A 115,343-nucleotide genomic window follows, 5' to 3' on the forward strand; every position below is an offset into this window, starting at 1 on the left:
GCTTACCGCATGTATATTCAGTTTATCAACAGAAACTTTGCCTGTTTTTTCCAAATGGAAGGGAATGGCGGCCTTCTAAACTAATCGTAAATACAATATTACTATGGGCCTGCGAATGGCTATTTCATTATGAAATCTGGGCAGCAACCGACATCTGGAACGGTGGGGGTACTGTACATTAAAAAAAAATAATATGAATCTAATAATCAAACATACCGTTCACGCTGAAATTACCGATCTGGAATGCCTTGAAGCCCTTGATGGGCTATTGGCTGCTGATGTGAAATTTATTGAAATTAATCCTGCAAGAATTCCATTGGGAGAGGAGATTGAAGATTGGGAACAATTGGCGCTCTTGCAGCAGGTTCAATTGGAGAAGTCTCTGCGACCATTGTTGAATGAATTTGCTGATGCTAAAATCTATTATTTTGGCTTTGCACCAGTTCCCTTAATTTTACATCTTGGGTACTTTATAGATAATTATCGCTTGGTAATTCCGATGTTTAGGCACCACCAGACCAAAGAGTGGTTTATGAATGGAGAAAGTGAACGGCCCTTCCAGCTTGTTGAATCTGGAGTGCCGAGTGATGAAAATTTGTCCTCAAACGATGTCGCCATCAATGTGAGCATATCTGTACCGGTCGACCAAACATTAACCGATGTTATAGTTGGAGCTAATTTAATGAAAACAGTGGCATATGGACTATCGGCCCCAGGGTACGACGTAATCTCAACTCAAAAAGATTTAGCTGAATTTGCGAAACGTTATGATGAGATCATTACCCTTTTGACCGTTAAATATCCTAAAATGGGTAAGGTGCATGTTTTCGCTTCTGTACCACCGCCTGTTGCTTTTGTGATGGGACATAAAATCCAGCCCAACATATACCCGGTAATGCAAACCTACCAGTACAAAGCGACTGCGACACTTAAACAAGTTCCGGCTGTTGAGCTCAATAGTCTTGTACAGGAGCGTGTGAGTTTTACCGAAGAACAGCAAAAACTTGCTGCTGAATATAGAAAGAGTTATGATGAAATGCTACAAGGTAATGTTCGTGCCTTTATTCGCTCCTTCGGTGGTAAAGATGTTTCAAAATGGTTTGAAGCACTTGAGCCAACCGCAGACTGGTCGTCAATGGATATTCCATACTGGCGGCCATTGGAAGCTCTTTTCAATAACCAACTGCTTTCATCAGATAAAATCGATATTGAAACGATTGCTGTATCTGACGGATTTGAGTATGACAGGAGCCAACACCAATGGCGTATTGATACTGGATTTTTCGTTGCCCTATCTAACAGGTTGAAGACGCAAGAGCGAATCAAAAAAGCTGGGCGCTTATTTCTTTTTCATGAAAGCCTACACTATAGCCAGCACGGGCTAAATTCAAGTTTGGCAGATGGGATAGGGAGTTTTCCAAAAGTGATAGAGGAATCAGATTACCATGCTGATGTATATGCTTTGCTTCATGAATATGCATATGCCAAGCTTTATGAAAGCCAAACCGTAGCTGATTTCAAGAGCTGGTTTCTATCAACCATAGAAATTATGATTGAAACCATGTGGTCTTTTGATGCTGATAATAAAACATTGCGGCAAATGCAAATACGCAGGGTAAACAGGTATTTGATTTGGTATTGGCAAATGGTAAGGATTCGGTATGCTTCGGATTTGAACTCGGTTATCCGGATTCTCTCAGAAAAGCCGGTAATTGAAATTGCCGGGCTCCACGTACGCTCATCCAATCAAAGGACCTTTTTTGATCTGACACCATCCTACAGCGCAAATATTGAACTTGGCCTCTACATAAATGGCAAAGTCAGGCGACAAGGGCCTGCGAATGCCCAACGGCTCTTAGAAGGGTTCAGGACACTTAATGGAAGCGAGATTATGGAGGTAATGGAATTTGTTTATTCAAGCCTTAATTAAATTACTGCAAAATGAATAAATAGTTAAATAACTATTTATTCATTTTGCCCGTTTTTCGAGATGTTCCCATGGCATCTCAAACTAGAGATAACGGCGGATTTGTAATCCGGTAGAATACTCCTTGCTGTTTCAGCGGTTGCTTAAATCTAAGATGTAAACGCAGATTCCGTCTGGAAATGATTTAAACAAAGGAAAAGCTCACATATATGTAATCTCGCTGGGATTTCTCACTCGCAATCCATATACGACCTATTGGAGAGGTTAGTTCGGACCCGGGTTGGAATTCTTAAAACAAAAAAGCCACATATTTCTGTGAGGCTTTTCGTGATCTCTCTGGGATTGGCACCTAGTGCTAAAATCAGCATTTAAATAGTATAATTGCGGTTTTCGATTTTGACTCACCTAATCGCTCACCAATTTTTAATACCTTTTAGCTACAACTGCTATATATTGGATATTACGGCGAAAGTGACAACTTATTCCGCATTTATGCTGACAGCGGATTTCGCTCCAAACTGACACACTTTTTCGGTTCAAACTGGTCAGTTTTAGCCCAAGGCTAAAAATTTTTCTTCAACTGCTTGCCTACTGATTTTATTTTCACAGTCAAATAAAGCCTTCCAGTGCAAATTCCATTAATTGGAAAGCCAACGGCTTAGAAAGCCTCATTGCGGCCTCCTGAGCAGGCTAATTTGCATTAATCAGAAGTCAATTATAATTTGGCGAGTGGGAATAGCCACCTTCTAATACAAAAACGGCTCAAAACGAAACCAGTTTAGTAAAGGATTAAAGAGAAAAAGAGATGCTGCCGGCCCCTTTAGCTGTCGAGTGGGAAAGAGGCACTAAAGAAAAAATCCGGTCAACAAATCTTTGACCAGTTTGGACCGAAACGGATGGTACAGTTTGTCCGTAATATGCACCCGTCAGCATAAATGCGGAATGATTGTACACTTTCGCGAGAATATCCAATGAATGCTCAAAATGGCTGAAAAGCAACTTATAGTAACTAACTGTATTAAATGGAGATACAGAGGCTTTTATTTTTTATGATTATGTGAGTTTAATCAGAGAGGTGTTATTTATCGTTATTTACCCCTTTAAGTAATTCTACCTTTTCACGCTCACTTGCTAGCAACCGCTCATAAAGACTTTTGTTTTCCTCAACAACTTCCATCAATTTATCAAGAGGGTTAAATGTACAATGGTTATTAACATTGAATGTACTATTGTCGTAAGAAGAATTGATATTGTTGATTAGGAATTCCTCATTAAAGTTTTTTATTCCCTCTGGTGACACTCCTAAAACTTTAGCAATTTTTTCTAGTGTTGCATCTTCAACTTCCTCACTCTGTTCTATCTTGGAAATGGTCTGCTGGCTTACGCCAAGTTCAGTAGCAAGAAAATCCTGCTTGATACCACGTATTTCTCTGATGCGGCTGATCTTTCTGCCGAGATGCACTTTGTTAGATTTTGTAGGCGTTTCCATAAAACAAATATAATAAATTCCTAAGATAGTAATGAACCCATGTATAGTGGTAAGATACCAGCTTTATTGGTAGTAGGGAATTGGATAGCGTACCGGGAGAACTGGGTTTGATGGTATCATCAATAATAAAAATGCCTATATCAAAACACATTGTTGGGTATAGCTGGGATTGTTTCAGGCTACCAGATTCTTCGCACACTCAGAATGACAAGTTTTCTGAAAACAAAAAAGCCTAACACGTCTGTAATCTCGCTGGGATTGGTTCTGCCCCACAAGCCCGGACTTATCCCTGAGCCTTTTTCAAACCGAACTCACCCGGCGCTTCTGTTAGAATCCGAGGGGCTTAAAACAAAAAAGGCCCACATTTCTGTGAGGCTTTTCGTGATCCTGCTGGGATTGGCTCAGTCCCACAAGCCCGGACTTATCCCTGAGCCTTTTTCAAATCGAACCCGCCCGGCGCTTCTGTTCGAACCCCAGCGGCTTAAAATAAAAAATCCCCTAACTTTCGTTAGAGGATTTGCTTGTGATCCCGCTGGGATTCGAACCCAGGACCACTACATTAAAAGTGTAATGCTCTACCAGCTGAGCTACGGAATCTACTTTGTGAAAACCTTTAACCGTTTCCTTTAAAGTGGTGCAAATATAGGGTTCTGATGCATTTCCTGCAAATAAAAAATCATCAAACACGCTACTTTATTGATTTATAGGCTGATTAATTATTTGGCTTCTGTTTTTTGAATTAAATTGATAGTTTTAAAACTTAATCTCCTGCCTGCTATGTACCCATTGCGTTTGTTTTTGCTGATTACCGTGCTGAATTTATCAATTGCTTATGCTCAGCAATCGCCCGTATTGGTGAAATTCGATAAGGCAGCTGCCGTTTTTGAAGAATCGTTACCACTCGGCAACGGCAGGTTAGGTGCTTTGGTGTATGGCAATACAAAGCAGGAGCGGATTGCCTTAAACGAGATTACGCTTTGGTCTGGCGGCCCACAGGATGCCAACCGGTCAGATGCGCACAGCTACCTGAAACCCATTCAGGATTTATTGCTGGAAGGAAAAAACAGGGAAGCCCAGGCTTTATTGAGAAAGCACTTTGTATCAAAAGACGAAGGTTCGAATTTGGGGCGTGCGGCAAATGCGCTGTATGGCTGTTACCAGACCGCTGGCGATTTATTGGTGCAATGGAAAGATACTTCAGGTACTGTTTCCAATTATAACAGGGTGTTGAACCTGGAGCAGGCAGTGGTTGAAACCTCTTTCAGCAGAAACCATACCCGTTTTCATGAAAAGGTTTATACCGATTTCAGCCATGATGTAACCCGTATCAGATTCAGTGCTGACCGTAAAAAATCGCTTAGTTTTGCCATTTCCCTTTACCGTAAAGAAAATGCGGTGGTTAGGGTTAAAGATGGTTACCTGGTAATGGAAGGGCAATTACCTGCCGGAAAGGGGCCCGGGATGAAATTCATCACCATGGTTAAAGCCCAATTAAGGGATGGTAAGTTGAAAATTGAGGGCGATAAGCTGATTATAGAGGGTGCAACAAGCTGCGAACTGGTACTCAATACCGAAACGAATTATGATCCTGTTAAGGCGAAGCTTAACCATGATGACATTAACAGCCGCTGTAAATTAAAAACGGATCAAGCTGCCAGGATTCCGGAAAGTAAGGCCTTTGCGCAGCATTTACTAAAATACCAGTCGTTCTTTAATCGCTGCCGGTTAAATTTTGATGTTGCACTTTCCAATGAACCTTTAACGACTAATCAACGGCTTGAACAATACCAGCAGGGTAAAAGTGATCCGGCTTTGCCTGCCTTGTATTTCAATTTTGGGCGATACCTTTTAATTTCATCATCAAGACCGGGTTTAATGCCGGCCAATTTACAGGGGCTTTGGGCTACGGAATACCAGACACCCTGGAATGGCGATTACCACTTAAACATTAACCTGCAGATGAACTACTGGCCTGCAGAGGCCACGAATTTAGCTGCCCTTACACAGCCGCTGTTTCAGTTTACACAGCAGCTTATCCCGAATGGTGAGAAAACGGCTAAGGCTTATTATAATGCTGATGGCTGGGTGGCGCATGTGATTGCAAACCCATGGCTTTATACCTCACCGGGAGAAGGTGCAGAATGGGGTTCTACATTAACCGGTGGTGCCTGGCTAAGCACACATATCTGGACACATTATCAATACAGCAAAGACATCAACTTCCTGAGGAAATATTATCCGGTTTTAAAGGGATCTGCTTTATTTCTGAAATCAATTCTGCGAAGGGAGCCAAAGCATGGCTGGCTGGTTGTTTCACCTTCCAACTCACCTGAAAATACCTATATCATGCCAGATGGTTTTAAGGGCGAAACGGCCATGGGACCTACCATGGATATGCAGATTTGCCGGAACCTGTTTAATGCAACTGCCAGCGCTTCGGCTATTTTAAAGCTTGATGATGCTTTCAGGAAAGAACTTTATAGCCTTATTCCAAAGCTTGCGCCAAACCAAATTGGTGCCAAAGGCGATATTAACGAATGGCTGGAAGACTGGGACGATGCAGAACCGCACCACCGCCATGTATCGCATTTGTTTGGCCTTTATCCTTATGATGAAATTACGCCCTGGGATACGAAAGCTTTAGCCGAAGCTGCCAAAGAAACCCTTAAACAAAGGGGTGATGAGAGTACCGGCTGGAGTAAAGCCTGGAAAATAAACTTCTGGGCAAGGCTTGGTGACGGAAACCATGCCTTAGGCTTACTTAAAGGTTTGCTGAAACCGGTGAGTTCGTCGGGTATGGACATGCAAAAAGGCGGTGGTACTTATCCGAATTTATTCTGTGCGCACCCGCCGTTTCAGATTGATGGCAACTTTGGGGGTACGGCAGGGATTACCGAAATGTTGTTTCAAAGCCACGGGGCAAATAATGTCATCCGTTTTTTGCCGGCTTTGCCTGAAGATGAGGCCTGGCAGAACGGAAGTTTTACAGGCCTTCGTGCCCGGGGCGGTTTTGAAGTTGATATGATATGGAAAAATGGCTCGGTTGTAAAGGCCAGCATCAGCAATAAAGCGGCTAATACCGTCTGTTATGTTTTTCTGCCTAAAGGTTTAAAAGTTAGTGATGAAAAAGGAAAAGTACTGGCGAATGCTTCGAATTTAAACCGGGTAGTTCATTTTAAGGCCCTGGCTGCCGCTAAATATTTTATAAAAAGCTAATCAATGTTAAGATCCACCTACTGTTATCTGCTGTTTATGTTTGTTTTAATGGGTTGTAATAACCGGGAAAAACAGGAGAAGGAAGCCAAAAGAATTCAGGATTCGCTTGCATCATGTGATGCTGCACTACCCAACCGTTTTGGCGTCGGGGTTGATACCAGCAATATTAAAGCGAATAAAGCCAATCACGAGGGAATGGTTTTTATCAGCGGGGCTGAATTTACGATGGGAGCCGTCGATAAGGAGGGAAGGGCTGATGAATATCCGCAACACCAGGTAAAGCTGTCGTCGTACTGGATTGATGTAACCGAGGTAACGAATGCGGCTTTTAAGAAATTTGTGGATGCCACGGGTTATCAAACAACTGCCGAGCGTATACCTGACTGGAATGAGATGCAAAAACAGCTTCCTCCGGGTACCCCTAAACCACCGGACAGTGTTTTTGTAGCGGCTTCACTTGTCTTTTACCAGCCTAAATCGGTTACTAATTTAGACGATGCTTCCCAATGGTGGCGCTGGGTAAAGGGGGCAGACTGGAAACACCCTCATGGACCAAAAAGCAATATTAAAGAAAAGGATAATTACCCGGTTGTCCATGTGTCGTGGGATGATGCGATGGCTTATTGTAAATGGGCAGGAAAACGTTTGCCTACAGAGGCTGAATGGGAATATGCTGCCCGGGGAGGTTTAAAAGATGCGCTATATCCCTGGGGAAATGAAGCACTGGACAAGGGCAAGGCAAAAGCAAACACCTGGCAAGGTAATTTTCCATTGAAAAATACCAGCAAGGATGGTTTCTATGGCCTGGCGGCGGTTAAACAATTTCAGCCCAATGATTATGGCCTTTATGATATGGCAGGAAATGTATGGGAGTGGTGCAGCGACTGGTACCGCCCGGATTATTATCAAACTGTGGGAACATTAACTACCAATCCGCAAGGTCCAAATGACAGTTACGATCCTATGGAGCCTTCGGTTCCGAAAAAAGTAGTAAGAGGAGGTTCTTTTATGTGTAATTCTTCTTATTGCAAGGGCTATCGGGTAACATCAAGGATGAAAACATCAACAGATACGGGGCTTGAGCATACCGGTTTCAGGTGTGTAAGTTCAAATTAGTGTTTTTTAGGGCTGATTAGGCTGTAATTTTAGTTAAATTTAAAATTACGCAAACGTTTGATGCCTGAAAACAACTTTTTTTTAATTAGTTTGGCAGTATCAACCAAACTAAAACTTCATGTCAAACGTCAAAGAGAACCAGTCTTATGGTTTTGCCTTGTTTATTATAGGTGTTTTATTCTTTATTTTCGGGTTTATCACCTGGGCAAACAGCCAGCTGATTCCTTATTTGAAAATCGCCTGTCAGCTAAGTAGTACCGAATCTTATTATGTAGCTTCAGCATTCTTTGCGGCCTATTTTGTGATGTCGATTCCTTCATCTTTTGTATTGAAATTTACCGGGTTTAAAAAAGGCATGTCGGTAGGGCTTTTTGCCATGGCCATTGGTGCAGCCATCTTTATCCCTGCTGCTTATGCCAGAAGCTTCCCCACTTTTTTAATTGGTTTATTCGTAATCGGGAGTGGCCTGGCCTTGCTGCAAACAGCATCTAACCCATATGCTGCTGCAATTGGTCCGAAAGAAAGTGCAGCCAAACGAATCAGTATTCTCGGTATTTGTAATAAAATAGCCGGTATCATGGCTGTTTATGCCTTAGGTAGCATTATTTTAAAAGATAGCGATGCGTTTGAAGTTTCCTTAAAAACCATGAATGAAACGGCAAAGAATTTAGCGCTGGATGCGCTGGCACAAAAAGTAGTTGTTCCTTATCTGTTTATCGCGGCTTCTTTTGCGCTCGTTGGCATTATATTGTTTTTTATTCAACTTCCTGATGTAGAGGAAACAGAAGATATTTTAGATCCTGCTGTACTGCCTGCGGCAGGCAAGAATGCTCAGAAAACGGTATTTAGCTATCCGCACCTGATGATTGGTGTATTTGCATTATTCTTTTATGTAGGGATGGAGGTAATCAGTTATGATACTTTTGCCGGTTTCGGAACCTACCTGGGCTATAAGCTTGATATAGCCAAGAATTTCGCCACTTACACCGGTTATGGCCTGCTTTTAGGGTATACGGTTGGGATTATTTCAATACCAAGGTTTATATCACAGCGCAATGCATTGGCGGTATCGTGCATTTTAAGTATTGTATTGATTATACTGGTACTGGTGATTAAATCTTCAGCCGGTTTAACCACCGTTAATCTGCCTGGGCACTCTGTAAATCTTCCCACACATCCGGCTGTATGGATTTTCGCCTTACTGGGTTTTTCAAATTCGGTAATGTGGCCTGCCATTTTCCCGATGGCTATTGATGGTTTAGGAAAGTTCACCAAAATGGGTTCGGCTTTATTGATTATGGCTATTGTTGGTGGTGCAATATTGCCACCATTTTATGGTTTCGTATCAGAAAAAATGGGGAATGCCCAACATGCTTATGTGATCATGATCCCGGCTTACCTGTTCATACTTTATTTTGCGTTAAGCGGATATAAATCAGGGAAAAAATAAATGTGAAATCCCGGTTATTTCCGGTTGCCATAAATTTTCAGTTATTTTGGCGAAATAAATTTTTAACCTGGTTTGTGTTTTTCAAGCAAATCAACCTCAATCCTTTAAATGAATAAAGCTATTTTTCTCGATCGTGATGGTGTTTTAAATCACGAGATATACGATTACATCTGCCGTGTAGAAGATTTTAAAATTCTTGATTACCAGATTCCGGTTTTAAAAAAGTTTTATGATGAAGGTTATCTTTTAATCGTAATCACCAACCAGGGCGGTATTGCACTTAAACGCTACACGGAGCAGGAGCTGGCCATTATGCACCAGTTATTAAGAAATGCTTTTTTAGCCAAAGGCGCTGATATTGCCGGATTTTATTATTGCCCGCATCACCCAACTGTAGGGGGTGAATGTAAATGCCGTAAGCCGAAATCGGGAATGATATTAGATGCGATTGACATGTATGATATTGATCCAGCGCAATCTGTGATGATCGGCGATAAGCCCAGGGATGTTGAAGCGGCCAACGGGGCAGGAGTAAAGGGTATTTTGATTGAGCCGGATGAGCAGATCAATTATGAGAAAGTTAAGGAAGTATTGTTGGGGTAGGATGTGAGATGTAAAATGGAAGATGTGAGATGAAAGAGGTAAGATGGAAGATGGATGATGGAAGTAATAGAATTAGATAAGAATAAAACACTGAAACATAAAACATAAAAAAAGTCCCGGGCTAAATGATAGTTCGGGACTTTTTTGTGGGGCTTGCTTCCAAGCGCAATAAGTTTAACTTATTTACCTGCAGCTTTGGCGTGATCGGCTAAGAAAGTTGCTAAACCAGTATCGGTTAATGGGTGTTTTAATAAACCTACAATTGCTGCTAATGGCGCCGTAATTACATCGGCACCTAATTTAGCACAGTTTACAATATGCAATGGTCCGCGGATTGATGCTGCTAAAATTTGTGTTTCGTAACCGTAGTTATCAAAAATAGTCCTGATATCTTCAATTAAAACCAAGCCATCGCTTGAAATATCGTCTAAACGACCTAAGAAAGGTGAAACATAAGTTGCACCTGCCTTAGCAGCTAACAAAGCTTGTCCGGCAGAGAAGATTAAAGTACAGTTGGTTTTAATTCCTTTTGAAGAAAAATATTTAATGGCTTTAACACCGTCTTTAATCATCGGAACTTTAACAACGATTTTCGGGTTTAAAGCAGCAAGTGCTTCACCTTCTTTAACAATCTCGTCGAAAGTAGTGGAAATTACCTCTGCACTTACGTTATCTTCAACGATATCGCAAATAGCTTTATAGTGGTTGATTACATTTTCGTCGCCGGTAATGCCCTCTTTAGCCATTAAGCTAGGGTTTGTGGTTACACCGTCTAAAATGCCAAGATCATGCGCCTCTTTGATTTGATCAAGATTTGCTGTGTCGATAAAAAATTTCATGGTTATAAATTCTTAATATTTGAGTTTCAATGATAAGAACCCTGAAGAATTTTGATTCCCCCTTCAGGGGACTAGGGGAAAAGAAAAAAAAGGGCAAGCACCTTCTATCGCACCGCTACAACCTTCTACCCTTGCTGCGTTCCCACCCTGGGGGAGTTCAAAGGGAGCTGGTCGTAAAAGACTTGCCCGGCACAAAGGTAGAAAAAGATGTTGTTTTGCAAAACCCATTTTTCTAATTTTTAAGTCAATTGTGCTATTGCGCTGATTAGTAATTTAATAAAATTGTAATTGATTAAAAGGGGATGGGGTTTTCCCGCGGATTGCGGGGATAAGCCCAGAGGTTTCTTTCGTGTTGTTTATGATGTTTTCCCGCAGATTGCGGGGATAGGCGCAAAGGTTTCTTTCGTATCGTCATTTCGACCGTAGCGGAGAAATCTTTATTTATAATTGTTTCCCGCGGATTACGCGGATTAGCGCAGAACAGGTACAAAAATTATGCGATAATAATAAATTAATTCCGTGTATTCCGTGGTTTCGTGGCTATTATTTTTAATTCTCCCGCAGATTACGCTGATATACGCAGAGGTTCTTTCGTATTGGGGGGCTTTGAAGTTTTAAGATAAAATAAATTGAGCCTGAGGAGTAGTAAATGTTTATTTATAAATAATATATTTAAATATAAATAATAAACTAAATCGGTTTAGCTAAGAAATTAGTTGAAAACGGGTATTTATTGTAGGATATTATCATTATGAAAATTATAATTTTAAATATTTATTATTGCTGATATTTTAATTTTGTTTGTTTTAATTGTTTAATAACTAAAATAAATTCAAAAATCGTGTCAATCCTGTAATTTAAGATTTGTTTTTTGTATCTTAGTGTTTCCTATACACTAACAACTAACGAGCAAAGAATGGAACCAAACAGTGGATTGTACGATGCGCAATTTGAACACGACGCCTGCGGGATCGGGTTTGTTGCGCATGTGAAAGGGCGGAAATCGCATCAAATCATCTCCGATGCACTTACTATTTTAGAGAACCTGGATCATAGAGGGGCATGTGGAGCAGAACCAAATACGGGCGATGGTGCCGGTATTATGATTCAGCTTCCTCACGAATTTTTTTACGATGAATGTTTAAAAGCTGGCTTTAGTCTGCCTGAAACCAATAATTATGGGGTCGGTCAGTTATTTATGCCAAAAGATATCCGTTCGAGAGAAGAGTGCAGAGAGCTTATTTACCGGGCTGCAGAAAAACTTGGATTAGAAATTTTAGGTTTCAGAAAGGTTGACGTTGATACGACCGATATCGGTAATATGGCGCTTTCTGTTGAGCCTGAGATTGAGCAGGTTTTTATTGCCCGTCCTTATGCCGTTAATCCCGGAGCTGATTTTGAACGTAAACTGTACATCTTTAAAAACTACCTGATTAAGTTAATTACCAATACTGTTCACGGTGGTAAAGATTTTTACATTGTTTCGCTTTCAGCACAAACCATTATTTATAAGGGGCAGCTTACTTCCTTACAGGTTCGTACTTATTTTAAAGATTTAAGCGATAAAAGAGTGGTTTCGGCCTTAGGTCTGGTTCACTCCCGTTTTGCTACCAATACTTTCCCATCGTGGCGACTGGCTCAGCCTTTCCGCTTTATTGCGCACAATGGAGAAATCAATACTTTACAAGGTAACCTTAACTGGTTCAGGGCTGGTGTTAAATCATTAGCTTCATCGTATTTTACACCGGAAGAACTGGATATGCTTTTACCGGTAATCGACGAAACGAACTCAGATTCGGGTTGTTTGGATAATGTGATCGAATTATTGTTCCACGCCGGCAGAACATTGCCACATGTATTAATGATGCTAGTTCCGGAGGCCTGGGATGGTAACGAAGATATGGACCCGGTTAAGAAAGCTTTTTACGAATTCCACGCGACATTGATGGAACCATGGGATGGTCCGGCGGCTATCGCTTTTACTGATGGTAAATTAATCGGTGCCACCTTAGATCGTAACGGTTTACGTCCATCACGCTATGCCATTACGTCAGACGACCGCGTAATTATGGGTTCTGAAGCTGGTGCTTTAGCAATCGACCAAAGTACAATCATTGAAAAAGGACGTTTAACACCTGGTAAAATGTTCGTTGTGGACATGGAGCAGGGCAGAATCATCAGCGATGAGGAGATTAAATCTAAAGTTTGCGGAGGTAGTCCTTATGCCGACTGGATTAATCAGTACCAGATCCGCCTGGAAGAACTGCCTGAGCCACGTGTAATGTTCACCGGTCTTTCTGAAGAATCTATCTTTAAATACCAGCAGGTTTTTGGTTATAGCAGAGAAGATATCGATCTGTTATTAAAACCAATGGCTATTGATGGTAAAGAGCCGATTGGTTCGATGGGTACCGATACGCCACTTGCGATTTTATCTAAGCGACCACAACATTTATCAAACTACTTTAAGCAATTATTTGCGCAGGTTACGAACCCGCCAATCGATCCTATTCGTGAAAAAGTGGTAATGAGTCTGGCCAGTTTTATGGGTAGTAACGGAAATTTACTTGATGAAAACCCAAAACAGGCGCATTGCGTTGCGATAAAACACCCGATTTTAACCAATCAGGAGTTAGAAAAACTGAGAAGTATTGATACAGGGGTATTCCAGGCCAAAACCTTACAAACTTATTTCAGGGCAGATGGTAAGCCGGGTGCTATGGCTAAGGCCTTAGACCGTTTATGCCGTTATGCTGTGGATGCCGTTGAAGATGGTTTCCAGGTAATTGTATTAACCGACCGGGCAATCGACTCAGAGCATGCAGCCATGCCATCATTATTAGCTGTTTCTGCTGTTCACCACCACTTAATCCGCAAGGGTTACCGTGGCGCAGTTGGAATTGTTGTAGAGGCAGGCGATATCTGGGAAGTACATCATTTTGCTACTTTACTTGGCTTTGGTGTTACTGCAATTAACCCTTACCTGGCTTTAGAAACGATCAATGGTTTCAAAGATGAGTCTGGATTATCTACTGAGAAGTTAACGAAAAACTACATCTATGCTGTAAACAATGGTTTATTGAAGATTTTCTCTAAAATGGGAATTTCTACTTTACAATCATATCAGGGTGCACAGATTTTCGAAATCTTAGGTTTAAATAAAAAAGTAGTCGATACTTATTTCACTGGTGCCGTTTCGCGCATCGGAGGTTTAGGTTTAGATGAAATTGCCAAAGAAACCTTAATTAAACACCACCGTAGCTTCGGGCCTGCAACACAAACAGAAAACCTGTTGCCTGCAGGCGGAACTTATAAATTCCGCAGGAGAGGTGAAGCGCATTTATTCAATCCGCAAACCATTCACCTGTTGCAAAATGCTACGCGTAGAAATGATTACAACATTTTCAAACAATACTCTAAACTGGTAAATGAGCAAACACAACAAGCTTATACCATCCGTGGATTATTTGATTTTAACTATAGCCGCCCTTCGGTTTCCTTACATGAAGTGGAATCGGCTGAAGCCATTTTAAAGCGTTTCGCTACCGGGGCAATGTCTTTTGGCTCTATCTCTCATGAGGCACACTCTACTTTGGCCATTGCAATGAATCGTATCGGCGGAAAGAGTAATACCGGTGAAGGTGGTGAAGACGAAATCCGCTACAACAAAATGGAGAATGGCGACAGCATGCGTTCGGCCATTAAACAAGTGGCATCAGCACGTTTTGGTGTTACCAGTTATTATTTAACCAATGCCGATGAGCTGCAGATCAAAATGGCTCAGGGTGCAAAGCCAGGTGAAGGTGGGCAATTACCAGGTGATAAAGTAGATGAGTGGATTGCGAAAGTGCGTCACTCTACGCCAGGTGTAGGTTTAATTTCACCGCCGCCACACCATGATATTTATTCTATTGAGGATTTAGCGCAGTTAATTTACGATTTAAAAAATGCTAACCGTGCGGCAAGAATCAATGTTAAGCTGGTATCTAAAGCAGGTGTAGGTACAATAGCTGCAGGTGTGGCGAAAGCACATGCCGATGTAATTTTAGTTTCAGGATTTGATGGTGGTACAGGTGCTTCACCGCTAACCTCTATCCAACACGCAGGATTACCGTGGGAACTTGGATTAGCAGAAGCGCACCAGACTTTAGTTAAGAATAAATTACGTAACCGTATTGTTTTACAAACAGATGGTCAGTTAAAAACAGGTAGGGATATTGCTATTGCAGCCTTGTTAGGTGCTGAAGAATGGGGTGTAGCTACTGCTGCATTGGTAACTGCCGGCTGTATCATGATGCGTAAATGCCACCTGAATACCTGTCCGGTTGGCGTAGCCACACAAGATCCTGAATTAAGAAAGCTGTTTAGCGGTGATCCTGACCACGTGGTAAACCTGTTCCGTTTCCTTGCTGAGGAGTTGCGTGAAATTATGGCTGAGCTTGGTTTCAGAACCATCCATGAAATGATTGGACAGTCGGACATTTTAAAGGTACGTGATTTGTCTGCTGAAGACTGGAAGTTCAAGTATTTAGATTTATCAGGCATTTTATACAAAGCTGAAGACAATGGTTTACCATTATTCAATACCGAAGAACAGGATCATGGTTTAGCGAATGTTTTAGACCACCAGTTAATTGCCGCTGCACAGCCTGCCATAACCAATAACGAACCTGTTTTTGCAAGTTTCAGCGTTAAAAACACCGACCGTTCGTTAGGAACGATGTTGTCTAACGAGATTTCTAAAGTTCATTTAAGTGCAGGATTACCTCCTGATACCATAAACTTTAAATTTGTAGGTTCTGCCGGACAAAGTTTCGGAGCCTTCAATACAAAAGGTGTAACCTTATCGTTAGAAGGTGAAGCGAATGACTATGTAGGTAAAGGTTTATCGGGTGCCCGTTTAGCCATTTATCCATTTGCTAATTCAACTTTTATACCGGAGCAGAATATCATTATTGGTAACGTAGCCTTATATGGCGCTACATCAGGTGAGTTATTTGCCCGTGGTAAGGCTGGTGAGCGTTTTGCCGTACGTAACTCTGGTGCGACTGCAGTTGTTGAAGGTGTTGGAGATCACGGGTGTGAATACATGACAGGAGGAGAAGTGCTTATTCTGGGTGATACCGGAAGTAACTTTGCTGCTGGTATGAGTGGAGGTGTGGCCTGGATTTATGATGCGAACGGCACTTTTGCCCGTAAGTGTAATAAAGAAATGGTTGATCTTGATCCGCTACAAGCTGAGGATGAGGAAAGGATTCTGGCTTTACTTAAAACACATATCCGATTGACGGATAGTAAAGTAGCTGAATTTATCTTAAGCGATTGGAAAGCACAATCAAATCATTTCGTGAAAGTATTCCCTAAAGAATACAAAGCGGTATTAGCAAAACGTAGTCAACAAGTTAAAACACACTAAGCCATGGGAAAAGTAACAGGATTTCAGGAATACGACAGAGTTGCGCCCACAAGAGAAGAGGCTAAAGCTCGTGTTAAACATTATGGAGAGTTTTTAAACGAACTACCCGCACAAGAATTAAATAATCAGGCTGCCCGCTGTATGGATTGCGGCGTACCATTCTGCCAGTCGGGTTGCCCGCTTGGTAATGTGATACCGGAATTTAACGATGCCGTATATCAAGGGAAATGGGAGTTAGCGGCCAATATCTTATTGAGCACGAATAACTTTCCGGAGTTTACCGGGAGGATTTGTCCTGCACCATGCGAATCGGCATGTGTATTGGGCATTAACCGTCCGCCGGTATCCATTGAGGAAATTGAGAAACACATTATCGAAATAGCTTTCGAAAAAGGGTTTATCAAAGCCAAAGCACCATTAATCAGAACCGGTAAAAAGGTTGCTGTGATTGGTTCAGGTCCGGCAGGATTAGCCGCTGCTGCTCAGTTGAATAAGGTTGGGCATGAGGTTACCGTTTTCGAACGTGATGATGCACCAGGTGGTTTACTAAGGTATGGCATACCTGATTTTAAACTACAGAAAAATGTAGTGGATCGCCGTATCGACTTAATGAAAGAAGAAGGCATTATTTTCAAATGCAATGCAAATGTTGGAGAGAATGTAGAGATCAGTACTTTATTAAGAGATTTCAACGCCATTGTTTTGGCTGGAGGTTCTACTATTCCACGTGATTTAGCAATTCCTGGTCGCGAGGCTAAAGGCGTTCATTTCGCAATGGATTTCTTAAAGCAACAAAATAAACGTGTTGCTAACAGAGAAATTTTAGCTGAAGATATTCATGCGGCAGGTAAAAATGTAATTGTAATTGGCGGTGGTGATACGGGTTCGGACTGTATAGGAACGTCGAACCGTCATGGTGCAAAATCGATAACGCAATTTGAGATTATGCCCATGCCACCACAATTGCGTACTGCGAATATGCCCTGGCCTACCTATCCAATGTTATTGAAAAACACTTCTTCGCATGAAGAAGGTGCAGAAAGGGCATGGTCGGTAAACACTAAAAACTTTATCACCGATGAGCATGGTAATTTAAAGGCATTAAAAGTTGTTGATGTTGAATGGGAAATAGATGCTGTTGGAAGACCGGTAACATTTAAAGAAGTTGCGGGCTCTGAACGCGACTTACCTTGCGAATTGGTTTTCTTAGCTATGGGCTTTTTACACCCACAGAAAGAAGGCTTAATTGAAAAGTTGGGTGTTGAGTTAGACAATCGCGGAAATGTAAAGGCTTCAGAACATACTTACCAGACCAATATTTCTAAAATCTTTGCAGCAGGTGATGTACGCCGTGGACAATCTTTAGTTGTTTGGGCTATTTCTGAGGGCAGGGAAGCTGCACGTAAGGTTGATGAATACTTAATGGGTACGACTAAACTTGCTTCTAGAGATGCTGTAGCTTACGCATAAGGGTATTTAATATCAGATAATTCGGAATTGGCCGTAGTGATTAACTGCGGCCTTTTTTGTTTTGTTTTTTGCCACGGAAACACGGAATTAGGTTTATTATTGCTGCATAGCTATTCTGCGTTTATCAGCGAAATCTGCGGGAAAAACACTATAAACAACAAAGATTTCTCCGCTACGGTCGAAATGACGATACGAAAGAACATCTGCGTTTATCAGCGAAATCTGCGGGAGAATTGAAAATAATTGCCACGGAAACACGGAATACACGGAAAAATAATTAGCGTGATTGAGCTGATTGGTGTATCTATAGTTTAAAATAAACTCAACTGGTCATTTTTAGGTGGTTTTTCCTTACCAAACACTGTTCTGCCGCCGTATTTCCAGCTTTCGGCCCTTTCTTTTGCGATTACTTTGTCGAAGTCCATATTCGGTGTGAAATCCTGCTCTGCATTTTTTGCTATTTCATGGAGCGATTTTATGGCCTGTAATTTATCGCTATTACCAATTTTAGCCATTTCAACCGCTTTTTGTAATACTTTTATGGTTTCATCGTAAACATTTACGGGCACTGGAAAGGGGTGGCCATCTTTACCACCATTAGCGAAAGAATACCTGGCGGGGTCGCTGAAGCGAGCAGGCGTTCCATAAATTACCTCACTTACCAGGGCCATCGACTGAAGTGTTCTGGGGCCCATGCCCTGAAGCATTAAAAGCGCTTCAAAGTCTGCCGGTTTCTTTTCCTGTGCGAGCCACAAAATACTACCCAATCTTTTTAAATCGACATCTTTTGAGCGTACATCATGGTGAGCGGGCAAAACCAACTTCTGAATTTCCGTAATCATTTTCCCTGGCTGCTCATCTGTGATGGCCATTATACTTTTTCTTGTCTGCGCTGCATCATTAGCCGTAAGGTTCAGGATTTTACCCTGATTGATGCCATAAATTCCGGTATGGGGTTCTTCAACAAAGGATTTTAAATTTTCAGAATGCCAATGGTATCTTCTTGCAGTAGCACTAACATCACTCATGCCTTGCTGTACTACCGCCCAATCGCCATCGCTACTTAAAATAAAACTATGCAGGTAAAGCTGGAAACCATCCTGGATGGCCGTATTATCTACTTTAGCACTTAACTTACTTGCCTTTACCAGGGCAGTACCATCCAGGCCTGTCTGATCGGCTATTTTTAATAGTTCATTTGGTGTTTCCCTGCTAAATTTCCCCTTACCACCACAAATATAAATGCCTAATTCTTTGGAGAGCGGATTGATTGATTTCTTCAGTGCACCCATCACAGAAGTGGTAATGCCTGAAGAATGCCAGTCCATTCCCATCACCGCACCCAAACTTTGAAACCAGAAAGGATTACTCAATCTCCTGATGACTTCGGCTCTGCCATATTCTGTTAAAACAGATTCGACAATGGCTAAGCCTAATTTAGCCATACGTTGAGCCAGCCATGGCGGAACATGGCCGTAATGTAAGGGTAAATCTGCGCTTCCTGATCTTTTCAATGCTAACAAAATTAGCAAAATAAAATAAATAATTTATATGACAGACAACATTGTTAATTAAAACGGGTTAATTATGTAAATTGTACCAAAACGATATGCGAGATTTTTTACAACGTTTACTTGGAAACTGGGTTATCCGTATGTCGAACAAATTCGGTTCGAGGCCTGATCAGGAACGTATTTCCGAAGCTTTATCTAAACTTTATGAGAACATCAGGAACAAACCAGGGAAGAGAGGCGAAATTTTCAATGTTCAATCAGGTGATAAATTCATTATTCTTTCCGACCAGCATAAAGGCGCAAGAGATTTTGCGGATGATTTTTCCTTAGCAGAGAAAAACTATTTAGCGGCCCTCGATTATTATGAAGCAGAAAAATTCCACTATATTAATCTTGGTGACAGTGAGGAATTGTGGGAGAATCTGCTCGAGTCGGTTATTAAACATAATAAGAAAACCTTTGAAGCTGAAAAGCTATTTATCAGGCGGAAAGCCTTTACCAAAATATTTGGCAATCATGATTTGTACTGGGATAACGATCCATTGTCGCAGTTTAACTTAAACCGGGTATATGGCGAAGTAATCCGTATCTATGAAGGCACCATATTACGTTTCGATTTTGATGGTAAGGTGATGGATATTTTCTTAACGCATGGTCATCAGGGTGATTTGCAAAGTGACGGAAACTGGTTCAGTAAATGGTTTGTGAGTACCATCTGGGCACCTTTACAATCTTATCTCAAAATAAACCCCAATACGCCGGCATACGATAACCAGTTAAAAACCCTGCACAACACATTTATGTATAACTGGGTACAGGGGCAGCAGAATATCGCATTAATTACCGGACATACCCATCAGCCCGTTTTCGCTTCTTTAACCCACCTTGAACGATTATATGTTAATCTAACGAAGGCTGTATCAGCGCAAAATGAAGCGGATATTGCCCTGATTAATACAGAACTTGATAAGCTTGCGGCAAAAGGGGAGAAACCACCTTTATTAAACAAATACAGGGCGGCTTATTTTAATTCGGGCTGCTGTTGTTTCAATGATGGGGATATTACCGGTATTGAAATTGAATCGGGCATGATCAGGTTAATAAAATGGTCGTACCAGCGAAGTGATATGCCGCAAAGGTATATTCTAGAGGAAATGAAAATCAGCGATTTACATGAGTAATTTTAAGCAGGCAACCTGACTGAAAATGCCGTTTTATTGAGGTTTTTGAAACAAAAACCGGCGGAAATAAGTTACTAATAGTACTACAGATTGATGGGAAGATTTAACGATAATTAACACAAAACATCCTAGGAAATGAGACTATATATAGAACGAAAACCTGTAAAAGTTAATCCGGATACAAAAAGGGTAATTGCCCGGTTTTTCTTTAACGGTGATGAACGGGCACTTGAAGTAATCAGAAAAGTTTTAAAGTTTTCTGATGAAAAGGTTTTCTCACTTATATCACCAATTTTACAGGAATACTCCAAAAGGCACCGGAACATTACTAAAATCCTGAACAGGCATTGCAAAAAACTTAAAAAACAGTTTACAACCTTAGAAGTTGATCCGGAGGATGTGCATCCGTATACAAGATTGCTTATAGGTGCTTATTTTACACATGAATACTCCATAGAATCTGCTGCTTTTTTTAACCCGAGCATAGTTGATGACCCTGACCAGACTGATCTGGTTGAAGGTGAAAAACGGGTTATCATTAGTTTCAGGGCAGTTGGTGAGGGGCATATTTCATCAATTGTTTTCAGAAGAGCGCTTATTGACGCTAAAAATAACATCCAGGTTTTACCTGTTGGGAATTATGTAGATGAAGCCGAAGTAATAAAAAATGCCATTTATGTAAAAAAGATGTTCCTGAAAAAAGCTGCCTATGCGCAGATTGACCCTGCGGTTTTAGAAGAAATGGAGGCTAAGCTTGGCGATAAATTTGAGTACACCAGCTTAAGTAACATCATTAAGGATTCGAAAACACTGCACAAAGAAAATCCTCAGCGACTGATCGAATACGATAAGGTATTATGGTTATCAGATACTTATCATACCATCAGCTTTTCGAAGGATACAGACATTACGGACAGGGTTATTTTCCCGATTTCAGAGTTTGAGCGTAAGGGTATTGAGGATGCCCGTTTTGTTAAATTTATTAAAGATAATGGTACCGTTGTTTATTATGCCACCTATACGGCTTTCGATGGCTCGTTAATTATTCCAAAGCTGGTACAAACGGAAGATTTTTATGAATTTAAGGTAATCCCTTTATATGGTGATGGTGCCCAGAATAAGAACCTGGCACTTTTTCCCCGGAAAATCAATGGTAAATATGTAATGATGAGCCGTATTGACGGCTGGAATAATTACCTGATGTTTTCGGACAAGATTAATGTATGGGAGAATCCTGTTTTATTGAAACAACCGCGATATGACTGGGAGCTAGTCCAGATCGGGAACTGTGGTTCACCAATAGAAACGGATAAAGGCTGGATTGTAATTACCCATGGTGTAGGCCCCATGAGGCGTTACTGCATTGGTGTAAGTTTACTTGATCTGGAAGATCCGAGTAAAGAAATCGGGCATTTAAAGGAACCATTAATTATCCCGAATAATGATGAAAGAGAAGGTTATGTGCCAAATGTTGTTTATTCCTGCGGTTCCATCATCAGCAATGGCGAACTTATTATCCCTTATGGCTTATCCGATTACAGTTCTTCATTCGCAACTGTAAACCTGGAGCTGTTGTTGAACAAGCTACTTGAAAATAACGAGGCTTAAGAAAACTAATACAAAAAAAGGATGGCTTTAAAACCATCCTTTTTTAAAGCGTTTAATTAAACACATTTATCTTCGGTAATCAAGGGGGAGGAAAAGGTCTGGAATTCTATTTCGGCGGCTTTTAAAACCGTTAAATGGGAAATAAAATACGCTAAAGTACTTTCAGCACCCTGATTTCTGTTTACACTATTAAACTGCAGGCCATCGGCACAGCCATGTGTTTCAAAATCATACAATGGTATATGTAAACTGTTTTTGCCCAAGAACCATTCATAACTGATCTGCATCAGGTTTAAATATTTGTCATCTTTAGTCAGTTCAAAAGCTTTAAAGTAAAGCAATACCATGGCCATAGTTTCCAGTGCCTGCTGATCGTAAATGGGATTTTTGCCGTTCTTTTTCATCCATCCGGCGTTTCCAACAGGATTCAGGTAGCCATTTTCAAAGGAGAAGCTATTTAAAAATTCAATGCTTTCCATCGCTATGCGATAAGACTCAAGATTTCCGGTTACTTCGTAATGGTTTAACAGTGCTAAAGGTAAAATGGCATTATCGTAAGTTAAGATATCTTCGAACCAGTGCCATTCGCCATCTTTATTTGCGATGTAGGCCTGCTGCAATGATTTCGAAAGCCTGTTGATTTCGGTAATTAAAAGTTCATCGCCGGGATGTGCACACAGGTATTGTGAAATGCCAATAATGGTATTTGCCATGGCACGTAAATACTTTAGCGCCTTGAAATGAGGCACAGATTTAGAAAACAGTTCTCTGCCAAATTCGCGGTAAGAATTGTTAGGGCCATTACAAATAAGGGTTCCCAGCGACCAGATTGTACGGCCAAAAGAATCTTCTGAACCTACTTCGTCAAGGTAGTTCCTGTTAAAGCTTAAAAAATTTCTGAAGTTTCCATCATCCAGTTGCATGTACTGGATAAAACTCAGGTACACAGGCATCATTTTTAATGCCTGCTGGTTTTTATCTTGTCCGTATGCCAGTAAGGAGAGGATTAACGCCCTTGAATTATCGTCAATACAATAACCCTCCTTTAAATTAGGGATACCAAATTTTGCATGCTGAATAATACCCGTATCATCTGTTAACAGTGCAATATGGCTTAAATTCAGCGCAGGCATGCTATCTACATCAATAATCGGTGGAATAGTACGTTGTGATTTTTTACCATTGGCAAGGGCCTCATCCAATACTTTCATATAAATATCTCCTATAGCCGGCCATCTTAAGTTTAAGCCATAACGATAGGCATTATCTTTAAGTTGCAGATATTTTTCCTCATCGTTCAGCAGTGTATTTACAATCTGGCTAAGTTGCTCATCGTTTTTAAAGTCGAATAATTTACCGCGGTTATCGGCCAATAATTCCTGGGCATGCCAATAAGGGGTAGAAATAACGGCTGCACCGGCACCAATGGCGTAAGATAAAGTTCCGCTGGTAATCTGTGCTTCGTTCAAATAGGGGGTAATGTATAAATAGCAAGCCGTTAAATATTGATGAAGTTCTTCTTCAGAAACGAATTTATTTACGAATGCAACGTTTCGTGATACACCTAACTCTTCGGCGAGTGCTTTTAGGCTGTCGCGATACTCCTCGCCGTTGTGCTTTACAACGCCCGGATGTGTATTTCCGAGGATAACGTAAAGTACTTCAGGATGTTTGTTAACGATTGAGGGCAACGCCTTAATAACTGTTTCAAGCCCTTTATTGCGACTGATCAAACCAAAGGTAAACAGCACTTTTCTATTGCTGAACAATTCGCTTTGCGACACCGGATTGTGTTCTTCAGGCTCCAGATCGGGCACACCATGCTCAATCAGTTTGATTTGACTTGCCGGAATCTGATAAATACTTGTTAAGAAAAGAACGGCTTTTTTACTCATCACCACAATACGCGAAGACTTTGAGGCAATTTCTTTAATAATGGTTTGCTGCATAAAGTCGGGTTCCTTTAAAACCGTATGCAGGATGGTAATAAAAGGTTTTTTAAGGCGATTCAGTAGGGATAAAAGAAACACACCACTATTGCCGCCGTAAATTCCGAACTCATGTTCAATGATACAGGTGTCGATATCACTATTGTTAATGAATTCTGCTGCATCAATATAATCTTGCTGATTTTGCTGTCGGATGATAAATTTAACTTCCTCAGGGTATTGATGCTCGTCGGGCTTATCCGATTCATTCATTGCTATTACAAAGCTTTTGGTAGCATCGTATGACGTATTCAGGCTTAAAGCATTAACTAAATTCTGGTTAAAAGTTGCCAAACCGCATTCGCGTGGAGGGTATGTTGATATATACGCAATTCTCATCATTTCAGGTAGATTATACCTTAACAACATTACATATCTTAAATAGTTTGGTTGATGAAATTGTATTTAGGGTTAATAAAAACAATCTGAAATTAGCGCTTGTTTAGTTCTAGAACTTACATTTTAAATTATGAAATCGATTTGGAAAGGTGCAATAGGTTTTGGGCTGGTAAATATTCCGGTGAAGTTATTTTCAGGGGTGCAAAGCAGTCACCTGGATCTGGATATGCTGGATGAGCGTGATCATGCTAAAATTAAATACCTCAGGGTTAACGAGCATACACACAAAGAAGTTCCTTTCGAAAAAATTGTTAAGGGCTACTTCTTAAAAGACCAGTATGTTATTATTGACAAGCATGATTTTGAGGAAGCGGCACCTGAAAAGACTAAAATTATCGAATTGGAGAACTTTGTTGATATAAAGGATATTAATCCGGTTTATTACGAAACATCCTATTATACTGAACCCGAAAAGCAGGGGCGTAAAGCTTATGCCTTACTATTAAAAGCACTCGAGAAATCAGGTAAAGCGGGTATAGCCAGATTTGTGCTCCGTAACACGGAGAATCTTTGTGTTATCCATCCAATGGATGGTGTTATTGTGATTACAAAAATCAGGTTTGAACAAGAGATCAGAAGCCTTTCAGAAATTAACAAAGTGGAGGCTATTAACATTACCAAGAAGGAAATGGACGTGGGCTTAGCATTGATAAAGCAGTACAGCTCGAAGTTTGATTTGAGCAGTTTTAAAGATGAGTACACTAATGAGCTGCTTAAAATAATTAAGGCTAAATCGAAAGGTAAGCGTGCAACTGTGAAAAAAATGAAACCACAAAAGGCTAAGAGTGATGATTTATACGAACAGTTGATGCAAAGTTTAGGCTCGAAAAAGGGCGCATAATAAAAAAGGAAAGCAAGATCTGCTTTCCTTTTTTTGCTTTTGCACCGTATTTATTTAAAGGCTGCTTTAAGCTGTTCTGCGGCGTAGGTTTGTGCAGCTTTGGCTTCAGGAACAACAGGAGCCATTCCGAAAAACTCATGCGTTACTCCTTCATAATTACGGCTGTTTACTTTAACGCCTGCATCAGATAACTTGTTGGCAAGCATTACGCCATCATCATGAAGAGGATCAATTTCGGCGGTAATAATTGTGGTACCTGGCAAACCTTTTAGATTGGCATTAACCAATGAAATCTTTGGACTTTGTGCCTCAATCATAGTGGTTAGGTATTTTTCCATAAACCAGCCCATCATTGCCTTGTTCAATGGTTTTGCATCTGCATACATTTTATACGATTCGGTATCCATGTTTGCCTGTGCAATCGGATATACCAAAAGCTGGTGTACCGGTACCATAATGTGTTTATCGCGGGCCATTATCGTTACATTGGCAGCAAGATTAGCACCTGCACTTTCTCCGGCAACAGCAATTTTAGCAGGATCAGCTTTTAGGCTTACCGCATTTTTAACAGCCCATTCATAAGCAGCGAAAGCATCATTATGCGCTGTTGGAAACTTATTTTCGGGTGCCAGGCGGTAAGCAACTGAAACCACAATAGCGCCAACCTGTTCGACCAAGGCCTGAGCTGATGCATTGTATACATCGAGGTTAGCGATAACAAAACCTCCGCCATGGTAATAAACAATTAAAGGAAACGGACCCTTACTTCCCTTTGGCGTGTAAACCCTTAAGTGTATTTTACCACCACTAACATCAATATCCTGTCCCATGGTATCAACCTTAACCGGTGGCACCGTTATTTTATTCGCTTTTACCAGATCCATTACCGCATCGGTTGGCGTATGGTTTTTACGGGCATCGGTGGCGCTTAGTGTTTCTAGCGGTTTATCGCCATAGCTGGTTAATTTTTCAATTACTGCCTGCATTTCAGGTTTTATTGTCTTTCCCCACTCAGGAGGCGGACCTGCGGGTTTTAGTGCTACGCTTGTATCTGCAGCTGCAGAATCAGTTGCCGTATTTGTTTTTGTTTCGCTGGTACAGGCAGAAATAGCCATGATAACAACAACAAACAAAGCTGCCGGTACTTTTAATAAATTGCTTTTCATAAGGTTAATTTTTATTGTGATGAATTATCATACCATAACATTATCAATCAGATAACTGTTTTCAGGTATTCACCACTTTTTAGAATTTATTGAATTTCCAAACTTCTTAAGTAAAGTGTTGTTCTTAATTAAGTAAATAGAATAATATGCTTGCAGAGATAACCGGATTACCCGACAATATTTTTGCCGTTAGGGCAACAGGAGAAGTTGACAGCAATGACCTGAAGAATGTGTTATTACCAGGTTTACAGCGAACAGCCGATCGTTTTAATGAAATCAGGTATATGCTGGTTTTGGACACAGCAGTTAAAAACTTTACGGCAGGAGCATGGATACAGGATGCCAAAGCAGGTTTACAACATTTTACCCAGTGGAAGAAAATTGCTATTGTAACCTCCGAAAAAAGTGTCGAATGGTTCACTGCTATCTTTAATATGGCTACGCCAGGCAGGTCGAAGGGTTTTAAACCTGACGAACTTGAAAAAGCCGAAGCCTGGTTGAGTGAAGAATAAATATTATGAGAAATTCAAAAACACAGGCTGAAAGTAGCAAGGCTACAGCGCCGAAAAGTGCAAAAGCAAAAGGGACTGATGGTCAAACGCCATCGGCAAAAGATGCAAAAAAAATAAATGTTACTAAAGATACTCCGGTTAAACATAAAAAACCATAAGAAAGACGCAATCAATACTATATGAAGCTAGATGCAAATAAGTTAAACCATTTTTACGATAAAATATACGACTGGATAATTGCGAAAGGGCCATCAGTTCTGTTAGGTATAGCCTTACTGTTTTTGGGGCTATGGTTAATTAAACTGCTGGGTAAGTGGCTATCCAATGGTATGCACAGGAAGGATGTTAATCCGTCACTTCGGCCATTTTTAACCAGCCTGATTTTAATAACACTCCGCATTTTACTTGTACTAACCGTAATGCAGATTATCGGTATTGAACTCACTTTTCTTACGGTTCTTATTGGTGGTATAGGTGTTGCTGCAGGTTTGGCGCTTTCGGGAACACTACAAAACTTTGCCAGTGGCGTACTTATACTTTTGCTTAAACCATTTGTAGTTGGCGATAACATTATTGCACAGGGACAGGAAGGAACAGTTACATCGATACAGATATTTTACACCATTGTAACCACCTTTGATAACCGTACGGTTGTGGTACCAAACAGCAAACTATCAAATGAAGTGATTATCAACATCAGTAAACAAGGTAGCCGTAGACTGGATATCGAAATTAAATTTAGCTATGGCATAGATTACAACACAGTAGAAGCTATTTTTAATAAAACGGTTGATGAATTTAAAAACCGCCTTAAAACACCTGAAAGAAGAATCGGGGTTTCTGTTTTAGACGATAGTGGTTATAAGGTTGGTTTAAACCTTTGGGTAAAAGCCCATGGTTTTATGGATACTAAGCTTTCTTTTCAGAAAGCACTTATGGAGAATTTAAAAGAAGGGGGAATTAAATTACCGGGAATGGCAGATTAGTTAGCCTCTTTCTTTAAAAGCGCATAAATTTTATCCATCAGTTCATCAATGTTAAAAGGTTTCGCCATAAAGTCATCAGCAGTAACATCTTCGTTAGTTACATAGTTAGTAGCATTGTACCTGGCAGAAATCATTAGTACCGGAATTTGAGCAGTGCTTTCGTTTTCCTTAAGTTCTTTGAGTAATACACGGCCGTCGGTATCAGGCAGCATGATATCCATGATGATTACATCCGGTTTAAACTCCTGTACGTGATTAATAAAATCGGCCCCCTTATTTAAGCCGGCAACATTGAAAGCTTCGCTTTCCAGAATTAAGGTAATAACATCTAAGATTGCATGATTGTCTTCTACAACCAAAATATTTTTTTTCGCCAACTAGGTAATTTTAAAATTTCAACAAATATATAATAAAAAATAAACAGCAAAACTGAATTAAATTATTCAGAACTTTTCTAAAATGAGTTTGTTGACTGATAGTTCATAAATTCCAATACATTTGTAATAATAATATACTATGAATAAATTCTCTGTCGACCTGACGAACTGTGATAAGGAACCCATACATATACCTGGTAAGATCCAGTCGCACGGTTTTTTAATTGCTGCCGATAAAAGCACATTAAATATTTCTTATATCAGTGAAAATGCGGCACATTTTTTAAAAAGTTCATCTAAGGATTTATTAGAAAAACCACTTTCTGCTTTAAATAGCTTGATAAAACAGCAAGACCCGGAATTTAATATAGAAGACTTGCTGAAACTGGGGATCATCAGAAAAAGCTTCGATGCAATTTCCCCGCATCCTGTTGAGGTGAATGATCATCCTTACTACCTGATTATTTCTTCTTCACCAAAAGACTGGTTACTGGAGTTTGAACCGGTTACCTTACAATACGACATCCAGAGTTCGATAGGCCGTTCAGCCTCATCAATGCTGCAAGGGAAGAGTGTTTCTGCATTGCTTCAGGGTGCTGCAATTGAGGTAAAGCGGTTGATTGATTATGATAGAATCATGATTTATAAGTTTCTGGATGACGGGCATGGGGAGGTAGTTGCTGAAGAAAAAAATGATGATCTGGAACCTTTCTTTGGCTTGCATTATCCTGCATCTGATATTCCCAAACAAGCCCGCGAATTATACAAACTTAATTTGACCAGGTTAATAGCCGATGTAAATACAGAAGATGCGCCAATACTAACTTTTCAGGAAAACCACCCGCTCGATTTGACAAACAGTAGTTTAAGAGCGGTGTCGCCCATACATATTCAATACCTCAAAAATATGGGTGTGCAATCGAGTTTCAGTATCTCGCTGATTTCGCATGGCGAATTGTGGGGGTTAATTGCCTGCCATAATTATAGCCCGAAATTTATTGATTACAAGGCTCGTGAGGGTTCAAAACTGATCGGGCAAATCCTTTCGTCGGCACTGGAATACCGCCAGGGTGAGGAAGATTCGGAAATTGTACAGGAATTCAAAGATACAGCCAGTATTTTAGCTGAACATTTAAACCGTGATAAATATTTAGTAGATGCCTTAACCGGACATAAAAAGACTATACTCGATGCAACTAAAGCAACCGGTGTTGCCCTGATTTTTGAAAATGAGTTGAAAACGATTGGCAATGTACCTGCTGATGAAGAAATTCTGGAGCTTGCCGAATGGCTGAAATCATCCAATGATGAGTCGATTTATTATACGCATCGCTTGTCGGAAATATTTCATCCCGCCAAAAAATATAAATCAACGGCATCGGGGATTTTATCCTGTTCATTAAGCAAAGAGCTAAATGAAATGATTATCTGGTTTAAACCTGAGCAAATTGCAACGGTTAACTGGGCAGGAAATCCGGAAAAGCCAGCACATCTGGCTGAAAATGGCTTATTGAGCTTATCACCAAGAAAATCATTCGAAACCTGGTCGCAGGTGGTGAATAATACTTCGGAGAAATGGCTGGCAGAAGAAGTATCATCAGTACTTCGTATCCGTGAAATCATTATTGCTGATGTTAACAAAAAGGCTAACGAAATCAGGTTATTAAACGAGAAGTTACAGGCTGCTTACGAAGAGCTTGATACCTTTAGTTATACGATATCACACGATTTGAGGACGCCACTTACGTCGATCAAAACCTATGCAGAATTGATGCTGAAAAATAAAAGCATTGATGAAAACGGGAAGATGATGCTTGATAGAATTTTAACAGGTGCAGATAAGATGAACTTTTTAATTAAGGAAATCCTTAACCTGGCAAGGGTTGGCCGTTCGGAAATAAATTTTGAAACCGTTGACATGCAATCTTTGTTAAAAGAAATAAATACAGAGGTGTGGACGGCTTTTAAAGCAGACAAGGCCGAACTGATTTTAGGCCAATTGCCAGATTTGAAAGGGGATAAAACACTCATTGCACAAGTATTTACAAACCTGATTAGCAATGCTGTAAAATACTCATCAATGGTTGAAAAACCAAAAATTGAAGTATCGGCCTATGCTGATGGAGATGAAACCATCTATTACATAAAAGATAATGGTATGGGAATTGATAACCGTTATTACGACAGGGTTTTTGAGCTTTTTAAGCGCATGGACAATGTTAAAGACATTGATGGAACAGGAGTAGGGTTGGCTATAGTAAAACGAATTGTGGAACGCCATAATGGTAGGGTTTGGTTTGAAAGTAAATTAAATGCAGGATCTACTTTTTACGTAGCTTTTAAGAACAGATAGAAAAATGAAAACGCCGGATATATTTTACGTTGAGGATGATATAGACTATGCATTTTTTATGCAAAGTGCTGTCCAGGAGGTAAAGGATACATTAAATTTAACGATAGTTGAAGATGGTACAGAAGCTTTATTAAAGCTGCAGGCCTTTGCTGAACATAAAACCAAGCCAAAATTGATATTACTCGATTTAAATTTACCCGGCTTATCAGGTTTAGATTTATTGAAGTTTATAAAAGATATTCCATATTTAAAGAGTGTACCTGTTATTTTGTTTTCGACCAGCGATAATCCTGACGATGTTAAAGCTTCAATAGAATTTGGGGCAAACGCCTATTTAACAAAACCAAATGGTTATGATAACCTGGTAAAATGTGTACACTCGGTACACGATTTCTGGTTTAACCAACACTTACGGATCAATTGAAATTTAGCATACAATAAGAGATTCGGATTGCAAAATCCGAATTTTTTGTTTTTTAATTACTTATAATTTTTGATAATATACTATGATTGCCAATTTATTGAGAACTGAAACTGTTGAAAAGCATAAAGAATTAGAGTCGTTAATGTTTGTAAACGAAATTATGAACAACACTTTAAGTATTGAAAACTACAAAAAGCTACTAACCGTTAATTATATTATTCATCAGAAACTTGAAAACAAACTAGCGAATATGCTCGATACGAACATAGCCGAGCAATTGGAAATGAATACCAGGTTTAAATTAGCTGCATTGGAAGAGGATTTAGCGTACTGGAAAATAGATTCACTTTCTTTACCAGGGTTAGATTTCGAGTTATTTGTTCCGGAAAAAAATACTGCTGCAGTTTTAGGTGCATTGTATGTACTCGAGGGTGCTACATTAGGCGGTAATGTGATAAAAAAACACATATTGGCTAATCCAAATTTTACAAACCACGAAGATGGACTGCACTATTATGGTGTATATGGAGAAAAACTTGGTGCTAAATGGAAAACATTCGTTTCTGTATTGAACGACAGTGTTTTGGCAGCTGATTATCAGCAATGCATAAGTAGTGCAAATCATACTTTCGATAACCTGATTAAACTAAGCAATCAGTTAGTTTAAGTGTATTGTTTTATCAGACAAAAAAAGAAAAAATACTCCTCAAATAGTTGTAGGGGGCATGTTAGCAATTAAAAATGTGCAAAACTTCTTTCAAATTAATATTTGCTTTCTCTTGTTAATTCAAGGTAAATATGTATTATTGACAAAATAAATTTTTTAAACCTTAAAAACATCAATTAGCGATGGAAAAATTCTCAAAAGTTAAAGCTGCTGTTGCTGCTATCGAAGCAGATGTAGAAAAATTTTATAACGCTGGCAATGCAGCTGCTGGTACACGTGTGCGTAAAGCAATGCAAGATCTTAAAGTTTTAGCACAAGAAATCCGTGCAGAAGTAACTGAAAAGAAAAACTCTGGAAAATAATATTTCATGAGTATGAACGAAAAGGTCCTGGTTTAATACCGGGACCTTTTTGCATTTAGGGCTATTTATAGTCAACATCTAACAGAATTCTCCAATAGCTGAACCCCTAAAAAAGACAAGGCCCACCATCGCGGTGAGCCATTATCCAACTAACAAAACATAACTTTATAAGGATTTATTTATCCTTTTTTAATCAGTTTATATTCAATAACCGGTTTACCACGGGTACCACCATCGTTAGAGATAAAGCTGTTGAATTTCAATTTATATACATTTCCTGAACCATCTTTAAGTACATAGAATACATCAGTTTTTACGCCAATGGCTGTTCCGGTTGTATTTCTCCATGTAGAACCAATTACATCCCTTGAAGTTGAAAATGTAACTGCAGATAAATCAGCTTCAGCAAATGCAGCATAGGTTTTTGTTGAAGTAGAAATTTGTGCAGCAGATGCACCACCTAAATTATTGATGAACACCAAGTCAGAAAAAGCATAGGGGAAAGTTGCCGTGTAGTACATGCTGTAGCCCCAAACAATATCCCAACTGGCTTTTGCAGGTTCAACAGATACCGTTGTACCCCTAACTAAAGAAGCAAACTGGAAATTGGCTTCTGCATTTTTTGTAATGTCTAAAGTTCTGAAAGTAGTTTCAGTAACTTTCGCGTATTGTAAAGTATAGCCTGTTCCTTTTCTGATTACGCGGATCTTATATAATTCCTCATTCGCAAGTACAGTATTTGCGCCGCCTTTCCTGTTGATTATATAAACTTTATTGTCGGCATCAGTGGCTGAAATAGCAGCGATAGCCGTTTTATTTAAAATACTTGCTTCCCTTGGGTCATCAATAACAACAGGTTGTGTAGCTGTCGCTGTTAAAACGCCACCTCCCTGGCCAACTTTAAGTAAATTAGCATCAAAATCGGCGGTTGTTACGCTATTTAAATCTGTTTTATTAACCAGTAATGCCGAAGAACCGTTTGTAGCGTTTAGTATCACTTTGAAATCAGTACCTGAATAAAATCCTAAGTCCCAGCTATCGCGATCAACAGCGGTTTGCTTGTCGGTACTGAAATCTACATAAACACTGTTTCCGGCTGCACTTCCTGCTTCAGTAGAAATCAAACCATTTAATGTTAAAGTGCTGCCATCAGAAGGGGGAGCAACAATAATAGGTTCTTCACTGTCTTTTTTACAGGCAGTAAAACTTACCGCTACGAGAGCGATTGCGATAATGGAGTTAAATTTATTCATGTTTCTATTTTAAATGTTTAATTATTAATTCATTATTATTTGCTCCAGTTGTAGGTTAAACCCAAAACATAAGAGCGCCCGTAGCTTGATGGTATCGATGCACCACCTGTACTATGTGCACCACCTGAAGCAGTTGAAGTATTTGTTAGTTGTGTAACATCAAAAATGTTTTTAACACCAGCATTTAATGTAAGTCGTTTATAAAAATTCTTACTCAGCATTAAATCAGCAAAACTGAAAGCACCGATTTTTGTAGGTAAATAGGCAAGGGCAGCACTATTTGGGTCAGTCTGAAAACCTAGTTTTTCTCCGGTGTATTTATAAAATAAACTGATGTTTCCATCCAGGCTGTTAATGGCGTAGGTAAGGTTGGCTGTAACTTCGGGCGACCATACAATCTTCTTGCCTGAAAAAGATGCCGCTTCAGAGTAATCATGAAATGAACCGATATAAGATACACCAAGATTAGCCTGTAAATTTTTAAAGATGAAAGTATTATCTAATGTTGTACCTATGGTTTTAAAGTTGCTGATGTTTAATAATGTGGTGGTAGAATTATCAGCAGGGTCGATACCGAAATCGATTTTATTCTTAAACTTATTAAAAAATCCTGCGAGTGTAGAGCGGAATTGTATGTCTTTTGTGCTAATTCCCGACCAGGCCAATGAACCATTAAAGCTGTTGGATTCTTCTGCCTTTAAATTAGGGTTACCTAAAATATTATGGCTGGCATCCACAAAATCATAGTACAACTCCCGTAGCGCAGGCGAACGAAATCCCCTGGCATAAGCTAATCTTAAGTCGAAGGCTTTTGAAAGCTGAAATTTAGTGTTCAATGATGGAATTACCGGAGGCGCATCGTAAACAGAATTTTTAATAAACCTTAATCCAGGACGGATATTTATCCCATCAGCAGGTTTAATTTCCGATGAAATAAACAATGCATAATCGTTAATAACCGGTGAACCTTCAATTCTTTGCCCGGATGCCGCATCTCTGTTGTATTCAAACCCAGGTTGAAACGAAACTGTATTGTTCAGCTTGTAAATTGCAGTGGCCCTGAAAATAGTTGCATTAAATTTCGCAGTATCCTGCTCACCGGCATCAGTAGTTAGTCTTTCCGTATTGTTGGTGAAATTATGGTTCACCGTACGGGTAGATCGCTGCAAATCCGTGTAACCCGCAATGGCTGTAAGCTGAAAATTCTGGTTAACTTTCCATTCAGACTGAAGCTGTTGGGTATATCGTTTGGTTGTATAGGTAGCGAGCTTCCCCTCATAGGTATTTGGGTTGATACCAAAGCGGGCGTCAATATCTTCATTTAGAGCATCTAAGCGGTACCAGATATTAAAGTTCTCATTCCTGTAGCCAATTTTGGTGTTACCAAGCCATTGTTCTTTGGGTTTCCATTGCGTACCCCAGTTATTAAACTCTTGCAGGAAAGCTGTTTTTGGAGCCAGGTTCCATCCGCCAAAGTCATTATGTGAAGCCCCAATTAAGGCTGACCAGCCTTTCTTCTGCCAGCTAACACTTAAATTCTGATTATGTAAGCCATTACCTGTAAACGCATGGTATTGCTTACCTGCCGTTTCCTCCTGTACCCTGGCACTTATGCTGAGTAATGATTTCCCAGCATTTTTGGTTATAATATTGATTACGCCAGCAAGTGCATCAGTTCCATATACAACTGACATCGGTCCTTCTACAATTTCAATTCTGTCGATGGTATTGATATCAATTTGGCCAAGGCTTTCCCTTGCATCCGACCGATCAACCATAGGCACGCCATCGAGTAGAATTTTAATGTTTCTTCCGGTCATGCCCATCAATGATACATCAGTAGTACCCAGGGTCAAATCATTTGTAAACCTGAATCCAAGTTCGGTATTTAACACTTGTTGCAAATTGGTAGCTGCTCTTAACCTGATTCGCTCAGCACTTATTGTTCTTACATTGTAAACTGAATTTTTTAAAGTTTGAGGCCCGTATTGACCTGTTATAACAACATCTTTTAGATCTTTTGCCTGCGTTGTATCGGATTTAACCTCCTGACTTATAGCACTAAATCCACAAAACACTAAAGCAATTGATAAATATACTTTCATTTATTTAGACTAATTATAAATAATTGTGCAAATTTGTATATAATCAGTTAAAGCGGATAACGTGAAACGGATAATTAATAACGCAATACGGATTATTAAGAAGTATTCTAAATAGTAGTTTATGGAATATGCTTTTTATCAATGATTAACAGCAACTAGCAAAAAATGAAGTTTAAATTAACCGATGCTCAAAGCGGAAAGCTACTTATTGAAGATACTTATCCAAAAAATTTCGATACAAGTTTAGGTATTGAAGAATTTGCTAAAACAATTAAAGGCCGTAACTATACCATCGTTGTGAAAGAAACATGGTTTTCTGGTACCCATATAAGCCATGTTAAAACAAATTCGGAAAAGCAGATACAGGTATTTTTCGAAAATGACAGTCCAAACATTGCTTTTTTATTTTGTCTGGAAGGAGGGATGAAGTGTAGTAACGAAACTAATGGTGAAGTAATCAGCTTAAGTAAAAACCAGCAATCTATTAATTTAGGCTTAAAAAAGCAGGTAGTTAGTTTTAGCAAGCCAACCGAATACCTATATATACAGCTTACCGATATCCATTACAGAAATTTAACTGGTGTGGAATTTAAAAAAGATATAAGCTATTATGATTCGCAGGCTATAGAACCTGAGATCAGGCTGATTTTAAATGCTATTGTAAATCAAACAAAGCATAAACGAATTTTACGGATTTACATGGAAGCGAAAATTTATGAGCTACTTTTTTTATTAATCAACAAGGCGATTAATAAAACACAGTTATCGCTAAAAAAACACGATATCGACAAAATATTAATGGTAAAAAGAATATTAGAAGAAAATATACAATCACCCGGTTCGCTCATCGAACTTTCGCATACTGCCGGTATAAACGATTATAAACTAAAGATCGGTTTTAAAGAATTAACAGGCTACACCGTATTTGGCTATCTCAACAAAATCAGAATGGAAAAGGCATTTTACTATTTATCTGCTGAAAAGAAAAGTGTTAGTGAAGTTTCTTATCTGGTAGGTTATAAAAATGCACAACATTTTACAGTAGCTTTTAAAAAAGTGTACAATATTTTACCTGGCAGCTTAAATAAAAATAAGTTTTTTCACGCAAACGTTTGATTTTGTGCGACCTTATTTTTCATTAACAATCAGGTCAGATTCTACAATTGTATTGTAAAAGGCCTGATTTTCGGGGTTTGGGCTATTGATCAAATCGAGCAGGATGTTAGTTGCTTTTTGCCCCTGGAGGTATGGATTTTGTTCGACAGATGCAATTGGCGAATAATCTAAATAATCCATTATTGGCAAGTTGGCATAACTTACAATGTCAATTGATTCGGTAAGGTTTAGTTTTTTTAAATACCTGATTAAAAACAAGGCAACGTAATCGTTAAATGCAACTATCGCCGTTGGCTTCCGCTTATGATTAATTAAAATATTTGCGGCCTCAATGGTTCCCGTTTCGGTTAAATCGCAATTAACAACCAACGATGGATCGAATTTTAATCTGTTAAAGTTAATTGCCTGCATGTATCCATCTTTTCGTTCACCGCTGGCAAATAAAGTTGCAGGTCCATTTATTAAACCGATTGATCTGTGTCCCTTCTTTAAAAGAAAATTAACTGCTTTTATTGTTGCACTTTCCAGCGAGCAAGCTACATAATGAATATTTTTAAAAGGAGGAATCCGATCGAAGAATACAACAGGGATATTAAAAGCTTTCAGTTTTTCGAAATGATCGAAGTTTGATGTGTCTTTGGTTACAGAAACCAGTAAACCATCTACACGTTGATTTTTCATTTTTTCGACCAACCTTACTTCTTTCTCAAAATCATCATGCGATTGGGCGAAAATTACGGTATAGTTTTTTTTCAATGCCTCATCTTCAATAGCTGAAATGGCCGTAGAAAAGAAATGCTCAGATAGTTTTGGTAAAATTACCCCTATGGTGTAGGTTTTGCCTTTTTGAAAAAGGATAGCCGCATTATTCGGCTCGTAATTTAATGATTTTGCAAGCTGCTTAATCTTTTCGCGTGTAACCGCTCCAATACTGGGATGATCATGCAAACCTCTTGATACGCTTGATGGCGAAAGGTTTAAGATTTTGGCGATTTCCTTAATTGTAGTTGGCTTCGATTGCATTTTGGTCGCTAAGCTATACAAAATTTGTTACTGTGTAATAATACGAAATTAATCAAACGTTTGCGTTGTTTTTTAAATGCTTTTCTTTTCTGCCAGTACTTAAAAGTTTATACATTCGGGTCATAAACATATACTAACCACTTAATGAACAGAAGAGAATTTGTAAGAAACACAGGCTTAACAACGGCAGCATTTGCAGCCATTCCTGATAAAACTTTGTTTGCAGCAGCAGCTGAGGAGAAAATTAAAGTTGTAATGATAGGCGTTGGCCTGCGTGGACAAAATCATCTTGATTTACTTTTAAAAAGGAAGGATGTAGATTTAGTGGCGATATGTGATGTTGACGACAGAATGCTGCAGATGAGCAAGGCTATTATTGCAAAGAGTGGTAAAGCGATGCCTAAAATTTTTACCGGAAGCCAGGATGCATGGAAAAAAATGCTTGAACTAAAAGGTATTAAAGCAGTTGTGATCGCAACACCATGGGAACTTCACAAACCAATGATTTTAGGTGCCATTGAATCAGGTATTAAGTATGTGGCAACTGAAGTAATTTTAGGTATTAACCTTCAGGATCATTGGGATGTTGTACATGCTGCAGAACGCAGTGGTGCACATGTAATGATGCTGGAAAATGTTTGCTACCGCCGCGATGTTATGGCTGCATTGAACATGGTTCGTCAAGGAATTTTTGGTGATATGCTTCATCTTCAGGGAGGATACCAGCACGATTTAAGAGAGGTAAAATTCAACGATGGCGTTAATCCTTATGGTCATGGTGTAGAGTTTGGTGAGAAAGGGTTTTCAGAAGCTAGATGGCGAACAAATCATTCGGTTTATCGTAATGGCGACTTATACCCGACACATGGCATTGGCCCCGTTGCTCAATGTATTAACATTAACAGGGGTAACCGCTTCGTTAAATTAAATTCATTCTCAACAAAATCACTCGGTTTACATAAATATATTGTAGAAAAAGGTGGGGAAACACATCCTAATGCAAAGGTTAATTTCAAATTAGGCGATATTGTTACCACTACTATTGGTTGTGCAAATGGTGAAACGATAATCCTGCAGCATGATACCAATTCGCCACGCCCTTATTCTCTTGGATTTAGATTTCAGGGCACTAAAGGTTTATGGATGGATGTAAACAAAGGTGTTTACGTAGAGGGCGTTAGTAAGCCTCATACCTGGGATGATGCAAAGCAATGGCTTGATAAATATGATCATCCTCTTTGGAAAAAATATGGAAACGATGCACAGGGTGCCGGGCATGGTGGTATGGATTTCTTTGTTATCCATGCTTTTATTGAAGCGGCGAAACGGGGAGAGGCAACACCTTTAGACGTTTACGACGCTGCAGCCTGGAGTGCAATTACGCCATTGAGCGAGCAATCTATTGAAATGGGAAATGAAACAATTGATTTTCCGGATTTTACTGGCGGACAGTGGATGAGCAGAAAGCCTATTTTTGCATTAAACGATGATTATTAACAAAAGTCATTATTCTGGATTGTATATATAATAGCATACTGGTCGGCTAAAAGAAGAAATTTATTTTGCTTTTAGCTGACTTAACAGTTATCTCAATTTATATAAATTAGAGGCTTAAAATTTTAAGATGATCTTAATTTATATCGTTGTTATTATTGCAATACTTGCATACCTTATTTTAAATCTTCCGGTATTTGGCCGTTTACCAAAAGGAAGCCGATTAAAAGCCATTCAGCACCTTCCCAATTACAAAGATGGGGCCTTACAAAATCTATCAGTTACACCGATGCAACCCGAAGGGGTTAGTTTTTTTGAGATTTTCAGAAAATTTCTGTTTGGGAAACATCCTGGCAAAATCCCCTCAAAGCCTTTAAATACAATAAAACCCGATTTAAACACCAAGGCCAAAGGTGGGGCTCCTGAAATTATCTGGTTTGGTCATTCATCTTATCTTTTAAAATTAAATGATAAAAGAATTTTGGTCGATCCGGTATTTAGTAAAGCACCTTCACCGTTTTCTTTCATAGGCAGTAAGGCGTTTCCGGGAACTGACTTCGTAAAAGCTGAAGATTTTAAAGATATTGATATACTCGTGATTACCCACGATCATTACGATCATCTTGATTACCAGAGTATTTTAAAAATAGCACCGAATGCAAAAACAATTGTTACTTCCATTGGGGTAGGATCGCATCTCGAAAAATGGGGGATCTCTCCTGATAAAATAAATGAGCTTTGCTGGGATCAATCAATTGCCTTAACCGATTCATTGAAATTTACTGCTGTGCCTGCACGCCATTTTACAGGAAGAAAATTCAAACGAAACCAGACTTTATGGTCTGCCTTTGTGCTCGAAGCTGATAATTATAAGCTTTTTATTGGTGGTGATTCGGGCTTTGACACCCATTTTGAGCAAATTGGAAATACTTATGGTCCTTTTGATATTGCTTTCCTGGAGTGCGGACAATATGATTTGATGTGGCCATATATCCACATGTTTCCGGAACAGACTGTTCAGGCGGCCATTGATTTGAAAGCCAAAATTTTAATGCCGGTACATTGGGGAAAATTCAGCTTATCCATGCATCCATGGACTGATCCGATAGAAAGGGTTACTGCAGAGGTTGAAAAGAAAAAAGTAAAATTGATCACACCAAGGTTAGGTGAAACTGTTATTTTAAACAGCGATTTTCCCACTGAAAAATGGTGGCTTAAGCAATAAAGCTAAACAATACTGCATTAGGTATGTTTATTGTTTATACTTTATAATTATGAAAACCGACCTAGTAGAAATTTTCCAGACCATAAGAGCAGGATTACACCCTTACGCCACCCGTGGTTATACCGTACATGAAAACTCAGAAACCGGATATGATTTATACAGTGAGAAAAATGTGGAGACTGATGGTGAAAAGGTTACAGAACGCTTTTTTGCCGGAGTTTACATTAATGGGAATCAGGTGGAAGTGAAATTAAACACAGAAGATTTTAAAGCTTCGGGAAATGATCTTGTTGATTTCGGTGATAAAAAATCAGGGTTAAAAATTGATGCTTTAAATAATGAAAAACTTAGAGCGACAGAAACGTTTATAGAAATTATCCATACAAATTTTAAAGAAAAAGAATGGATTTAAACCTGTTTTCCCGCTGAAAAACTAAATTTGCGTTATCAAAAACATAATCTGATTTAGTTGAATAGCTCAAGCGCAAAATCTGACATACAACCCAATGACTGGCACAACCATTTTCTAACCGCATTGTCGGATCAGAAAATGGTTTTTGAGTTTAATCAGGACGAGTACACATTAATATCTTTCGCTGAATATAATCTTATCATTAACCTTGTTGATATAAAAACTAACTATTGTGCCAAAGCGTTGATTCAACTTCAGGAATCAGCCATTATGAATGGTAAAAAACTTATTCATTTATGGGAAGACGTCTGGTTAACCAAACCTCAGCAAGTTTTATTCAGGCTACATTCGCTATTGGGTAAAAACAGAAAAATTCATGGGCGAAAAACAAAAGTTGCCAAAATTACTAAACCAGAAGCAGACTTGTTTTTAAGTGAAAATCATTTACAAGGAGCGGTAAGCAGCCGTTATAAATTGGGGTTGTTTTTAGCAGAAGAATTAATTGCCGTGGCTACTTTTTCAGCACTTCGTAAAATGAATCATACGGTTGATTATAAATCGATCGAATTAATCAGGTTTGCTGTAAAAGGCGGTTACACGATTACCGGAGGCTTAAGTAAGTTGATTAAGCATGTTGAAAAAGCATTAAACCCAGATGATATAATGACTTATGCAGACCGCGACTGGTCAGCGGGTGAGGCTTACCTGAGGCTAGGCTTTGAACAAACTAACATATTAAAGCCTCAGCACTTCGAATTAATGGAAAACCTGGGTCGTAAATTAATTACTAATCATGCAGCTGAATATAATAATACGGTGTTTAACACTGGTAGTTTAAAATTCATTTTAAAATTCTGATATGCCTGACAATACATTGATCATTATTTTAGGTGCAACTGCATCGGGGAAAACAAAACTTGCCGTACAAGTTGCAGAGGCGTTGAATGGCGAAATTATCAGTGCCGACAGTCGCCAGATCTTTAAGCAAATGGATTTGGGAACAGGTAAAGATTTATGGGAATACAATATAAATGGTGTTCAAATACCATATCACTTAATTAATATTCTTGAACCAGGTGAAAGGTATCATGTAGATGCATTTAAAAATGATTTTTATGAAGCTTTTGAAAATATCAGCAGCAGAAAAAAGTTGCCAATCCTTTGTGGCGGAACCGGAATGTACATCCATAGCATTTTACAGCATCAACCTTATACTGCAATTCCCGTTAATATCAAATTGCGGGAGTCGCTCGAAATGCTTGATAAAGAGCAATTGATCATTAAGCTTAAAGATTATCCTGAAAGTAATACGAAGCATGCCGATACTTCATCAAAGAAAAGACTAATTAGGGCAATTGAAATTGCTGAGTATTTAAATCATAATGAAGTAAAGGAAACTGAACGTCCACCAGTTAAAGCGATAGTTTTTGGATTGAAAAATGAAGTTGAAGTAACCAGGGCAAAAATTATTGACCGGCTTGAGCAAAGACTACAGAATGGTATGATCGAGGAAGTAAAAGATCTTATATCGAAAGGAGTAGCTAAAGAAACATTAATTTTTTATGGTTTAGAATATAAATTTATTGTGAACTACTTATCAGGTGAGCTGAGTTATGATGAACTTAAATTGAGGTTAGGTATTGCGATTTGCCAGTTTGCAAAAAGACAAAATACTTTTTTCAGAAAGATGGAAAAAGATGGAATTGAAATAAACTGGCTCAATGCTTCATTACCGATTAACCTGCTAAAACAACAGATTTTAGAAAAAGTTTCAATACATTAAATATTCCTATTTGTGAGTTAAATATGACCTAAATGTAGGTTTAAATTATTAGAAAAAGCTCCTTTGGCACAGCATTTGTAAATATTTCGGCATACGTTTAACTCAAAATAATTTATCTTAAAATGAAAACAATTACTAAGATTATTGCTACTTCAGCAGCTGTTGTAGCTTTATTTTTCTCTACAAATGCAAACGCACAATCAGCAGCCAGAAACTTAGGTATAGGTCTTAATGTTGGAGCAGGTACTACTACAGGATATGGTTTAGTTATTGGTGGTGATATCAGGTATCAATTCAATGTTGATAAACAATTATCTATCCCAGTAACTGCGGGTTACAATAACTTTTCTATAAAAGATACCTATGGAGGTGGCAGCTTTGGTGTTATTCCTGTAAAAGCTGGTGCTAAATATTTCTTCAATGATTCAGGTTCAGGAGCTTATGGTTTAGCTGAACTTGGTGCTGGTTTTGGAACCAATAAAGGTGCAGGAACTGCGTTTGTTTATTCGCCAGCTATTGGCTATGCCTGGAGCAATGGTTTAGATTTAGCAGCTAAATATGAAGGTTATTCAAATAATGGCAGCATCGGCTTTGCCGGAATCCGTTTAGCTTATGGGTTCTCATTATAACAATAGATTATAATAAAGAATAAAATAAAAAAGCCTCCGGATTTTCGGAGGCTTTTTTATTTTTCAGAAATTTCAAAAAAATCATTTTTATTAAATCTGCATTTAATGTATTGTCGTATATAATGTAAACCTATTATTTACTTTAATACATCTTCAAATGAAAACAACTACAAGATTTTTTGCAATAGCCATAATGATGGCTTTTGGCATTACCTCAGTCTCAAATGCTCAAACAATGACTACAACATCAACTACTAATAGCGGTATGGCATTTAAAGTAGGCATTGGTGCACAAGCTGGTATTTTTCCTGATCGATCGGAAATGGATTATGGTTACGGAGCTGATTTAAGATTACAATATGATTTGAGCCCAGCGGTAGCTGTTACTGCTTCTGGTGGATACACTAAATTAAAATGGAAGGGAAGTCCATTGAATTTCGAGTTTATACCGTTGGTAGGAGGTGTAAAAGCTTTTGTTATCGATAGAATGTTTCTCACTGGTGGGCTCGGTACGGGACTTGCATTGAAAGATGGTGCAAACATGAATTTTATTTATACTGGCGGGCTTGGTTACGAATGGAACAATGGCTTAGAAGTTGGTGCAAAGTATGAAGGTTATGTTAACAACAGTGCTTCAGATTTATACTTTATGAGAACGGGGCAGTTTGCGCTGCGATTAGGATATAATTTTAAATTATAATTAAAACATCATATAATCAGGGCCTCCGAAATTTTCGGGGGCTTTTTTTATTTATTTAATATTTAAATTGCTATTTTGAGCGCAAAACCAAATACAATGAAACGAATATTCGGAATCGCGATATTAACAGCACTCATGGCATGTAATCAGGCAGAGCAGAAAACTGTTGAAACCAAAGATTCTATCCAGGCTGATTCAACAGCTAAAACTGATGTAGTAATTAAGGATGAAAAGAAGTCAGAAATTTTTAATCAATATGTAGATTTAAAAAATGCATTGGTAAACTCATCAGCTGCTGATGCACAAAAATTGGCTGGAAAATTACAACAAAGCCTTACCGCTTACGAAGGCTGTGAAAGTACAGCAAGCATAGCCAAGAAAATTTCAGAAACTAATAATATTGCTTTTCAAAGAAAGGATTTTACGGCATTAAGTATGGATTTAATTGCTTTTATAAAGTCTGGAGAAATTGAAAGCGGAACAATTTATGTTCAACATTGCCCTATGGCAAATAAAGGTGATGGTGGCGATTGGCTGTCAAAAGAAAAAGAAATCAGAAACCCTTATTATGGTAAAGAGATGCTTGAATGTGGCAGGGTGGTAGAAGAAATTAAAACGAAATGAGAAAAGCAGGGTAAATCTTAAATTAATCATGATTGTTACGTCATACAGACCTAATTTTCATATTAATTTAACAGATTTGTTATGCATGTATATTAATTTTATATAATTTAGAAAGCTATAAACATAATACAATAATATGTCAGATATTGCAGAGATCAAAGTTGATGGTAAGACAATAGAATTGCCAGTAATAACAGGAACGGAAGATGAAAAGGCCATTGATATTTCAAAATTAAGGGATCAAACGGGCTTTGTAACTTTAGATACTGGTTTTAAAAATACTGGTTCGACAAAAAGTAAAATCACTTTTTTAGATGGTGAAAAAGGCATCTTAAAATATAGAGGTTATGCGATCGAAGAACTCGCTGAAAAATCGAGCTTTTTAGAAGTTTCTTATCTAATTATTTACGGCGAGCTACCTACACAAGCACAACTTGATGAATTTCAATTAGACATCAGTAAGCATACGCTTATTCATGAAGATATGAAAAAGTTTTTTGATGGTTATCCGTCAAGATCTCACCCAATGGGTCAGTTGGGTTCGTTAATCTTCTCTTTATCAACATTTTATCCGGAATGTTTAAAGCCTAACCAAACCGCTGAAGAGCAAAACTTAACCATCATTAAATTATTGGCTAAGTTGCCAACTATTGTATCTTTTATTTATAAGAAATCTTTAGGCCACCCACTTATTTATCCTAAAAATAAATACGACTACGTTACCAATTTCCTTTGGATGACTTTTGGCCAACGTACTGAAGATTATGAGGTAAATCCGATTGTAGTAAGTGCAATGAATAAATTATTAATTCTTCATGCAGATCACGAGCAAAATTGTTCAGCATCTACAGTAAGAATTGTAGGTTCTTCTGACTGTAATTTATACGCTTCTGTTGCAGCAGGTATTGCGGCTTTATGGGGACCGCTTCATGGTGGTGCTAACCAGGCTGTAATTGATATGTTGGAATTGATTAAAGCTGATGGTGGTGATACTGAAAAGTGGATTGCTAAGGCTAAAGATAAAAACGATCCTTTCCGTATGATGGGTTTTGGACACAGGGTTTATAAAAACTTCGACCCTCGTGCTAAAATTATCAAAAAGGCTTGTGATGATATTCTTGAAAACTTAGGTATTGATGATCCGATTTTAGATATCGCTAAGAAATTAGAAGAGGCAGCCTTGACCGATCAGTATTTCATCGACAGAAAATTATATCCAAACGTTGATTTCTATTCTGGAATTATCTACCGTGCATTAGGTTTCCCTTCAGAAATGTTTACCGTATTATTTGCATTGGGCCGTTTACCAGGATGGATAGCACAATGGAAAGAAATGCACGAAAACAAAGAGCCGATCGGTCGCCCGCGTCAGATCTATGTTGGCGAAACAGATAGAGATTTCGTTGCCATCAAAGACAGAAAATAATAATAGTTCATAATTTTATAATTCAATAAAAAGCCCTTCGGAATAGTATTTCGAAGGGCTTTTTATTATTTTTCGTAATCTTAATTTAGGTAGCTACGTAGTAGATTAGATTTAACATAACCATTTCTGATAGGCTGAAAGCCACGTAGTAAAGAATAAAAATCATGATCATTTTACCGATAACCTTTTTGCGTTGGTAAAATACTTTAAGGGCATTAAACATGTACCATAAAATCCACGCAACAACACCAAGTTCTAATATGGTAGTCATAATCGTATTGGTTCCAAAAACATACTTAATTAATGGCTGAGTAAATATGGAAACAATAAAGTAAGCGGTCATTCCGTGAATGGTGAAAATCAGGTGATCCAGGTAATAAATATGGTTCCTTCTGAAATTCCACATAATGAACAGCGCCAATAAAGGCATTAACAAGAAGTACTGTTTAGGGCGGTTATGCTCCATTGTTTCCTGAATAACTTCTGATTTGGCACCAATAGTAATGGAACGTTTTTTCACGAGCCGCTCAAACCAATTGTCACGTTCAATGATCGGTAATCTTTTTTGCCGTGCCAAATAAGCATCATAAGTGCTATCATTCCTGTTATCGTGAATGACTGAAAACTTCGAAATAATCTTTTTAAGTGAATCTGTTCTGTTTGCTTTATAATTCTTCTTTAAATCAGCCAGAACAACATCTTGTTCCTGAAAGCTGAGTTCTTTAAATTCTTCTTTATCGAAATCTTCGATAATCCCTTGTTTAACTTTGTTTACAATAGGCGATTCATCATTGTTTATACCTGCTTCAGATAATCTTTTGTTTACCGTATCTAATGCAGCTTTTTTTTCGGTTCTGGTATGCGTATCGTCATGATCTACTTCTTTCTTTTTATGCTCAGGAGAGTACGCCACCAAAAAGTATACAATTGAAACAAAAATATACATACTCACCGGATTAATGTACCTTGCTCTTTTACCAGCTAAATAATCGAGGGTAACTTGTCCGGGTTTAGTGAGGAGCGGGGTGAGGGTTTGGAAAAATTTATTGTCGAAATGAAAGTAATGGGCTATACTGTGACTGATAAAGCCCCAGAAGCTTTCTTTTAATTCTAAATTAGGTTGACCGCAACTGCTACAATAATGGGTTTCTACATGAGCACCACAGTTTAAACAATTATGTTCTTTTCTATATTTTCCGGCAGACATATGGTAATTTGGAGCGTAATAATTTTAATGAGTAATCGCGTCAATAGCTTTTTCTTCGGCTTTGGTATGTTTATGTTTAAATAGCAGTGCAAACAACACAGTAATAACTAATGCATAGATAGCGAATGTTAACCATACGCTATGCCAATCTTTAACAGGTATGGCTCTACTGAGCTGTCCATTATCTAAAACTGATATTCCTTTCGAACCTAAAAAATCTAATAAAAGCTTGTTACTGGCATCAGAACCTACCAAAGAAGCTATTTCCTGTATGCTGGTATAAGCTTTTGTGAAATACTTATCTATAATCCAACCTGAAGTTAAACTTCCTAATATTGCGCCAAAACCATTAGTCATCATCATAAACATACCTTGTGCAGATGAACGTGTTTTGGGTGTTGTTGAAGTTTCAACAAATAATGAACCAGATATATTGAAGAAATCAAAAGCCATTCCGTACACAATGCAACTCATTATTATCATCCATAAGCCATTGGCAGGATTACCAAATGCAAATAATCCAAATCTGAAAACCCAGGCCAGCATTGAAATTACCATTACTCTTTTGATTCCATAACGCTTTAAAAAGAAAGGGATAGCTAAGATAAACAGTGTTTCAGATATCTGTGAAATTGACAATATTAAGGTTGATCGCTTAACTACATAAAGTTCTGCATACTTCGGAAACATTTTAAATTCATCAAGAAACACATCTCCATAGGCATTTGTTAATTGTAAAGCTCCTCCCAAAAACATGGAGAATACAAAGAATAAAGCCATTTTGTAATCAGAGAATAACTTAAAAGATTCTAAACCTAGTTTTTGTACTAATGTTTTTTTCTCGCTTATTAAATTAGATGGTTTACAAGCCGGTAAAGTGATTGAGTAGGCACCCAAAGCCAAAGCGCTTATTCCTGCAATATAAAATTGGTTTGCACTGGCTTTATTTCCAGTCAGGTTGGTAATCCACATAGCGACTATAAAACCTACTGTTCCCCAAACCCGTATTGGCGGAAAGCTTTTAACGACATCAAATTCACTATTTTTTAGCGTAGTATAGCTTATTGAATTACTTAATGCTATTGTTGGCATGTAAAAACACATAGCCAATAATATTATCCAGAAAAAAGTATGCGGGTTATTTACTTGTGGTAGATAAAACATAACGCCGGCATAAAAAATATGCAGCACAGCGTATAGTTTCTCTGCATTAATCCATTTATCAGCAATGATGCCTGTAAGGGTAGGCATAAATAAAGAAGCAATTCCCATTGTAGAAAAGATAATTCCAAAATCGGCACCATCCCATTGCTTGGTTCCAAACCAATAATTCCCTATAGTTATTAGCCAGGCAGCCCATACAAAGAATTGCATGAAACTCATAATCGTTAAGCGAAACTTAACATTCATATAATAATAATTTAGTTTGTTTTGTAAAGGCTGAATATAGAACTATTTTAAAACATTATTAAAAATTAGACCCAAATTGTTTTAAATAATTTGGGTCCGGGTTGTTTTAATGAATATTTATTGGCATCATTCTAGATTTTCACTAGGATTTACCTCTTTTATTGAGTTCATCCCTTAACCTAGCAGCTTTTTCGTAAGCTTCTTCTGCAATTGCCTCCTGTAATTTTTGCTGTAATTCTTCGAGGGTTAAATCGCTAAAACCTTGCTGGTTTGTTGTAATTGGAATTGTATCAGCTTCGGGTTCTTTTGCAATACTATCCATGTTTTCAAGAAAAAGAAAATCATTGCCTTCGATAACTATTCCTGCAGAAGCTAAAATAAATTCGTAGGTATAAATTAAAGCATCAAATCTTACAGCCAGTGCTATCGCATCAGATGTTCTAGCATCAATTTCATGCGTATTCTTACCATCGCTACATATCAGTTTTGCATAAAAAACACCATCAACCAAATTATAAATAATTATTTCCTGGATGCTGATATGAAAAGTTTCAGCCATTGATTTAAACAGGTCATGAGTTAATGGCCTGCTCGGTGTCATTTTTTCAATTTCGATGGCGATGGCTTGCGCTTCAAAGGCACCAATAATAATCGGCAAACGCCTGCGACCATTCACTTCGCCTAGAACCAAAGCGTAAGCACCTGATTGAGTTTGGCTGTAAGATAAGCCTACGATATCTAATTTTACTTTTTTCATATTTGCTGATGTCATGTCGAGCTTGCCAAAGTATTTTAACTTAATAATTTAACAGGCACATGATGACAAGAATCAATTATCCCTTATGTGCTTTTAATGCTTCAATTAATTTAGGAACCACTTCAAAAGCGTCTCCAACAATACCATAGTCGGCCACTTTGAAGAAAGGTGCTTCAGGATCTTTGTTAATTACAACAATAACCTTTGATGAACTTACACCCGCTAAGTGCTGAATAGCACCAGAAATACCAATTGCGATGTACAAATTAGGGCTGATGGCGATACCTGTTTGTCCTACGTGTTCCGAATGTGGTCTCCAATCTGCATCACTTACCGGTTTTGAACAAGCCGTAGCTGCACCTAATAAGCCAGCAAGCTCCTCTATCATTCCCCAGTTTTCAGGGCCTTTTAATCCTCTTCCGGCAGAAACTACTAATTCTGCATCTGGCAAAGAAACTTTATCCGTAGCCCGAACAATATCTTTAATTACCGTACCCAAATCTGATTGTTTAATATCCGCAGAGAAGGTTTCAATAACTGCATCAACAGGATTTTCTTTAACACCAAATGCATTGGGATTTAAAGCTATAATTTTATTGGCTGATGTTAATGCGGTAACAGCAAATGCTTTACCCGAAAATGCAGTTTTCTTAACTTCAAATTTGCCACCATTGGTGTCAGGTAATTCAACCGCACCATCTGCTAAACCTGCTTTTAATTTTACGGCAATGCGTGGCGCTAATCCTTTACCAGAGAAAGAGTTTGAAAGCACCACTATATCAGCCGACTCTTTTTCAGCTGCTGCAGCTATAACGCTTGCATAAGCCTGGTTTACAAAAGATTTTAACTGATCGGCACTAACGTTTAATATTTTTGAAGCACCATATTTTCCTAATTCTTTAAGCTCACTTTCAGCTACATTACCGATAGAAATTGCTGTTAAATTAGTTGATTGTTGATCGGCTATCGCTTTGGCATAGGAAACAGCTTCAAAAACCGATTTCTTAAATTTACCTTCTGCTTGTTCTACATATACTAATACTGACATATATTTATTTCTTTATCCCCAGTGGGGATTTGTGTAAACGATTTGATTGTTTAATGAAATTCCTTACTTCTCAAACCAGAGAAGTATTGGGTTTAGATTACCTTAGCTTCGCTGTGTAATAAGTTAATCAATTCTGCTGTCTGATCGGCTGGGATTAATTTTACTGTACCACGAGGGGCAGGGGTTTCATATTTTGTTACTTTTGTAACTTCATCAATTGAAACCGCTTCAACAACAGTTAAGGGCTTTGTTCTTGCCGACATAATACCACGCATATTCGGGATTTTTGGCTCAGCAACACCTTCAGCACAGCTTGCAACAAATTTACCAGAAACAGTAACTACTTCTTTTCCACCTTCTATTTCACGTTCAACTGTTGAAGAAGTACCATCAGTATCTAATTTTTTAATGATTGAGATAGACGGGATATCTAAAAATTCGCCAACCATTGCAGCAACCTGATTACCGTTATAATCAATCGATTCCCGACCTGTTAAAATAATATCAAAATCTTTGTCTTTCGCATATTCTGCAATTTGTTTTGAAACAAAATAGGCATCTCTCGGTGCAGCATTTACTCTAACCGCATCATCAGCTCCAATAGCCAGGGCTTTTCTAATTGTAGGATCGTTTGCTGCTTCACCTACATTTATTACAGTTACCGTACCTTTTCCACCTTCTGTAAGTTCAATTGCTCTTGATAAAGCAATTTCATCGTAAGGATTAACAATATATTGTACACCCGCAGTATTGAATTCGGTATTATCGTTGGTAAAAGTTATTTTTGTCGTCGTGTCGGTCACGTTACTGATACAAACTAATATTTTCATATAATTACGTTTTTATATAAGGTCTTTCTGCAAATTTAATTAAAAAAGCAAGGAATTAAAATGTCATCTACCCGTTTAAGTAAGTTATTAGAATTTTTGGAAAGCGATCCAAATGATCCGTTCATACTATATGCCTTAGCAACAGAGTATAACAGCCAAAACGATAAGGAAAATGCCTATTCTTTTTACCTTCAGCTAACGGATAAACACCCGGATTATGTAGGTACATATTACCATTTGGGCAAGCTTTACGAAAAAGATGGCAAGAAAGAGCAGGCAATTGAGGTTTATCAGAAAGGTATGCTTGTAGCAAGGAACAAGCGTGATATGCATGCTTTTTCTGAATTACAGGGCGCATATAATGTTGCAGCAGGATTGGATTACGAAGATGATTAAATTTTAACAAATGCAGGCTAAACCGCTACTGGTTAAAAAGCAATGGCTTTTTCTCCGGAATGTTGTATTTTTCACTTTTACTTCTTTCGGAGGTGCGCAGGCACATCTCGCTTTACTTTTAAAATATTTCGTACATAGTTCCAAGTTTATAACCGAAGAGGAACTTTTAGAATTAAATGCGCTCGCACAGGTTTTACCCGGGCCAGCATCAACACAAACGCTGGTTGGTATAGCATGGAAAGTAGGTAAGCTCAGGCTCGCAATCATCACTTTTTTAATCTGGATTTTACCAACAGCAGCAATCATGACTTTTGCTGCAATCAGCTATGCCTTGCTTGATTCGAAACAAAAATTTGTTGATATCCTCGAATATATCCAGCCTATTGCCTTAGGAATTGTAGCTTATGCGGCTTTTAAATTGGGAAAAAAAGTACTATCGTCGCAAATGTCGATATTCTTATCAATTGCAGCGGTAGTTGCAACCTTGGTATTGAGAAACGCGTATGTTTTTCCTCTGGCGATATTACTCGGCGGAATGATCTCATCAGCAATAGAAACACCAAAAGAAGAAACGGAACTAAGGGTTAAGTTATTCTCGAACGTAAACCCAAAGAAGTTAATCTATTTTTTCAGTGCGTTGCTGCTATTTGCCTTGGTAGGTGCCATCATAAACAGAACCTCTCCATTCAGTTTACCCATCCGCTTACTGGAAAATTTTTACCGAAATGGAATTCTCGTTTTTGGTGGCGGACAAGTACTTGTTCCACTAATGTACACTGAGTTTGTAGAGATGAAGCATTATTTACATGCAACCGGTTTTTTATCGGGTTTTGCCCTACAACAGGCTTTGCCAGGGCCAACCTTTTCATTTACCAGTTACCTTGGCGCATTGAGCATGAAAAATTTTGGCTATGGAATGTGGGGGCAAATACTCGGTGGTTTGATTGGCGTAATCGGAATAAATTTGCCTGGTTTAATTCTTGTTCTTTTTATTGTGCCTTTTTGGGATGATCTAAAAAAAATATCGCGAATACGCCACAGTCTCTCAGGAATTAATGCTGTAAGTGTGGGTTTTATTATCGCCGCCTTTATTCTTTTAATTATCCCAATAGGTTTTAACTGGCTTTTTTTAGGAATAATGCTGGCTACATTTCTTTTACTTAATTACACTAAAATCAGTCCCCCAATTATTGTATTAGCCGGAATCTTAATTGGTTATTTGTTTTGATTGCTGGAAGATGGTAATAAAGAAAATTTAAATTCACATTAAATTTTCTTTATTACATTATGCATTTTCTAAAATGGAGGATCATCATCGTTATAATCATCCATTTTAGAAGGACGGATGATTACATTGCTTTGTTTTTCAAAATCCTGTGATGGGTACATACCTGCGGCAGGATCGGCAGAGAAAGAAGATGGTGCTGTGAAATCTTCTTCCAGATCGGCAAATTTCACGAATTTACCAACGAATTTCAATGGAACAATTCCGGTTTCACCATTACGGTGTTTAGCAATAATTACTTCACCAATACCAGCCTGAGACCTTCCTTGCTCATCTTCGGTAATACCATAATATTCAGGACGGTAAAGGAATAAAACCATATCCGCATCCTGTTCAATTGAACCCGATTCACGTAAATCGGATAGCATTGGCCGTTTTCCTTGTAATCCTGGCCTGCTTTCTACTGCACGACTCAACTGCGATAATGCCAATACCGGAACGTCCAATTCTTTAGCAACCGATTTTAATGCTCTTGATATACTACCAATTTCCTGCTCACGGTTACCTCCGCCTTTTCCACCTTCGCCTTTACCGTGCATCAGCTGCAAGTAATCGACAATTACCAATTGAATATCATATTGCGACTTAAGTCTTCGGCATTTTGCCCTGAACTCAAAAATATTTAAAGCCGGCGTATCATCAATAAGGAGCGGGGCTTCGGTTAAACGGCCAATTTTACTGTGTAACTGCTGCCACTCCCATTCCTGTAAATTACCTTTCCTGATTTTCTCCTGCTCAATTTCGGCTTCACCAGATATCAAACGATTAACTAATTGAACTGACGACATCTCCAATGAAAAAACTACGGTAGGTTTTTGGAAATCGACAGTAGCATTTCTGGCACAGGTTAAAACGAATGCTGTTTTTCCCATCGCCGGACGAGCAGCAATAATTACCAAATCTTGCTTTTGCCATCCTCCGGTAATTCGATCCAAGCCAGTAAAACCTGTAGGTACACCCGTTAAGCCATCTGTTTTAGTTCTTAATTCTTCGAGTGTTGCCAAGGATTGCTTGATGATATCATCCATTTTTTGCGTATCCCTCCGAAGGTTGTTTTGTGCAATGTCAAACAATCCTTTCTCTGCGTGATCCAGTAAATCGAAAATATCAGTGGTGTCTTCGTAAGCATTGGTAATAATATCAGTAGAAATCCTGATGAGTTCCCGCTGGATATACTTTTGCGAAATGATACGTGCATGGAATTCGATATTTGCAGCAGAAGCTACACGATTTGTTAAATTGGTGATATAGTAAGCACCACCAACCATTTCCAGGGTACCCATTTGACGCAGCTCAGAAGTAACTGTTAAAATATCAACTGGTTTCGATTTTTCGAACAACATGTGAATAGCCGCAAAAATCTTTTGATGTGCTTCCTGATAGAAAATTTCAGGCTTAAGAATATCAATTACAGCAGATAAAGCATCTTTTTCCAGCATTAATGCGCCTAAAACCGCTTCCTCTAAATCTAATGCCTGAGGAGGCAGCTTACCCATCGAGCTTACTGTATTTGTTAATCTAGCCTTTCTGGATGTAAGATTGCCTTTTCCGCCTTGTTCGTTTTCGATACTCATACAACAAAAGTAGTTAAAAGTTACGCCTATTGTTTTAACAAGTTTTAAGTTGTTTGTTAACAAGTTGACATAGAATTCGATTAAAATTTTCGGCTTTTAAGAAATAGTAAAAATTTTTAAACAATTAAATGTTAATAAGGAAGCGATAGATTAGTGGCTATGCATTTATTTGAATACTTTTGCCTAACAATTTTTAATCATGGATAATTTTAGAAGACCACAACGCGTAAAAGAGAATAATGAATTTGTATTTGGTATCAGAGCTGTTATTGAAGCAATAAAAGCCGGAAGAGATATTGAAACAATTTATGTGCAAAGGGGATTGGGTGGTGACTTATTTCTTGAATTAAAAGCATTACTATCCGGCACATTAATACCTTTAAATTCTGTCCCTGTAGAGAAACTGAACAGAATGTCGCAAAAGAACCATCAAGGTGTTATCGCTGTAATTTCTCCAATTACGTATCAAAATATTGATGATATTGTTCCACAAATTTTCGAAAAGGGTGAGGTGCCTTTAATATTGGTTTTAGATAGTGTTACCGATGTACGAAACATGGGCGCTATTGCCCGTACAGCAGCTTGCGTAGGGGTGCATGCCATTGTAGTGCCATTAAAAAATGCAGCACAAATTAATGCAGATGCCATTAAGACATCGGCAGGGGCTTTGTTTAGCATTCCAATATGCAGACATTCTAACCTTCATAAAACATGTCTTTTCCTTCAGGAAAGTGGATTACAGGTAGTGGCCTGTACTGAAAAAACCAGTGACTTTATTTACGCACCTGATTACACGTTGCCTACAGCAATTATCATGGGTTCGGAAGATGAGGGGATTTCGAACGACCTTTTAAGGGTTGCTGACCATCTAGCAAAAATACCGATGGCTGGAAAAATCGAATCGCTAAATGTATCAGTTGCTGCAGGTGTAATTTTATACGAAGCTATCCGACAAAGAACATCTTAATTTAAGGTACTGGTTGTTAGATAATTATTTTTAATTTTATTAACAATAAATTATCGCTATGCAACCAGCTACTACTATTGGAGAGGTAATTTCACATCTGGATGAAATTATCAAAGAAAGTATTTTAAAGAAATCAAGAATAGGCTATTTTGCCTGCTTATATCGGAAGATGACCGTCGCTGTTCAAAAGGGTATAGCTGACGGATTATTTCAGGATGGAGCAAGAATGGAAAAGCTTGATGTTATTTTCGCAAACAGATATCTTGATGCATACTATAAGCAATCGAAGAAAATACCTACAACAGCTTCATGGAACGCAGCATTTTCAGCAACTTTAAATCCGTACACGGTAATTCAGCATTTACTTCTAGGAATGAATGCACACATCAATCTTGATTTAGGTGTTGCAGCAGCTGAAACGGGTAAAGGGTCAGATATTCATCTGCTTAAAAATGATTTTAATCTCATTAATGATATTATTGATAGCCTGATTAATGTTGTTCAGAAAGATTTAGAAGAAATCTGTATGCCGATGAAACTGTTAAAGTATGTGGATAATAAAAGTAAGGAATCTGTAATTAATTTTAGCATTACAACCGCACGAAATACCGCCTGGTTAAATGCAGTAGCCTTGTCTAAAGTTTTTCCTGAAATGTATAATCCATATATTAAAGGGCTTGATTCGAAGATTGTAGTGGTAGCCCAAAATATAACAAATCCTAACTTTTCTCAAAGTTTAATATTGAGAACAGTTAGGACTTTTGAACCAAATGATGTTGGTGAAATCATTAAATTTTTAAGGGATTAAATGTATTTATTCCCAAAGCGGGATTTTACTTCAGCTACGAATTCTTTAACCCTTTGTTCCTCATCTCTTGGGCAAACCAAAAGCATATTATTGTTTTCTACAACTATAAAATCGTGTAAGCCATTTAAAATTACCAGTTTATCTTTCGGTACGTTAACCATGCAATTTGATGAATCGAACATAATAACCTGTTCTGATGGAATAACAGCATTGCCAACATAATCTTTTTCTGCCATTTCATAAATCGAGGCCCAGGTACCCAGGTCAGACCATCCGAAATCAGCAGGTAAAACATAAACGTTATCTGCTTTTTCCATGATACCAAAATCGATTGAAATGTTGGTACACTGTAAATATGCATTCCCAATAAAAGCTTTCTCACGGCTTGTATTTAATTCGTTTCTGCCTGCATTAAAAATATCATACATATCAGGCAAATATTTTTGGAATGACTTTAGGATAGTCTTCGCCGACCAGATAAATATACCGGCATTCCATAAGAAATCACCACTTTGGATAAAAGATTTTGCCAGCTCAAGATTGGGTTTTTCCGTAAAAGTTTTAACCTTATGTAAATCTTTATCAGTGCTTAAAACGTGATCAGTATGCTGTATATAGCCATACCCGGTATCCGGACGATTTGGTTTTATTCCCAAAGTTATCAAGCAATCGTTTTGTGATGCTGCATTTAAAGATTGTTCAATCGAGGTAATAAATCCATCCATATCGGCAATAGTATGATCAGATGGAGCAACAACGATAGTTGCTTCAGGATTTAATTCTGCAATTTTTAAACAACCATAAGCGATACAGGGTGCCGTATTTCTTAAAAGTGGTTCAGCTAACACTTGATTTTCAGTAATATCAGGAATCTGTTTCTTGATCAGATCAGCATATATTTCATTGGTTACTATAAAAATATTTTCGGCCGGACAAATTTTTAAAAAACGTTCGTAAGTACTTTGAATCAATGTTTTACCTACCCCAAAAAAATCGATAAATTGTTTCGGATATTCGGTTCGGCTTACTGGCCAGAAACGGCTTCCAACACCGCCGGCCATAATCAGAGCATAAAAATTTTTATTCATTTCTAAATTTAAATCTACACTATTCCTTCATTCAGCAAATCATGTAGGTGTATGATGCCAAAATAGGTATTTTTGTCTAAAACTAACAATTGAGTGATGTTATTTCTTTTGATTAAATCTAAAGCATCAACGGCAAGTGATTCACGCTGAATGCTTTTAGGATTTCTTCCCATGATATCTTCTGCCTTCAAAGATTCGATATCAGAATTTGTTTCCAGCATCCTCCTGATATCACCATCAGTAATCACACCTAAAAGCTCATTTTTACCACCAATAACAGCAACAGCACCTAAACGGTTTTTGCTAATTTCTATTAAAACTTCTTTAACAGAAGCTGAAGGTTTTATTGAAGGCTTTTCATTTGAGGCGGCTAAATCACCCGCTTTCAGGTATAATTTTTTCCCCAACGAACCACCGGGATGATATTTTGCAAAATCACTTTCATTAAATTCCCGACATTCCAACAAGCATATTGCGAGTGCATCACCCATAGCAAGCTGCGCTGTGGTACTTGTTGTAGGGGCTAAATTATGCGGACAAGCCTCTTTTTCTACTGAAGTATTTAAAACTAAATCTGCCTGCTGCCCTAAAAATGAATTCGTCTCGCCCACCATAGCCACAAGGGTATTTCCAGCCGATTTCAACAGTGGAATGAGTACTTTGATTTCTGGCGTATTGCCACTTTTCGACAAACAGATAATAACATCATTTAGTTGTATCATCCCTAAATCGCCATGTATGGCATCAGCAGCATGCATAAAGATAGCCGGAGTACCGGTAGAATTAAATGTTGCGACTATTTTTTGCGCAATAATGGCACTTTTGCCAATACCGGTTACAATAACACGTCCTTCACATTTTAAAATAGCTGAAACCACCTTTTCAAAATCATCGTTGAGGTTTTTAGCAACATTTAAAATGGCTGCCGCTTCTAGCTCCAGCGTATTTGTAGCCGATTGAATTATAGATTTTTTACTTTTCAAAGAGAAAAAAATTGTTTGTTGATACTTGAATTTCTTGTAAAATTATGTTATTTTGGATAGAAAAATAGCATCGCATATTTTATTACACAAAATGGACGTGAAAAAGTCGTTATTTGATAACCTGCAAAATTTCTTCGGGTTTGATAATTTCAAAGGTGATCAGGAGTCGATCATTACAAATATTTTAGAAGGCAATAACACTTTTGTTATAATGCCCACGGGTGGGGGAAAGTCTATTTGCTATCAATTACCGGCTTTAATGAGCGAAGGAACAGCAATTGTTATTTCTCCGTTAATTGCATTAATGAAAAACCAGGTGGACCAACTGAGGGCATTTGGTGGAAATGACAGCATTGCTCATTTTCTTAATTCATCCCTAAACAAATCAGAGATTACCCAGGTGAAGTCTGACCTGCTAAGTGGTCAAACTAAATTGTTATACGTAGCTCCCGAATCACTTGCAAAACAAGATAATATTGAGTTCTTAAATCTCATTAAAATATCTTTTGTAGCTGTTGATGAGGCACATTGTATTTCGGAATGGGGGCACGATTTCAGACCTGAATACCGCAAGATTAAACAAGTAATAGCGGGTTTAGGAAACAATATCCCAATTATTGCATTAACAGCAACGGCAACACCAAAAGTTCAGCAAGATATAATGAAGAACCTTGGGATGACCGAAGCAACTTTATTTAAATCGTCCTTTAACAGGCCAAATCTTTTTTATGAAATCCGCCCGAAAAAAGATATCACCAAGGAGATTATAAAATACATAAAATCTAATCCTGGTAAATCTGGTATTATTTATTGCCTGAGCCGCAAGAAAGTGGAGGAAGTAGCTGAAGCCTTAAATTTAAATGGAATTAGTGCTTTACCTTATCACGCTGGTTTGGAGCCAAAAGTAAGAGCTGAAACACAGGATAAATTCTTGATGGAAGATGCCGAAGTAATTGTCGCAACCATTGCTTTTGGTATGGGCATTGATAAACCCGATGTTCGCTTTGTGATTCATCACGACGTTCCAAAAAGTATGGAGGGTTATTACCAGGAGACAGGCAGGGCAGGTCGTGATGGAGGTGAAGGCGTTTGTATTGCTTTTTACTCACAAAAAGACGTAGACAAGCTTGCTAAGTTTATGAAAGATAAACCGGTTTCTGAACGTGAAATTGGTACACAGATATTAAAAGAAGTTATTGATTATGCAGAATCCGGGGTTTGTCGCCGCAAGCAAATTCTTCATTATTTTGGTGAGAATTTTAATGAAACCGGATGTAATTGTATGTGCGATAACTGTAAAAAGCCCAAGAAGCAATTTGATGCTGAAGAACAGTTATCGATTTTGCTGAAGTTCATCGAAAAAACCGGAGAGAAATTTGACGATGCGCACCTATTAAACGTTTTTCTTGGTTTAGAAACTGCCCAAACTATTGCCTATGAACATAGCAAAGTGCCTGAATTTGGAATTGGTAAAACGGATGGTGAGTTGCTGTGGAAATCAGTTATCCGCCAGGCGGTATTAAATAATTTCCTTTTCAAGGATATCGACAACTATGGACTGTTAAAATTAACCAAGCAAGGCAAAGATTTTATCGAGAACCCGTATAGCTTAAAGTTTATTTTAAACGAGCTCATCGAAACGAGTACAGTTGATGACGATGATGATGCTAAGCAAGGTACTGGAGCGTTGGATACACATTTATTGCAGCTGCTTAAAGATTTACGCAAAAAAATAGCCAAGCAAAAAAATGTGCCGCCATTTGTGGTCTTTCAAGATCCATCATTGGAAGAAATGTGCACGCATTACCCCATAACAACCGAAGAATTAAAACAAATTTCGGGGGTGGGGTCTGGTAAGGCCATAAAGTTTGGAGCACCATTTATTGAATTGATAAAAAAATATGTTGAGGATAACGACATTGAGCGTCCAATTGACCTGATCATTAAAACCCAGGCTAATAAATCGCAAATGAAGGTATCCATTATCCAAAACATTGATAGGCAAATTGGTCTCGAAGATATCGCAGATTCGAAAGGCATTACCTACGAAGAAATTCTTAAGGAGGTTGAATCAATCGTGAATTCTGGAACCAAGTTAAATCTCAATTATTTCATTGATGAAGTAATTGATGATGACAGACAGGATGAAGTTTTCGATTATTTCCGTGCAGCTGAAAGCGACTCTATTGATGATGCCCTTAATGAGTTAGGTGAAACAGACTATACACGTGAGGAAATTCAACTGATGCGCATTAAATTTATGTCAGAATTAGGGAATTAATACAAAAAGAGCGTTAATATGGATGATGTATCAGGTTATTCATATTGACACTACTTATTTTCAATTGTGTTTATCCGGTTTTCGCTTATCCATCATACATCTTCTATAATACTTTTTACATGTTAAATTACTTAGATAATATAAAAAATACAGATTCAGGTAACTTCTTTTTAATGGCTGGCCCTTGTGCAATTGAGGGCGAAGATATCGCCATGAGAATTGCTGAAAGAATTGTTAGCATTACAGATAAACTTCAAATACCTTATATTTTTAAAGGATCTTATCGCAAAGCAAATAGGAGTAAGGGAAGTTCGTTTACAGGCATTGGCGACGAAAAAGCATTGAAAATACTCGCAAAAGTGGCTAAGGAATTCGGTGTTCCAACGGTTACCGATATCCACGAAAGTGATGAGGCCGCAATGGCTGCTGCATATGTTGATGTATTACAAATACCTGCTTTTTTATGCCGCCAAACAGATTTATTAATCGCTGCAGCAAATACTGGCAAAGTTGTAAACGTAAAGAAAGGTCAGTTTCTATCTGCTGGTTCTATGAAATTTGCAGTTGAAAAAATTAAAGAGGCTGGTAATGAGAAAGTGATTCTAACGGATAGAGGAAACACATTTGGTTACCAGGATTTAATTGTGGATTACCGTGGTTTACCTGAAATGCAAAGTTTCGGTGTTCCTGTAGTAATGGATTGTACACATTCCTTACAACAACCGAATCAAAGTAGTGGTGTTACTGGTGGAAAACCTGAATTAATTTCAACCATTGCCAAAGCAGCCATAGCTGTGGGCGCTGATGGATTATTTATAGAAACACACCCTGACCCGCCTAATGCAAAATCTGATGGTGCTAATATGTTACATTTGGATTTGTTGGAAGAAACTTTAACCAAATTAATCAGAATTCGACAAGCGATACTTTAATGTTATTTTCATTCTAAATGCAGTGAAGCATCTCATAAAGTGATTCTTCACTGTGTTCAGAATAATAACTTTGTTTATGAATTTTAAATTTTGGTAATTACAAACGAAGTTCTGCGGTTATTTTTTCTGCCAATTTCAGTCTTATTATCAGCGATAGGTTTGCTTGCTCCAAAACCTTTAAAGCTCAGTCTATTCACCACGATATTATTCTTCAATAAATATTCATAAACTGCATTGGCTCTATTAAATGATAATTTATCATTCAATTTAGCATCACCCACATTATCAGTATGTCCTTGAATTTCGATATTAACACCAGGGTTTTGATTTAAGAAATCGATTAACAAATCTAATTCTCTTATAGAAGCCGGAAGCAAGTTATACTTATTGGTATCGAAGAAAATATTTCTTAAAGTAACGTTACCACCTTGTTTAATCTTCTCTATGGAAACTTCACTAACATAAGGTTTGTTAATGTCTCCAGCTTTTAGCTCAAAATTTTCTGAATAGAATAAATACCCTTCTGCACTAACATTAAACAGGTAATCGCTTCCGATAGGCATCACCGCTAAAAACTGCCCGGTTTCTGCATCTGTATAATCATCAAAAACAGTTTTATTTGACTTTAAATCAATCACTTGCACATTGCTTTCTATTGTTTTCTTCGTGTCTTTATCACGAACAATGCCCTTTACGTAAGAAACTTTGAGTGGCTTAGCCAATTCGGGAATTCCAAAGCTGTAAATATCCTGGGCACCATAACCATCTTTTAAATTGGAAGAGAATAATCCGTAATTTCCATCCGCACTAACAATCAATCCATTCTCATCATCAAACGAATTTATAGGGTATCCCATGTTTTCAGGTTTTTGAAAATTCCCGGCGTCGTCCATTCTGCTGTAAAAAATATCTTTATTTCCGAATCCAGGCCAGCCATCTGATGAAAAATATAATGTTTTCCCATCCGCATGCAAAAAGGGTGTATTTTCATCATAAGGCGTATTAATCTGAGGCCCTAAATTTATTGCAGGTCCCCATTTAGCATCATCAGTAATTGTACTCTTCCAGATGTCGTACCCACCAGAACCACCAGGGCGGTTACTGATAAAGTACAATGTGCGTCCATCAGGACTAATTGCAGGTTGCGATTCCCAATATTCTGAGTTGACGGGTTTACCTATATTATAGGGTTCGCCCCAATCTTTTCCTTCCCGGTGTGAAACATAAATGTCGCACCTTCCTAAACCATCAGGACGGTTACAACCTGTAAAAAACAAATACTTTCCATCAGGGGAAATGGTTTGTGCCCCTTCATTGTACTGGCTGGTGTTTATTCTTGACGATAACGGCGTTGCCAAATTCCACGAATTGTTCTTGAATTGAGATGTCCAGAAATCTTCGTTCCCATTAACCTGTCGGGTAAAAATCAAAGTTTCTCCATCGGCAGTTAAAGTAGGGAAATATTCAGCATCAGCTGTATTAACTCCCTTACCTAGATTTGTTGGCTTAAATTGTACAGGTTTCTTTATCGCTATTGATGCAAAATCACAGTCTGAAAGATACTTTCTTGCCTTTCTGGCCCGATCTGAAGAACTGTCTTGCGTTAGAAATTCATTAAAATCTTGTTTCGCTTTATCATACTCCTGCGTGGCAAACTCCATTTCAGCAAGGTTAAAAATAACCGGAGGTGCTACATTTTTGTTAATGCTAATCGCTTTCTGAAAGGAATTATTAGCTTCTACATACCTCTTTTGATATCGATACACATCACCTAAAAGAATAAAAGCAGCCTGAAACTGATTGTCCTCACGAACAGCATTTTCCAAATTTTGCGCCGCTAAAGCATAATCTTGTTTTTGTATGTATGGACCAGCCTTTTCAAAAAAACTTTGCGCCTTTCTATTTTGCGAATTTTGAGCATAAGTAATGAAGCTCAATATGCTAAAGGAAAGAAGAAACCAGTATTTCATTACATTAACATTTGGTGATCAAAGCTAATGTAATTTATTTATGGAATATTTAAAAATTTATGTGTTTGCAAAGAGATTTCCCACTTTGGGTTGGCCATTACATAATCAATTATCATTGGGGTAATTTCTTTTGATTTAGACCACTCGGGCTGAAGATACAATTTACAGGTAGCAGATACCATTGCAGCGTATTCCTCTGCCCATTTAAAATCACTTTTGTTAAATACGATAACCTTTAACTCGTTAGCAAAAGGCGTTATATCAGGCCTTGGTGCTTTGAACTTTTTAGGCGAAAGGCAAATCCAATCCCAGTTTCCTGAGAGCGGATAAGCTCCGGAAGTTTCTATGAAAGTTAAAATTCCCTGTGCTTTAAGCTTATTTGTTAAATAATCAAGATTATAAATTAAGGGCTCGCCACCTGTAATTACAACCGCCTTGCCCGGGTATTTAGCTGCGTTTTCAACGATTACATCTGAAGGTGTTAATGGATGCATTTCCGCATCCCAACTTTCCTTAACATCACACCAATGACAGCCCACATCACATCCACCTAAACGAATAAAATATGCCGCCTTGCCAGTATTAAATCCTTCGCCTTGAATTGTGTAAAATTCTTCCATTAAAGGAAGTAATGTGCCGTCTTCTGGTATGTCTTGTTTCATTTTTGAGGTTGCAAATATCTTAAAAAAATATGGTGTAAGCATTCCTCTTTTAAAAATTAATGTAAAGATGAAATAAGACTGATATTTAAATACTTATTTTAGCCAAATGAAGTGGTTTAAAGCCTTAAATAAAGTTCAGCTACCTGTTAAGGATTCAATTAAAACAATTGAAGTCAACGGGAAACAGCTTTGTATTATTAATAATGAGGAGAAAATAATAGCTACTCAATCATATTGCCCTCATGCAGGTGGGCATTTTTCTGGCGGCTGGTGTAAAAATGGCCATTTGATTTGTCCGATTCATCGTTATGCCTACAGTCTTGAAACTGGCAGAGGAGCAGAGGGGCAGGGAGATTATATCAATATTTATCCTACAGAAATACGAGAGGATGGATTGTATATCGGTTTTGAGGAAAGTTGGTGGAGTAAACTTTGGGGATAAACTTAATCTCTTGTATTAATTAAGTAAATGCCTTTTAAAAAACGTCTGGCAATTTAATACCTCAATATCAGCGAAATAAAAATCTTCAATGTCTTCTGTGATAATGCATTTGCAATCAGCTGATTCTGCTGCGTAATATTCTAAACCATCCTCAAAATCTAAAATTGATTTATTTGATAGGGTATCGAACACACTTTTTGAAGAATTTGGCGCTATTTTAATGTGCTGACACAGCAAATCTATTTTTTGCCTGGCAAGTTGTGCTTTATGTTTCTTTTCAGCAAAGTAAAATGCTATAGCTAAACAAAGAGGTGAGGTGTAAACTTCAAATTTGGGATGTGAGGCCAAACTCAAAATTCTTGATGAATATGTAAATAGTGGATATTCTTTATTCAGCACAGAAACGAGAACATTTGCATCTAAAAAAATCTTCATCAGCTACTTTTTTGATGAAAAGTATTCATCTTTTAATGCTTTACGACCAGGTTTAACTGTTTTTTTATATTCCATTTCACCCTCGGCAACCATACTTACCCAATCAGAAATAGGATAATCTTCTAATGATTTGTAATCACTAGAAGTTACCTGAACCAATAGATGTTCAATTAAACGCGATAAACTAATGTTATTATCAGCAGCATATTTTTTAGCTTTTGTAACAACATCCTTATTAAAGCTTAAAGTGAGTTTCGAATCCATAACATTGTCTTTATAAAACAAATATAATAAATACGTATTAAACAAAAAATAAATACGTACAAAAAAAGCAACTCAGATTTTGGGTTGCTTCAGTATTTAAACTTTTATCTTTAAACCTAATTATAAATCTCTTTTCTGGCCGATGCTAAGGTATTTTTTAATAAACCTACAATAGTCATTAAACCAACACCACCAGGAACTGGTGTTATGTAAGATGATACTGGTGCAACATTTTCAAAATCAACATCACCGTAAAGTTTAAAACCGGATTTAGTTTCAGTTGAAGTTTCACGGTTAATTCCAACATCTATAATTATTGCACCAGGTTTAACCATATCCGCTGTAATGAAGTTCTTTTTACCAATTGCAGCAATAATAATATCAGCTTGTAAAACCTGTTCTTTTAAATCTTTAGTGCGTGAATGTGTAAGCGTAACGGTACAATTCCCTGGAGTAGCATTACGGGCCATTAAGATACTCATTGGGCTACCAACAATATTACTCCTGCCAACCACAACACAATGCATTCCTGCTGTATCAATTTTATACTCTTCAAGCATCAGCATAATACCATAAGGGGTTGCTGGAATGAAACATGGTAAATTACGCATCATCCGACCTAAATTAACCGGATGGAAACCATCAACATCTTTACGGTAATCGATTTTTTCAGTAACTTTTTCCGGATCGATGTGTTTTGGTAAAGGTAATTGAACAATTAATCCATCAACATCATCATCCTGGTTAATTTCTTCAATTTTAGCCAGTAATTCAGCTTCAGTAACTGAATTATCATACCGGTGAAGCGAAGATTTAAAACCTACTTTTTCGCAGTTTTTCATTTTACTGGCTACATAGGTTTCACTTCCACCATCATTACCAACTAAAATAGCAACTAAATGAGGTTTTCTACCTGTTTTATTGAGAAATTCAGCAGCCTCTTCAGCAATCTGAATCTTAACTTTTTCTGATACGTATTTACCGTCTAATAATTTCATGTTTAAAGTATCGAGTAGTAGGTATCAAGTAGCAAGACCAAAAAGACTGCTTTAATACCCACTGAAATTATAATTATATTAACTGATTGTTTCAAATCTTGATACCTGATACTTGTATCTTGATTCTATTTTTAATCTAATTTCAACACAGCCATAAATGCAGATTGCGGGATTTCTACGTTACCTACTTGGCGCATGCGTTTTTTACCTTTTTTCTGTTTCTCCAATAACTTACGCTTACGGGAAATATCACCACCATAACACTTCGCAGTTACATCTTTACGTAGCGCACTCAATGTTTCGCGGGCAATAACTTTAGCACCGATTGAAGCTTGTATTTTAATCTCGAATTGTTGGCGTGGGATTAATTCTTTCAGTTTCTCGCAAATCTTCTTTCCAAAATCGTAAGCATTACTACGGTGAATTAATGAAGATAGCGCATCAACAGGCTCCTCGTTAATTAGCATATCCAAACGAACTAAATCCGATTTGCGATAACCAACCTGATGGTAATCAAAAGAAGCGTAACCTTTAGAAATGGTTTTCAGTTTATCATAAAAATCGAATACAATTTCACCCATTGGCATTTCAAAAACCAATTCAACACGATCGGATGTTAAGTAAGATTGATTAACAATAATACCACGCTTTTGAATACAAAGCGACATTACCGGACCAACGAACTCCGCTTTTGTAATAATATTTGCCTTAATAAAAGGCTCCTCAACTGAGTCTAATTTACTTGGATCTGGTAAATCAGATGGGTTATTTACCGTAATTTCAACGCCTTTTGTAGTATGTGCAACATACGATACGTTGGGTACAGTTGTAATTACAGTCATGTCGAACTCACGTTCTAAACGCTCCTGGATAATCTCCATGTGCAGCATCCCTAAGAAACCACAACGGAAACCAAAACCTAAGGCGGCAGAACTCTCAGGTTCAAAAACGATAGAAGCATCATTTAACTGCAACTTGTGCATCGCTTCACGAAGCTCTTCGAAATCCTCTGTATCAACCGGATAAATACCGGCAAATACCATTGGCTTAACTTCTTCAAATCCTTGAATAGCGCCTTCTGCCGGCCTGCCAACTGTTGTTATCGTATCACCAACTTTAACTTCACGTGCTTCTTTAATTCCGGAAATAATGTAGCCCACATCGCCGGTTTTAACCACGTTACGCGGAGCCATATCCAGTTTCAAAATACCAACCTCATCAGCCAGATATTCTTTACCGGTATTAATAAATTTTACCTTATCGCCTTTTTTGATTTCGCCGTTCACTACCTTATAATAAGCAATAATTCCTCTGAAGGAATTGAAAACAGAGTCGAAAATCAAGGCTTGCAACGGAGCCTCAGTATCACCAACAGGAGCAGGAACCCGGTCAACAATAGCTTGTAAAATTTCAGGAATTCCCATCCCGGTTTTACCAGAAGCAGGAATAATATCATCACGATCGCAACCGATTAAATCAATAATCTGGTCTTTAACCTCTTCAGGCATAGCTCCTGGCAAGTCCATTTTATTTAAAATCGGAATAATCTCAAGATCGTGCTCCAATGCCAAATACAAGTTAGAGATGGTTTGCGCCTGAATACCCTGAGAAGCATCAACAATTAATAATGCACCTTCACAAGCAGCAATTGAACGCGAAACCTCGTACGAAAAATCTACGTGTCCGGGAGTGTCAATTAAGTTGAAAACATATTCTTCGCCACCAACCTTATAGTTCATTTGTATGGCATGACTTTTAATTGTAATGCCTCGCTCACGCTCCAAATCCATGTTATCGAGCAATTGCGCCTGCGCCTCACGCTGCGAAATCGTCGCTGTATATTCTAATAACCTATCAGCCAAAGTACTTTTACCATGGTCAATATGTGCAATAATGCAAAAATTACGTATATGCTTCATCTTTGCGCAAAGATATGTTTTTTAATGGAATTTGTAATGTGGAAAATTCAGCGTAAAACGGCATCATTTTTTAGTATTTTGAAAAACAAAAGTAGTAGCATTTCGGCTACAACAGTCCTGCTTTCCGTTGCAATCTTTTTGGGGTTATGTTGTATTCAAAATTTTCGTTATTGCGAGGAGGAACGACGCGGCAACCTATTTTTTGCAGCTGAACAAAAAGTATTTTCACTGCAATCAGGTTTGTTTAAAATAATACTGAAGTTCTTCTGAACATTTCCTTTCTAATCCCTTAAATTAATTTTGCCACGGAAACACTGAAATCACTGAAGTTAAATAATTAAAAAAACCAATTCCGTGTAAATCCGTGTTTCTGTGGCAAGCAACAACTAAACTTTGGTTTTCTTCCAATTACCCTTTTTAAATAAGATAAATGCAGCAATCGCAATTCCAGCTTCTGCCGTTGGAATGGCTATAAAAACACCAGTGGGCCCCATATTTAAATATTTTGCTAAAAAGTAAGCGAATGGAATTTGAAACAACCAGAAAGCAAAAACATTAATTTTAGTAGGTGTCCAGGTGTCGCCAGCACCATTAAAGGCACTACTAAATACCATTGCTGAGCCATAGATAACAAAGCCAATACTCAAGATTTTTAAAGCACGGCCCGCAATTGTAATTACCTGTTCGTTAGCAGTAAAAAACGAAGCAAACAGATGACCGCAAGTTAAAAACACGACACTCACGGTAGCCATAAATACTATTATGTACTTTAATGTTTGAAATACTGATTTTTCTGCCCTATCAATATGTCCTGCGCCTAAATTTTGTCCTACCAAGGTAGCTGCTGCATTACTTAAACCCCAGGCCGGCAACATGAAAAACATCATCAGGCGCAATGCCGTCTGATAGCCAGCCGAACCTTCATCACCGCCCGTAGTGGCAACTAACTCGGCTAAAAACACCCAACTACAGCTTGCTATTACAAATTGAAAAATAGCTGGAGCTGCAATTTTAATAATGGCTTTTATCTGTTCTAAATCAGGTATGAAATGCTTGATTTTTATTTTCAGGATATTTTTCCCATTAAATAAGTTATAAAGCTGATAAGTAACACCTAATCCACGACCGATGGTTGTAGCAATTGCGGCACCAGTTAAACCGAAAGCAGGTATCGGCCCAAAACCATTTATAAAAACAGGGCAGAGGATGATGTTGGCAATATTGGCAATCCATAAACTTCTCATGGCTATTGCCGCATTCCCAGCACCCCTAAAAATACCGTTGATTAAGAAGAGTAAAACAATGATGATGCTTCCACCCATCATTATACGCACGAAAGTTACGCCATGGTTAGCCGTTTCAGTAGAGGCCCCCATTAACAGCAAAATATCCCTGGCATAAATTAACCCTGCAATACTTATTAAAATGTTAATTGCAACGGCAATTACGATGGTTTGCATGCCAGCTTTCGAGGCGGCCTCAGGATTTTTTTCGCCAATTCGTCTTGCTACAACGGCTGTAGCGGCCATGCTTAAGCCAATGGCTAATGAATAAATAATAGTTAAAACTGATTCCGTTAAACCAACGGTTTGTATGGCGTGGCTACTGTTTTCTAAATGACCGACGAAGTATAAGTCGACTAAAGCAAAAACCGATTCCATAGCCATCTCAAGCATCATAGGAATCGCTAATAAAATTATAGCTCTCTTAATACTTATCGAAGTTAAGTCTACTTCATGACCTTTTATTGATTGTAAAAGCAGTTCGAAAAAAGAAGATAGTTTGCCCTGTGTCTTTGTTGACTGTGACATATATTAATGTAATTATAAAATGTAATGAATGAACCAAAAGACGTGCAACAAAACTGCACATATCTAAATTGAAATGGGGAGAGAATCCTTGGTGATTAAAACCTCAAACGGATTGCAGATACTATCATGGTTCTGTTCTTTTTGATGGAACAAAGATAGATAAAATTTTATATTGTCAAATTTTAATGACTGATTTTTAAGGTTTTGATTAGTTTTTGCTCATTTAAGTCACGGAAATACAGAAGACACGGAATTGAGCTGGATTATTGATTTCAGACTTTGTCATTCTGAACACTGTGAATAATCTGCAAGTGAAGACGTTATTACTATATGCTATAAGCCTTTATCATCTCTTCAGTTACCTTTGTTCCACGGCTGGTATTCAGATCAATTAAAACGTAATCAAAAATCCCATCAGAAGCTACTTTACCCGTTTTTTTATTGATAATTTCGAACTGAACGGAGCAACCTTTATCGTTCATTGTTAAAATACCAGTCCTGATCAGCATTAAATCGTTCATTAAAAGTGGCCTTTTAAAATTAATTTCTACCTTGCTCACTACCCAGCCTAAACCTAGTTTGGTAAAATGCTCCCAAGGCATATTGTAGAACTTTTCCATTTGCTCATAACGGGCAGCAAGTACATAATCGAGGTACTTACTGTTATGTACATGGTTAAACATGTCGATATCATCAGGGCGGACACGTAATTCGCTTTCGAAAATGCTAAATTGATTCTTTTCCAAAGGGTAACTATTTTATGCAAAAGTAAGGTATTTGTTTTATCTGAACGATTATGAGGAAAAACTAAGTTTCTTGCACAATCTTAAATTTAGTAAACCCGACTTAGTGGAAATACTTTTAAAATTGCAGCAAACTTAAATATGTTGTCATTCTGAGGTACGAAGAATCTGCCACCGTTGAAACAGATTCTTCGTATTTCGGAATGACAGCAGTTTTTAAAAAGATTGTAGCGAGGGCGGGTGGGTTGCACCCAATAAAAACTGAACCTTGTTTTCCAAATAATCAAGCGATTAACGTAAAAAATCCATATACAAATTACACTTGCTAATATTTAAAAATAGCTTTATCTTTGCGGCTCAATTAATTAATTTTTTATTGCTTTAATATTATTCAAGAATGTATTTAAGTCCAGAAAAGAAAGCCGAAATCTTTAAACAACACGGCGAAGTAGAAACCAACACTGGTTCTGCTGAAGGTCAGGTAGCGTTATTCACATACCGTATTGCGCACTTAACAGAACACTTAAAGAAAAATCGTAAAGATTTCTCTACACAGTTATCACTTCAAAAATTAGTAGGTAAACGTCGCGGTATTTTAGCTTACCTATACAAAAAAGATATTGAGCGCTACCGTGCTATCATCAAAGCTTTATCGCTTCGTGATATCATTAAACAAAAATAAGCGAATTTTATCAACAAGAGCCATTCTGTAAAGAATGGCTTTTTACTTTCCAGTTAAATATTTTTAACAGGATTTATGTTAGATAGGCTTTTTTAATCCTATCTTCGTTTGCAAAAACAAATACATATATAAACAACGGTGTGTAGAAAGAGGAAAACACACCATAATTCTATTTAAATGAATGTAATAAAAAAATCGTTCGATTTGGGCGATGGCAGAATTGTAGAAATTGAAACTGGTAAATTAGCTAAGCAAGCTGATGGTTCGGTAGTAGTGAAAATGGGCGATACCATGTTGTTAGCAACGGTTGTATCTACTGTAGGCGCTAAACCAGGTACTGATTTTTTACCATTATCGGTTGATTATCAAGAAAAATATGCGGCAACTGGTCGTATCCCAGGTGGTTTCTTACGTCGTGAGGCCAGATTATCTGATTACGAGGTATTAATTTCACGTTTAGTTGACAGAGCTTTACGTCCACAATTCCCAAGTGATTATCACTCCGACACACAAGTGATGATTTCATTAATATCTGCTGATAAAAATATTATGCCAGATTGTTTGGCAGGTTTGGCAGCATCAGCTGCATTGGCAGTTTCTGATATTCCTTTTAACGGTCCGATTTCTGAAGTTCGTGTAGCTAAAATTGATGGTAAGCTGGTTATCAATCCATATGCAAGCGATTTAGAGCGTGCAACTTTAGAATTTATGGTTGCTGGTTCGGCTAACGATATTTGCATGGTTGAAGGTGAGTGCGACGAGATTCAGGAAGAAGAAATGGTAGAGGCATTGAAATTTGCTCATGAGGCAATTAAAAAACAATGTGCTGTACAATTAGAATTAACTGAAGCTACAGGTAAAACTGTAAAACGCGAATATAGCCACGAAGACCACGATGCTGACTTAAAAGCAAAGGTTTATGCTGATACTTATGATAAAGTTTATGCAGTAGCAAAATCGGGTTCAACTAAAGATGAGCGTGCTGAAGGCTTTACTGCAATCATCAACGAATTCTTTGAGGCAATGCCTGAAGATACTGCTGATTTGACAAAGGCTATGGCTAAACATTACTATCATGATGTTCAGTATGATGCTGTTCGTAATTTATTATTAGATGAAGGCATCCGTTTAGATGGTCGTTCAACTACTCAAATCCGTCCAATCTGGAGTGAAGTTGGTTATTTACCAGCAGCACATGGTTCTGCTGTATTTACCCGTGGTGAAACACAATCATTAACTACAGTTACCTTAGGTAGCAAAGATGATGAGCAAATGATTGATGGTGCTTTCTTCAACGGTTACCAGAAATTCTTATTACACTATAACTTCCCAGGTTTCTCAACAGGAGAGGTTAGACCAAACAGAGGTGCTGGTCGCCGCGAAATCGGTCACGGTAACTTAGCACAACGCTCTTTGAAAAAAGTATTACCAGAAGGTGCTGAAAACCCATATACAATCCGTGTTGTATCTGATATTTTAGAATCAAACGGTTCTTCATCAATGGCCACAGTTTGTGCAGGTACCTTAGCATTAATGGATGCCGGTATTAAAATCAAAGCTCCGGTTTCAGGTATTGCAATGGGTTTAATTACAGACGAGAATACAGGTAAATACGCAATTCTTTCGGATATTTTAGGTGATGAGGATCATTTAGGTGATATGGACTTTAAAGTAACCGGTACAGAAAATGGTATTGTTGCTTGCCAGATGGACTTAAAAATCAATGGTTTATCATACGAGGTTTTAACTAAAGCTTTATTACAGGCTAAGGATGGTCGTTTACACATCTTAAACGAGATGAAGAAAACGATTAGCCAGCCTAATGAAGATTATAAACCGCATGCTCCACGCATTGTTTCTTTAGTTATCGATAAAGAATTCATTGGCGCAGTAATTGGCCCAGGTGGTAAAATTATCCAGGAAATGCAACGTGAAACCGGTGCTACTATTTCGATTGAAGAAGTAGATGGTAAAGGTAACGTTGAAATTTTCGCAGATAACAAAGCTTCGATTGATGCAGCTGTTTCAAGAATTCGTGCGATCGTTGCTAAACCGGAAATCGGTGAAGTTTACCAGGGTAAAGTGAAATCAATTATGCCATTTGGTGCATTTGTTGAGATTATGCCAGGTAAAGATGGTTTATTACACATTTCAGAAATTTCATGGCAACGTTTAGAAACCATGGATGGTGTATTAAAAGAAGGTGATAAAATCGAGGTTAAATTATTAGACGTAGATAAACAAGGTAAAATGAAACTTTCGCGTAAAGTGTTATTACCTAAGCCAGAAAAGCCGGCAGCGCCACAAGCTTAATCCTTAAATTCCCTTAAAAAGGACTTTAAGATACTTAAACCCTTTCAGTTTTACTGGAAGGGTTTTTTATTGCAGGCTATTATGTTTAGCAATGATTTTGTAACTTGCCGTATTCGTAAAATTGTATTATTACACCCGTTATTGATGATCATATCGGGGAAACCTTATTAAAAATGAAACACATTATTGCACCATCTATACTTTCAGCCGATTTCGGCAATTTACAACGTGATATTGAAATGATTAATAACAGTGAGGCTGACTGGATTCATTTCGATGTGATGGACGGTGCTTTCGTTCCAAATATCTCATTTGGTTTCCCTATTCTCTCAGCAATAAGACCATTAACGCAGAAGATAATTGATGCGCACTTAATGATTGTTAAACCAGAACGTTTCATCGCACAATTTGCCAAACTTGGTGCAGATCGAATAACCGTACATCTGGAAGAAAACAAACATTTACACAGAACGGTAAATGCTATAAAAGATTTAGGCGTAAAAGTTGGCGTTGCACTAAACCCACACACGCCGGTTTCGCTATTAGATGACATTATTGAAGATTTAGATTTGGTTCTCATTATGTCTGTTAACCCTGGTTTCGGAGGCCAACAATTTATCCATAACACTTATAAGAAAATAGGCGATTTGAAACATTTAATTCATGGCCGAAATGAAGAATTGATTATTCAGGTAGATGGTGGCGTTAGTTTAGAAAATGTTGCTGCCCTATCATCAGCAGGCGTTCATGCTTTTGTGGCAGGAAATGCCATTTTTGCTTCTGAAAATCCCACTGAAACAATTTCAAAGATGAAAAATCTGACCGTAAATAATTTAATTATCTAACTGTAGAATTGATTAAATTGTCAGGGTATCTAATAGCCTGAAAGGCTTGCTACATTATCATTTATCTTGATATTAAAAAATGCTCAAATTCCGGCTAATCCTTTTTTTTCTGATTGCTGCCTGTAGTTTTGCTGCAGCCCAGCCATTAGTTAGGGTATCCGGAGTAGTTTATAATGAGGAAAAGTTACCATTACCACAGGTTACTGTTTTTGTTTTAGGCCAGGGACAATCTACCGTTACTGATGAATTTGGTGTTTATACGATCTATTCTAAAACAAAAAACTTCAGTATTAAATATACCTTACTTGGCTACCAGCAGCAAACATTAAAATTAAACGAGCGTTCTGGAGCCAGGATAATACAAAATGTAAATTTAATGCCCAACATTAATGAACTTGAACAGGTTAACATTACAAATAAGCAAAATCAGCTGAGTAATACCACAACAATTAATATTGCTGACATAGCCGCTATGCCATTGGTTTCCGGAAACTTTGAAACCATGCTTAAAACATTGCCAGGCGTTTCAACCAATAATGAACTTAGTGCTCAATATAGTGTCAGGGGTGGGAATTTCGATGAAAATTTAATTTACATCAATGATGTTGAAATTAACAGGCCGGTACTCATCAGAAATGGGCAACAAGAAGGTTTGAGTTTTATTAATACCGAACTTGTTAGTAAAGCTAAATTTTCTGCTGGTGGCTTTGAAGCCAGATATGGTGATAAACTTTCTTCGGTACTGGATATCAAATATGATAAACCTGACAGCAATCAAACTATTTTAAGTACAAGTCTATTAAATACCTCGTTTACTGTTAAGAATGTTTCGAAAAAAAGCTTTCTGCTTGCTGGTTTGAGGTACAAAAACAATTCAAACGTGCTGATTAAGCAAGATGAAAAGGGGAGTTACAGTCCAAACTTTGGTGATATACAGCTGATGTACCAATATGAGTTCTCACCAAAGTTTAACGTCAGTGTTTTAGGTAATTTGAATATGGGGCAATTTAAGCTTGTTCCAACGAATAGAGAAACGCAATTTGGAACATTAAACACTACCTTACGCCTAGATGTTGATTATCAGGGCCAAGAGATTGACGATTACCAAACTTTAGGTACAGCTGTTACCGCTACCTATGTTCCAAAACCGAATCTAACAATCAAATTCATTAACAGCTATTTTAACACCACTGAAAGGGAGCGTTTTGATATTGATGGAAGCTATATTTTCAAAGAAGTTGACAACACTTTTTCAACAGGTAATTTCGGCCCAATTACTAAAAACCGAGGCATTGGCAGTTATTATAATTATGGACGAAATAGTTTAAATACAGAAATTTTCGCTTCCGAAATTAAAGCAGACCAGAACTTTAATAACCATGTATTTTCGTGGGGTTTGAAATTTGATCAATCAAGATATAACGACCGTTTAAATGAATATAATTATACCGATTCTGCCGGATATATTTTGCCCGGAAATACTAAAGGTATTGTGTTCCAAAATGTAATTAATGTAGCAAATAATATCGACATCAAAAATTATAGTGCTTACATTCAGGATAGTTATTCACTTTCAAGTCATGCTGAACTTCAACTTGGTGCCCGAACAACATATAATTCTTTAAGTAAGCAACTATTAATTAGTCCTCGCATACTAATTGCCTACAGACCAAATTCCAATAATAAAATCTTAAGGTTCACTGCCGGTGTTTATAAACAACCTCCCTCATACCGTACCATTCGCGATTTTACAGGTAACTTAAATATAAACCAAAAAGCACAAAGTTCTTATAATACTTCCATTGGTTATGATTATGCATTTGATGCTTTTGGTACCAGGTTAAAATTTACTTCAGAAGCTTATTTTAAATATTCAGATAGGCTTATTCCTTATAAAACAGATAATTTGCGAATTAAGTATCTGGCAAATGAGGTTTCAAGAGGTTATGCATACGGAGCCGATTTTAGCATTGGTGGTGAATTTGTAAAGGATTTGGTTTCATTTTTCCGGATGTCGGTAATGCATGCTAATGAAGATATTATAGGTGATAGCTATGTTCAAAATGGCCAAACTATATATCCAGGCTATTTAAAACGGCCAACTGATCAAAGACTTAATTTTTCCGTTTTTTTTCAAGATAGGTTATTAAACAGTCCTACTTATAAAGTGCATCTTAATGCACTTTATGGCTCACGATTGCCAATTGGACCGCCCCAAACAAGTAGGTATATGGATAAATTCTATATACCATCCTACAAAAGGATTGATATAGGTTTTTCGAAAGATTTTCTTGATGATGCCGCTTTACATAAACCCAGGTTTCTGGATAAGAATTTCAGCTCTGTAATTCTCTTTTTCGAGGTATTTAATATGCTTAACATCAATAATACGGTTTCCTATTTATGGCTTAAAGATGTTGATAATGTCCACTACGCGATTCCAAATTACCTAACAGCAAGACAGTTTAATTTAAAGCTGATTGTAAAATTGAAAAACAAAACAAACTAACACTGGAATTTAAAGATTCATCACTGCAGTGGCAGATCAGACAGCAGAATTCTAAAGACTGCTTTTACCGCTTTACAAATATTTAAAAAAGCAAAAAATAGGTTAAACGTTTTAATTGCAAAAACAGCAACAAAAGCTGGGTTTCAAGCCTTTTTTTTAACAAAATTTAATTTTTTATGATACGATTTTCTACCTATTAGTGCTTTAAAAATTTTACATTTACGCCGTAACGATTTATATAATAAGATGAAGCATAATTTTGGCGCAGGCCCTTGTATTTTACCTCAAGAAGTGTTTAAACAAGCTGCACAGGCAGTTTTAGATTTTAACGATGGATTATCGATTTTAGAGATTTCGCACAGAACAACCGAGTTTGAGGCAGTTGTTGCAGAAACTGAAAAGTTGGTTAAAGAGTTATTAAACGTGCCATCGGGTTATTCCGTTTTATTTTTACAAGGCGGTGCAAGTTTGCAATTTGCTATGGTGCCAATGAATTTATTGGGCGATGGACAAACTGCGAGTTATTTAGATTCTGGTGTTTGGGCTACTAAAGCTTTAAAAGAAGCAAAGTTTATAGGTAGTGTGAATGTGGTAGCATCTTCTAAAGAAGCAAACTATACTTTCATTCCTAAAGATTTCGAAATCCCGACTGATAGTGCTTATTTCCACTACACTTCTAACAACACGATTTACGGTACAGAGCTTTTTGATGTACCTGCAACTAATGTTCCTGTTGTTTGTGATATGTCTTCGGATATTATGAGCCGCGTAATAGATGTATCGAAGTTTGATTTGATTTATGCTGGTGCACAAAAAAATGTTGGTCCGGCGGGTTTAACAATAGCAATTGTTAAGGATGAAGTTTTAGGTAAAATCGACCGTAAAATTCCATCGATGTTAAATTATCAAGCTCATATTGATAATGGTTCGATGTACAATACGCCACCGGTTTTCTCAATTTATGTAGCTTTATTAAATCTTCGTTGGTTAAAATCTAAAGGTGGTGTTGCGGAAATTGAAAAAGAAAATAAGCAAAAAGCTGAAGCGCTTTACAGAGAAATAGATCGTAATCCTTTATTTAAAGGAACTTGTGCCGTTGAAGACCGTTCAAGAATGAATATCTGCTTTGTAATGGAGAATCCGGAATTGGAAAAACCATTTTTAAAGTTAGCAGAAGAACAAGGTATAGTTGGCATAAAAGGGCATAGAAGTGTCGGTGGTTTCCGTGCATCTATGTACAATGCTTTACCAATTACGAGTGTACATGCCTTAATTGATGCGATGCAAACATTCGAAGAAATTCAAGCAAAAGCAAATTAGAATTATTAAAAACGTAGTGTAACTGTGCTATCATCCATAACAATGATTAAAATATTAGCAAACGATGGGATTGACCCAATCGGAAAAGAATTATTAGAAAAAGCAGGTTTTCAGGTTGATACTGAAACTATTCCACAAGAACAACTAGCTGAAGCTTTAAAAAATTATGATGCCATAACTGTTCGCAGTGCAACAAAAGTGAGAAAAGAGCTTATTGATGCTGTTCCAAATATTAAATTAATTGGTAGGGGTGGTGTTGGTATGGATAATATTGATGTTGAATATGCCCGTAATCAAGGTGTTGCTGTTGTGAATACGCCAGCAGCTTCTTCATTATCTGTTGCTGAATTGGTTTTCTCTCACTTATTTACTGGCATTCGTTTTTTACAGGATGCTAACCGAAAAATGCCAATTGAAGGTTCTACTCAATTTAATAATCTTAAAAAAGCTTATGCTAAAGGAACTGAATTAAGTGGTAAGACTATAGGTATAATCGGTTTCGGACGTATTGGTCGTGCTACGGCTAAGGTTGCTTTAGGTTTGGGTATGAATGTTTTGGCATATGATTTATATGCTTCAGAATCTGAAATTACTTTAGACTTTCAAGGTGGTAAATCGGTAAGTATTCCAATAAAAACAGTTTCTTTAGATGAAGTAATTTCTGGAAGTGATTTCTTGAGTTTACATACACCTTTTGCTGATAAACCTATTTTGGGAGCAGAAGAATTTGCTAAAATGAAAAACGGAGTGGGTATTGTAAATTGTTCTCGTGGTGGAACAATTGATGAACCAGCTTTAATTGAAGCGATAGATTCTGGTAAAGTTGCTTTTGCAGGTTTAGATGTATTTGATAATGAACCTACGCCTCTTGCAGCAATTTTAACGCACCCTAAAATTTCTCTAACACCACACATTGGTGCATCAACAAACGAAGCACAAGAACGTATTGGTACAGAATTGGCAACACTAATTATTGAGCATTTTAAGAAATAAATTATTTTCGTCACTCTGAATTTATTTCAGAGTCTCCCTTTATATAGATGCTGAAATAAATTCAGAGTGACGATCTTATAAAAAGGCCAACTGTTTAGTTGGCCTTTTTTAATCCGATGCATTCGTTGTTACCCAATAACGATAGCCCAAAATAGCTTTTTGAATATTTGTTAGCTTACTTGGGTCTTTCTTATATAAGCTTGGTAAGATGATTTTGTTAATCTTTGCCAAAGCCTTAAACAATCCTTTTTTCATAATTTTTGATTCTTTTGTTGAAGAAGTAAAATCCTCCAAGTATAATTAATATTAAAAAAGCGATGATGTATGTTGATATTCTCTGGCCATTATGCTTTGCTGCGTTTCTGAGTTCTTCATTTTGATCTTGAAGTTTTTTGATAGAACGCATATAATTTTCTATCCTCTCCTGCGAATTATCTGCTACAGCAACTTTTTGTTCATTTTGTAAATCTTTGTAATCCATTAATACTTTCAATTCTTTGAAAATATTATTGTCTGTTAAAACCACCTGACGGAGAATTTCATTTGAATTTTTGATATCCTTTCTGGTCTGCCAACCAAATATTCCGGTTCGTTGGTTCAAGCTTTCATCATATTGACCAAACTTTTGACTTCGTTCTGTTAATAGTGAATTTACCTTTACTCGCTGTGCGGCATATGCTGTTGTATCTTGTTGTGCAAAAACGTGAAAATTCAAGAATAAGATAGTAAGCAGATAAAAATATTTCTTCATGAATTATAAACGTGAAAAGAGTAGAAGTTGTTTGAAACTTAGTTAAATGGAATTCATTGGTTTGCAAGGTTTCATCAATGGCGACCGTATATTGGTGACTCTCAGTATAAATACTATTTAAGCTACCAGACTAGTGAACAATTAAACCAATAAACTGCTGAACTAAACTAAGGATGAAACTCTACCCGAACAATATCGCCTAAATGCAAACCAAGTAAGCCACTCGCTTTACCTTTATTTATGGCGATTTCAAGATGATTGCTGATACCGAAGAGGCACAATTTTTCTCCTTCAGATACTTCGTTGTAATGCCAGCTTAATTGGGTAATGGTTTCGCTTTTTCTAAAATACAAGGTGAAATCTCGATTTTTTTGAATTCTGGTAAATAAGTCTTTCGTAATATTGGTAATCACATTGCAAAAGGTATCAATGTAAACAACGCTTCCACGAATGATATCTCGCTCTATAACAGGATGCAAAAGCATCTTCTGTTCAATCTCTGCTACAGGTAATCCAATATCTTTTAATTTACCACCTTTGGCCAAATGAGTTGCCGCCTTTACAAAAATATCAACCAAAGGAAAGTGAAGGTATTTCAAATCCTGCATAATATTTAGTTCAACAACTTCTTCAGGCAATTCATCAAATAGCAAAGAAAAAATGCCATTATCTGCACCTACAAAATAATGTTCGCGATGTTTAACCGCTATATATTTTGTATTTTCACTATAAACAGAATCTATTCCAATTAGATGTACTGTGTTTTTAGGGAAATAAGGGTAAGCATTCTTTAGAACAAATGCCGCATACGAAATATTAAATGAAGGAACTTCATGGGTTATATCAACTAAATTAACATTAGGCATAAGACTTAACAGGCTACCTTTAAGGGCGCTCTGGTAAAAATCTTTCGAACCTAAATCTGTTGTTAAAGTAATTATCCCCATTAAAAATTCATTATTATTGCTTATTCTTGTGTGGAGGCGTAAGCGTCTGCAAATATTCAAATTTTAATTAATATAGCCCGATAACTTTTTAAAATACTATAATTTGAACGAATTAAAATTAACACTGGATAGCGTAAATCCTGCTCATTTTTGGGGAGCAAATAATGAGAATTACGAAATGATTAAAGGTTCGTTCGCCAAATTAAAACTGGTTGCGAGAGGTAGTGAAGTTAAGGTACTAGGTGATGAACAGGAACTTAAGGCTTTTGAGGAAAAGTTTAATCAACTTGTAACGCATTTAGAAAAATACAGCTCTTTAACCAATAACGATGTAGAATCAATACTTGGTGCAAAAGCAAGCGGCGTAGCAAAAAAAGATGTTGAACAGCCAACTGGTGGTGGTGGAGAAGTTATTGTTTTTGGTACAAATGGATTATTAGTTAAAGCAAGAACGGCTAACCAGCGCAAAATGGTGAGTAGCATTGCAAAAAACGATATTCTCTTTGCAATCGGCCCTGCCGGAACTGGAAAAACCTACACAGCAGTAGCTTTAGCTGTTCGAGCTTTAAAGAACAAGGAAATAAAACGAATTATTTTAACTCGTCCGGCGGTTGAGGCGGGGGAAAATCTTGGATTCTTGCCAGGCGATTTAAAAGAAAAAATTGACCCGTATTTACGTCCGCTATACGATGCCTTGGATGATATGATTCCAGCAGAAAAACTGAAATTTTACATCGAAAACCGAACGATTGAAATTGCACCATTAGCCTTTATGCGTGGGCGTACTTTGGATAATTGTTTTGTAATTTTAGATGAGGCGCAAAATGCTACCGATATGCAGTTGAAAATGTTTTTAACTCGTATGGGGCCAACCGCCAAGTTTATTGTTACGGGTGATGTTACTCAAGTCGATTTACCGAAAAAACAAATGTCTGGCTTGTTTAATGGCTTACGTATTTTGGAAGACATTAAAGGCATTGATATTATTTATCTAAGCGGAGAAGATGTTGTTCGTCATAAATTGGTGAAAGATATCCTTAAAGCTTACGGGGATATTCAGTAGATGGCCGATGTGAGATGGATGATGTAAAATGCAGGGAAGAAGATGTCAGAATTTTCTAAAACATTTTTGTTTTACATCATCCGTCTCAAATTATTCTTCGGTTTTTTCTAGCAACCTATATCTGCGGACTTCTGACTCTAGTCTTCGCACTTTCGGACTTTTTCCCTATTTTTATACCCTCATGAAAGCACTAAAAGAAACCCATTTTAATTTCCCAAACCAAAGCAATTTCTATAAAGGTAAAGTACGTGATGTATACACTATAGCCGATCAATTTATGGTTATGGTAGTATCAGATCGTATTTCTGCATTTGATGTAGTTTTAACAGAAGCCATTCCGTTTAAAGGACAGGTTTTAAATCAAATTGCAGCAAAATTTCTATCAGCTACCCAGGATATCGTTCCTAACTGGGTTCTGTCCGTACCTGATCCAATGGTTACCATTGGTCGTATTTGCGAGCCATTTAAAGTAGAAATGGTTATCAGAGGTTATCTGGCAGGACATGCATGGAGAGAATACAGTGCCGGAAAACGTTCGGTTTGTGGTGTTTCCTTGCCTGATGGCTTAAAAGAAAACGATAAACTTCCTCAACCAATTATTACCCCTACAACAAAGGCGGCTGTTGGTCATGATGAAGATATTTCTAAAGAAGATATCCTGGCTAAGGGAATTGTTTCTTTAACTGATTATGAAAAATTAGAAGAATATACTTACGCTTTATACCAGCGTGGAACCGAAATAGCAGCAAAAAGTGGTTTAATTTTAGTTGATACGAAATACGAATTTGGCAAAGCCGATGGTGTTATTTATTTAATTGACGAAATTCATACCCCTGATTCATCACGCTATTTTTATGCCGAAGGTTATGAAGAACGCCAGAAGGCTGATGAGCCGCAAAAACAACTATCTAAAGAATTTGTAAGAAAGTGGCTAATTGAAAATGGTTTTCAAGGTAAAGACGGGCAAACTGTTCCGGAGATGACACCTGAAATAGTTAACTCAATTTCTGAAAGGTATATTGAGCTTTATGAAAAGATTGTAGGAGAGGACTTTATAAAAGCCGATGCTGATGCAATTTCAAATCGTATAGAAAGCAATGTTTTAAAGGCTTTGGAAACCCTTTAAATTTTTATACATTAGTAGAATAAAGATTAGAAGAGATGAAATTTTCAGTAGATAAACACGATAAATATGTAACACTGAAGCTTAAAGAGCCTAAGTTTACAAATGATAATGCACCAGGGTTAAAATCTGAATTATATTTACTCAATGCAGAAGGCTTCAAGAATATCATTGTTGATTTAAGCCATGTAAAAGAATGTACTGATGCTCAGGATTTAAGTAGCTTATTAGTTGGCGACAGGCTTTGTAAATCGGCAGGGGGATTATTTATCGTTACGGGAATTAACGATGAGCTGGCACCAATAATCGAATTATCAAACATATTTCAATCTGTAACGTTTGTTAATACATTAGAAGAAGCAACAGATTTCATCTTTATGGATGAACTTGAAAAAGAATTCAGAGGCGATAAATAACCTATCATTAAATAAAAATTAAGCCTCGTAGTTTTCTATAATCTACGGGGCTTTTTATATCTTACCAATATGAAATTTGAAGTTACAATTTTAGGAAGCAGTTCTGCAACACCTGTATTTAACAGGAATCCATCAGCACAGCTTTTAAATTGTAATGAAAAATATTACTTAATCGATTGTGGTGAGGGAACACAACAACAACTCACGCGGTATAACCTGAAAGCCGCACGAATCGATTATATTTTTATCAGTCATTTACATGGCGACCACTATTTTGGCCTAATCGGCTTACTTTCAAGTCTCCACCTTAATGGCAGGATTAAACCCATGCAAATTTTTGGCCCCAAACCACTGCTCGAAATTCTGGAAATTCAGTTTAAATACTCCGATACGGTTTTACGATACCCGATAGAGTTCTATCCGATTGAAGCAGATAAATCCAGACAGATTTTCGAGAACCAGGATCTGCTGGTAAAAACCATCGTTCTTAATCATCGTATACCAACTACAGGCTTTATTTTTCAGCAAAAACGCAGACAGCGAAAACTGATTAAAGATAAAGCAGAAGAAATTCCGATGGCTTATTATACAGCTTTAAAAAAAGGAATCGATGTTGAACTGCCAGATGGAGAAATTTTAAAAAGTGAAGATTATACCACCGCTGCTGACGAACCACGAAGTTATGCATACTGTTCGGATACAATGTACGATGAAAGGTATTTTTCAATGATAAAAGATTGTGATACACTCTATCATGAGGCCACATTTATGCACGATCTTTTGGATAGGGCAAATGAAACGCATCATACAACCGCACTACAAGCGGGCGAAATAGCAAAGCTTAATAACGTAAAAAAATTATTGATTGGCCATTTCTCATCACGTTATAAAACACTACAAATGCTTTTGGAAGAAACACAATCTGTTTTTGAAAATACCGATTTAGCAGTTGAAGGTAAAACCTTTCAGCTCTAGTTCCATCCATTTATTGCTCACTAAGAAATCTTCTTACTATAAAAAATAAAAGCCTTCCAGTAAACTGAAAGGCTTTCGGCATTATATTAAATTAATTATTACTTATCTTTTTTATTTCCACCGCCAAATACAGAGAAGTGAACATAGCGTTTTGGATTAGCCTTTAAATCAATCATCAGTTCATCAAGATTTTTTGAGGCATTATTCAGGTTGTTATACATTTTATCGTCATTTAACAACTGACCCAAAGAACCTTTACCGCTTTTAATACCAGAAATAACAGTTTGTAAATCGGCAATGGCATTATTTGCATTGTCTAAGGTTTCTTTAAAATTAGCAGCAGCGAACTTATCAGTAACGGTATTAATATTTGTTAAGATATCGCTGATTTTTTTATTATTGTTATTCAGGTTTGCTGTAATGCCTTCAACATTTTTAAAAATCGCATCAATACGGGCACTTTCTGAACCAACCAAACCATCAACTTTCTTCGATGTGGTTTCCAGTGAGGCAAGGGTACCGGCAATACTGCTAAAGCTTTTATCAACATTTTTTTGAAAATTCGGATTTAAAATAGAGTTCACACTGCTTAAAATAGAATCCATTTTACCGATAATTAATTCAGCCTTTTTCTGAACCGGCTGAACCTGCTCCATCAAACCTTTCTCTACATTCGCATTCAAGGTAAAACCATCTTCAGCCATTTTCTTCGAATCGCCAAGCGACATTACAATCGCTTTGCTACCTAAAAGGTCAGTACCCTCTAAACGGGCAATACTATTTTCAGGGATTTCATATTTACTGTTGATGCTTAATGTGGCAATGATAGTCCCGTCGTTTTGCAATTCTAATTTTGCAACCCTTCCAATCTGGTATCCATTAATTAATACTGGTTTTGAAACTGTTAATCCATCAACGCGTGTGTAACGGGCAAATAATTTAGTTTCGGTAGAAAAAATAGAGTTTCCTTTTAAAAAGTTATATCCAATAATTAACAAAGCAATGGCAAATGCAGCTAATATACCTACTTTGGTTTCGTTCTTAATCTTCATGTTGTTTTATTTAATGGCTACAAGTGCTAAAATTAGTAATTATTACTTGCTTGAGCGTAATTCTTAGTTTATTGCGGTTAAATATGTAATTGCTATTACATAATATTAAGTCAGGCATTTTTGTTTGGCAATATTTCTTTTTAGTTAAAACGACTAACATTTATAATGCCAGTTTATTTTACTTCTATATTTTTCTTATACGTTTTTATGGCGGCAAGAATCGATTCAGCAATTTCATCCTGACCTTTTTCCGAGTTAATGTATTTTTCTTCTTCTTTATTTGAAATAAAACCAACCTCTGTTAATACTGCCGGCATCCCACATCTTTGTAATACCAGTACACCTTGCTCTTTTACACCGCGACTTAAACGTTCATCACGATTGATATAGCTGTTCTGTATTAATTTCGCAAATTTAATGCTTTTATCGCGAAAGGCATTTTTTAATAATGATAAAAGAATATTAGCCGTTGGATTATTCGGATCATAACCTTCGTACTTACTTTTGTAGTTTTTTTCCAGTTTAATATCGGCATTTTCCCTTATTGCGGCATCCTGCTCCTTTAAACGATGCGAGCCAGCTACAAGTGTTTCTACACCTTTAATATGCTTATTTCCCGGAGGCATAGAATTACAATGTACCGAAATAAATAAATCGGCATTTGCCTCATTAGCAATTTCTGCCCTGCGATCTAAATCCACATCAACATCTTTTGTTCGGGTATAAATGACTTTAATATCGGGTAATTCTTCCTTTATTTTAGCACCAAGTTTAAGTGCCACTTTTAAAGAAATATCCTTTTCGGTAGAAAAACTTCCAGATGCGCCAGGTTTTCGACCACCATGACCGGCATCAATTACAATCGTTTTTATCCTGTAACCCTGAGCAAGGCTTAGCTGAACAAAAATAAAACTTAAAAGAAACGTGATTAAGAGCTTAGTCCTCATTTAAAGGTGATTAGAATGACGCTTCTGCTAAACGTTTATAATTTTTTATAGCTTTGATAATTCCGCTAACGATTTCATTTTGCCCTTCAGGAGAGTTCATGTAATCTTCTTCCTCCGGATTACTCACAAAACCAATTTCGGTAAGTACTGCTGGCATCGAAGCCCGGGCAAGTACCGCAAGGCTCTTTTCCTGAACACCACGGTTAATTCTACCGGCATTGATGTATTCCTGCTGGATCATTGAGGCAAATTTAAGACTTCTATCGCGATTGGTTTGCTTCATAATAGAAACCATGATGTCGTTTTCAGGTGTATTAGCGATAAAACCTTCATAATTCTTCTGATAGTTATCCTCTAAAAACATCGATGCATTCTCCCGTTTGATTACCTCGTCCTGCTCATCCATACGTCCCATACCCGATACAAAAGTTTCTGTTCCCCGGGTTGATGTACTTTTTGACGTTACCGTGCGGTAAACAGGTATCTTTCTGCCCTTAACTTTTTTGTAATAATCTACCACACGCGATACACGAACAGGCATATCATTCAGGTGAATTGAAATAAATAAATCGGCTTTGGCATTATTCGCAATATTAATACGTTCGTACAAGGGAATAAATACGTCTGTTTGACGGGTGTAGATAACTTTCACATCTTTTAAGCTATCCTGTAAAGCTTTGCCAAGGTTTAAAGCGGTCTTTAACGCAACATCTTTTTCTTTTGAATAAACACCGTGTGTGGCGCCATCTTTACCGCCGTGGCCAGCATCAATTACAATTGTTTTAATTTTATATTCCTGCGCAAATACTTGATTATCAATTGAATTAAGTAAAACTAAACAAATAATAAATGTTAAAAGGTTTTTAAGATACATCAATGGTATATTTTTCACTAATTTTGAACGTTTTTGATTAAACATTTTGTGCAAAAATAACATTCAAATACGAATTTGAAACTTCTTAGCAACTCTATTTTATTATTTTCTGTCATTTTATTAACACTCAGTGTTAGTAAAGCTAACGCATTTTCTGCACTTTCATTGCAGCAGGTTATCCAACAAGACACAACTAAGAAGGATACTTCTAAAGTAATAACTAAAAACAATAGCGATCTTGATAAAAAAATCGAGTATAAAGCACGCGATTCGGTAAAGATGAGTAAGGATAAAAATATTATTTATCTATACGGAAATGCCCGCGTTATATACGGTGATTTTGAGCTCGATGCTGATTATATCAGGTATGATCAGAAAAATAATTTAATTTTTGCCAGCGGAACTGTTGACCCGAAAACTAAGCGTTATGTAGGAAAACCGATATTTAAATCGGGTGCAGAGGGTACGGCTATGGCCGATTCTTTATATTATAATTCGACAACTACAAGGGCAAAGGTTTTTGGTGTTTTCTCTGAGCAGGAGGGTGGTTATTTCTCTGGTGGACAAAGTAAAAAACAGGCAGATAATGAAGTACACATTAAAAATATGATGTACAGCACCTGTAATTTACCTCATCCACATTTCGGTTTAATGATTAGCAAAGGAATTGCTACAGAGAAAACCATTATTACGGGGCCGGTTTATATGAAAATTGAGGATGTTTCTACACCTTTTGCGCTCCCTTTTGCCTTTTTTCCCAAACAAAATAAGCGAACTTCAGGTATTATGCTGCCCACGCCAGGTGAAGATGCTACCCGCGGTTTCTTCCTTCAGAACTTTGGTTATTACCTGGGTTTAAATGATTACTGGGATGCAAAATTTTTAGGAACAATTTATACCAATGGTTCGTACGAAGGTTCCTTACAAAGCAATTACACCAAGCGATATAAATTTAATGGAGGTATCAACATTAATTATGCAAGTACAAGAAATGGTGTGCAGGGATTGGAAGATATTCAGAAAAACTTCCGTATTGGTTGGACACACAGTCAGAACCCAAATGCAAATCCTGGTACCACTTTCAGCGCAAGCGTAAATTTAAGTTCAAGCACATATTATACCGGAACAGCTGCAAATGCAACTTACGATCAAAATGCAATCGCGAGAAACAGTTCAACAAGTAGTATAGCTTATTCAAAAGTATTAGCAGGCGGTTTATTTAACTTTAGTACTGCTTTAAGCGCAAACCAGACTTTTAGCACAAGGGAAATAGCCTTACAATTGCCAACCGTGAACTTAAATATGTCAACCATCAGTCCGTTTGATTCTAAGAACAGAACCGGTGAACAAAAATGGTATCAGAAAATTACGGTTGGTTATAGCTTGCAGGGTAATAACAACATCACTACAAAAGATAGTATTTTATTTAAACCCGAAGGTTTGAGAAAGCTTCAAACAGGTTTTCAGCAAACTATTCCCATAGGGATGAACTTTACCTTACTAAAGTATTTAACTTTTAGCATGGGTGGTACATATAATGAAGTATGGAACTTTCAAAGTATTAATAAACGGTACACTGTTTTTACTGATGGTAGTTATACTTCGAGAATTGATACCGTTAGTGGCTTTAAAAGAGGTGGAAGTTATAATCTTTCCACTAGTATGTCGACCAAAATTTACGGTAAAACCAAGGAGTTTAAAAACTTAGGGAATATTAAGATGTTAAGGCATGTGATGACCCCAAGTGTAAGTTTTACGTATTCACCTGATTTTACGACAGAAGCTGCAGGTATTTATAAAGAAGCACTTGATCAGAATGGGCATAAAATAATAAATACAACGACGGGCCTACCGTTAACCTATTCAATTTTTGAGCAAAGTGCATTCCCAGGTTCGTTTTCTGGTAGACAGGCATCTATAGGTTTTACGGTAGACAATACAACGGAATTAAAAGTCCGATCAAAGAAGGATACAACCGGTACAGGCGAGAAAAAAATTCCGATTATTCAGGGCTTGAGTTTTAGCGGATCTTATAATTTTTTGGCTACGAGGAGAAAGTTATCTGACATCAGTTTTAGTGGTCGCTCACAGTTTACAGATAAGTTGGGCATAACTTATAATGGAACTTTTAACCCATATGTTCTTCGCGATTCGATAAATGGTAGTGTCACTACAAAAAAAGAGATTGACCGTTATTTCTGGCAGGATAAAAAAATCTTACCAAGGTTAGAACGCATTGGGTTCTCATTTGATTACAATTTTAATGCTGATGCACTTAAAAAGAAGAATGATGCTTACGACAAAACCAAAGATCAGATTGAGAAACAAGGCATGACCCCATTGCAATCTGAACAACTTAATGCCATAAACCGTGACCCTAACGCTTTCGTGGATTTTAATATTCCATGGAATTTTGCTTTCTCTTATAGATTTGACTATTCGAATATTTTAGGTGTATCTACCATTACCAATACTTTAAATTTTAATGGTGATTTTAATTTAACACCTAAATGGAAATTTACATTCAACTCTGGTTACGATTTCAAAAATCAGGGTTTAACACCAATGACAATTGCCATTTATCGCGATTTGCATTGCTGGGATATGAGTGTGAACTGGATTCCTTACGGAGCATATAAAAGTTATTCCGTTACCATCAAGGTTAAAGCATCAATACTACAAGACTTAAAACTAAGTAAAAGACAAGGATTTTACAGTACAGGATACTAATATGTTAGCCGAAATCATAACCATTGGCGATGAAATTCTCATCGGCCAGATTGTTGATACCAATTCTGCCTGGATGGCACATCAATTAAATTTAATTGGTGTATCCGTGAAGCAGGTTACTTCAGTTTCTGATGATGAAAACCATATTTTACAAACTTTAGCTGATGCAGAACAAAGAGCTGATATCATTTTAATTACCGGAGGTTTAGGCCCCACCAAAGATGATATCACCAAGAAAACACTTGCCAGGTATTTTGATATGGGTTTCCGCAGAGATGAGGGCGCTTTGGAAATGGTGCGACAGATTTTCGAAAAGTTTAAACGTCCGCTGATAGATATCAATATGCAACAGGCCGATGTTCCGGATGGTTGCGAAGTAATTGTAAATAAAAACGGTACGGCGCCTTGCATGTGGTTTGAAAAAAACAATAAAGTTTTTGTTTCGATGCCTGGCGTTCCTTACGAAATGATGTACTTAATGGATGATGAAATTCTTCCCAGGCTTAAATCCCGATTTAAGTTGCCAGCCATCATTCACAAAACTATTCTTACGGCAAGCATTGGAGAATCGTTTTTAGCAAAGGAAATTGAAGAGATAGAAGATAGCTTACCATCGCATATTAAGCTGGCTTATTTACCTAAACTTGGTCAGGTGCGTTTGCGTTTATCTGCTAAAGGCGAAAACGAAGAAGCCTTAAAAGCTGAAGTGGAAAATTATGCCCAACGCATTATTGGTAAGGTTAAAAAATTTGTCGTTGTAGACGAAGATATTCCGATGGAGAAAGCCATTCTGAATATTATGAAAGAAAAGGGTTTAACACTATCAACCGCAGAAAGCTGTACAGGAGGCTATATTGCGCACCTGATTACACAACATCCTGGTTGTTCATCGGTATATTGGGGAGGTGCAGTAGCTTACGCATATGAATTAAAGGAATCTATTTTAGGCGTAAAGGCGCAAACGCTAAGTAACTTCGGGGCAGTTAGTGAGGAAACCGTGTCCGAAATGTCGGAAGGGGCAATAAAGCATTTTAAAACAGATTATTCCATTGCTGTTAGCGGCATTGCTGGTCCTGATGGAGGAACTGCGGATAAACCCGTGGGGACTGTCTGGATCGCAATTTCTTCGAAAACTAAAACTGTAGCTAAAGTGTTTAATTTCAGCAACAAACGTATTCAAAATATAGAGCGTTCGGCAGCAGCAGCGCTAGCAATGTTATTAAATCTACTTAGAGAAGACCTATACAAAGAATAAAAACTGTATTTTTGTCGCGTTACCAATATATAATACTGTAATTTAATATGGCTCAATACGAACTATTGTTACCAAAAATGGGTGAAAGTGTTGCAGAAGCAACGGTGATTAAATGGGTAAAACAAATTGGCGATTCTATCGATTTAGATGACACCATTTTAGAAATAGCGACTGATAAGGTGGACTCTGAAGTTCCATCGCCTGTGGCAGGTAAATTGGTAAAACAATTGTTTAATGAAAATGATATTGCCCAGGTTGGTGATGTGATTGCCATTATTGAAACCGACGGTGAGGGCGAAACTAAAGTTGAAGAAACTATTATTCCTACTGTTACGGTTGAAGTAGAAAAAACAGAAGCAATTCCGGGAATAGCGCAACTTCCTGTAGAAAAAGTAACGCAAAGTCAAACAGATTTTACTTCTTCAGATCGTTTTTATTCGCCATTGGTAAAAAGCATCGCCGCACAGGAAAATATATCGCTCGAAGAATTAGATAACATTAAAGGTTCGGGTGCTGATGGCCGTTTAAATAAAGACGATTTATTAGCTTATCTTTCGACTAAAAACGAAGGCAAAACGAGTATAGCTACCCCTGTAGTTGCTCCTAAAAATGATAAAGGAGTTAATACACCTGCAACTGCTGAATCTATACCGCCTAAAACCTCTACAACATCTGTTTTGGGTGGCGATGAAATTATAGAAATGGATCGAATGCGCAAACTTATTGCCGATCATATGGTAATGAGTAAAAGTACTTCACCACATGTAACTTCTTTCGTAGAAGCCGATGTAACAAACCTCGTTTTATGGCGTAATAAGGTTAAAAATAGCTTTGAAAAACGTGAGAATGAAAAAATTACCTTTACACCAATTTTTGTTGAGGCAGTAGCGAAAGCAATAAAAGATTTTCCTTTAATAAATGTTTCGGTTAACGGAACACAGATTATTAAGAAAAGAGATATTAATATTGGTATGGCAGCAGCATTGCCGAGTGGAAACTTAATTGTTCCGGTAATTAAAAATGCCGATCAATTAAACCTGGTTGGGTTAACAAAAGCAGTTAATGATTTAGCAAACAGGGCAAGAATTTCCAAACTTAAGCCCGATGAAACGCAAGGCGGTACTTTTACATTAACCAATGTGGGTTCTTTTGGAAATGTAATGGGAACGCCAATTATTAACCAGCCACAGGTAGCTATTTTAGCCGTTGGTGCAATTAAAAAGAAGCCAGCCGTTTTAGAAACTGAACATGGCGATGTGATTGCGATCCGTCATATGATGTTCCTGTCATTATCTTACGATCATAGGGTTGTTGATGGTTCCCTGGGTGGAATGTTTGTACGCAGGGTTGCTGATTATTTAGAAAACTGGGATTTTAACCGAGAAATTTAACCCGGTCTAAAATATTTTCAGAAAAGCCAGACTATTGAGTTTGGCTTTTCTTATTTAAAACTAAAACTTATAACAGCTGTTTAATCATAAACAAAAAATCATGTCGAAGTTTTCAGAATTAATTAATGGCGATAAACCCGTTTTGGTAGATTTTTTCGCAGAATGGTGCGGTCCATGTAAAATGATGAAACCAATTTTAGAGCAGCTGAAATCGCAGGTTGGTGATTCAGTATCCATTATTAAAATTGATATCGATAAAAATCAGTCTGCCGCATCGGCTTATAGCGTTCAAAGTGTACCGACTTTAATGCTATTTAAACAAGGTAAACAGGTTTGGCGGCAGAGTGGTGTTTTACAGGCTTCGCAATTGAAGCAAATCATTGATGCCAATACCTAAACTTCAACAACACGATTTGGCGTTACAGCAAATATATGTTCCTGCGATTTTGGATATATGTTATACAAGCCTGTGAATGTGCTAAACGCAGGCAACACAGCATATTCTTTTCCGAAATAAAAACAAGGAAATTTTAAGCGTTGCTTTGCTTTTCCAACTATTGTTACGCCCGGATGAATATGTCCGCTAATTGGGTAAAGTTCTTCTTCGGTACATTTTGGTGCATCGTGAATAAAGCAAAAAGGGCCAAGGCAAAAGCTCGGTTCGTGAATCGCTATCTGCATTGATGCATAATCGGCGATTGCCAGGCGATCGTGATTCCCTTTTACCAGTAAGAAATTTACCCCAGCATATTGCTTCTTCCATTCAGAGAATTCATCAATATCGGCATTTAAACCGTGATGAAACATATCGCCATTGATTAGCAAAGTTTTAGGTTGATACTTTTCGATCAGCAAGCCTAAACGTTGCAAGTCATTTTGTGCAATTGTAGAGGGCACCTGAACACCTGCTTGCCTAAAATGAGCTGATTTACCTAAGTGTAAATCGCTAATGGCTAAAAGTTGATGTTGTGGTAAATATAAAGCCCTTTCTTTATCTAAAATCAGTTCTTCTCCGTGGCTGGTAATGGTCATTTATTTAATTTTCTCTGATTCCGCTTTCATCCTTGCAATCCGCTGTTCCAATTCTTCCGAACTCATATTTTCCCTTAAGCTATCCACTTTAATCGGAAAGGAGAGTGGCGTAAAACTTTTAGGGTTAGTAATGATAATCGCGGCATGCTGAATTCTTTCCAATGCAGCAGCTAACCTTGGTTCTTCCAATTGCTGGTAAAATACCTCATCGTAAGCTTGCCGTAAAAGTAAATTATGTTTATCGTAATCGCTAAAAACATTAAAAAATAAACCTGCGGATGACTGGAGGTGTTTATTTGCGACATATTTTCCCGGATACCCTTGAAAAACCAATCCAGAAATACAGGCAATATCCCTGAATTTCCGCCTGGCCATTTCAGTTGAGTTAATGCTTAAAGTGATATCTTCAGTTAAATTTTTAGGAGAAAATACTTCATAAGCAATAGATTCATCCATAGGGATTTCCGTTTCGCTCAAAAGTTCGAAACCGTAATCGTTCATTGCAATGGAAAAACTAATTGGAAGCAATTTGCTTAACCGATAAGCGACTAAAGCCGCTAAAACTTCGTGCACCAAACGTCCTTCAAAAGGGTAAGCAAACAAATGGAAACCCTCTTTATTGTTGATTAGTTCAATTAGTAATTCATCATTCCTCGGAACATGCGAACGTTTTTGTTGTAACAGAAACAGCGGATAAACACTATCCAGCTCTTCATCCTGATGGGTTTTATCTAAAGCCTCATTGTATTTCTTACGCAATACCGAACCTAAATTAGAAGATAATGGTAAACGACCACCATTCCAACTTGGAGAAATAGCATTTTTTTGTTTACTAACCCTAACAATTACCGTCATATCCTTTACATGAACAAATTCCAGCACGCGGCCTGCTAAACGAAAATTATCACCTGCCTTTAAACGTGTTACAAAATATTCTTCTACCATGCCGATGTACCCACCAGACAGGAATTTTACCTTAAGCATGGCATCACTTACAATTGTACCAATGTGTAAACGATGACGCATGGCTAATTGCCGGCTTTTTACTTTCCAAAGCCCATCTTCATCTTTGGTAACCTTTTTAAATTCATTATACGCACTTAAACTATCGCCACCTGAAGTAATAAATTGCATCACCCAATTCCATTCTTCTGGCAAGATTAACTTGAAGGCATGTGTATTTTTAATTTCATCATATATCAGTTTATCATCGAAACCATCACCAATGGCCAGTGTAACCAAATATTGAACAAGGGTGTCAAAAGTCATAATAAAAGGTTCCCTGCGCTCGATATTATTGGTTTTGGCTGCTTCTTTAATCGCAGCAGCTTCTACCAGTTCTAATGCATGTGTTGGCAGAAAATATATTTTAGAAATCTCGTGGGGAGAGTGTCCTGATCGTCCGGCACGTTGTAAAAACCTGGCCACACCCTTTGGCGAACCTACCTGTACTACTGTATCCACCGGTTTAAAATCGACGCCTAAATCCAATGATGAAGTTGCGATAACGGCTTTTAACTGTCCTGTATGTAAAGCATCTTCAATCCAGTTTCGCAGCTCAAAATCTATGGAACCATGGTGTATGGCAATTCTTCCGGCTAATTCTGGTTCTATATTAAGTAAATGCTGGTACCACATTTCAGATTGGCCCCGGGTATTGATAAAAATCAACGTTGTTTTGCTCTTCTCTATGATCGGTAAAAGCTTGTAAGCCAGTTTAAGTCCGAGATGACCTGCCCATGGTAAAGTTTCAATATCATCAGGAATAATCGATTTAATAGCAATTTTCTTTTCTAAATCTGCTTTAACAATGATTCTTTTAGCCTGTTCATCTGGTTCTAAAACATCTAAAGCCTCTTCAATATTACCAATGGTTGCCGAAATTCCCCAAACCCTTAAAAACTGATTTTTCTCCTGTTTTTGTAAACCTTTAATTCTGGAAACCGCAAGTTCTACTAAAACTCCACGTTTGCTTCCTAAAAGCTCGTGCCATTCGTCTGCAACGATACATTTTAGATTTTTAAACAAAGTAGATGAACCCTTTTGAGCCAATAGTAGATGCAAACTTTCCGGGGTAATCAACAGGATTTCGGGCATTGATTTTTTTTGCTGAACCTTTTCAGCTTGTGAAGTATCGCCATTGCGAACACCTACATGCCAATCTAATTCCAACTCTGATAAAGTTTCTCGCATGGCTCTGGCCAAATCTTTAGCCAAAGAACGTAGCGGCGTAATCCATATAAGTTGTAAGCGATCTTTTGCTTTCTTATTATTTCCCTCAGAAGCATTCAGGGCCTCAATTACAACTGCCAGAAATAGTGAAAACGTTTTTCCAAAACCAGTAGGAGCGTTAACTAAACCGCTGTAACCATTAAGATAATACTGCCAGGCATCTTCCTGAAACTGGAAAGGCTTGCGTTTGTTGGTTTTTAACCAGCTTTTTATCTTTTTATAACCTTTGGTTTTGGTTTGATCCATTAGTCTTTAATATTCTTGCTAAATAAGTTAAGTTTTTTTAAAAAAAAATTGAAGCTTTTAACTGGTTACAAAAGTTGATGCAAGTAATTGCTGTAAATCTTCTAGCGTATTAATTTCAGACGCTCTTTTATCTTTTCGCCAACGCAAAATACGGGGAAAGCGCAATGCTAAGCCTGCTTTATGACGCTTACTTTCTGCAATTCCTTCAAAAGCAATTTCAAAAACAAGTTCGGGCTTTACGGTTCTCACCGGACCGAACTTTTCTATCGCATTCCGGGTTACAAAAGCATTTACTTCCTTAATTTCTTTATCAGTTAATCCAGAGTATGCTTTGGCAATAGTGACCAGGTTTTCGCCATCGCGAACAGCAAAGGTATAATCGGTAAAGAAATTTGCCCTTCGTCCGCTACCTTTTTGGGCATATATCATCACTGCATCAACGGTGTAAGGATTAATTTTCCATTTCCACCAATCACCGCGCTTACGGCCGCTATGGTAATGAGAGCTTAACTTTTTAAGCATAATACCTTCGCTGTTGATCGAACGTGAGGTTTGTCTTAATTCGGCAAGTTCTGTCCAGGTTTTACAGTTTATTACCGGCGATAAAATAACGGCACTTTCCTCTAAACTGCCAATTAATTGTTCCAATATCTTTCTTCTGGTGTTTAATGGCTGCTCTCGAAAATCATTCCCTTCATATTCCAGAATATCATAAACAAAAAAGCCAATAGGTGCATCATCGAGCTGTTTTTTACTTATGGTTTTACGGTTTAAACGCTGCTGTAAGGTACTAAAAGATAAAACCTGTTTATTTTGAACGGCCAGGATTTCTCCATCTAACACCACGCCGTCAGGTAAAACATCAATTAAAAAATGTAGTTCAGGAAACTGCTCCGTAACTAACTCTTCGCCGCGGCTCCAGATAAACAGCTCACCATTTCGTTTTACAATTTGCCCACGAATGCCATCCCATTTCCACTCTGCCTGCCATTCGTTTAATTCACCTAACTTTTCGGGTTCCTGTTCTAAAGCATAGGCGAGGCAAAATGGGTATGGCCAGGAACTATCTGTATTGACGTGAATGCCATTAATTAGCTCCTCAAAAGTAATTTCATAAGGATTCCACTTGCCCATAATACTGTGCATAATTTGGGCACTATCCAGCTGACTTTGTTTAGCCAAAGCATTTACAAGCATTTTGTTGGAAACACCGATCCTGAAATTTCCGGAAATAAGTTTATTAAAAATGAACCGTTCCTGAGTTTCTAATGTGTTCCAGGCATTTAAAATGAATTCTTTTTTTGTTTCATCGTCTTTACCTTCCAGGTTGTGCAAATCTTCAATCCATTTATGAAGTTGAAAATCGGAAGTGTTTTCAGCGGGTGGCAGGAGCAGGGCGATGGTTTCACTCAAATCGCCAACATTTGAATAACTTTCTGAAAACAACCATTCAGGTGTTTTCGTAATATCTATTGCCCAATATTTTAATAAGGCCGATTTAATAGGCCTTTTTGGTTTTTTACCTGTAAACAAGGCGATTACCCAAACTTTGTCCTTGTTATCGGCATAGGTGAAATAATCAACCAATGCAGCGATTTTATCGTTGGTTTTATTGCTTAATTCAAGCTGCTGGATAAGTTTAGCAAAACGTTTCATGCTGGCTTTTGATTTTCAGTTTCAGCTAAATCTACTTTGTTTTCTTCGTCATCTTCCTGCCCGAATTTGGTCATTACTTCTTCTGATTCAATACCATTATCGTTAAGGTATCGGCTAAAAGCAGCTGTAAAACCATGGGTAACGTAAACTTTTTCGGCACCAGTTGCTGTAATGGCCTCAATTAAACCGGTCCAGTCTGCATGGTCACTCAAGGCGAAACCTGCATCGGCACTTTGCCAGCGGCGGTGCGCCCGAACCTGCATCCAGCCAGAACAAATTCCGGTTACCGGATGGCTTAAATTTTTAATCCATCGGCTATCCCTCATCGCCGGAGGCACAATTACAATTCCTTTTTGCAGTTCATCTTTGGTTATTTCGGGTGTAATTCTTATGGTGTCGGGCAAGTTTACACCTGCATTAATAATTACTTCGTTTAGGTTTGCAATGCTATTATGTACATAAATTGGAACATTGCCTGTAAGATTTTTAATTAAACGTTGTGCCTTACCTAAACTGTAGGCAATAAGTACACTGGTTTTTTGCTGCGCAATATTATCGTTTATCCAGTTTTGCATTTTACCAAAAACAACATCTTGTTTTTGCCAATTGTAAACAGGTAAACCAAATGTGCTTTCTGATACAAATGAATGGCATTTTACTGGTTCAAAAGCATCGCTAATCCCATCATCCTCTGTTTTATAATCGCCAGAAACAACACATATTTCACCTTTATATTCTAACCTTACCTGTGCAGAACCGATAATATGTCCGGCAGGATAAAATGAAATATTAACACCGTTCCGGACAATTTGCTCCCCATAGTCTAGTGTTTCGACGTTTAAATCTTCGCTGATGCGTCGTTTAATTATAGGCTTTGTTAAAGTATGGCAGAGGTAGTGCTTATTGCCAAAACGTACATGGTCGCTATGGCCGTGTGTGGTTACGGCATAGTCTACTGGCCACCAGGGGTCAATATAAAAATCGCCTTGTTTGCAATAAATACCTCTTTTGGTAAATTCTATTAATGCCATAGTTACTAAACAATTATCTATATGATAAGTTTTAAAAAAATATCGGCTAAAAGCCCGATAATTTAAAATATCGGCTAATTAACCGATAAATAGAAATATCGGCTAATTAGCCGATAACATCTTTGAAATGTAGTTTATTAATTCTATATTGTACTATGATTTGCATAATAACAGGCGATATCGTTGGCTCACGTAAAATTAAAGACAGCTGGCTGCTTAGCTTAAAAACAGCATTAAAAGCAGTTTCAGGACAAAATAATAAGTGGGAAATTTATCGTGGAGATAGTTTTCAGGTAGAGGTTGAAGCAAAAGATGCAATTAAAGCTACCGCTTACCTAAAAGCATGTATCAGAATAAACAAACCTGCTGATGTAAGAATGGGGATTGGAATCGGAGACATCAAAAATAAAAGGAAAAAACTCTCCGAATCGAGCGGAGATGCCTTTGTGAATTCAGGAACTGCTTTTGATAGTTTAAAACAAGCGAAAGTTAACCTGGCCATTAAAACTGATTTTGTTGATTTCGATGAGGAAGTGAATGTTTTAATTAAACTATCTTTAATTGCGATGGACAGCTGGGGAGTAGTAGCCGCAGAAATGGTGAAATTAGCATTAGAAAATGAAAATGCCGTACAAAGCGAACTGGCTGCAATTTCAGGCCGTACACAATCATCTGTTAGTGAAGCTTTAAAACGTGCCCATTATTCAGAATTAATGGAAATGGATAAAATATACCGTAAAAAATTGAACCAGTTATTTGCTGAATAATGGACATTTATTTAATCAAAATTATTATTGCTCACTTAATAGGAGATTTTTTTCTTCAGCCCAACACGTGGGTAAAGGATAAGGAGAAAAAGAAATTAAAATCAGGAAAACTATACCTGCATGTTCTAATTCATATCGCATTGATATTTATTGTTTTTTTAAGTTTTAACGTGTGGAAAACAGCCTTATCAATTGGTATATTACATTTAATAATTGATGCATTAAAATCAAGTTTTCAAACAAAGAAGAATGCCAGGCTATTATTTTTCGTTGATCAGCTCCTGCATTTCAGTTCAATTGTTCTTGTTTGGCATTTTTTTTACAAAGGTTACTTAAACATCAGTTTCTTAAACGAAACTAAAACATGGTTGTTAATATCGGGAGCATTGTTTTTAACGATGCCTACATCAATTATCATGAAAGTAATTATTGCTAAATGGTTACCGGAAAATGATGATGAAAGCCCTAAATCACTACAAAATGCGGGAAAATATATTGGAATATTAGAACGTGTTTTAATATTCGTTTTCATCCTAACCAATCATTTCGAAGCTGTTGGATTTTTACTCGCGGCCAAATCTATCTTTCGTTTCGGCGATTTAAAAGAAGCACACGATTTAAAACTAACTGAATATGTATTGATTGGAACTTTGCTTAGTTTCGGCATCGCCATCATCATAAGTTTGTTAACCCAAATGTTTGTTGTATAAAAAAAGCAGCCCTAAAGCTGCTTTTTAATCTTCTCTTATCTTGCGCCGGGAGGGCAGTTATCTCTTAAAAACTTGGTACAAGTTAATGATAAATGTTCACTGGTACCTTCACCTTCAGAAATACTGTGCGTGCGGTTTGGATAACTCATTAGCTGAAAAACCTTTTTGTTTTTAACCAATTCGTTAATTAACATTTCGGCATTTTGATAGTGAACGTTATCATCACCTGTACCATGAATGTATAATAAGTTTCCTTTTAAGTTTTTTGCATAGGTAATCGGCGAGCCTTTCACATAAGCTTCTTTACTCGGAAAAGGTGTGCCCATATAGCGCTCCTGATAAACATTATCATAAGTTAACTGATTACCAACGGCTGCAATTGCGATACCGGTTTTATAAATTTCAGGGTATTGAAACATTAGGTTCAGCGTAGATGAACCTCCGCCGCTCCAGCCCCAAACAGCTACACGATCTTTATCCATAAACGAATAAGTAGCAAGTAGCTTTTTAGCGGCCATAGCCTGATCGCGGATATTGATTACACCGATATTTTTATAAATACCTTTTCTCCAGGCAGCACCTTTCGGAACTGGTGCACCACGATTATCCATCGATATATAAATGTAACCATCTTTAGCCATATCGCCAGCATACAAACCATTTCTACCAGCTCCATAAGTATCTGAAGCAGTTGGAGAAGCTGGCTCTCCGTATACATAAAATACTACAGGATATTTCTTGTCTGGATTAAAATTATCTGGTTTTTTCATCCAGCCATCTAGTTCAATACCGTCTTCAGTAGTCACTTTAAAAAACTCTACTTTATTTTTAGGTGCTTCTTGTTTAGAAAGTTGCGTAGTAATGCTACCATCCATAGTAAAAGGATTACCAGTAGTAAAGTTCATCCACTCTGTTACTGGCCTAACAACAGAACTATTGTAACCATGGCGTGCAAAAGCAGCATTTGGAGAAATATCATAACTATGCGTACCAGGGAGTAGAGTAGATGGAGTAACTTGCTCTAATTTACCTTTACCATCTAATTTCGTTTTGTATAAATAGCGTTGGGTTGCATTAGTTGGCGAAGCCATGAAATAAACATAATTATTTTTATCATCAATTAACTTAACATCAATAATATCATAGTTCCCTTTAGTTACTAAGGTTTCTTTTTTACCATCGCGGCTAATTCTATATAAATGATTCCAACCATCTTTATCTGATGAAATGGTAAATTCTTTATTATCATTTAACCATTTCCACTCATCCTGGGCATCGATCCACGCTTTAGCTTTTTCCGTGTAAACAGCCTTAGCATTACCTGTTGAAGCATTACAAATAAAAACAATGCTCTCATTTTGTTCACGGTTTAATTGTTGAAGAATGATCTCATTACTATTTGGCACCCATTGCATACGAGGGATATAATGCTGAATATTATCTCCCGGTACATTTAACCAGTTTGTTTTAGCTGAAGCAATATCAACCACACCAATTTTACAAGCAGAAGGATTTTCTCCAACTTTTGGGTATTCTACAGGAATAGTATAGGGATAAATAGAATCGGTATTATTAATCATTAAAAAATTCTTGATTTTCGTGGCATCAATTTGCCAATAAGCGATTGATTTGCCATCAGGGCTCCATCTAAAACCATCACGACAATCGAATTCTTCTTCATAAACCCAATCAAAAGTTCCGTTAATCATGCGATCAGTTCCATCGGTAGTTAAAGCTTTTGAATCCGTTCCGTCAATATTTTCTACATATAAGTTATGTTTGCTAACGTAGGCAACTTTGTTTCCATCTGGAGATAATTTTGCAAACATTAAAGAAGAAGCCGGTTTATCTTTACCAATCTGTGTGATCTTATTGGTCGCTAAATCTACTAACCAGTAATCACCACGTGTATCATAACGCCAAACTTTTTTGCTATTGGTATAAATCAAGGCTTTTGTACCATCGGCAGATAATTGAAAACTACGAACTGGAATTGCGTTATCTTTACCTGAAGGAATTAACAATGCTCTTGAAACTACCGTTTTGCGTTCATTTTTAGGGAGTGTAACTGACACAATTTCACCACCAGCAATCTGGTAATAAGAATTACCATCTTTTGCCCAATTAACACTCTGGGCCTTTGCATCAATTAACAAGCAAACAGCTATGCATGCAACTGATAATTTGAGTAATAAATTTTTAATCATATTAAGTTAGGTCATAAAAAAAGCTTTTTAACTTTTCGGCTAATTTAAATAAAATGCCGTCAGTTAAAAAGCTCTTAATTATCAGATATTGGTTATTTATTCACCACCACCTTGTTGTTGTAATGCTTTCATTTCTGCATAAGTAATTTCATCATAACCTGAAGGGATTTTTGTTATCGAAAGTTCTCCAACTTTACCTTCAGTTATCGATTTTAAGGTCACTGTTGCCATTGATGTTTCGATTAAAACAATAAAACCTTTAACCTCTTTAAATTCAGCTGTAGCAATTGTAACCGGAACATCTACATCTGTAGTAGCCCATAACTCTCCGGTTCCGCCTTTATCATCTTTAAAAGTATATTTTTCAGCATTATAACCAGCAACGGTTTTCTTTTCGCCTGTAGCTTTAAAATCAGAAAACTTAGGTTTTGCAGCATTCGATTCTTCCATTTCAGCTTTAGTCATTTTTGAAGCCAGTTGTTTTTGAGCTACTGGGATATCAACCAAAAGTAAACCTGCGCCACTTTTGTTATCCATAAAAACACCAACAGAAGCAGGTCCAAAATCCATTTCTAACTTTGAAATATCACCATTGAATTTAACTTTTTGCTGCTCGGGAGCTCCTGGTGCATCTATTTTATATTTAAGGCCATAAACCAAAGTACCTTCAGTTATTTTTTTTTGCGCATGAACAATAACTGCCGTGCTTACTAACATTAAAGCGATAACGCTCGTTTTGATTGATTTTAACATGTTTTTATTTTTAGTTAATTTTTACCAGTTAATTTTTTGTTTATTCAGAAACGATTCAATGCCTTTCTTAAAATCTTCACTTTCACGCACACGGGCATTAATTTGTACAGCAATTTCTAAACTTTTCTCCAATAGGGGGTTGTTTGTTTGGGTAATCAGTTGTTTTGTAACCATTAATGAATTGCCCGAACTTTCGCTACACAAACTTAATGCAAATTCGTTAACAGTTTGATGAATTTCGGATGAATTTGTTACAAAATTTATTAACTTATATTCAAGTGCCTTTTCTGCAGAAAAGGTTTTCCCTGTCAACAGGAGTTCTTTTGCAATAGTTTCACTCACCTTTTGTTTCAAAAAGCATGAAACAATAGCAGGAACAAAACCTATCTTAACTTCGGTATAGCCAAAACTACTTTCTGGTGTTGCAAATACAATATCGCAAATAGTAGCCAAGCCACAACCTCCGGCAATTGCATGTCCTTCAACCTGGGCAATAACTACTTTGGGCAAGTAATAGATGGTTGTAAAAAGCTTTTTTAAATTATTTGAATCTGCTACGTTTTCTTCAAAGGTATTTTGTTGCAGTTGCTGTAAATATGCTAAATCAGCACCTGCACTAAAAGTACCTCCATTAGCTTTTAGTATTACAATTTTAACAGTATCATCTTCAGAAGCTTTGATGAAATTTTCAGTTAGCGCAGCAATTAATTGCGGATTAAGCGCATTACGCTTTTCAGGCCGGTTAATGGTTATGGTAGCTATTCGATTATCTACACCATACAAAACCATATTATTCATATTATTGGGTTAGGAAAACCAAATATGCAGGATTTTTCTTTAAAACATGTACTTCTGTTTTATTATTATCTGCAAATCTCTTCAATAAATTAATCCTGTAATCCTTATTTGTTGCATCAATCAATATAGATCCGTATTTAATACCTTTTGAAATGTTTTCGAGTTTAAACTTACTATTCCCGGTTAGCCAAATGTTCGAAAATTTCGCATTTGCGGATAACTTTTTGTAATTAAACTTTTCATCAACAACTAAAATCTTGTGATTATAAAATACTATCTGATTATCTTTTTTAATAAAATTTGGTAAAACAGTATTCTGCTTTAAACTAATAAATTCGATTTGTTCTATTTGTGCTTGCTCTAACGCTGGTTTAACAAAAAACTTAAAGTTTTTATCGCTGGCAGTTAAATCAGTAATTAAAACGCCTTGTCTTCCGGTGATAAATGCAGCGGCATAATTTTTTCTCAAAGTAAAAAAGATAATTTTCTTTTGATAGATGGCTCTTTGGTTATCAATAATTATCAAAACTGAATAAACGATATAAAGCAGCAATGAAGTAAGCAAAAATTTCTTTTTGTATTTAGCCATTGCGAAAACGAACAAACCCAGGGCTAAACTCAAAAGAATCAACTCTGGTAAATTAATCCAAACAGATGAAAGGGTTGAATAGGGCAAATTCGCAATCCATTTCAATACCGAATTGGTTGAAATAATAGTCCATTCCAGAACTGTCGAAATTTTATCGGCAAAAGGAATCAGAACGACAATCCCTAAAATCATAATAAGGATAAGTGGAATTGAAATAAAAAGGTTTCCTAAAAGAAAGTAAACTGGAAACTGATGAAAGTAGTATATACAAAGTGGAAAGGTTACAATTTGAGCTGCAAGAGAAAGTGCTACCAGTTCCCAAACCTTATTGAGCCACTTATTTTTCACATAAATCCATTTGTAAATCTTAGGCTGAAGGTAAATTAATCCGAAAACAGAAAGATAAGAAAGTTGAAAACCAACATCCCAAATGAGGAATGGATTATAAACCAATTGACAAAAAGCAGCAAATGCTAGTGTATTGTAGCCATTTTTATTCTTTGCAAAAGTTTTTGCAGCAATAAAAATGCTGATCATTATAGCTGAACGGACAACCGAAGGAGATAAACCCGTAACTAAAGAATATCCCCAGATAAAGCCACAAATTAGCAGAAACTTAACGATTACAAGTGAACGCCTTCGGTTTAAAAAGGTTAACAGAAAATCGAGCACAAAGAAAATAATGGCAACATGGCTACCAGAAACAGAAAGGGCGTGAATAGTTCCCGTTTTTGAATATGCGGCTAATGTTTCCTTACTTAAATCTGCACGATGGCCTAAAATAAGTGTTGATGCAACCGCGAAAGCTTCATCATTATTAATTAACTTTCTGTACTTATCTATCTGTTTTTTTCTTAAATCAAAAGCAAATTTTAAAACAGGATTACCAATATTGCGATTTGTTTTAGTTAAATGATTTTGATTAATAAATGTTTGTTCATAAATATTTTGCGCAGCTAACCAACGCTTAAAATCAAATTCTGCCGGGTTATAAGGGGGCTCAACTTCAAGATAATTTGCTGAAACAATCAATTCATCACCATATTTTAAATGAACAGGACTGAGGCTATCTAGCTTTAAAGCCAATAACAATTGGCCACTTAGTTTTATTTGATCGGTATTGATATAACCTGAAATAACCCTTGCCTTAAACCTTAAAATATCATTTGTTTTTTCAGGCTCATCATTTACCCAGATTTTTAAAAACTTATAATTCTTTGTACCAAAGTAGTTTGAATTAAGTTTTTCATTATTTAACAGGCAAACAAAGCCGCCAAAAAAGAAGAAAAACAAGAAAATAAAACTTCCGGTTATGCCTTTGAATTTGTAGCCATTTATTCTTTTATAGATAACATTTAAAAGCAAAAGTGTAAGAAATAAGGTTCCTGTTAAAACTATTGTAAGGGCCAGTAATTTTCCAGACGGAAAGAAATAAAACAAACCAATACCTGCAGCCAGGGGAGCTAAAATTCTAACAAACGCATATTCGGCTTTAAACATATTATCAGAACTGATACCTTAACTGAAATTTTATCTCTGATTTTTTATTTCCCTGTATTTCATCCAAATATGTCCCAACGGTTTCTATATCCTTGTAAATAAACATTCCATACCTAGCCCATATATTTAATTTCTTCAAGAGATTATATTTCAGGTTTAAATATGTTCTAAATCCTTTACCGCTATATACACCAAAAGCAAAACTGTACAATACATCATCTTCATAAGCATAAATCCTGCTATTATAACTCGGTGTATCGAAGTAAGCAATCCTTAGGTTTCCGGTAATTTTAGAGAACATAGGCGAGTAGTTGATATCCTGATAAACTAAATAACCAAATTCTTGATTAGCAGCACCTTTTTTATATTGAGAAACCTCAAGTCGGTTCTGAAAACTCCATTTTTTATTGAGTTGCCAGTCTATTTCAGTACGATACCCTTCCTTTTTTACATCATCCAAAAAGTTAATCGGAACTTCCAGATCAGTATTTTGCTGCTTATTTTCGGTTTTAAACCTTAGTAAAATCCTAAAATACTTTTTGGGGCTATAAACCACTTGACTTAATACTTCGTAACCCTTAGATGGAGCATCAACACGGTACTTAAGCCATGGAAACTGAAAATAATCGCCGTAAATTGAAAATGTCCACTTCTTGTTTGGGATTATGTTTAAGCCTGCATATAAACCTTTTTCATTAACAGCTTCACTCGCTTCTGCCAGCGCCTGATTAAAGAAACTATGATAATCTTTCCCATAATTACGATAAGTTATCGCCGCGGAAACCGTTGGAGACAAACTTATTAAAGCACCATTAACATGAGCCAGGCCACTATTGAGGCTTCTTGCAACCTCACCAAAGAAATAAATATTTTTGAATGTATAATTATAATAGGCTCCCAGATTAGTTAATGAATTTCCTGTAAAACTGAATTTATCATAAACGGCTGTTTGTGTTATAAAGTTATTTCCAAATTTCGTTTGATAACCTATTAAACCCAGGCTTAATTCATTTTTAGCATACTGTATTGTTGCTCCGTAAACTTGCTGGCTTAAAGAATTTTGGTTTTTAATTTCCGAAAGTGTTCGGTGATAGCCTGTTTGATTTATAGTTGATTGAACAAGATTACCATCGAAATCAAGACTTTGGCTTGCATCTAAATTTCTGAAAGAAACAAAAGGCGTGAAATCGATATTTTTAAAAAGATTAACCGTAGCTGAAGCACCTCTGAGAAATGAATATTCGTTTGAAGAAGTGTAAGGCCTTAAACCTAAATCTTTCTTTGCCACACTGGTTACATCCGGTCCCTTACCAAAAGAAAACCCCGACCAAAGTGTTAAGCCCTGCCCGAATTGTAAAGTATAATCGCCAATAACTAATTTTCTCAGTTTGCCTAACTTAAAAAGAGCAATATTTCCCGAAAAGAAATCAAATGGTTTCCCAATAAATTTTTCGCCAGCATCCTTATCAAGTGTAATAGCTGCCGAAAGTATGGAACCATAATGAAAGCGATAGCGGGTTTGAAAGCGTTCCGGAGAGCCTAAATACCTGTTCCCTGGTAAATTGGTGTATCCTTTTTGTTTTTCTAAAACCTGGGCATAACGCATTACCAAATCACTTTCACCAAATGTTAAGATATTTTTAAGGCTTAGTTTTTCATATTCGGTGATAGGAGATACCGTAACGAATGGAAGTAAGTTTTGAACGGTTTTAATATCAAAGCCGTCTATACTTTGCAGTTCCAAAACATCAACAAATTTTCCATTCTCTTTAGTGTAGTTTAAGAAATTACTGATTTGAAGTGGAGAAAGAAAAACCATTGTCTTAAGTTCTTCAGATGTAGTTTTATTCAGGTTTATGGGGTGTTTTCTATACCTGGTTAAAACGTCGATTAATTCAGTCATATCGTAATCGTCAGGAAGATTTTCTGCCACACTTTCTAAAATATCCCGTATATCAACCTCTTGTTCTGCTACCTGTGCATTTGCAGTAAGTCCGATCAAAACAAATGCAATCATAATCAGCCTAAAACGCATAACCAATAGCAATTTGAGGTGAATAACCCAGGTTTGCATCATAAGAAGTAGCCATATCCATTAGCAATTTCTTGTAATTCAAGCCAAAACCGGCATATTGTTTAAAAGGCTTAACACTTAAACCACCTCTTAAACTCAATAAATCAATTATTTTATAATCTACCCCTAAACTAACATCAATAACATGATTTAAAACTTTATTTACAGTTGTAGCGATTAACACCTTATCCGAAACGGAGTAACAAGCACCTATATTAAATGAAACAGGTATTTCTGCTAGAATTTCGGTAGCGCTAAATTTTTGTTTTGCTGGATTACTGGTATAGGCTCCTAAAATGAGTTTGTTGCTTAATTTATAAAGGATACCTGCATCAACCGAAAAACCTGTTGATACGCCGTAATTTGTAATTTTAAGCTGATGATAATTTGCATTTAGCCCGATAGATAACCTATTGCCAAACCGCTTTGAATAAGCAATTCCTATTTTACTTTCATTATAATCGGAAAAGCCGTACCGTTCTAAACTTATACCAGCAAAATTATTTTCTACTGGTATAACTGCCACCAATCCTTGCGTACTAATCTCATTACTAAAGAGGTGTTTTATATAATTAATCGATAAAGTAGACTGCGTTAAAGCAGTAATTCCGGCAGGGTTAGCCTTTAACGACCATACATCGGAAACGGCAGCACCATTGTTGCCCATAGCAGTTAGCCGAGGCCCTAAATTGTTTTGGGCAAATAAATAAAAAGGGGTGAGGGAGATTAACAATACATTCCATATTTTCATTTGAGGGCGTTAAACCGGTAAATAAAAAATAGGGCTGATTGTTATTTGGTTATCCTAATATAAAGAAAAAGTATAAAACAAAAAATATATTTTATTTGATTACCAACCTATTATATTGAATTCACAATAAATATTTTATAATTCTTGTGCCAGATTAACCAGAAAACCTTTAAGCTTTTCTAAAGAATCAATAATTTTCTGATTCTCTTTAACATCCGATTTGTTGTTTTTCAAATGCTCCTTTGCACCTTTAAGTGTAAATCCTTTTTCATCAACCAGGTTAAAAATTATCTTAAGGTTTTCGATGTCTTCAGGAGTAAATAAACGATTACCTTTTTTATTTTTTTTTGGTTGAAGGATGTCAAACTCTTTCTCATAAAATCGAATTTGGGAAGCGTTAACATTAAACATTTCAGTCACTTCGCCCATAGTATAATACATTTTATTGATATCTCTTTCTTTGTAAGGCATAATTTGTGATTGATTATTAAGGTTTTACATCGATTAATTAAAGTATTCAAATGTAGCTCGATTTTTCCTTATTAACGCAATAAAATTTTAATTTTGTTCCTCCAATTAATAAAATGTAATGACAGCAAAAGAGATTAGACAGGCATTCCTTAGTTTTTTTGAATCGAAACAACACCATGTTGTTCCATCGGCACCAATCGTAGTTAAAAACGACCCCACTTTGATGTTTACCAACGCAGGTATGAACCAGTTCAAAGATTTGTTTTTAGGTGAAGCCGCAATAAAATATGCCCGTGTAGCCGATACACAACGCTGTTTACGTGTTTCAGGTAAACATAACGATTTAGAAGAAGTAGGTATTGATACTTACCACCACACCATGTTCGAAATGCTGGGTAACTGGAGTTTTGGTGATTATTTCAAGAAAGATGCCATCGCCTGGAGCTGGGAACTTTTAACTGAAGTTTATAAAATACCTAAAGATAAGTTGTATGTTACCTATTTTGAAGGAGATGAGAAAGAGGGACTTGCAAAAGACCAGGAAGCTTATGACTTATGGAAACAATATGTAGATGAAAGCCATATTTTACCTGGAAACAAGAAAGACAATTTTTGGGAAATGGGCGATACAGGCCCTTGTGGACCATGTTCTGAAATACATGTTGATTGCCGTACTGAAGAAGAAAAAGCTTTGGTTGATGGCGCTAGCCTTGTAAATGCCGACCACCCGCAGGTTATTGAAATCTGGAATAATGTATTTATGCAATTTAACCGTCTGAAAGATGGTTCATTGCAAAGTTTACCAGCTAAGCATGTTGATACCGGAATGGGCTTTGAACGTTTGGTGCGTGTTTTACAAGATAAAACTTCCAATTATGATACTGATGTTTTCCAACCTTTAATCCAGTTCATTGCTGAAAAATCGGGAATTAAATATGGAGCTGACGAGAAAACAGACATCGCTATGCGTGTTATGGCCGACCATATCCGTGCCATTTCATTTGTAATCGCCGATGGACAGTTACCATCAAATAATAAAGCAGGTTATGTTATTCGCAGGATTCTACGCCGTGCTGTACGTTATGCCTATACTTTCTTAAACTTTAAAGAGCCGTTTTTAAATCAACTGGTTCCTTTATTGGCCGAGCAATTTAAAGGTGTTTTCGATGAACTCATTTCGCAGCAAGATTTTGTACAGAAAGTAGTTTTGGAAGAAGAGGTTTCTTTCTTAAGAACGTTATCTACCGGAATACAGCGATTTGAAAAATATCAGGCCAAAAACAATTTAGTTGAGGGAAGCTTTGCTTTTGAATTATCGGATACTTTTGGTTTTCCGATAGATTTAACTGAATTAATGGCTCGTGAAAAAGGCTGGAGTGTTGATTTAATCGGATATGAGCAAGCCCTTAAAAAACAGAAAGATGATAGTCGTGCAGCAACTGCTATTGATACTGGTGACTGGGTTATTGTCAATACCGATGACCAAAGCGAATTTGTAGGTTATGACGAGCTTGAAATCGAAACTGAGATTTTAAAATACCGCAAGGTTAAGGCAAAAGGAAAAGAACAATTTCAAATCGTTTTACGCCAAACACCTTTTTATGCAGAAAGTGGTGGTCAGGTGGGAGATACCGGCCGTTTGGAAGACCATAGCCGTCAGTTCTGGATTGATATTACTGATACTAAGAAAGAAAACGGATTAACTGTTCATTTTGCTGATATTCTTCCGGATAACCTGGAAGGTAAATTCTGGGCAGTTGTTGATGAAGACAAACGCATTTTAACTGAAGACAATCATTCGGCTACACATTTATTACATGCGGCATTAAAACAGGTTTTAGGACAACATGTAAACCAGAAAGGTTCATTAGTTAATGCAGATTATTTACGTTTCGATTTTTCTCATTTTGCAAAAGTAACTGATGAGGAATTGGCACAGATTGAAGTAATCGTAAACCAGAAAATCAGGCAAAACATTAAACTTAAAGAGCAAAGAAATGTACCTTATCAGGATGCTATTGAAAGCGGTGTAACGGCCTTGTTCGGTGAAAAATATGGCGATTTTGTCCGTATGATTACTTTCGACGATCATTTTTCTAAAGAGCTTTGCGGTGGTACACATGTTAAAGCAACGGGTCAAATTGGCTCATTCAAAATAATATCAGAAAGTGCCGTGGCCGCAGGTGTGCGTCGTATTGAAGCCATTACTGCCGATAAAGCTGAACAGTATTTCTTAGATCAACGTCGTGAACTTGGCCATTTAAAAGCCCTTTTAAACGGAAGTAAAGATTTATCAGCTTCTGTTCAGGCTTTGCTGGATGAAAATGCAAAGCTCAAAAAGGAAATCGAAAAATCTACTTTAGAACGCGTTAATAATCTTAAACATGAGATAGTTCATCACGTTAGGGGAATAAACGGAATTAATTTAATCGCGAAGCATATCGATTTACAAAGTGCTGATGCAATTAAAAACCTGGCCTTTTCACTTAAAGAAATGATTGATAATTTGTTCCTTGTATTTACATCAGAAATTGATGGTAAACCAGGTATTACCGTTATGCTTTCTGACCACCTGGTTAAAAAAGGAATGAATGCATCAAACATTGTCCGCGAATTGGGTAAAGAAATCCAGGGCGGGGGTGGCGGTCAGCCTTTCTATGCAACAGCAGGCGGAAAAAATCCTGCGGGATTACCAAACGTTCTTCAAAAGGCAGAAAATTTTATTCACTAATCATACCTAAATTAACCTCTTAAATGAAAAAACATTTTTTGTTAGCCCTTATCATGGCTTCATCACTATTTGCTTTTGCGCAAACAGATAGCGTTTCAAAAACTATTAAAGCTAAATCAGAAGCCATTGGTCATGGTGGAAACAATGAAGTTAAAATTAACTTGCTCAATACAGTAATTGGGATTCCTGAAATTTCTTATGAGCGCTTGCTCGAAGATAACATGGGTGTTGGGGTTTCATTGGCCGTTAGATTAACGGATGAAAATGTTTATGGAAGTAGAATTAACTATTTGGTTACACCGCATTACAGACTTTATTTTGGCTCGAAAAAGGCTAACGGTTTTTTTATCGAAGGAAATGCTGCAGTAATTTCTTATAAAGAGTTTGATGGCAGTACCCTTCCTTACACATCATATCCAGTAGGATTTGATTATTCTACTTTAGATAAGAATTACACTAAATTTGGACTTGGAGTTGCTGCTGGCGCTAAATTCTTAACAAGAAACGGATTTCTAGGTGAACTTCTTTTAGGAGGAGGAAGGGTTTTTAAAAGTAATTCAATCGATGCCTTTCCAAGAATAGGTATCACTATCGGAAAAAGATTTTAAAATAAAAAAAGGAGGCCTTCAAGCCTCCTTTTTTTTAATGTCTTCCATGTCCGCGACCATGTCCATTACCAAAATGATTACCATTTCCTCTTCTTTCGTAATGTTTGAATTCATTGCGTTGTGGCCTGTAATTTCTTCGTCCGCCACCATATGAGGTGCGTATAACATTTACATGATTAGAATACCTTACTCTATGTGTACTGTAACTGCGATAAGGACTATTTCCATACATCACGATTTTTCTGCCACGGTGCAAATCATATCCTCTATACCTTGCAGGTAAATATCTTGATCTAACCCACCTGCTACCACTTAAGTAAACAAATTGCCTTTGAGGAACATAATAATAGGATTCTACCTCTGGCAGATAATAATAATTAACACTTTGATAACCTACGGGAACCCATGCAGGTTGTGTACCGATATTTACATTTAAACTTACCTGAGCGTTAGATTGATTTGATGTTAAAGCTACGATTCCTAAAATCGCAGAGATGATAAATAACTTTTTCATAATCGTTTCTATTAGTGTGTGCTATTCTAAATTCAAACGCTGTGCCAAAAATTCTATTGTAACGGATTTATAAAAAAGGGAGCTTCATTCGAAACTCCCTTACCACAACTAACTATTAATATTATCCACGACCTTTACCGTTATTTCTTTCCGGACGGTTATTCCCACCTCTGTATCTGTTTTCTTCTTGATTATTTCGATTGCCATGATTGCCGTTATTAACTTTTACAACAGTTTTTTGATTACGATATGACCTGCTGTTATTTATAATTACAGTTTTATTTGAATTATATTTAGGATGGCCTTTTACAACATAATATTTGCTGTCACGGCTATCTCTGATTACCTGTTGACGACCATAATAATTTTTAAACTTACTGTATCGGGCTACGTAAACACTGTTTCTCAAATAAGGTTTAGGCTCATTAATAACCACTTTGTAAGCCCTGTACACATCGAAATTACCGAATCGGGCAGGTAAACTGTTTACCCATGTCCAGCGGCCACCATTCGAGTAAATATATTGACCAGATGGGACGTAATAGTAGGCATCAATATCAGGGAAATAGTAATAATCTACATGATTATAGCCTGCTAGTCCCCAAACAGGCTGAGAACCTATATTAACATTTAAACTAACCTGCGCATTTGCATTGTTTATGCCGGATAATGAAACCATCAGAACTACGGCAAATAACACTAACTTTTTCATAACATTTTTAATTTTACGGTTTCTTATAAGGATTAATTAATGAAATAGACATAGCCATTACACAACTGTTTAATTGAGACAATTCGTTTTAACATTCTTTAACTATATTTGCGTGCATAATACATTTAAAGGCACCATTTTTATATGAGTTTAGGTACTACCGAAAACAAATACGAGCTCGTTTCAGGTCTGGAAATTCACGTTCAGTTAAACACCAATACAAAAATATTTTCAGCTGATAGCGCATCGTTCGGAGCATTACCTAATCAAAATATTTCGACGGTTTCATTGGCATTACCCGGTGCATTACCCAAATTAAATAAAGAGGTGGTGGCCAAAGCCGTTCGTATCGGCCTTGCATTAAACTGTACAATTAATCAGGTTAACCATTTCGACAGAAAGAATTATTTCTATGCCGATTTACCAAAGGGCTATCAGATTACGCAGGATAACCAACCTATTTGTGTAAATGGTTTTCTTGAAGTTGAACTGGCGGATGGTTCAACTAAAAAAATCGGAATTAACAGAATTCACCTTGAAGAAGATGCCGGAAAAAGCGTACACGACCAGGACGATAACTTTTCGCTAGTCGACTTAAACCGGGCTGGCGTACCCTTAATTGAAATCGTAACCGAACCTGATATCCGTAGCGCTGAAGAAGCATCAGCATTGTTAAGTGAAATCAGGAAACTGGTTCGACATTTAAATGTTAGTGATGGTAACATGGAAGAGGGAAGCTTACGTTGCGATGCCAACATATCCATTCGTCCTGAAGGTTCAGCCGAATTTGGCACAAGATGCGAAGTAAAAAACTTAAATTCTATGCGTAATGTGCGCAGGGCAATGGATTTTGAATTTGGTCGCCAGGTAGAAGTAATTTCCAGTGGAGGCAAAATTGTTCAGAGTACATTAAACTTTGATGCAGATAAAGGTACCACTTCGCCAATGCGAACAAAAGAAGAAGCAAATGATTATCGTTATTTCGCCGACCCTGATTTACAGCCAATCAGCATTTCTGATGATTGGTTAGCAGAAATTAAATCAGCGATGCCTCCTTTGCCTAACGAAATATCAAAACAAATGATTGCTGAATTTGGTATTAACAAAGCCGATGCTACTTTATTTGCTGAAGATTTAGATTTGCTTGCTTACTTCAATCAGGCTTTGCCAATTGTAAAAACAAAGAAAACATTAATCAACTGGCTAATTGGGCCAATTAGAGCCGTTTTAAGCGAAAAGGAAATAAGCATTGCTAATTATAAGGTAAAACC

General features: G+C 37.2%; 98 protein-coding genes, 1 tRNA gene and 1 other RNA gene (2 of these 100 cut by a window edge). 54 read left to right on the forward strand and 46 right to left on the reverse strand.

The genetic code is table 11. The features are described 5' to 3' along the window. Both R2R71_RS00495 and R2R71_RS00500 read left to right on the forward strand, forming a co-directional pair. A protein-coding gene (locus tag R2R71_RS00495; protein WP_316829277.1) for a hypothetical protein crosses the window boundary here: on the forward strand, positions 1 to 182 show its 3' portion. It extends 226 nt beyond the left edge of the window; the window shows 182 of its 408 coding nt (coding positions 227–408); its start codon lies beyond the left edge, outside the window; it ends in the stop codon at positions 180 to 182. 11 nt (positions 183 to 193) lie between these two features. After that, positions 194 to 1,930, forward strand: a complete 1,737-nt coding sequence (locus R2R71_RS00500; protein WP_316829278.1) for an SAVED domain-containing protein — start codon at positions 194 to 196, stop codon at positions 1,928 to 1,930. A 1,075-nt stretch (positions 1,931 to 3,005) separates the two neighbouring features. Here R2R71_RS00500 and R2R71_RS00505 read toward each other — a convergent pair. Both R2R71_RS00505 and R2R71_RS00510 read right to left on the reverse strand, forming a co-directional pair. Further along, positions 3,006 to 3,416: a helix-turn-helix domain-containing protein gene (locus tag R2R71_RS00505; protein ID WP_316829279.1), complete on the reverse strand. Its 411-nt coding sequence runs from the start codon at positions 3,414 to 3,416 to the stop codon at positions 3,006 to 3,008. A gap of 524 nt (positions 3,417 to 3,940) precedes the next feature. Continuing rightward, positions 3,941 to 4,013, reverse strand: a tRNA-Lys gene (locus tag R2R71_RS00510). A gap of 180 nt (positions 4,014 to 4,193) precedes the next feature. Here R2R71_RS00510 and R2R71_RS00515 point away from each other — a divergent pair. The 4 genes from R2R71_RS00515 to R2R71_RS00530 all read left to right on the forward strand — a co-directional run bounded on the left by R2R71_RS00515 (position 4,194) and on the right by R2R71_RS00530 (position 9,801). Then, positions 4,194 to 6,632 carry a glycosyl hydrolase family 95 catalytic domain-containing protein gene (locus R2R71_RS00515; RefSeq protein ID WP_316829280.1) on the forward strand — a complete coding sequence of 813 codons (2,439 nt, stop codon included), beginning with the start codon at positions 4,194 to 4,196 and terminating at the stop codon, positions 6,630 to 6,632. A 3-nt stretch (positions 6,633 to 6,635) separates the two neighbouring features. Next, positions 6,636 to 7,748: a formylglycine-generating enzyme family protein gene (locus R2R71_RS00520; protein WP_316829281.1), complete on the forward strand. Its 1,113-nt coding sequence runs from the start codon at positions 6,636 to 6,638 to the stop codon at positions 7,746 to 7,748. A gap of 118 nt (positions 7,749 to 7,866) precedes the next feature. Further along, a complete protein-coding gene (locus R2R71_RS00525; protein WP_316829282.1) occupies positions 7,867 to 9,198 on the forward strand; it encodes a sugar MFS transporter in 1,332 nt (443 codons plus the stop codon). 108 nt (positions 9,199 to 9,306) lie between these two features. Continuing rightward, positions 9,307 to 9,801, forward strand: coding sequence for an HAD family hydrolase (locus tag R2R71_RS00530; RefSeq protein ID WP_316829283.1), 495 nt, complete (start codon positions 9,307 to 9,309; stop codon positions 9,799 to 9,801). Positions 9,802 to 9,980: 179 nt separating this feature from the next. On the opposite strand, the gene fsa is transcribed toward R2R71_RS00530, so the two are convergent. After that, a complete protein-coding gene (gene fsa, locus R2R71_RS00535; RefSeq protein WP_316829284.1) occupies positions 9,981 to 10,640 on the reverse strand; it encodes a fructose-6-phosphate aldolase in 660 nt (219 codons plus the stop codon). Positions 10,641 to 10,728: 88 nt separating this feature from the next. Continuing rightward, positions 10,729 to 10,828: signal recognition particle sRNA small type (ffs, locus tag R2R71_RS00540), an RNA gene on the reverse strand. Between the two features lie 728 nt (positions 10,829 to 11,556). Between ffs and gltB the strand changes: the two genes are divergently transcribed. Together gltB and R2R71_RS00550 are read left to right on the forward strand one after the other, a co-directional pair. Then, positions 11,557 to 16,056 carry a glutamate synthase large subunit gene (gltB, locus tag R2R71_RS00545; RefSeq protein WP_316829285.1) on the forward strand — a complete coding sequence of 1,500 codons (4,500 nt, stop codon included), beginning with the start codon at positions 11,557 to 11,559 and terminating at the stop codon, positions 16,054 to 16,056. Between the two features lie 3 nt (positions 16,057 to 16,059). Next, on the forward strand, positions 16,060 to 17,526 hold the full coding sequence (locus R2R71_RS00550; protein ID WP_316829286.1) for a glutamate synthase subunit beta: 1,467 nt from the start codon (positions 16,060 to 16,062) through the stop codon (positions 17,524 to 17,526). 311 nt (positions 17,527 to 17,837) lie between these two features. Here the strand turns inward: R2R71_RS00550 and R2R71_RS00555 are convergent, their stop codons facing one another. Beyond that, positions 17,838 to 19,040 (reverse strand): DUF763 domain-containing protein, encoded by a 1,203-nt coding sequence (locus R2R71_RS00555; protein WP_316829287.1) that lies wholly within the window; start codon positions 19,038 to 19,040, stop codon positions 17,838 to 17,840. A 95-nt stretch (positions 19,041 to 19,135) separates the two neighbouring features. Between R2R71_RS00555 and R2R71_RS00560 the strand changes: the two genes are divergently transcribed. After that, positions 19,136 to 20,221, forward strand: coding sequence for a metallophosphoesterase (locus R2R71_RS00560; RefSeq protein ID WP_316829288.1), 1,086 nt, complete (start codon positions 19,136 to 19,138; stop codon positions 20,219 to 20,221). 135 nt (positions 20,222 to 20,356) lie between these two features. Further along, the gene (locus tag R2R71_RS00565) at positions 20,357 to 21,829 is read left to right on the forward strand and encodes a glycoside hydrolase family 130 protein (RefSeq protein ID WP_316829289.1); all 1,473 of its coding nucleotides are present in this window, start codon (positions 20,357 to 20,359) and stop codon (positions 21,827 to 21,829) included. Positions 21,830 to 21,885: 56 nt separating this feature from the next. On the opposite strand, the gene R2R71_RS00570 is transcribed toward R2R71_RS00565, so the two are convergent. Next, positions 21,886 to 24,159 carry a glycosyltransferase family 4 protein gene (locus R2R71_RS00570; protein WP_316829290.1) on the reverse strand — a complete coding sequence of 758 codons (2,274 nt, stop codon included), beginning with the start codon at positions 24,157 to 24,159 and terminating at the stop codon, positions 21,886 to 21,888. Positions 24,160 to 24,286: 127 nt separating this feature from the next. Between R2R71_RS00570 and R2R71_RS00575 the strand changes: the two genes are divergently transcribed. Continuing rightward, positions 24,287 to 25,057 carry a Ku protein gene (locus R2R71_RS00575; RefSeq protein ID WP_316829291.1) on the forward strand — a complete coding sequence of 257 codons (771 nt, stop codon included), beginning with the start codon at positions 24,287 to 24,289 and terminating at the stop codon, positions 25,055 to 25,057. Between the two features lie 50 nt (positions 25,058 to 25,107). On the opposite strand, the gene R2R71_RS00580 is transcribed toward R2R71_RS00575, so the two are convergent. Further along, entirely contained in the window at positions 25,108 to 26,223 is a 1,116-nt protein-coding gene (locus tag R2R71_RS00580; protein WP_316829292.1) for an alpha/beta hydrolase fold domain-containing protein, read from the reverse strand. A 146-nt stretch (positions 26,224 to 26,369) separates the two neighbouring features. Between R2R71_RS00580 and R2R71_RS00585 the strand changes: the two genes are divergently transcribed. From R2R71_RS00585 to R2R71_RS00595, 3 genes are read left to right on the forward strand one after another with little or no spacing between them, the layout of a single operon-like run. Continuing rightward, positions 26,370 to 26,735: an STAS/SEC14 domain-containing protein gene (locus tag R2R71_RS00585; RefSeq protein WP_316829293.1), complete on the forward strand. Its 366-nt coding sequence runs from the start codon at positions 26,370 to 26,372 to the stop codon at positions 26,733 to 26,735. Positions 26,736 to 26,740: 5 nt separating this feature from the next. Beyond that, positions 26,741 to 26,893 carry a hypothetical protein gene (locus R2R71_RS00590; RefSeq protein WP_316829294.1) on the forward strand — a complete coding sequence of 51 codons (153 nt, stop codon included), beginning with the start codon at positions 26,741 to 26,743 and terminating at the stop codon, positions 26,891 to 26,893. A gap of 21 nt (positions 26,894 to 26,914) precedes the next feature. Then, positions 26,915 to 27,721, forward strand: a complete 807-nt coding sequence (locus R2R71_RS00595) for a mechanosensitive ion channel family protein (protein ID WP_316829295.1) — start codon at positions 26,915 to 26,917, stop codon at positions 27,719 to 27,721. Here the strand turns inward: R2R71_RS00595 and R2R71_RS00600 are convergent. Further along, entirely contained in the window at positions 27,718 to 28,098 is a 381-nt protein-coding gene (locus R2R71_RS00600; RefSeq protein WP_316829296.1) for a response regulator transcription factor, read from the reverse strand. The two genes, R2R71_RS00595 and R2R71_RS00600, sit on opposite strands and share 4 nt — an antisense overlap. A gap of 139 nt (positions 28,099 to 28,237) precedes the next feature. Between R2R71_RS00600 and R2R71_RS00605 the strand changes: the two genes are divergently transcribed. The 4 genes from R2R71_RS00605 to R2R71_RS00620 all read left to right on the forward strand — a co-directional run bounded on the left by R2R71_RS00605 (position 28,238) and on the right by R2R71_RS00620 (position 31,904). Next, complete coding sequence (locus R2R71_RS00605; protein WP_316829297.1) at positions 28,238 to 30,451, forward strand: ATP-binding protein; 2,214 nt, start codon at positions 28,238 to 28,240, stop codon at positions 30,449 to 30,451. Between the two features lie 4 nt (positions 30,452 to 30,455). Next, on the forward strand, positions 30,456 to 30,875 hold the full coding sequence (locus tag R2R71_RS00610; RefSeq protein WP_316829298.1) for a response regulator: 420 nt from the start codon (positions 30,456 to 30,458) through the stop codon (positions 30,873 to 30,875). Positions 30,876 to 30,957: 82 nt separating this feature from the next. After that, a complete protein-coding gene (locus R2R71_RS00615; RefSeq protein ID WP_316829299.1) occupies positions 30,958 to 31,542 on the forward strand; it encodes a biliverdin-producing heme oxygenase in 585 nt (194 codons plus the stop codon). Positions 31,543 to 31,724: 182 nt separating this feature from the next. Beyond that, positions 31,725 to 31,904 carry a hypothetical protein gene (locus R2R71_RS00620; protein ID WP_056096518.1) on the forward strand — a complete coding sequence of 60 codons (180 nt, stop codon included), beginning with the start codon at positions 31,725 to 31,727 and terminating at the stop codon, positions 31,902 to 31,904. Positions 31,905 to 32,083: 179 nt separating this feature from the next. Here R2R71_RS00620 and R2R71_RS00625 read toward each other — a convergent pair whose 3' ends face one another. Together R2R71_RS00625 and R2R71_RS00630 are read right to left on the reverse strand one after the other, a co-directional pair. Next, the gene (locus tag R2R71_RS00625) at positions 32,084 to 33,157 is read right to left on the reverse strand and encodes an HmuY family protein (RefSeq protein ID WP_316829300.1); all 1,074 of its coding nucleotides are present in this window, start codon (positions 33,155 to 33,157) and stop codon (positions 32,084 to 32,086) included. 35 nt (positions 33,158 to 33,192) lie between these two features. Continuing rightward, positions 33,193 to 35,262, reverse strand: coding sequence for a TonB-dependent receptor (locus R2R71_RS00630; protein ID WP_316829301.1), 2,070 nt, complete (start codon positions 35,260 to 35,262; stop codon positions 33,193 to 33,195). Positions 35,263 to 35,427: 165 nt separating this feature from the next. Here R2R71_RS00630 and R2R71_RS00635 point away from each other — a divergent pair, with 165 nt between their 5' ends. After that, a complete protein-coding gene (locus tag R2R71_RS00635; RefSeq protein WP_316829302.1) occupies positions 35,428 to 36,378 on the forward strand; it encodes an AraC family transcriptional regulator in 951 nt (316 codons plus the stop codon). A gap of 12 nt (positions 36,379 to 36,390) precedes the next feature. Here R2R71_RS00635 and R2R71_RS00640 read toward each other — a convergent pair whose 3' ends face one another. Beyond that, a complete protein-coding gene (locus tag R2R71_RS00640; RefSeq protein ID WP_316829303.1) occupies positions 36,391 to 37,401 on the reverse strand; it encodes a LacI family DNA-binding transcriptional regulator in 1,011 nt (336 codons plus the stop codon). A gap of 144 nt (positions 37,402 to 37,545) precedes the next feature. Here R2R71_RS00640 and R2R71_RS00645 point away from each other — a divergent pair, with 144 nt between their 5' ends. The 9 genes from R2R71_RS00645 (at position 37,546) to R2R71_RS00685 (ending at position 45,694) form a co-directional block, all read left to right on the forward strand. Continuing rightward, positions 37,546 to 38,898, forward strand: a complete 1,353-nt coding sequence (locus R2R71_RS00645; protein ID WP_316829304.1) for a Gfo/Idh/MocA family protein — start codon at positions 37,546 to 37,548, stop codon at positions 38,896 to 38,898. Positions 38,899 to 39,025: 127 nt separating this feature from the next. Beyond that, positions 39,026 to 40,120: an MBL fold metallo-hydrolase gene (locus R2R71_RS00650; protein WP_316829305.1), complete on the forward strand. Its 1,095-nt coding sequence runs from the start codon at positions 39,026 to 39,028 to the stop codon at positions 40,118 to 40,120. A 49-nt stretch (positions 40,121 to 40,169) separates the two neighbouring features. Then, positions 40,170 to 40,532, forward strand: coding sequence for a hypothetical protein (locus R2R71_RS00655; protein ID WP_316829306.1), 363 nt, complete (start codon positions 40,170 to 40,172; stop codon positions 40,530 to 40,532). 123 nt (positions 40,533 to 40,655) lie between these two features. Then, positions 40,656 to 41,390 (forward strand): hypothetical protein, encoded by a 735-nt coding sequence (locus R2R71_RS00660; RefSeq protein ID WP_316829307.1) that lies wholly within the window; start codon positions 40,656 to 40,658, stop codon positions 41,388 to 41,390. A 1-nt stretch (position 41,391) separates the two neighbouring features. Beyond that, entirely contained in the window at positions 41,392 to 42,315 is a 924-nt protein-coding gene (gene miaA / locus R2R71_RS00665; RefSeq protein ID WP_316829308.1) for a tRNA (adenosine(37)-N6)-dimethylallyltransferase MiaA, read from the forward strand. Between the two features lie 122 nt (positions 42,316 to 42,437). Continuing rightward, positions 42,438 to 42,944 (forward strand): hypothetical protein, encoded by a 507-nt coding sequence (locus R2R71_RS00670; protein WP_316829309.1) that lies wholly within the window; start codon positions 42,438 to 42,440, stop codon positions 42,942 to 42,944. A 157-nt stretch (positions 42,945 to 43,101) separates the two neighbouring features. Next, on the forward strand, positions 43,102 to 43,644 hold the full coding sequence (locus tag R2R71_RS00675; RefSeq protein WP_316829310.1) for a hypothetical protein: 543 nt from the start codon (positions 43,102 to 43,104) through the stop codon (positions 43,642 to 43,644). Between the two features lie 96 nt (positions 43,645 to 43,740). Next, positions 43,741 to 44,268 carry a DUF3347 domain-containing protein gene (locus R2R71_RS00680; RefSeq protein ID WP_316829311.1) on the forward strand — a complete coding sequence of 176 codons (528 nt, stop codon included), beginning with the start codon at positions 43,741 to 43,743 and terminating at the stop codon, positions 44,266 to 44,268. A gap of 136 nt (positions 44,269 to 44,404) precedes the next feature. After that, positions 44,405 to 45,694, forward strand: a complete 1,290-nt coding sequence (locus R2R71_RS00685; RefSeq protein ID WP_316829312.1) for a citrate synthase — start codon at positions 44,405 to 44,407, stop codon at positions 45,692 to 45,694. 85 nt (positions 45,695 to 45,779) lie between these two features. Here the strand turns inward: R2R71_RS00685 and R2R71_RS00690 are convergent, their stop codons facing one another. The 5 genes from R2R71_RS00690 to R2R71_RS00710 form a co-directional block, all read right to left on the reverse strand. Continuing rightward, entirely contained in the window at positions 45,780 to 46,901 is a 1,122-nt protein-coding gene (locus R2R71_RS00690) for a DUF3667 domain-containing protein (protein WP_316829313.1), read from the reverse strand. Between the two features lie 24 nt (positions 46,902 to 46,925). Then, on the reverse strand, positions 46,926 to 48,311 hold the full coding sequence (locus tag R2R71_RS00695; RefSeq protein WP_316829314.1) for a nucleoside permease: 1,386 nt from the start codon (positions 48,309 to 48,311) through the stop codon (positions 46,926 to 46,928). 142 nt (positions 48,312 to 48,453) lie between these two features. Then, positions 48,454 to 49,068 carry a bifunctional nuclease family protein gene (locus tag R2R71_RS00700; RefSeq protein ID WP_316829315.1) on the reverse strand — a complete coding sequence of 205 codons (615 nt, stop codon included), beginning with the start codon at positions 49,066 to 49,068 and terminating at the stop codon, positions 48,454 to 48,456. 76 nt (positions 49,069 to 49,144) lie between these two features. Continuing rightward, complete coding sequence (locus R2R71_RS00705) at positions 49,145 to 50,116, reverse strand: electron transfer flavoprotein subunit alpha/FixB family protein (RefSeq protein WP_316829316.1); 972 nt, start codon at positions 50,114 to 50,116, stop codon at positions 49,145 to 49,147. A 92-nt stretch (positions 50,117 to 50,208) separates the two neighbouring features. Then, complete coding sequence (locus R2R71_RS00710) at positions 50,209 to 50,946, reverse strand: electron transfer flavoprotein subunit beta/FixA family protein (RefSeq protein ID WP_316829317.1); 738 nt, start codon at positions 50,944 to 50,946, stop codon at positions 50,209 to 50,211. 60 nt (positions 50,947 to 51,006) lie between these two features. Here R2R71_RS00710 and R2R71_RS00715 point away from each other — a divergent pair, with 60 nt between their 5' ends. Both R2R71_RS00715 and chrA read left to right on the forward strand, forming a co-directional pair. Further along, complete coding sequence (locus tag R2R71_RS00715) at positions 51,007 to 51,342, forward strand: tetratricopeptide repeat protein (protein ID WP_316829318.1); 336 nt, start codon at positions 51,007 to 51,009, stop codon at positions 51,340 to 51,342. Between the two features lie 10 nt (positions 51,343 to 51,352). Next, complete coding sequence (gene chrA, locus R2R71_RS00720; protein WP_316829319.1) at positions 51,353 to 52,570, forward strand: chromate efflux transporter; 1,218 nt, start codon at positions 51,353 to 51,355, stop codon at positions 52,568 to 52,570. Between the two features lie 68 nt (positions 52,571 to 52,638). Here the strand turns inward: chrA and dnaB are convergent, their stop codons facing one another. After that, complete coding sequence (gene dnaB, locus R2R71_RS00725) at positions 52,639 to 54,201, reverse strand: replicative DNA helicase (protein ID WP_316829320.1); 1,563 nt, start codon at positions 54,199 to 54,201, stop codon at positions 52,639 to 52,641. Between the two features lie 199 nt (positions 54,202 to 54,400). Here dnaB and rlmB point away from each other — a divergent pair, with 199 nt between their 5' ends. Next, complete coding sequence (gene rlmB, locus R2R71_RS00730; protein ID WP_316829321.1) at positions 54,401 to 55,168, forward strand: 23S rRNA (guanosine(2251)-2'-O)-methyltransferase RlmB; 768 nt, start codon at positions 54,401 to 54,403, stop codon at positions 55,166 to 55,168. A gap of 58 nt (positions 55,169 to 55,226) precedes the next feature. Further along, a complete protein-coding gene (locus R2R71_RS00735) occupies positions 55,227 to 55,976 on the forward strand; it encodes a DUF5995 family protein (protein WP_316829322.1) in 750 nt (249 codons plus the stop codon). On the opposite strand, the gene R2R71_RS00740 is transcribed toward R2R71_RS00735, so the two are convergent. Further along, positions 55,973 to 57,064, reverse strand: a complete 1,092-nt coding sequence (locus tag R2R71_RS00740) for a mannose-1-phosphate guanylyltransferase (protein ID WP_316829323.1) — start codon at positions 57,062 to 57,064, stop codon at positions 55,973 to 55,975. The two genes, R2R71_RS00735 and R2R71_RS00740, sit on opposite strands and share 4 nt — an antisense overlap. A 14-nt stretch (positions 57,065 to 57,078) precedes the next feature. Then, positions 57,079 to 58,047 (reverse strand): KpsF/GutQ family sugar-phosphate isomerase, encoded by a 969-nt coding sequence (locus tag R2R71_RS00745; RefSeq protein ID WP_316829324.1) that lies wholly within the window; start codon positions 58,045 to 58,047, stop codon positions 57,079 to 57,081. A 91-nt stretch (positions 58,048 to 58,138) separates the two neighbouring features. On the opposite strand from R2R71_RS00745, the gene recQ reads away from it, so the two are divergent. Next, positions 58,139 to 60,328: a DNA helicase RecQ gene (gene recQ / locus R2R71_RS00750; RefSeq protein WP_316830227.1), complete on the forward strand. Its 2,190-nt coding sequence runs from the start codon at positions 58,139 to 58,141 to the stop codon at positions 60,326 to 60,328. Between the two features lie 119 nt (positions 60,329 to 60,447). After that, positions 60,448 to 61,260 carry a 3-deoxy-8-phosphooctulonate synthase gene (gene kdsA, locus R2R71_RS00755; RefSeq protein ID WP_316829325.1) on the forward strand — a complete coding sequence of 271 codons (813 nt, stop codon included), beginning with the start codon at positions 60,448 to 60,450 and terminating at the stop codon, positions 61,258 to 61,260. 83 nt (positions 61,261 to 61,343) lie between these two features. Here the strand turns inward: kdsA and R2R71_RS00760 are convergent, their stop codons facing one another. Both R2R71_RS00760 and R2R71_RS00765 read right to left on the reverse strand, forming a co-directional pair. Beyond that, on the reverse strand, positions 61,344 to 63,230 hold the full coding sequence (locus R2R71_RS00760; RefSeq protein WP_316829326.1) for an OmpA family protein: 1,887 nt from the start codon (positions 63,228 to 63,230) through the stop codon (positions 61,344 to 61,346). 38 nt (positions 63,231 to 63,268) lie between these two features. Further along, complete coding sequence (locus R2R71_RS00765) at positions 63,269 to 63,892, reverse strand: 7-carboxy-7-deazaguanine synthase QueE (RefSeq protein WP_316829327.1); 624 nt, start codon at positions 63,890 to 63,892, stop codon at positions 63,269 to 63,271. 106 nt (positions 63,893 to 63,998) lie between these two features. Between R2R71_RS00765 and R2R71_RS00770 the strand changes: the two genes are divergently transcribed. Beyond that, entirely contained in the window at positions 63,999 to 64,334 is a 336-nt protein-coding gene (locus tag R2R71_RS00770) for a Rieske (2Fe-2S) protein (RefSeq protein WP_316829328.1), read from the forward strand. 15 nt (positions 64,335 to 64,349) lie between these two features. Here R2R71_RS00770 and R2R71_RS00775 read toward each other — a convergent pair whose 3' ends face one another. The 6 genes from R2R71_RS00775 to R2R71_RS00800 all read right to left on the reverse strand — a co-directional run bounded on the left by R2R71_RS00775 (position 64,350) and on the right by R2R71_RS00800 (position 70,507). Beyond that, entirely contained in the window at positions 64,350 to 64,769 is a 420-nt protein-coding gene (locus R2R71_RS00775; RefSeq protein ID WP_316829329.1) for a PIN domain-containing protein, read from the reverse strand. A 3-nt stretch (positions 64,770 to 64,772) separates the two neighbouring features. Next, on the reverse strand, positions 64,773 to 65,033 hold the full coding sequence (locus tag R2R71_RS00780) for a DUF6364 family protein (RefSeq protein ID WP_316829330.1): 261 nt from the start codon (positions 65,031 to 65,033) through the stop codon (positions 64,773 to 64,775). A 116-nt stretch (positions 65,034 to 65,149) separates the two neighbouring features. Continuing rightward, positions 65,150 to 66,031 (reverse strand): bifunctional 5,10-methylenetetrahydrofolate dehydrogenase/5,10-methenyltetrahydrofolate cyclohydrolase, encoded by an 882-nt coding sequence (locus tag R2R71_RS00785; protein WP_316829331.1) that lies wholly within the window; start codon positions 66,029 to 66,031, stop codon positions 65,150 to 65,152. Positions 66,032 to 66,162: 131 nt separating this feature from the next. Then, the gene (gene lepA, locus R2R71_RS00790; RefSeq protein ID WP_316829332.1) at positions 66,163 to 67,950 is read right to left on the reverse strand and encodes a translation elongation factor 4; all 1,788 of its coding nucleotides are present in this window, start codon (positions 67,948 to 67,950) and stop codon (positions 66,163 to 66,165) included. Between the two features lie 386 nt (positions 67,951 to 68,336). Then, the gene (locus R2R71_RS00795; protein WP_316829333.1) at positions 68,337 to 69,761 is read right to left on the reverse strand and encodes an MATE family efflux transporter; all 1,425 of its coding nucleotides are present in this window, start codon (positions 69,759 to 69,761) and stop codon (positions 68,337 to 68,339) included. Positions 69,762 to 70,087: 326 nt separating this feature from the next. Continuing rightward, positions 70,088 to 70,507, reverse strand: coding sequence for an acyl-CoA thioesterase (locus R2R71_RS00800; protein ID WP_316829334.1), 420 nt, complete (start codon positions 70,505 to 70,507; stop codon positions 70,088 to 70,090). A 394-nt stretch (positions 70,508 to 70,901) separates the two neighbouring features. Between R2R71_RS00800 and rpsO the strand changes: the two genes are divergently transcribed. From rpsO to R2R71_RS00830, 6 genes are all read left to right on the forward strand, one after another. Then, a complete protein-coding gene (gene rpsO, locus R2R71_RS00805; protein WP_025146265.1) occupies positions 70,902 to 71,186 on the forward strand; it encodes a 30S ribosomal protein S15 in 285 nt (94 codons plus the stop codon). Between the two features lie 177 nt (positions 71,187 to 71,363). Continuing rightward, a complete protein-coding gene (gene pnp / locus R2R71_RS00810) occupies positions 71,364 to 73,499 on the forward strand; it encodes a polyribonucleotide nucleotidyltransferase (RefSeq protein ID WP_316829335.1) in 2,136 nt (711 codons plus the stop codon). Between the two features lie 173 nt (positions 73,500 to 73,672). Further along, on the forward strand, positions 73,673 to 74,344 hold the full coding sequence (gene rpe, locus R2R71_RS00815) for a ribulose-phosphate 3-epimerase (RefSeq protein WP_316829336.1): 672 nt from the start codon (positions 73,673 to 73,675) through the stop codon (positions 74,342 to 74,344). A gap of 79 nt (positions 74,345 to 74,423) precedes the next feature. Beyond that, positions 74,424 to 76,853 carry a carboxypeptidase-like regulatory domain-containing protein gene (locus R2R71_RS00820; protein ID WP_316829337.1) on the forward strand — a complete coding sequence of 810 codons (2,430 nt, stop codon included), beginning with the start codon at positions 74,424 to 74,426 and terminating at the stop codon, positions 76,851 to 76,853. Between the two features lie 246 nt (positions 76,854 to 77,099). Beyond that, a complete protein-coding gene (gene serC / locus R2R71_RS00825) occupies positions 77,100 to 78,173 on the forward strand; it encodes a 3-phosphoserine/phosphohydroxythreonine transaminase (RefSeq protein ID WP_316829338.1) in 1,074 nt (357 codons plus the stop codon). 42 nt (positions 78,174 to 78,215) lie between these two features. Beyond that, positions 78,216 to 79,166, forward strand: a complete 951-nt coding sequence (locus R2R71_RS00830; RefSeq protein ID WP_316829339.1) for a D-2-hydroxyacid dehydrogenase — start codon at positions 78,216 to 78,218, stop codon at positions 79,164 to 79,166. Between the two features lie 108 nt (positions 79,167 to 79,274). Here R2R71_RS00830 and R2R71_RS00835 read toward each other — a convergent pair whose 3' ends face one another. The 3 genes from R2R71_RS00835 to R2R71_RS00845 all read right to left on the reverse strand — a co-directional run bounded on the left by R2R71_RS00835 (position 79,275) and on the right by R2R71_RS00845 (position 80,864). Continuing rightward, entirely contained in the window at positions 79,275 to 79,421 is a 147-nt protein-coding gene (locus tag R2R71_RS00835; protein ID WP_316737094.1) for a hypothetical protein, read from the reverse strand. Then, a complete protein-coding gene (locus tag R2R71_RS00840; RefSeq protein WP_316829340.1) occupies positions 79,402 to 79,917 on the reverse strand; it encodes a hypothetical protein in 516 nt (171 codons plus the stop codon). The genes R2R71_RS00835 and R2R71_RS00840 overlap by 20 nt, the downstream gene beginning before the upstream one ends. Positions 79,918 to 80,084: 167 nt before the next feature. Continuing rightward, entirely contained in the window at positions 80,085 to 80,864 is a 780-nt protein-coding gene (locus R2R71_RS00845; protein WP_316737097.1) for an SAM-dependent chlorinase/fluorinase, read from the reverse strand. Positions 80,865 to 80,967: 103 nt separating this feature from the next. Here R2R71_RS00845 and R2R71_RS00850 point away from each other — a divergent pair, with 103 nt between their 5' ends. The 4 genes from R2R71_RS00850 (at position 80,968) to R2R71_RS00865 (ending at position 84,441) form a co-directional block, all read left to right on the forward strand. Beyond that, on the forward strand, positions 80,968 to 81,927 hold the full coding sequence (locus R2R71_RS00850) for a PhoH family protein (protein ID WP_316737099.1): 960 nt from the start codon (positions 80,968 to 80,970) through the stop codon (positions 81,925 to 81,927). 181 nt (positions 81,928 to 82,108) lie between these two features. Beyond that, positions 82,109 to 83,053: a phosphoribosylaminoimidazolesuccinocarboxamide synthase gene (locus R2R71_RS00855; protein WP_316829341.1), complete on the forward strand. Its 945-nt coding sequence runs from the start codon at positions 82,109 to 82,111 to the stop codon at positions 83,051 to 83,053. 35 nt (positions 83,054 to 83,088) lie between these two features. Further along, positions 83,089 to 83,466, forward strand: a complete 378-nt coding sequence (locus R2R71_RS00860; RefSeq protein ID WP_316829342.1) for an STAS domain-containing protein — start codon at positions 83,089 to 83,091, stop codon at positions 83,464 to 83,466. Positions 83,467 to 83,535: 69 nt separating this feature from the next. Then, positions 83,536 to 84,441 (forward strand): ribonuclease Z, encoded by a 906-nt coding sequence (locus tag R2R71_RS00865; RefSeq protein WP_316829343.1) that lies wholly within the window; start codon positions 83,536 to 83,538, stop codon positions 84,439 to 84,441. A 98-nt stretch (positions 84,442 to 84,539) separates the two neighbouring features. Here the strand turns inward: R2R71_RS00865 and R2R71_RS00870 are convergent, their stop codons facing one another. From R2R71_RS00870 to R2R71_RS00880, 3 genes are all read right to left on the reverse strand, one after another. After that, complete coding sequence (locus tag R2R71_RS00870; RefSeq protein WP_316829344.1) at positions 84,540 to 85,493, reverse strand: MlaD family protein; 954 nt, start codon at positions 85,491 to 85,493, stop codon at positions 84,540 to 84,542. 173 nt (positions 85,494 to 85,666) lie between these two features. Next, positions 85,667 to 86,440, reverse strand: coding sequence for an N-acetylmuramoyl-L-alanine amidase (locus R2R71_RS00875; RefSeq protein WP_316829345.1), 774 nt, complete (start codon positions 86,438 to 86,440; stop codon positions 85,667 to 85,669). Positions 86,441 to 86,450: 10 nt separating this feature from the next. After that, complete coding sequence (locus tag R2R71_RS00880) at positions 86,451 to 87,314, reverse strand: N-acetylmuramoyl-L-alanine amidase (protein WP_316830228.1); 864 nt, start codon at positions 87,312 to 87,314, stop codon at positions 86,451 to 86,453. 75 nt (positions 87,315 to 87,389) lie between these two features. Here R2R71_RS00880 and R2R71_RS00885 point away from each other — a divergent pair, with 75 nt between their 5' ends. The 4 genes from R2R71_RS00885 (at position 87,390) to trxA (ending at position 93,087) form a co-directional block, all read left to right on the forward strand. Beyond that, complete coding sequence (locus tag R2R71_RS00885) at positions 87,390 to 90,044, forward strand: putative LPS assembly protein LptD (protein WP_316829346.1); 2,655 nt, start codon at positions 87,390 to 87,392, stop codon at positions 90,042 to 90,044. A gap of 1 nt (position 90,045) precedes the next feature. Then, a complete protein-coding gene (locus R2R71_RS00890; RefSeq protein WP_316829347.1) occupies positions 90,046 to 91,299 on the forward strand; it encodes a competence/damage-inducible protein A in 1,254 nt (417 codons plus the stop codon). 47 nt (positions 91,300 to 91,346) lie between these two features. Beyond that, positions 91,347 to 92,690: a dihydrolipoamide acetyltransferase family protein gene (locus R2R71_RS00895; RefSeq protein WP_316829348.1), complete on the forward strand. Its 1,344-nt coding sequence runs from the start codon at positions 91,347 to 91,349 to the stop codon at positions 92,688 to 92,690. A gap of 100 nt (positions 92,691 to 92,790) precedes the next feature. Continuing rightward, the gene (gene trxA, locus R2R71_RS00900) at positions 92,791 to 93,087 is read left to right on the forward strand and encodes a thioredoxin (RefSeq protein ID WP_316829349.1); all 297 of its coding nucleotides are present in this window, start codon (positions 92,791 to 92,793) and stop codon (positions 93,085 to 93,087) included. Here the strand turns inward: trxA and pdeM are convergent. Genes pdeM through R2R71_RS00920 form a run of 4 tightly spaced genes read right to left on the reverse strand, consistent with a single transcriptional unit; the run spans position 93,084 to position 98,887 of the window. Further along, positions 93,084 to 93,722 (reverse strand): ligase-associated DNA damage response endonuclease PdeM, encoded by a 639-nt coding sequence (pdeM, locus tag R2R71_RS00905; RefSeq protein ID WP_316829350.1) that lies wholly within the window; start codon positions 93,720 to 93,722, stop codon positions 93,084 to 93,086. The two genes, trxA and pdeM, sit on opposite strands and share 4 nt — an antisense overlap. Next, entirely contained in the window at positions 93,723 to 96,200 is a 2,478-nt protein-coding gene (locus R2R71_RS00910) for a ligase-associated DNA damage response DEXH box helicase (RefSeq protein WP_316829351.1), read from the reverse strand. Between the two features lie 57 nt (positions 96,201 to 96,257). Next, positions 96,258 to 97,856: an ATP-dependent DNA ligase gene (locus R2R71_RS00915; RefSeq protein WP_316829352.1), complete on the reverse strand. Its 1,599-nt coding sequence runs from the start codon at positions 97,854 to 97,856 to the stop codon at positions 96,258 to 96,260. Then, positions 97,853 to 98,887, reverse strand: coding sequence for a ligase-associated DNA damage response exonuclease (locus R2R71_RS00920; protein ID WP_316829353.1), 1,035 nt, complete (start codon positions 98,885 to 98,887; stop codon positions 97,853 to 97,855). The genes R2R71_RS00915 and R2R71_RS00920 overlap by 4 nt, the downstream gene beginning before the upstream one ends. Positions 98,888 to 99,042: 155 nt before the next feature. Between R2R71_RS00920 and R2R71_RS00925 the strand changes: the two genes are divergently transcribed. Then, complete coding sequence (locus R2R71_RS00925) at positions 99,043 to 99,654, forward strand: SatD family protein (protein WP_316829354.1); 612 nt, start codon at positions 99,043 to 99,045, stop codon at positions 99,652 to 99,654. After that, positions 99,654 to 100,364: a DUF3307 domain-containing protein gene (locus tag R2R71_RS00930; RefSeq protein ID WP_316829355.1), complete on the forward strand. Its 711-nt coding sequence runs from the start codon at positions 99,654 to 99,656 to the stop codon at positions 100,362 to 100,364. Before R2R71_RS00925 ends, R2R71_RS00930 begins: the two co-directional genes overlap by 1 nt. Positions 100,365 to 100,399: 35 nt before the next feature. On the opposite strand, the gene R2R71_RS00935 is transcribed toward R2R71_RS00930, so the two are convergent. The 7 genes from R2R71_RS00935 to R2R71_RS00965 all read right to left on the reverse strand — a co-directional run bounded on the left by R2R71_RS00935 (position 100,400) and on the right by R2R71_RS00965 (position 109,507). Then, the gene (locus tag R2R71_RS00935) at positions 100,400 to 102,571 is read right to left on the reverse strand and encodes a S9 family peptidase (protein ID WP_316829356.1); all 2,172 of its coding nucleotides are present in this window, start codon (positions 102,569 to 102,571) and stop codon (positions 100,400 to 100,402) included. 96 nt (positions 102,572 to 102,667) lie between these two features. Continuing rightward, positions 102,668 to 103,324 (reverse strand): DUF4412 domain-containing protein, encoded by a 657-nt coding sequence (locus R2R71_RS00940; RefSeq protein ID WP_316829357.1) that lies wholly within the window; start codon positions 103,322 to 103,324, stop codon positions 102,668 to 102,670. Between the two features lie 21 nt (positions 103,325 to 103,345). Beyond that, a complete protein-coding gene (locus R2R71_RS00945) occupies positions 103,346 to 104,122 on the reverse strand; it encodes an enoyl-CoA hydratase/isomerase family protein (RefSeq protein WP_316829358.1) in 777 nt (258 codons plus the stop codon). Position 104,123: 1 nt separating this feature from the next. Further along, the gene (locus R2R71_RS00950; protein WP_316829359.1) at positions 104,124 to 106,211 is read right to left on the reverse strand and encodes a ComEC/Rec2 family competence protein; all 2,088 of its coding nucleotides are present in this window, start codon (positions 106,209 to 106,211) and stop codon (positions 104,124 to 104,126) included. A gap of 4 nt (positions 106,212 to 106,215) precedes the next feature. Continuing rightward, entirely contained in the window at positions 106,216 to 108,228 is a 2,013-nt protein-coding gene (locus R2R71_RS00955; protein WP_316829360.1) for a helix-hairpin-helix domain-containing protein, read from the reverse strand. A 7-nt stretch (positions 108,229 to 108,235) separates the two neighbouring features. Beyond that, positions 108,236 to 109,036, reverse strand: a complete 801-nt coding sequence (locus tag R2R71_RS00960; RefSeq protein WP_316829361.1) for a hypothetical protein — start codon at positions 109,034 to 109,036, stop codon at positions 108,236 to 108,238. 135 nt (positions 109,037 to 109,171) lie between these two features. Next, positions 109,172 to 109,507, reverse strand: coding sequence for a MerR family transcriptional regulator (locus R2R71_RS00965; RefSeq protein WP_316799409.1), 336 nt, complete (start codon positions 109,505 to 109,507; stop codon positions 109,172 to 109,174). A 118-nt stretch (positions 109,508 to 109,625) separates the two neighbouring features. Here R2R71_RS00965 and alaS point away from each other — a divergent pair, with 118 nt between their 5' ends. Further along, positions 109,626 to 112,238, forward strand: coding sequence for an alanine--tRNA ligase (gene alaS / locus R2R71_RS00970; protein ID WP_316829362.1), 2,613 nt, complete (start codon positions 109,626 to 109,628; stop codon positions 112,236 to 112,238). 23 nt (positions 112,239 to 112,261) lie between these two features. Next, positions 112,262 to 112,846: a DUF3575 domain-containing protein gene (locus R2R71_RS00975; protein ID WP_316829363.1), complete on the forward strand. Its 585-nt coding sequence runs from the start codon at positions 112,262 to 112,264 to the stop codon at positions 112,844 to 112,846. Positions 112,847 to 112,880: 34 nt separating this feature from the next. Here R2R71_RS00975 and R2R71_RS00980 read toward each other — a convergent pair whose 3' ends face one another. Continuing rightward, positions 112,881 to 113,360, reverse strand: coding sequence for a hypothetical protein (locus tag R2R71_RS00980; RefSeq protein WP_316829364.1), 480 nt, complete (start codon positions 113,358 to 113,360; stop codon positions 112,881 to 112,883). Positions 113,361 to 113,481: 121 nt separating this feature from the next. After that, complete coding sequence (locus R2R71_RS00985; protein ID WP_316829365.1) at positions 113,482 to 114,072, reverse strand: hypothetical protein; 591 nt, start codon at positions 114,070 to 114,072, stop codon at positions 113,482 to 113,484. 144 nt (positions 114,073 to 114,216) lie between these two features. Between R2R71_RS00985 and gatB the strand changes: the two genes are divergently transcribed. Then, a protein-coding gene (gatB, locus tag R2R71_RS00990; RefSeq protein ID WP_316829366.1) for an Asp-tRNA(Asn)/Glu-tRNA(Gln) amidotransferase subunit GatB crosses the window boundary here: on the forward strand, positions 114,217 to 115,343 show its 5' portion. Its footprint extends 331 nt past the window's final position; 1,127 of the gene's 1,458 nt are visible here — the first part of the coding sequence; the start codon lies at positions 114,217 to 114,219; its stop codon lies off the right edge, out of view.

This window comes from Pedobacter aquatilis (genome assembly GCF_032678405.1).
Classification (GTDB): domain Bacteria; phylum Bacteroidota; class Bacteroidia; order Sphingobacteriales; family Sphingobacteriaceae; genus Pedobacter; species Pedobacter aquatilis_A.

Coding starts and splice junctions, on each gene's coding strand:
- R2R71_RS00940 (WP_316829357.1), bottom strand. CDS start 103,324: ATGTTAAAATCAATCAAAACGAGCGTTATCGCTTTAATGTTAGTAAGC.
- R2R71_RS00710 (WP_316829317.1), bottom strand. CDS start 50,946: ATGAAAATATTAGTTTGTATCAGTAACGTGACCGACACGACGACAAAA.
- R2R71_RS00700 (WP_316829315.1), bottom strand. CDS start 49,068: ATGAAAAAAGTAAAATTAGATATCGTAGGCTTATCTTACAGCCAAACT.
- R2R71_RS00855 (WP_316829341.1), top strand. CDS start 82,109: ATGAAAGCACTAAAAGAAACCCATTTTAATTTCCCAAACCAAAGCAAT.
- R2R71_RS00635 (WP_316829302.1), top strand. CDS start 35,428: ATGAAGTTTAAATTAACCGATGCTCAAAGCGGAAAGCTACTTATTGAA.
- R2R71_RS00920 (WP_316829353.1), bottom strand. CDS start 98,887: ATGGCATTAATAGAATTTACCAAAAGAGGTATTTATTGCAAACAAGGC.
- R2R71_RS00630 (WP_316829301.1), bottom strand. CDS start 35,262: ATGAAAGTATATTTATCAATTGCTTTAGTGTTTTGTGGATTTAGTGCT.
- R2R71_RS00915 (WP_316829352.1), bottom strand. CDS start 97,856: ATGAAACGTTTTGCTAAACTTATCCAGCAGCTTGAATTAAGCAATAAA.
- R2R71_RS00590 (WP_316829294.1), top strand. CDS start 26,741: ATGAGAAATTCAAAAACACAGGCTGAAAGTAGCAAGGCTACAGCGCCG.
- R2R71_RS00645 (WP_316829304.1), top strand. CDS start 37,546: ATGAACAGAAGAGAATTTGTAAGAAACACAGGCTTAACAACGGCAGCA.
- R2R71_RS00955 (WP_316829360.1), bottom strand. CDS start 108,228: ATGATTGCATTTGTTTTGATCGGACTTACTGCAAATGCACAGGTAGCA.
- dnaB (WP_316829320.1), bottom strand. CDS start 54,201: ATGAGTATCGAAAACGAACAAGGCGGAAAAGGCAATCTTACATCCAGA.
- R2R71_RS00765 (WP_316829327.1), bottom strand. CDS start 63,892: ATGAAACAAGACATACCAGAAGACGGCACATTACTTCCTTTAATGGAA.
- recQ (WP_316830227.1), top strand. CDS start 58,139: ATGGACGTGAAAAAGTCGTTATTTGATAACCTGCAAAATTTCTTCGGG.
- R2R71_RS00870 (WP_316829344.1), bottom strand. CDS start 85,493: ATGAAGATTAAGAACGAAACCAAAGTAGGTATATTAGCTGCATTTGCC.
- pdeM (WP_316829350.1), bottom strand. CDS start 93,722: ATGACCATTACCAGCCACGGAGAAGAACTGATTTTAGATAAAGAAAGG.
- R2R71_RS00935 (WP_316829356.1), bottom strand. CDS start 102,571: ATGATTAAAAATTTATTACTCAAATTATCAGTTGCATGCATAGCTGTT.
- R2R71_RS00780 (WP_316829330.1), bottom strand. CDS start 65,033: ATGGATTCGAAACTCACTTTAAGCTTTAATAAGGATGTTGTTACAAAA.
- R2R71_RS00505 (WP_316829279.1), bottom strand. CDS start 3,416: ATGGAAACGCCTACAAAATCTAACAAAGTGCATCTCGGCAGAAAGATC.
- R2R71_RS00560 (WP_316829288.1), top strand. CDS start 19,136: ATGCGAGATTTTTTACAACGTTTACTTGGAAACTGGGTTATCCGTATG.
- rpe (WP_316829336.1), top strand. CDS start 73,673: ATGAAACACATTATTGCACCATCTATACTTTCAGCCGATTTCGGCAAT.
- R2R71_RS00675 (WP_316829310.1), top strand. CDS start 43,102: ATGAAAACAACTACAAGATTTTTTGCAATAGCCATAATGATGGCTTTT.
- R2R71_RS00500 (WP_316829278.1), top strand. CDS start 194: ATGAATCTAATAATCAAACATACCGTTCACGCTGAAATTACCGATCTG.
- R2R71_RS00690 (WP_316829313.1), bottom strand. CDS start 46,901: ATGTCTGCCGGAAAATATAGAAAAGAACATAATTGTTTAAACTGTGGT.
- fsa (WP_316829284.1), bottom strand. CDS start 10,640: ATGAAATTTTTTATCGACACAGCAAATCTTGATCAAATCAAAGAGGCG.
- R2R71_RS00575 (WP_316829291.1), top strand. CDS start 24,287: ATGAAATCGATTTGGAAAGGTGCAATAGGTTTTGGGCTGGTAAATATT.
- R2R71_RS00880 (WP_316830228.1), bottom strand. CDS start 87,314: ATGTATCTTAAAAACCTTTTAACATTTATTATTTGTTTAGTTTTACTT.
- R2R71_RS00830 (WP_316829339.1), top strand. CDS start 78,216: ATGATTAAAATATTAGCAAACGATGGGATTGACCCAATCGGAAAAGAA.
- serC (WP_316829338.1), top strand. CDS start 77,100: ATGAAGCATAATTTTGGCGCAGGCCCTTGTATTTTACCTCAAGAAGTG.
- R2R71_RS00735 (WP_316829322.1), top strand. CDS start 55,227: ATGCAACCAGCTACTACTATTGGAGAGGTAATTTCACATCTGGATGAA.
- R2R71_RS00705 (WP_316829316.1), bottom strand. CDS start 50,116: ATGTCAGTATTAGTATATGTAGAACAAGCAGAAGGTAAATTTAAGAAA.
- R2R71_RS00910 (WP_316829351.1), bottom strand. CDS start 96,200: ATGGATCAAACCAAAACCAAAGGTTATAAAAAGATAAAAAGCTGGTTA.
- R2R71_RS00740 (WP_316829323.1), bottom strand. CDS start 57,064: ATGAATAAAAATTTTTATGCTCTGATTATGGCCGGCGGTGTTGGAAGC.
- R2R71_RS00950 (WP_316829359.1), bottom strand. CDS start 106,211: ATGTTTAAAGCCGAATATGCGTTTGTTAGAATTTTAGCTCCCCTGGCT.
- R2R71_RS00835 (WP_316737094.1), bottom strand. CDS start 79,421: ATGAAAAAAGGATTGTTTAAGGCTTTGGCAAAGATTAACAAAATCATC.
- R2R71_RS00895 (WP_316829348.1), top strand. CDS start 91,347: ATGGCTCAATACGAACTATTGTTACCAAAAATGGGTGAAAGTGTTGCA.
- R2R71_RS00865 (WP_316829343.1), top strand. CDS start 83,536: ATGAAATTTGAAGTTACAATTTTAGGAAGCAGTTCTGCAACACCTGTA.
- R2R71_RS00515 (WP_316829280.1), top strand. CDS start 4,194: ATGTACCCATTGCGTTTGTTTTTGCTGATTACCGTGCTGAATTTATCA.
- R2R71_RS00965 (WP_316799409.1), bottom strand. CDS start 109,507: ATGCCTTACAAAGAAAGAGATATCAATAAAATGTATTATACTATGGGC.
- R2R71_RS00525 (WP_316829282.1), top strand. CDS start 7,867: ATGTCAAACGTCAAAGAGAACCAGTCTTATGGTTTTGCCTTGTTTATT.
- kdsA (WP_316829325.1), top strand. CDS start 60,448: ATGTTAAATTACTTAGATAATATAAAAAATACAGATTCAGGTAACTTC.
- R2R71_RS00975 (WP_316829363.1), top strand. CDS start 112,262: ATGAAAAAACATTTTTTGTTAGCCCTTATCATGGCTTCATCACTATTT.
- R2R71_RS00760 (WP_316829326.1), bottom strand. CDS start 63,230: ATGAAATACTGGTTTCTTCTTTCCTTTAGCATATTGAGCTTCATTACT.
- gltB (WP_316829285.1), top strand. CDS start 11,557: ATGGAACCAAACAGTGGATTGTACGATGCGCAATTTGAACACGACGCC.
- R2R71_RS00785 (WP_316829331.1), bottom strand. CDS start 66,031: ATGAAATTATTAGACGGTAAATACGTATCAGAAAAAGTTAAGATTCAG.
- R2R71_RS00860 (WP_316829342.1), top strand. CDS start 83,089: ATGAAATTTTCAGTAGATAAACACGATAAATATGTAACACTGAAGCTT.
- R2R71_RS00685 (WP_316829312.1), top strand. CDS start 44,405: ATGTCAGATATTGCAGAGATCAAAGTTGATGGTAAGACAATAGAATTG.
- R2R71_RS00775 (WP_316829329.1), bottom strand. CDS start 64,769: ATGAAGATTTTTTTAGATGCAAATGTTCTCGTTTCTGTGCTGAATAAA.
- R2R71_RS00770 (WP_316829328.1), top strand. CDS start 63,999: ATGAAGTGGTTTAAAGCCTTAAATAAAGTTCAGCTACCTGTTAAGGAT.
- R2R71_RS00605 (WP_316829297.1), top strand. CDS start 28,238: ATGAATAAATTCTCTGTCGACCTGACGAACTGTGATAAGGAACCCATA.
- R2R71_RS00695 (WP_316829314.1), bottom strand. CDS start 48,311: ATGAATGTTAAGTTTCGCTTAACGATTATGAGTTTCATGCAATTCTTT.
- R2R71_RS00595 (WP_316829295.1), top strand. CDS start 26,915: ATGAAGCTAGATGCAAATAAGTTAAACCATTTTTACGATAAAATATAC.
- R2R71_RS00625 (WP_316829300.1), bottom strand. CDS start 33,157: ATGAATAAATTTAACTCCATTATCGCAATCGCTCTCGTAGCGGTAAGT.
- R2R71_RS00530 (WP_316829283.1), top strand. CDS start 9,307: ATGAATAAAGCTATTTTTCTCGATCGTGATGGTGTTTTAAATCACGAG.
- R2R71_RS00580 (WP_316829292.1), bottom strand. CDS start 26,223: ATGAAAAGCAATTTATTAAAAGTACCGGCAGCTTTGTTTGTTGTTGTT.
- R2R71_RS00520 (WP_316829281.1), top strand. CDS start 6,636: ATGTTAAGATCCACCTACTGTTATCTGCTGTTTATGTTTGTTTTAATG.
- miaA (WP_316829308.1), top strand. CDS start 41,392: ATGCCTGACAATACATTGATCATTATTTTAGGTGCAACTGCATCGGGG.
- R2R71_RS00795 (WP_316829333.1), bottom strand. CDS start 69,761: ATGTCACAGTCAACAAAGACACAGGGCAAACTATCTTCTTTTTTCGAA.
- R2R71_RS00840 (WP_316829340.1), bottom strand. CDS start 79,917: ATGAAGAAATATTTTTATCTGCTTACTATCTTATTCTTGAATTTTCAC.
- R2R71_RS00715 (WP_316829318.1), top strand. CDS start 51,007: ATGTCATCTACCCGTTTAAGTAAGTTATTAGAATTTTTGGAAAGCGAT.
- R2R71_RS00680 (WP_316829311.1), top strand. CDS start 43,741: ATGAAACGAATATTCGGAATCGCGATATTAACAGCACTCATGGCATGT.
- alaS (WP_316829362.1), top strand. CDS start 109,626: ATGACAGCAAAAGAGATTAGACAGGCATTCCTTAGTTTTTTTGAATCG.
- R2R71_RS00565 (WP_316829289.1), top strand. CDS start 20,357: ATGAGACTATATATAGAACGAAAACCTGTAAAAGTTAATCCGGATACA.
- R2R71_RS00585 (WP_316829293.1), top strand. CDS start 26,370: ATGCTTGCAGAGATAACCGGATTACCCGACAATATTTTTGCCGTTAGG.
- chrA (WP_316829319.1), top strand. CDS start 51,353: ATGCAGGCTAAACCGCTACTGGTTAAAAAGCAATGGCTTTTTCTCCGG.
- R2R71_RS00620 (WP_056096518.1), top strand. CDS start 31,725: ATGGAAAAATTCTCAAAAGTTAAAGCTGCTGTTGCTGCTATCGAAGCA.
- R2R71_RS00925 (WP_316829354.1), top strand. CDS start 99,043: ATGATTTGCATAATAACAGGCGATATCGTTGGCTCACGTAAAATTAAA.
- R2R71_RS00670 (WP_316829309.1), top strand. CDS start 42,438: ATGAAAACAATTACTAAGATTATTGCTACTTCAGCAGCTGTTGTAGCT.
- R2R71_RS00570 (WP_316829290.1), bottom strand. CDS start 24,159: ATGATGAGAATTGCGTATATATCAACATACCCTCCACGCGAATGCGGT.
- R2R71_RS00820 (WP_316829337.1), top strand. CDS start 74,424: ATGCTCAAATTCCGGCTAATCCTTTTTTTTCTGATTGCTGCCTGTAGT.
- rpsO (WP_025146265.1), top strand. CDS start 70,902: ATGTATTTAAGTCCAGAAAAGAAAGCCGAAATCTTTAAACAACACGGC.
- R2R71_RS00615 (WP_316829299.1), top strand. CDS start 30,958: ATGATTGCCAATTTATTGAGAACTGAAACTGTTGAAAAGCATAAAGAA.
- R2R71_RS00945 (WP_316829358.1), bottom strand. CDS start 104,122: ATGAATAATATGGTTTTGTATGGTGTAGATAATCGAATAGCTACCATA.
- rlmB (WP_316829321.1), top strand. CDS start 54,401: ATGGATAATTTTAGAAGACCACAACGCGTAAAAGAGAATAATGAATTT.
- R2R71_RS00960 (WP_316829361.1), bottom strand. CDS start 109,036: ATGAAAATATGGAATGTATTGTTAATCTCCCTCACCCCTTTTTATTTA.
- pnp (WP_316829335.1), top strand. CDS start 71,364: ATGAATGTAATAAAAAAATCGTTCGATTTGGGCGATGGCAGAATTGTA.
- R2R71_RS00890 (WP_316829347.1), top strand. CDS start 90,046: ATGTTAGCCGAAATCATAACCATTGGCGATGAAATTCTCATCGGCCAG.
- R2R71_RS00875 (WP_316829345.1), bottom strand. CDS start 86,440: ATGAGGACTAAGCTCTTAATCACGTTTCTTTTAAGTTTTATTTTTGTT.
- R2R71_RS00930 (WP_316829355.1), top strand. CDS start 99,654: ATGGACATTTATTTAATCAAAATTATTATTGCTCACTTAATAGGAGAT.
- R2R71_RS00845 (WP_316737097.1), bottom strand. CDS start 80,864: ATGGGGATAATTACTTTAACAACAGATTTAGGTTCGAAAGATTTTTAC.
- R2R71_RS00550 (WP_316829286.1), top strand. CDS start 16,060: ATGGGAAAAGTAACAGGATTTCAGGAATACGACAGAGTTGCGCCCACA.
- lepA (WP_316829332.1), bottom strand. CDS start 67,950: ATGAAGCATATACGTAATTTTTGCATTATTGCACATATTGACCATGGT.
- R2R71_RS00610 (WP_316829298.1), top strand. CDS start 30,456: ATGAAAACGCCGGATATATTTTACGTTGAGGATGATATAGACTATGCA.
- R2R71_RS00985 (WP_316829365.1), bottom strand. CDS start 114,072: ATGAAAAAGTTAGTGTTATTTGCCGTAGTTCTGATGGTTTCATTATCC.
- R2R71_RS00650 (WP_316829305.1), top strand. CDS start 39,026: ATGATCTTAATTTATATCGTTGTTATTATTGCAATACTTGCATACCTT.
- R2R71_RS00655 (WP_316829306.1), top strand. CDS start 40,170: ATGAAAACCGACCTAGTAGAAATTTTCCAGACCATAAGAGCAGGATTA.
- R2R71_RS00640 (WP_316829303.1), bottom strand. CDS start 37,401: ATGCAATCGAAGCCAACTACAATTAAGGAAATCGCCAAAATCTTAAAC.
- R2R71_RS00980 (WP_316829364.1), bottom strand. CDS start 113,360: ATGAAAAAGTTATTTATCATCTCTGCGATTTTAGGAATCGTAGCTTTA.
- trxA (WP_316829349.1), top strand. CDS start 92,791: ATGTCGAAGTTTTCAGAATTAATTAATGGCGATAAACCCGTTTTGGTA.